Annotated in this window: 95 protein-coding genes, 5 tRNA genes and 1 riboswitch (1 of these 101 running past the window's edge); of the genes, 29 read left to right on the forward strand and 71 right to left on the reverse strand. The window is 46.7% G+C overall.

Annotated elements, in window-relative coordinates; translation table 11 throughout:
* Positions 1-204: 204 nt before the first annotated feature.
* Positions 205-1,008: a tyrosine-type recombinase/integrase gene (locus tag M1L52_RS00005; RefSeq protein ID WP_248612790.1), complete on the forward strand. Its 804-nt coding sequence runs from the start codon at positions 205-207 to the stop codon at positions 1,006-1,008.
* 25 nt (positions 1,009-1,033) lie between these two features.
* Here M1L52_RS00005 and M1L52_RS00010 read toward each other — a convergent pair whose 3' ends face one another.
* The 3 genes from M1L52_RS00010 to M1L52_RS00020 are packed head-to-tail and all read right to left on the reverse strand — an operon-like array spanning position 1,034 to position 6,847.
* A complete protein-coding gene (locus tag M1L52_RS00010) occupies positions 1,034-2,494 on the reverse strand; it encodes a restriction endonuclease subunit S (protein ID WP_248612791.1) in 1,461 nt (486 codons plus the stop codon).
* Entirely contained in the window at positions 2,494-4,026 is a 1,533-nt protein-coding gene (locus M1L52_RS00015) for a class I SAM-dependent DNA methyltransferase (RefSeq protein ID WP_248612792.1), read from the reverse strand. Before M1L52_RS00015 ends, M1L52_RS00010 begins: the two co-directional genes overlap by 1 nt.
* A gap of 7 nt (positions 4,027-4,033) precedes the next feature.
* Positions 4,034-6,847, reverse strand: a complete 2,814-nt coding sequence (locus M1L52_RS00020; RefSeq protein WP_248612793.1) for a DEAD/DEAH box helicase family protein — start codon at positions 6,845-6,847, stop codon at positions 4,034-4,036.
* A gap of 315 nt (positions 6,848-7,162) precedes the next feature.
* Between M1L52_RS00020 and M1L52_RS00025 the strand changes: the two genes are divergently transcribed.
* From M1L52_RS00025 to M1L52_RS00035, 3 genes are all read left to right on the forward strand, one after another.
* Positions 7,163-8,845: a hypothetical protein gene (locus M1L52_RS00025; protein WP_248612794.1), complete on the forward strand. Its 1,683-nt coding sequence runs from the start codon at positions 7,163-7,165 to the stop codon at positions 8,843-8,845.
* 235 nt (positions 8,846-9,080) lie between these two features.
* Positions 9,081-10,859 (forward strand): hypothetical protein, encoded by a 1,779-nt coding sequence (locus M1L52_RS00030; protein ID WP_248612795.1) that lies wholly within the window; start codon positions 9,081-9,083, stop codon positions 10,857-10,859.
* Entirely contained in the window at positions 10,860-11,210 is a 351-nt protein-coding gene (locus M1L52_RS00035) for a hypothetical protein (protein ID WP_248612796.1), read from the forward strand.
* A gap of 51 nt (positions 11,211-11,261) precedes the next feature.
* Here the strand turns inward: M1L52_RS00035 and M1L52_RS00040 are convergent, their stop codons facing one another.
* Both M1L52_RS00040 and M1L52_RS00045 read right to left on the reverse strand, forming a co-directional pair.
* On the reverse strand, positions 11,262-11,519 hold the full coding sequence (locus tag M1L52_RS00040; protein WP_248612797.1) for a hypothetical protein: 258 nt from the start codon (positions 11,517-11,519) through the stop codon (positions 11,262-11,264).
* Positions 11,519-11,634, reverse strand: a riboswitch (SAM-I-IV-variant riboswitch). It overlaps the preceding gene by 1 nt.
* A gap of 308 nt (positions 11,635-11,942) precedes the next feature.
* Positions 11,943-12,016 (reverse strand) — tRNA-Asn (locus tag M1L52_RS00045).
* A 216-nt stretch (positions 12,017-12,232) separates the two neighbouring features.
* Here M1L52_RS00045 and M1L52_RS00050 point away from each other — a divergent pair.
* A complete protein-coding gene (locus tag M1L52_RS00050; RefSeq protein WP_248612798.1) occupies positions 12,233-14,014 on the forward strand; it encodes a S41 family peptidase in 1,782 nt (593 codons plus the stop codon).
* 32 nt (positions 14,015-14,046) lie between these two features.
* Here the strand turns inward: M1L52_RS00050 and M1L52_RS00055 are convergent, their stop codons facing one another.
* From M1L52_RS00055 to recF, 8 genes are all read right to left on the reverse strand, one after another.
* Positions 14,047-16,578 carry a TIM-barrel domain-containing protein gene (locus M1L52_RS00055; protein WP_248612799.1) on the reverse strand — a complete coding sequence of 844 codons (2,532 nt, stop codon included), beginning with the start codon at positions 16,576-16,578 and terminating at the stop codon, positions 14,047-14,049.
* Between the two features lie 73 nt (positions 16,579-16,651).
* Positions 16,652-18,061, reverse strand: coding sequence for a glucuronate isomerase (gene uxaC, locus M1L52_RS00060; protein ID WP_248612800.1), 1,410 nt, complete (start codon positions 18,059-18,061; stop codon positions 16,652-16,654).
* Between the two features lie 94 nt (positions 18,062-18,155).
* Positions 18,156-19,310 carry an MFS transporter gene (locus tag M1L52_RS00065; RefSeq protein WP_248612801.1) on the reverse strand — a complete coding sequence of 385 codons (1,155 nt, stop codon included), beginning with the start codon at positions 19,308-19,310 and terminating at the stop codon, positions 18,156-18,158.
* Between the two features lie 74 nt (positions 19,311-19,384).
* Positions 19,385-20,206, reverse strand: coding sequence for a 3-methyl-2-oxobutanoate hydroxymethyltransferase (panB, locus tag M1L52_RS00070; protein WP_248612802.1), 822 nt, complete (start codon positions 20,204-20,206; stop codon positions 19,385-19,387).
* Positions 20,191-20,847 (reverse strand): HAD family hydrolase, encoded by a 657-nt coding sequence (locus M1L52_RS00075; RefSeq protein WP_248612803.1) that lies wholly within the window; start codon positions 20,845-20,847, stop codon positions 20,191-20,193. Before M1L52_RS00075 ends, panB begins: the two co-directional genes overlap by 16 nt.
* 180 nt (positions 20,848-21,027) lie before the next feature.
* Positions 21,028-21,561 (reverse strand): hypothetical protein, encoded by a 534-nt coding sequence (locus tag M1L52_RS00080; protein ID WP_248612804.1) that lies wholly within the window; start codon positions 21,559-21,561, stop codon positions 21,028-21,030.
* Positions 21,562-21,691: 130 nt separating this feature from the next.
* Positions 21,692-21,982: a DUF721 domain-containing protein gene (locus M1L52_RS00085; RefSeq protein WP_248612805.1), complete on the reverse strand. Its 291-nt coding sequence runs from the start codon at positions 21,980-21,982 to the stop codon at positions 21,692-21,694.
* A gap of 53 nt (positions 21,983-22,035) precedes the next feature.
* Entirely contained in the window at positions 22,036-23,145 is a 1,110-nt protein-coding gene (recF, locus tag M1L52_RS00090; protein WP_248612806.1) for a DNA replication/repair protein RecF, read from the reverse strand.
* A gap of 148 nt (positions 23,146-23,293) precedes the next feature.
* Between recF and M1L52_RS00095 the strand changes: the two genes are divergently transcribed.
* From M1L52_RS00095 to M1L52_RS00105, 3 genes are all read left to right on the forward strand, one after another.
* Positions 23,294-23,974 (forward strand): tetratricopeptide repeat protein, encoded by a 681-nt coding sequence (locus M1L52_RS00095; RefSeq protein ID WP_248612807.1) that lies wholly within the window; start codon positions 23,294-23,296, stop codon positions 23,972-23,974.
* Positions 23,974-24,444 (forward strand): 6,7-dimethyl-8-ribityllumazine synthase, encoded by a 471-nt coding sequence (gene ribH / locus M1L52_RS00100; RefSeq protein ID WP_248612808.1) that lies wholly within the window; start codon positions 23,974-23,976, stop codon positions 24,442-24,444. Before M1L52_RS00095 ends, ribH begins: the two co-directional genes overlap by 1 nt.
* Positions 24,445-24,513: 69 nt before the next feature.
* Positions 24,514-26,517 carry an alpha-L-arabinofuranosidase C-terminal domain-containing protein gene (locus M1L52_RS00105; RefSeq protein ID WP_248612809.1) on the forward strand — a complete coding sequence of 668 codons (2,004 nt, stop codon included), beginning with the start codon at positions 24,514-24,516 and terminating at the stop codon, positions 26,515-26,517.
* Positions 26,518-27,132: 615 nt separating this feature from the next.
* On the opposite strand, the gene M1L52_RS00110 is transcribed toward M1L52_RS00105, so the two are convergent.
* The 7 genes from M1L52_RS00110 to M1L52_RS00140 form a co-directional block, all read right to left on the reverse strand.
* The gene (locus M1L52_RS00110) at positions 27,133-27,594 is read right to left on the reverse strand and encodes a hypothetical protein (protein WP_248612810.1); all 462 of its coding nucleotides are present in this window, start codon (positions 27,592-27,594) and stop codon (positions 27,133-27,135) included.
* Positions 27,591-27,890 (reverse strand): hypothetical protein, encoded by a 300-nt coding sequence (locus tag M1L52_RS00115; protein ID WP_248612811.1) that lies wholly within the window; start codon positions 27,888-27,890, stop codon positions 27,591-27,593. The genes M1L52_RS00110 and M1L52_RS00115 overlap by 4 nt, the downstream gene beginning before the upstream one ends.
* Positions 27,883-28,248, reverse strand: coding sequence for a hypothetical protein (locus M1L52_RS00120; protein WP_248612812.1), 366 nt, complete (start codon positions 28,246-28,248; stop codon positions 27,883-27,885). The genes M1L52_RS00115 and M1L52_RS00120 overlap by 8 nt, the downstream gene beginning before the upstream one ends.
* 89 nt (positions 28,249-28,337) lie before the next feature.
* Positions 28,338-29,237, reverse strand: coding sequence for a hypothetical protein (locus M1L52_RS00125; protein ID WP_248612813.1), 900 nt, complete (start codon positions 29,235-29,237; stop codon positions 28,338-28,340).
* Positions 29,238-29,309: 72 nt separating this feature from the next.
* Entirely contained in the window at positions 29,310-29,576 is a 267-nt protein-coding gene (locus tag M1L52_RS00130) for a hypothetical protein (protein ID WP_248612814.1), read from the reverse strand.
* A gap of 10 nt (positions 29,577-29,586) precedes the next feature.
* The gene (locus M1L52_RS00135; protein WP_248612815.1) at positions 29,587-30,144 is read right to left on the reverse strand and encodes a leucine-rich repeat domain-containing protein; all 558 of its coding nucleotides are present in this window, start codon (positions 30,142-30,144) and stop codon (positions 29,587-29,589) included.
* Between the two features lie 6 nt (positions 30,145-30,150).
* Entirely contained in the window at positions 30,151-31,884 is a 1,734-nt protein-coding gene (locus M1L52_RS00140) for a leucine-rich repeat protein (protein ID WP_248612816.1), read from the reverse strand.
* Between the two features lie 667 nt (positions 31,885-32,551).
* Between M1L52_RS00140 and M1L52_RS00145 the strand changes: the two genes are divergently transcribed.
* Complete coding sequence (locus M1L52_RS00145; protein ID WP_248612817.1) at positions 32,552-33,118, forward strand: hypothetical protein; 567 nt, start codon at positions 32,552-32,554, stop codon at positions 33,116-33,118.
* Between the two features lie 2 nt (positions 33,119-33,120).
* On the opposite strand, the gene M1L52_RS16445 is transcribed toward M1L52_RS00145, so the two are convergent.
* Both M1L52_RS16445 and M1L52_RS00155 read right to left on the reverse strand, forming a co-directional pair.
* The gene (locus M1L52_RS16445; RefSeq protein ID WP_248612818.1) at positions 33,121-34,758 is read right to left on the reverse strand and encodes a leucine-rich repeat protein; all 1,638 of its coding nucleotides are present in this window, start codon (positions 34,756-34,758) and stop codon (positions 33,121-33,123) included.
* A gap of 29 nt (positions 34,759-34,787) precedes the next feature.
* Positions 34,788-36,146: an ATP-binding protein gene (locus M1L52_RS00155; RefSeq protein WP_248612819.1), complete on the reverse strand. Its 1,359-nt coding sequence runs from the start codon at positions 36,144-36,146 to the stop codon at positions 34,788-34,790.
* A 619-nt stretch (positions 36,147-36,765) separates the two neighbouring features.
* On the opposite strand from M1L52_RS00155, the gene M1L52_RS00160 reads away from it, so the two are divergent.
* The 12 genes from M1L52_RS00160 (at position 36,766) to gldE (ending at position 45,482) form a co-directional block, all read left to right on the forward strand.
* On the forward strand, positions 36,766-38,874 hold the full coding sequence (locus tag M1L52_RS00160; protein ID WP_248612820.1) for a DNA topoisomerase: 2,109 nt from the start codon (positions 36,766-36,768) through the stop codon (positions 38,872-38,874).
* Positions 38,875-38,937: 63 nt separating this feature from the next.
* Positions 38,938-40,185 carry a protein kinase domain-containing protein gene (locus tag M1L52_RS00165; protein WP_248612821.1) on the forward strand — a complete coding sequence of 416 codons (1,248 nt, stop codon included), beginning with the start codon at positions 38,938-38,940 and terminating at the stop codon, positions 40,183-40,185.
* A 22-nt stretch (positions 40,186-40,207) separates the two neighbouring features.
* Entirely contained in the window at positions 40,208-40,687 is a 480-nt protein-coding gene (locus M1L52_RS00170) for a DUF4494 domain-containing protein (protein ID WP_248612822.1), read from the forward strand.
* Between the two features lie 27 nt (positions 40,688-40,714).
* Positions 40,715-41,386, forward strand: a complete 672-nt coding sequence (locus tag M1L52_RS00175) for a YggS family pyridoxal phosphate-dependent enzyme (protein ID WP_248612823.1) — start codon at positions 40,715-40,717, stop codon at positions 41,384-41,386.
* A gap of 10 nt (positions 41,387-41,396) precedes the next feature.
* Positions 41,397-42,545 carry a carboxynorspermidine decarboxylase gene (gene nspC, locus M1L52_RS00180; RefSeq protein WP_248612824.1) on the forward strand — a complete coding sequence of 383 codons (1,149 nt, stop codon included), beginning with the start codon at positions 41,397-41,399 and terminating at the stop codon, positions 42,543-42,545.
* Positions 42,546-42,714: 169 nt separating this feature from the next.
* Positions 42,715-42,790: transfer RNA gene (locus tag M1L52_RS00185), tRNA-Gly, on the forward strand.
* 45 nt (positions 42,791-42,835) lie between these two features.
* Positions 42,836-42,917, forward strand: a tRNA-Leu gene (locus M1L52_RS00190).
* A 33-nt stretch (positions 42,918-42,950) separates the two neighbouring features.
* Positions 42,951-43,034, forward strand: a tRNA-Leu gene (locus M1L52_RS00195).
* Between the two features lie 16 nt (positions 43,035-43,050).
* Positions 43,051-43,123, forward strand: a tRNA-Gly gene (locus M1L52_RS00200).
* 102 nt (positions 43,124-43,225) lie between these two features.
* Positions 43,226-43,777 (forward strand): hypothetical protein, encoded by a 552-nt coding sequence (locus tag M1L52_RS00205; RefSeq protein WP_248612825.1) that lies wholly within the window; start codon positions 43,226-43,228, stop codon positions 43,775-43,777.
* 33 nt (positions 43,778-43,810) lie between these two features.
* Positions 43,811-44,155, forward strand: coding sequence for a single-stranded DNA-binding protein (locus tag M1L52_RS00210; RefSeq protein WP_248612826.1), 345 nt, complete (start codon positions 43,811-43,813; stop codon positions 44,153-44,155).
* A gap of 4 nt (positions 44,156-44,159) precedes the next feature.
* Positions 44,160-45,482, forward strand: a complete 1,323-nt coding sequence (gldE, locus tag M1L52_RS00215) for a gliding motility-associated protein GldE (protein WP_248612827.1) — start codon at positions 44,160-44,162, stop codon at positions 45,480-45,482.
* Between the two features lie 51 nt (positions 45,483-45,533).
* On the opposite strand, the gene M1L52_RS00220 is transcribed toward gldE, so the two are convergent.
* From M1L52_RS00220 to M1L52_RS00245, 6 genes are all read right to left on the reverse strand, one after another.
* Positions 45,534-46,859, reverse strand: coding sequence for a clostripain-related cysteine peptidase (locus tag M1L52_RS00220; RefSeq protein ID WP_248612828.1), 1,326 nt, complete (start codon positions 46,857-46,859; stop codon positions 45,534-45,536).
* Between the two features lie 8 nt (positions 46,860-46,867).
* Complete coding sequence (locus M1L52_RS00225; protein WP_248612829.1) at positions 46,868-47,278, reverse strand: FMN-binding protein; 411 nt, start codon at positions 47,276-47,278, stop codon at positions 46,868-46,870.
* A 77-nt stretch (positions 47,279-47,355) separates the two neighbouring features.
* Positions 47,356-48,894: a DUF6850 family outer membrane beta-barrel protein gene (locus M1L52_RS00230; RefSeq protein WP_248612830.1), complete on the reverse strand. Its 1,539-nt coding sequence runs from the start codon at positions 48,892-48,894 to the stop codon at positions 47,356-47,358.
* 30 nt (positions 48,895-48,924) lie between these two features.
* The gene (locus M1L52_RS00235) at positions 48,925-50,178 is read right to left on the reverse strand and encodes a DUF4876 domain-containing protein (protein WP_248612831.1); all 1,254 of its coding nucleotides are present in this window, start codon (positions 50,176-50,178) and stop codon (positions 48,925-48,927) included.
* 24 nt (positions 50,179-50,202) lie between these two features.
* A complete protein-coding gene (locus M1L52_RS00240) occupies positions 50,203-52,995 on the reverse strand; it encodes a TonB-dependent receptor (RefSeq protein WP_248612832.1) in 2,793 nt (930 codons plus the stop codon).
* 52 nt (positions 52,996-53,047) lie between these two features.
* The gene (locus M1L52_RS00245) at positions 53,048-53,794 is read right to left on the reverse strand and encodes a heavy-metal-associated domain-containing protein (RefSeq protein ID WP_248612833.1); all 747 of its coding nucleotides are present in this window, start codon (positions 53,792-53,794) and stop codon (positions 53,048-53,050) included.
* Between the two features lie 180 nt (positions 53,795-53,974).
* On the opposite strand from M1L52_RS00245, the gene M1L52_RS00250 reads away from it, so the two are divergent.
* Both M1L52_RS00250 and M1L52_RS00255 read left to right on the forward strand, forming a co-directional pair.
* Positions 53,975-55,480, forward strand: coding sequence for an SLC13 family permease (locus M1L52_RS00250; RefSeq protein ID WP_248612834.1), 1,506 nt, complete (start codon positions 53,975-53,977; stop codon positions 55,478-55,480).
* Between the two features lie 64 nt (positions 55,481-55,544).
* Positions 55,545-56,024 (forward strand): dihydrofolate reductase, encoded by a 480-nt coding sequence (locus tag M1L52_RS00255; protein ID WP_248612835.1) that lies wholly within the window; start codon positions 55,545-55,547, stop codon positions 56,022-56,024.
* 148 nt (positions 56,025-56,172) lie between these two features.
* Here M1L52_RS00255 and M1L52_RS00260 read toward each other — a convergent pair whose 3' ends face one another.
* The 3 genes from M1L52_RS00260 to M1L52_RS00270 all read right to left on the reverse strand — a co-directional run bounded on the left by M1L52_RS00260 (position 56,173) and on the right by M1L52_RS00270 (position 59,093).
* Positions 56,173-56,883 carry a transposase gene (locus M1L52_RS00260; RefSeq protein ID WP_248612836.1) on the reverse strand — a complete coding sequence of 237 codons (711 nt, stop codon included), beginning with the start codon at positions 56,881-56,883 and terminating at the stop codon, positions 56,173-56,175.
* 65 nt (positions 56,884-56,948) lie between these two features.
* Positions 56,949-57,764, reverse strand: coding sequence for a thymidylate synthase (locus tag M1L52_RS00265; RefSeq protein ID WP_248612837.1), 816 nt, complete (start codon positions 57,762-57,764; stop codon positions 56,949-56,951).
* A gap of 36 nt (positions 57,765-57,800) precedes the next feature.
* Positions 57,801-59,093 (reverse strand): methyltransferase RsmF C-terminal domain-like protein, encoded by a 1,293-nt coding sequence (locus M1L52_RS00270; protein ID WP_248612838.1) that lies wholly within the window; start codon positions 59,091-59,093, stop codon positions 57,801-57,803.
* Positions 59,094-59,662: 569 nt separating this feature from the next.
* Here M1L52_RS00270 and M1L52_RS00275 point away from each other — a divergent pair.
* Entirely contained in the window at positions 59,663-59,854 is a 192-nt protein-coding gene (locus M1L52_RS00275) for a PspC domain-containing protein (protein ID WP_248614541.1), read from the forward strand.
* Here the strand turns inward: M1L52_RS00275 and M1L52_RS00280 are convergent.
* From M1L52_RS00280 to M1L52_RS00290, 3 genes are all read right to left on the reverse strand, one after another.
* Positions 59,820-61,919: an OmpA family protein gene (locus M1L52_RS00280; protein WP_248612839.1), complete on the reverse strand. Its 2,100-nt coding sequence runs from the start codon at positions 61,917-61,919 to the stop codon at positions 59,820-59,822. The two genes, M1L52_RS00275 and M1L52_RS00280, sit on opposite strands and share 35 nt — an antisense overlap.
* Before the next feature lie 29 nt (positions 61,920-61,948).
* Positions 61,949-64,510 (reverse strand): family 78 glycoside hydrolase catalytic domain, encoded by a 2,562-nt coding sequence (locus tag M1L52_RS00285; RefSeq protein WP_248614542.1) that lies wholly within the window; start codon positions 64,508-64,510, stop codon positions 61,949-61,951.
* A gap of 94 nt (positions 64,511-64,604) precedes the next feature.
* The gene (locus tag M1L52_RS00290; RefSeq protein ID WP_248612840.1) at positions 64,605-67,205 is read right to left on the reverse strand and encodes a polysaccharide deacetylase family protein; all 2,601 of its coding nucleotides are present in this window, start codon (positions 67,203-67,205) and stop codon (positions 64,605-64,607) included.
* A gap of 352 nt (positions 67,206-67,557) precedes the next feature.
* On the opposite strand from M1L52_RS00290, the gene M1L52_RS00295 reads away from it, so the two are divergent.
* Entirely contained in the window at positions 67,558-71,721 is a 4,164-nt protein-coding gene (locus tag M1L52_RS00295) for a hybrid sensor histidine kinase/response regulator transcription factor (protein ID WP_248612841.1), read from the forward strand.
* 38 nt (positions 71,722-71,759) lie between these two features.
* Here the strand turns inward: M1L52_RS00295 and M1L52_RS00300 are convergent, their stop codons facing one another.
* From M1L52_RS00300 to M1L52_RS00365, 14 genes are all read right to left on the reverse strand, one after another.
* Positions 71,760-71,924 carry a hypothetical protein gene (locus tag M1L52_RS00300; RefSeq protein WP_248612842.1) on the reverse strand — a complete coding sequence of 55 codons (165 nt, stop codon included), beginning with the start codon at positions 71,922-71,924 and terminating at the stop codon, positions 71,760-71,762.
* 15 nt (positions 71,925-71,939) lie between these two features.
* On the reverse strand, positions 71,940-73,952 hold the full coding sequence (locus M1L52_RS00305; protein ID WP_248612843.1) for a hypothetical protein: 2,013 nt from the start codon (positions 73,950-73,952) through the stop codon (positions 71,940-71,942).
* Between the two features lie 169 nt (positions 73,953-74,121).
* Positions 74,122-74,310, reverse strand: a complete 189-nt coding sequence (locus tag M1L52_RS00310; RefSeq protein WP_248612844.1) for a hypothetical protein — start codon at positions 74,308-74,310, stop codon at positions 74,122-74,124.
* Positions 74,311-74,330: 20 nt separating this feature from the next.
* Positions 74,331-78,458 (reverse strand): sialate O-acetylesterase, encoded by a 4,128-nt coding sequence (locus M1L52_RS00315; protein WP_248612845.1) that lies wholly within the window; start codon positions 78,456-78,458, stop codon positions 74,331-74,333.
* Positions 78,459-78,565: 107 nt separating this feature from the next.
* Positions 78,566-79,429: a sialate O-acetylesterase gene (locus tag M1L52_RS00320; protein WP_248612846.1), complete on the reverse strand. Its 864-nt coding sequence runs from the start codon at positions 79,427-79,429 to the stop codon at positions 78,566-78,568.
* Positions 79,429-82,101 carry an acetylxylan esterase gene (locus tag M1L52_RS00325; RefSeq protein WP_248612847.1) on the reverse strand — a complete coding sequence of 891 codons (2,673 nt, stop codon included), beginning with the start codon at positions 82,099-82,101 and terminating at the stop codon, positions 79,429-79,431. The genes M1L52_RS00320 and M1L52_RS00325 overlap by 1 nt, the downstream gene beginning before the upstream one ends.
* Positions 82,102-82,140: 39 nt before the next feature.
* Positions 82,141-84,444, reverse strand: coding sequence for a glycosyl hydrolase 115 family protein (locus M1L52_RS00330; RefSeq protein WP_410896758.1), 2,304 nt, complete (start codon positions 84,442-84,444; stop codon positions 82,141-82,143).
* A gap of 146 nt (positions 84,445-84,590) precedes the next feature.
* Positions 84,591-86,180: a peptide chain release factor 3 gene (locus M1L52_RS00335; RefSeq protein WP_248612848.1), complete on the reverse strand. Its 1,590-nt coding sequence runs from the start codon at positions 86,178-86,180 to the stop codon at positions 84,591-84,593.
* A gap of 155 nt (positions 86,181-86,335) precedes the next feature.
* Positions 86,336-86,764 carry a hypothetical protein gene (locus M1L52_RS00340; protein ID WP_248612849.1) on the reverse strand — a complete coding sequence of 143 codons (429 nt, stop codon included), beginning with the start codon at positions 86,762-86,764 and terminating at the stop codon, positions 86,336-86,338.
* A 38-nt stretch (positions 86,765-86,802) separates the two neighbouring features.
* Positions 86,803-87,651, reverse strand: coding sequence for a dTDP-4-dehydrorhamnose reductase (gene rfbD / locus M1L52_RS00345; protein ID WP_248612850.1), 849 nt, complete (start codon positions 87,649-87,651; stop codon positions 86,803-86,805).
* 4 nt (positions 87,652-87,655) lie between these two features.
* A complete protein-coding gene (locus tag M1L52_RS00350; protein ID WP_248612851.1) occupies positions 87,656-88,201 on the reverse strand; it encodes a DUF4924 family protein in 546 nt (181 codons plus the stop codon).
* 43 nt (positions 88,202-88,244) lie between these two features.
* Positions 88,245-88,907 carry a LysE family translocator gene (locus M1L52_RS00355; RefSeq protein WP_248612852.1) on the reverse strand — a complete coding sequence of 221 codons (663 nt, stop codon included), beginning with the start codon at positions 88,905-88,907 and terminating at the stop codon, positions 88,245-88,247.
* A gap of 65 nt (positions 88,908-88,972) precedes the next feature.
* The gene (locus M1L52_RS00360) at positions 88,973-90,601 is read right to left on the reverse strand and encodes an NAD(P)/FAD-dependent oxidoreductase (protein ID WP_248612853.1); all 1,629 of its coding nucleotides are present in this window, start codon (positions 90,599-90,601) and stop codon (positions 88,973-88,975) included.
* Positions 90,602-90,679: 78 nt separating this feature from the next.
* Positions 90,680-92,104 (reverse strand): sodium:solute symporter, encoded by a 1,425-nt coding sequence (locus M1L52_RS00365; protein ID WP_248612854.1) that lies wholly within the window; start codon positions 92,102-92,104, stop codon positions 90,680-90,682.
* 529 nt (positions 92,105-92,633) lie between these two features.
* On the opposite strand from M1L52_RS00365, the gene M1L52_RS00370 reads away from it, so the two are divergent.
* Together M1L52_RS00370 and M1L52_RS00375 are read left to right on the forward strand one after the other, a co-directional pair.
* The gene (locus tag M1L52_RS00370; protein ID WP_248612855.1) at positions 92,634-92,858 is read left to right on the forward strand and encodes a DUF3791 domain-containing protein; all 225 of its coding nucleotides are present in this window, start codon (positions 92,634-92,636) and stop codon (positions 92,856-92,858) included.
* A gap of 181 nt (positions 92,859-93,039) precedes the next feature.
* Entirely contained in the window at positions 93,040-93,270 is a 231-nt protein-coding gene (locus M1L52_RS00375) for a hypothetical protein (RefSeq protein WP_248612856.1), read from the forward strand.
* Positions 93,271-93,398: 128 nt separating this feature from the next.
* Here the strand turns inward: M1L52_RS00375 and tatC are convergent, their stop codons facing one another.
* The 9 genes from tatC to M1L52_RS00420 form a co-directional block, all read right to left on the reverse strand.
* The gene (tatC, locus tag M1L52_RS00380; protein ID WP_248612857.1) at positions 93,399-94,241 is read right to left on the reverse strand and encodes a twin-arginine translocase subunit TatC; all 843 of its coding nucleotides are present in this window, start codon (positions 94,239-94,241) and stop codon (positions 93,399-93,401) included.
* Entirely contained in the window at positions 94,195-94,458 is a 264-nt protein-coding gene (locus tag M1L52_RS00385; protein ID WP_410896759.1) for a twin-arginine translocase TatA/TatE family subunit, read from the reverse strand. Before M1L52_RS00385 ends, tatC begins: the two co-directional genes overlap by 47 nt.
* 96 nt (positions 94,459-94,554) lie before the next feature.
* Positions 94,555-94,830, reverse strand: coding sequence for a hypothetical protein (locus tag M1L52_RS00390; RefSeq protein ID WP_248612858.1), 276 nt, complete (start codon positions 94,828-94,830; stop codon positions 94,555-94,557).
* A 66-nt stretch (positions 94,831-94,896) separates the two neighbouring features.
* The gene (locus M1L52_RS00395) at positions 94,897-95,157 is read right to left on the reverse strand and encodes a hypothetical protein (protein ID WP_248612859.1); all 261 of its coding nucleotides are present in this window, start codon (positions 95,155-95,157) and stop codon (positions 94,897-94,899) included.
* Positions 95,158-95,183: 26 nt separating this feature from the next.
* Positions 95,184-96,278 carry a radical SAM/SPASM domain-containing protein gene (locus tag M1L52_RS00400; RefSeq protein WP_248612860.1) on the reverse strand — a complete coding sequence of 365 codons (1,095 nt, stop codon included), beginning with the start codon at positions 96,276-96,278 and terminating at the stop codon, positions 95,184-95,186.
* 1 nt (position 96,279) lies between these two features.
* Positions 96,280-97,104 carry a hypothetical protein gene (locus tag M1L52_RS00405; protein WP_248612861.1) on the reverse strand — a complete coding sequence of 275 codons (825 nt, stop codon included), beginning with the start codon at positions 97,102-97,104 and terminating at the stop codon, positions 96,280-96,282.
* On the reverse strand, positions 97,101-98,060 hold the full coding sequence (locus M1L52_RS00410) for a radical SAM protein (protein WP_248612862.1): 960 nt from the start codon (positions 98,058-98,060) through the stop codon (positions 97,101-97,103). Before M1L52_RS00410 ends, M1L52_RS00405 begins: the two co-directional genes overlap by 4 nt.
* A 487-nt stretch (positions 98,061-98,547) precedes the next feature.
* Positions 98,548-99,351, reverse strand: coding sequence for a nucleotidyl transferase AbiEii/AbiGii toxin family protein (locus M1L52_RS00415; protein ID WP_410896760.1), 804 nt, complete (start codon positions 99,349-99,351; stop codon positions 98,548-98,550).
* Positions 99,348-100,121 (reverse strand): type IV toxin-antitoxin system AbiEi family antitoxin, encoded by a 774-nt coding sequence (locus M1L52_RS00420; RefSeq protein WP_248612863.1) that lies wholly within the window; start codon positions 100,119-100,121, stop codon positions 99,348-99,350. Before M1L52_RS00420 ends, M1L52_RS00415 begins: the two co-directional genes overlap by 4 nt.
* Before the next feature lie 617 nt (positions 100,122-100,738).
* Here M1L52_RS00420 and M1L52_RS00425 point away from each other — a divergent pair.
* Positions 100,739-102,103 carry a TrpB-like pyridoxal phosphate-dependent enzyme gene (locus M1L52_RS00425; RefSeq protein ID WP_248612864.1) on the forward strand — a complete coding sequence of 455 codons (1,365 nt, stop codon included), beginning with the start codon at positions 100,739-100,741 and terminating at the stop codon, positions 102,101-102,103.
* A 34-nt stretch (positions 102,104-102,137) separates the two neighbouring features.
* Here the strand turns inward: M1L52_RS00425 and M1L52_RS00430 are convergent, their stop codons facing one another.
* The 12 genes from M1L52_RS00430 to lepA all read right to left on the reverse strand — a co-directional run bounded on the left by M1L52_RS00430 (position 102,138) and on the right by lepA (position 113,616).
* A complete protein-coding gene (locus M1L52_RS00430; protein WP_248612865.1) occupies positions 102,138-102,896 on the reverse strand; it encodes a lysophospholipid acyltransferase family protein in 759 nt (252 codons plus the stop codon).
* Positions 102,897-102,926: 30 nt separating this feature from the next.
* On the reverse strand, positions 102,927-104,042 hold the full coding sequence (locus tag M1L52_RS00435) for a metallophosphoesterase (protein WP_248612866.1): 1,116 nt from the start codon (positions 104,040-104,042) through the stop codon (positions 102,927-102,929).
* A gap of 23 nt (positions 104,043-104,065) precedes the next feature.
* Positions 104,066-104,851 carry a vitamin B12 dependent-methionine synthase activation domain-containing protein gene (locus M1L52_RS00440; RefSeq protein ID WP_248612867.1) on the reverse strand — a complete coding sequence of 262 codons (786 nt, stop codon included), beginning with the start codon at positions 104,849-104,851 and terminating at the stop codon, positions 104,066-104,068.
* A 59-nt stretch (positions 104,852-104,910) separates the two neighbouring features.
* Positions 104,911-106,269, reverse strand: coding sequence for a dihydroorotase (locus M1L52_RS00445; RefSeq protein ID WP_248612868.1), 1,359 nt, complete (start codon positions 106,267-106,269; stop codon positions 104,911-104,913).
* The gene (locus M1L52_RS00450) at positions 106,270-107,043 is read right to left on the reverse strand and encodes a DUF4369 domain-containing protein (RefSeq protein WP_248612869.1); all 774 of its coding nucleotides are present in this window, start codon (positions 107,041-107,043) and stop codon (positions 106,270-106,272) included.
* 126 nt (positions 107,044-107,169) lie between these two features.
* Positions 107,170-107,553, reverse strand: coding sequence for a hypothetical protein (locus M1L52_RS00455; RefSeq protein ID WP_248612870.1), 384 nt, complete (start codon positions 107,551-107,553; stop codon positions 107,170-107,172).
* Entirely contained in the window at positions 107,537-107,899 is a 363-nt protein-coding gene (locus M1L52_RS00460; RefSeq protein WP_410896772.1) for an FtsB family cell division protein, read from the reverse strand. The genes M1L52_RS00455 and M1L52_RS00460 overlap by 17 nt, the downstream gene beginning before the upstream one ends.
* Before the next feature lie 35 nt (positions 107,900-107,934).
* The gene (locus M1L52_RS00465) at positions 107,935-109,749 is read right to left on the reverse strand and encodes a DNA polymerase III subunit gamma/tau (RefSeq protein ID WP_248612872.1); all 1,815 of its coding nucleotides are present in this window, start codon (positions 109,747-109,749) and stop codon (positions 107,935-107,937) included.
* Positions 109,750-109,806: 57 nt separating this feature from the next.
* Complete coding sequence (locus M1L52_RS00470; RefSeq protein ID WP_248612873.1) at positions 109,807-110,106, reverse strand: hypothetical protein; 300 nt, start codon at positions 110,104-110,106, stop codon at positions 109,807-109,809.
* Positions 110,107-110,113: 7 nt separating this feature from the next.
* Positions 110,114-111,139: a glycoside hydrolase family 43 protein gene (locus tag M1L52_RS00475; protein WP_248612874.1), complete on the reverse strand. Its 1,026-nt coding sequence runs from the start codon at positions 111,137-111,139 to the stop codon at positions 110,114-110,116.
* A 45-nt stretch (positions 111,140-111,184) separates the two neighbouring features.
* Positions 111,185-111,781, reverse strand: coding sequence for a Crp/Fnr family transcriptional regulator (locus M1L52_RS00480; RefSeq protein ID WP_248612875.1), 597 nt, complete (start codon positions 111,779-111,781; stop codon positions 111,185-111,187).
* Positions 111,782-111,834: 53 nt separating this feature from the next.
* Complete coding sequence (gene lepA / locus M1L52_RS00485; RefSeq protein WP_248612876.1) at positions 111,835-113,616, reverse strand: translation elongation factor 4; 1,782 nt, start codon at positions 113,614-113,616, stop codon at positions 111,835-111,837.
* A 100-nt stretch (positions 113,617-113,716) separates the two neighbouring features.
* On the opposite strand from lepA, the gene M1L52_RS00490 reads away from it, so the two are divergent.
* Positions 113,717-114,109 carry a hypothetical protein gene (locus M1L52_RS00490; RefSeq protein ID WP_248612877.1) on the forward strand — a complete coding sequence of 131 codons (393 nt, stop codon included), beginning with the start codon at positions 113,717-113,719 and terminating at the stop codon, positions 114,107-114,109.
* Between the two features lie 61 nt (positions 114,110-114,170).
* Here M1L52_RS00490 and M1L52_RS00495 read toward each other — a convergent pair whose 3' ends face one another.
* On the reverse strand, positions 114,171-114,899 hold the full coding sequence (locus M1L52_RS00495) for a YebC/PmpR family DNA-binding transcriptional regulator (protein WP_248612878.1): 729 nt from the start codon (positions 114,897-114,899) through the stop codon (positions 114,171-114,173).
* A gap of 163 nt (positions 114,900-115,062) precedes the next feature.
* Positions 115,063-115,343 carry the 3' portion of a phenylalanine--tRNA ligase subunit beta gene (gene pheT / locus M1L52_RS00500; protein WP_248612879.1) on the reverse strand. 2,194 nt of this gene lie beyond the right edge of the window, so only the last 281 of its 2,475 coding nucleotides appear in the window; the start codon falls outside the window, past its right edge; the stop codon is at positions 115,063-115,065.

Genomic DNA, 115,343 nt, shown 5'->3' on the forward strand with positions numbered 1-115,343 from the left:
ATCACAAAAGATTTCCCTGCCGTTAATACGGGCGTGTCGTAATTATCAGAATAGTCTGTAGAATCAACTATGTAGGCTTGCGGTTGTTCGTAATCGACAACATCTTCCAATCTACACATTGACCAACCTCGTGGTAACTTCTGATAATGGGGGTTAGCCGTACATTATTATATTGTTACTGTACTCATTTAAATAAATGATGATATGGTAACAAAGTTCAAAACATTCCTTAGCAAGTCGGACTTGGCTAGGAACACCGTCAATTCTTATGTTTGGACGGTCAATTATTACCTTTCCACATACGGAGAGGTGAACAAGAAAAACCTCTTAGCCTACAAAGGCTATTTGGTAGAGCATTTCAAACCGCAGACTGTCAATCTTCGTCTGCAAGGTATTAACAAGTTCCTGGAGTTCTGCAAGCAAGACAAATTGAAAGTGAAGTTTGTCAAGGTGCAGCAAAAGAACTTTCTGGAGAACGTCATTAGCAACGCTGACTACAAATTCCTGAAAAGGAAGCTGAAGGAGGATGGCCATACTGAATGGTACTTCGTGGTATGGTTTATGGCAGCGACTGGTGCAAGGGTAAGCGAATTGTTGCAGATAAAAGCAGAGCATGTGGAAATGGGGTATCTCGACATCTATAGCAAAGGTGGCAAGTTGCGTCGTTTGTATATCCCGAAGTCTCTTTGTGTGGAAGCGAAAACATGGATAGAGAGTAGAAACATCAAATCTGGTTATCTGTTCCTCAATAAATATGGAGAACGGATAACAACTCGCGGAATATCACAGCAACTTAAACATTTTGCTCAGAAATATGGACTTGACAAAAAAGTAGTCTATCCTCATTCCTTCCGTCACCGTTTTGCTAAGAACTTCCTTGACCGTTACAATGATATTGCCCTCCTTGCTGACCTCATGGGGCATGAAAGTATTGAAACCACAAGAATCTACCTTCGAAAAACTGCAAGTGAACAACAGAAGATAGTAGACCGAATTGTAAATTGGTAAATCAACAAAGAGTCCCCGACAACATCTAAGCTGTTAGGGATTCTTTGATTTTATCAAGAGTATTGAAATATCTATCAATTTCTTCTACGATACGTTTTTGTTCATTTTGGGGAGGGAGAGGAATTAACAAATTATCCAAAACACCTATATATAGTTCTTTTTGGTTTGTTGACCCAGCCAAGTTGTCTTCAAGATAACGCTGAGTTCCTTTAGATGATAAATAAGCATGAATGTATTTTGATTCTATGCTGTCAAATGTCCTTATAACCGACACGTGCGAATCAGGAACGGCGAAAGGGTATGTTCCGAGACAGTCGCTGTGAAACACTCTTGTCCTGCCTACAGTTCCAGTGCCTGTTGAGTTCATAAGCACGTCACCTTCTCGCAACTTATATATATCATCCCATTTTGATAATGTGCTGGGATCCAAAAAGCGAGCCTGTTCAAGGGAAATATCTCCATTATACAAATTGCACTTTTGAGCGAAAACAGGATATTTCCGCTCTTCTGAATATTTGGGCGATTTACCTCGTGACAGGAAAGAACAAAGCGCTCCAAGCTTAATCCAGCACCAACTTTGAGGAATATCAAAGGGATAATGGGGGTTATCACAAGGAATTTCGATATTCGAGTTGATACGTTTAAGTAACTCAATGGCTGGTTCATCGGTTGGATCTTGTGATACCAATTCTCCACAAATAGCCATCCTCAACACTTCTTGTTTGGCTTTTGTAATGGTATTGATAATATCCTTCTTGTTGGATTCAATACTTTCAACTAAATGAAGCCAATAGTTTCCGGTTTCAACGATACGCTTTTGTTCTTCAATGGGAGGAATGGGAATATAAAACTGACCAAGTTTTTGAGAGTTTATGTTTGACTGGTTTACTCCATCTGTTTTAACAAAGTTGCACCAGTCCCTCTCATATTGACTATTCATCACCATATTCACATATTCACAATCCAAGAAAATAGGAGTCATACGAATAATGTAACCAGCATAAATAGATGGTACTTCGCCTCTATAGATCGCAGTTTTTCCAACCCATTCGCTACTATTAGTCCGATTAAACAGTATATCTCCTGCCTTTAATCGGAGTTTTTCAATATCTGCCTTATTAGAAGTGTAAACCAAATCAGAATAGTCAATAGTCCCTTTTCTTGTAATATTGCCCATTCTTAGAACAGCAATATCTCCAGAAGACTTTGATTTCTCTGATGTTCCGTATTGCAAAGATGGAGTGACTTCTTCTATTGTAGTCCATACCCAACTTTCAGGAATCTCGAAAGGCAGGTTCTCATAATGGGACGTATCGGAAGCAGACTTCTTGGAACGCTTAATCTTCCCTTCCTTGATTAAGCGTTCTTTTTCTGCCTTGATTCGTTCCAATAGTACAGATGCAGGCTCGTCATTAGGGTCTTGTGGAACCAACTTACCACGAATGGCAAGGTCGAGTATCTTTTGGCGAAGTTTCTTTGTGTCCATTAGCTTTCAAGATTTTCAAGAAGTTTCTCCAGTTCTGCAACAGCCTCAGTGATGTTGTTGCTTTTCTCTTTGATGATACTGATAAGCTCTGGCAACGAGAGATCTTCGCTCTCTTCACCTTGTTTTATCCAAGTAATATCAAGACTGGTCTTGTCACGTCCCAGCACCTCGTCGTATGTGAACTTACGCCAACGACCATCTGGATTGCTCTCTGCATGATAGGTTTCCTGACGATGGTGACGGTCATCGGGACGATAGCAATCCACAAAATCCTGAAGGTCAGTCTCGCGCAAAGGATTTTGTTTCAGCGTATGCTTGACATTGGTACGATAGTCGTAAATCCAGACCTCTTTAGTCTGGGCATTCTCTGAGGTGGGTTTCTTCTCAAAGAATAGCACATTAGCCTTTACACCCTGGGCATAGAACAATCCTGTAGGCAGACGGAGAATTGTATGCAGGTCGCAAGTCTTTAACAGGTTCTTGCGGATAGTTTCACCTGCACCACCTTCAAACAGTACGTTATCAGGAAGCACGACGGCAGCTGTTCCACCAACTTTCAGCAGCGATTTGATGTGTTGTAAGAAGTTCAATTGTTTATTGGACGTGGTAGCTATAAAGTCTGCCCTTACATAATTGTCTTGTGCTTTTTTGAGCTTTGTGACCATTTCACCAGTTTCCTTATCCTCTTCCTGTACCTCAATCGTCGTTGATGACTTCTTTCCGAAAGGAGGATTGGTCATCACATATTCACAAAGATCATTGTCACCAGGAGCAGAAGCAAGCGAATCTGCACACTTGATGGGAGGCACACCGCCAAACTCACCGATACCATGCAACAGCAAGTTCATCAGACAGAGTCGATAGGTGTTAGGAACAATCTCGGTTCCATAAAAAGTATGCAGTTTCAAGTCATCGGTCTGCTTGCCTGTCATCGTTGTGTATTTTCCTTGCAAAAAATCTTTAGCAGCAAGTAAGAAACCTCCAGAACCGCAGCATGGGTCTACGATGACCTTTCCAAGTTCGGGATTGACGCATTTTACAATGGTCTTAATCAGGGCACGAGGGGTGAAATACTGCCCTGCACCAGACTTAGTGTCCTGAGCAATACGTTCCAACAGGCTTTCATAGATGTCGCCTTTCACGTCTTCACTCAGGGAGTTCCATTGTGTGCCGTCAATCATCTGGATAACCTTACGCAGATGTTCTGGAGTTTGTATCTTATTCTGTGCGCCACGGTAAATCTCGCCAATCATACCTGTTTTCTTAGAGAGAAGGGAGAGAATCTTTCCATAGTGTTCCTTCAGTTCCTCGCCTGACTTCGACATGAGCAGTGACCAGTCACAATCGGTAGGAAGTTCCAGATTGCGCCAGTTGTTCCACCGGAGTTCTTCGGGCATCTTCATGTCCTCGTCAACCATTTTGAGGAAAAGAAGATAGGTTATCTGCTCCAAGTAGTCACTATTTGAAACGCCGCCATCAAACAGAATGCCAGCGATATTCCATACTTTGTTGCTTATTGTAGAATCTGCCATTTGGGTCTTATGCTACTAATTTCTGGTTTAACTCAATGATGATGTCTTTCCACTGACTACCAAAGAGGCTGTAGTATTTTGCCGTTCCTCCGAGCTTGTTAAACTCACCGCTCTTTAGAGCATCAACGTGGAAACTGGCATTGATGGCAATATAGTCGCGTATCATTTCCAGCCACTTCATCTGTTCTTCTGTAAACGGGGCTGTTCCTGCACCACGGACACCTCCCTTGTTGGCATTACGCTCGAAGATCCATTCCTTGTAGCGTTTTTTCACCATATCTGCAAAGGGGTATATCTCTGGTATCTGTCCCCACTCATACTTGATAATCTGAATGATGTCAACCAGTTCCTTAAGAACAGTTTTCTTGCGGGTCATATCTGAGTATGCCGAGAATATCAAACTACCATTGAGCATATTGTTGTAACGTTGCATCTTGTCGTAAAGCTCATGTATCATTGCTTCGGTAATGTGGCGGTTTCGATAGTCCTGATGATATATGATGTTGAGAGCTGTTATCTCGTCTTTATTGGTCTCAATAAACTCTTTCAGGGTCTCACGAACCTTAGCTTTGGTCTCCGCCACGTCGGTTTCAAAACCTGCGTATGTCAGATGATCCAATGCTGGATCAATGGTCTGGTCGTTAGAGTTACGGACGTTCATCAGGAAATCACGGACTTTCGGCTCATAGATGGGTTTTGCTGCTTCAAGGCAACGTTTCTTGATAACATCCTTTCTTACTTCTTCCTTATCTACGGGCGAAAGGGTAGGATATTCGGGATGTTCAGTCTTTATCGTATCTTCTATCCTATCAACATCATGTACGTTCTTAATATTAGTAGACAGCTGTCGAAGTGACGTTCCTCCAGATACCTTCTTGAATTCCTCACGCTCCTTGTCGGTAAGTACCCTGTCAATATGTTCAAGTCGTGTACCAAGGGTGCTGAAGGTTTCTTCCGATATGTCTCCAGTCACCACCGCATCAAGCAGTGACTTGAATGAGACGGTTGGTTTCACATCACCACCACATTTCTTCTTGGCAGCACATTTGTCAGATTTGGTTACGCCCACAGCATCTACAATCACATACCCTAATTTGGGGGTACTTGCTGACGGCGAAGCCTGTTTCAGACTTTCCAAGTCCATTGTCCTCCTTGCCCTTCCCAGCATCTGCTCATAGTAGTTCTCACTGCGGATGTCACGCATAAACAGAAGTATCTCAATGGCTTTTACATCAGTACCTGTTGCTATCTTGTTCACTGTTACAGCCACACGAGGATAGAATTCATTGCGGAAAGCATAGAGTAGTGAGGTTTCGTTTTCTTCGGACTTGAAAGTTATCTTCTTGCAGAAGTCGTTACCTTCATTGAACACCTCTTTCACCAAAGCAACAATATCGTCTGCATGACTGTCGTTCTTGGCAAATATGAGCGTCTTTGGCAATTCCTTCCTGTCCTTGTAGTATTCCCATTTCTTCCAGTTATCCTTGAAAGTCTTTAGGATTACCCTGATTTGCGATTTATTGACTACGGAGTTGTCAAGGTCTTTCCCATCGTAAGCTATATCTTCATCTGTTGACTCCCAACGCTGTTTCCTTGTCCGTTTGTCACGAATCTCTATCTGCTGGTTAATCTTTGCAACGATGCCGCCCTGTTTGGTCTTTTCCGTTTCTATGCTGAAAGTACCAAGTGCGCCCACGTTCACACCATCTGAAACAGCTTCCTCATGGGTGTATTCACTTACAACATTCTCGTCAAAGAAGGCGTATGTATGTTGGTTCGGAGTAGCGGTCAGTCCAATAAGGAAAGCATCGAAATACTCCAGCACTTGCCTCCATTGGTTGTAAATGGAACGGTGGCACTCGTCTATAATGATAAAATCGAAGAACTCTGGTGGATATTCTGAATTGTATTTCACCTCTCGCTCTGTTCCTGTTGTTGTACCTGGTTCATCGTCCACGTCATCTGGCATGGAAGATAGGTTTCCTGTCAGCATAGAATATACACGCTGAATCGTACTTATGCAGATTTGGGTGCTTTGAGGAATGTTCGATGTCTGAATGCGCTGAATGTTATATAGGGCATTCAGTTTCTCTGTGCTATCGTAAGGCTGGTAGTTCTTGTATTCCGTTTCGGCTTGCATTCCAAGGTTCTTCGTGTCAACAAGAAATAGTATTCGCTTGGCTTTTGCGAACTTCAACAGCCGATATGTGTTGGTGATGGCGGTATAGGTTTTTCCTGCACCAGTTGCCATCTGAACCAATGAACGTGGTTTGTTGTTACCGAAAGACTTTTCAAGGTTTAATATAGCCTTTATCTGACATTCACGGAATCCTTCTTCTGGCAGTTCAGGGAACTCTTGCAATCGACCTCGCAGCGTTTTCTTTCCATTGAACTTATAATCTTTTATCCAATACAGTAACTGCTCTGGCCTGTGAAATGAGAACAGCTTACGCACTCTGGGCTTCGGGTCAAGCAAGTCTGTGAAGTGTGTCAATACACCTGTCGCCTCGTAGATGAAGCGCATGTCCTTCTTGGAATAATTGGCCCATTTCAAACCAGAACTTACATATCCTTCATTCTGCTCATGTGCTGCTGTCACAAGGTGAACGCCCTCTTCATCGGGCTTGGCTTCAATTACACCTACAGGAGTACCTTCAATGAAAAGGGCATAATCAACCTCTTCATTGTCACTTGTGAGGTATTCACGGACTGCGACTCCAAGAGACGCAATAGGGTTGAACTCCTGACGATCCTGGATTACCCAACCAGCATCTTCAAGTTTCTTGTCTATTATCTGCCTTGCCTTTTCTTCTGGTGCCATATTGATAGCGTTTAGATGTTACACATGGCCTTGGTTTCATACTTCCGATAAGTGCATATTATCCCAAGTTAGTGCAAAGGTACACATTTTTACCCAAATTCCCCTTAGTTTAAGTTTTAATGCGCCATAATTTAACGAAAATTTCTACTTTTGCCACAATTATGAAGTCTAAAAGAGCGTTTTATGTGTCTACTAACGTCATACTATATAAAGTTACCCCTTCAATGATGCCTTTTTTGCATTTTATTGAATGAAATGGGCTATAATTCATAAAAATAGAGTACCTTTGCATCTGGATTTCATCTGCATGGCTTTATGTTAACAGAAACAGGCAACATAAAAACGGATCAAGAGCATCTGACCATCCTTCCAAATGTAGACTTGGGGATTGGGAGAATCAGAAAACTCTTGTGTTGGTCAGAAGAGCATGAACCTTCTGCTCTTGCTCCTTATCTGCCATGCCTCTTTGAATACATTGCTTTCAGTGAAGGAGTGGTCATTCCGTTCTTTCAGGTTCTTCATGCGAATCTTAAGAAACACATTTATAGTCTCTATGTATATCTGAGAGACAACGGCAAAGAGCCAGAATCTTTTTTGACGCACGATGAAGCCTTTGACTTCTTATGCACATTAGGACATACCGACACCCGTAATATCATTGACCACTACAACAGACTTCCATCAAATGTTTACACAAGTGTCATAAACTCTATTCAGGCCCAGGACAAGACTGCATTTATAGCAGCATTAAAAGAAACAGACTGCCAAGATCTAATGGGAATATTGTGGACGATGCGCTATCTACTGTTTGGAATCAAGAGTGAAAAGGACGTTAGGATAATCAAACGTGGCAAAAAGATTCAGTTGGAAAATCTCTGGCTGACAGATACTGGGTTAGCACCATTTTTCAGAAATATCCCGAAAGAGGAAGAAGAACAGTTCGCCGTAGAAAGGATAAAACTTCTTTGCGGATTCGACACAAAGAGCTTTGCACGCAGACATCGGATAGGTAGGCAACAATACAACTGTGATACAATTGCTGAGACAAGACCATATACCCATTATACTGATAGTAAGAGAAAGCCTTGGAAGCAGTTCTTGTTAGAGTCCGAGAAAGAAGGAACCATATCAATATCCCTTTCATCCATTACATACAACTGCAAAATTCAGACTTACAAAATCCTCCTGTCTGCATTAAGGAGCCACAAAAATGAGATAAGCCAGCGATTCGGAAATGCTGGAGGCAAATCATTCGCTGCTGCTATCGAGCAAAAATGGGAGAATGGAGATTGGGATTATGTGGAATTGGAATGCCAAGACTTTCTGGACTTCATAACCTTATCCCTTCATCAAATGAAATCCGTCTATCATATGGTCGATGGATTGCTCAGTGACGAAGACAAGGATTTACTGAACTGGATTGTGTCATTATACACTGATGATGAGCAACAGACAATTATAGTGGAAGAGCATCAAGACACCAGGCACGAAGATCAAACTTTTGATGGTAACGATAGCATATTCTTAAGGGAGAAAAGGTATGTCACGGTTCTTAACTCAAAACTTAAAGGAAGCAATAGCGAAGAGAAGGATAGAGAACTACCCAAATGTCTGTCTCTGCTATATGACGAACTGACGAAAGAGGGACTTATAGATACGACTTCCTCCAAGTCTCTTTTTGTATATCGTTTCAGCGGACAAGGAGAACCTTATCCACCTTCTTCCAAAATAAACTGGAGAGGAAAGAATGTTCTGTTAGGTCATATTATACGATGCCTGTTGTCAGATGCAAGAAACACTCCAGAGGACATGGGCATAGCAGCAGAGTTCTTTGAGTCGAAGACTGGAAAGCCTATAAATCCAGCCACAGCCAGGTACGTTTCTGTGAACAACTACGAAAAAGAAAGGAACAATCTGGATCCTAATTTTGTGGAAGCAGTAGAGCTTCTTCGCCGTTGTGGATTTATCAACGTAGAATACACCACAAAGCGGAGATAATCACTCTTGAACGGTCAAAAATCGTGCTTTCACCAAGATTCCACGTTAAACTTTCATAAAAGAAAAACGGAACCTCAAACGGAACCTCTAAAGATGAGAAAAACAAAACCCGCTGAAAATCAGCGGGTTTCAATTTAATTAAGCGGAGAGAGAGGAACTTGAACTTATACTGAATCTCATGAGGAAATATAATCTTCCGCTGAGTCCTATCCTAGAATATGCTATCAAAGAGAAAATGGATGAGTTTCCTGAGACTAATACCCCAGACTATGAAGAAGAATCGCTCACGGAAAACTATTCTAATGAGGTCGTTGTAGATCTATCTAGTCAGCAATCATATAAGGACGAGCAAAGTGCTTCCCTACAAGGCTACTCTCTACAAAATCAAGGTAACCATTGCAATATTATAGATGCTTCTGGCGAGAGGGTTTTTTCTTCAAGTGGCAAACTGACCATTATAGAAGGGAAATTCTATAGAGTTAGCTATACCTATTCTTTTATTTCGATGAATTTGGTAAAGAAAGATGATCGGGGGCTATATGTCTTAGGTAAAAGGATTCTTAATGCGCACCATCGTTCTCCTCTGTATACTGCACTTGACGAACAAGGATACTTAGACCAGGTTAAATCTGTCAGATATGATAAAGATACTGACGAATATCTCATATTAGTTAAAGGCAGATGGTATGGAAGTTCTGGATATTACGCTGATTCCAATCAGAAAGAGAATGAGGATGATTCGAGTAATAATACTGAAGAATTGCAAACAATTAAGACTGCAAATGACCTAAAGATTGTCGATTTTGGTGAGAGGTCGATTGCTGTTATTGGTGACACAAAGCCTCATAAAGAAGCACTCCGGGCAATGGGTGGATACTTTATGATACGAACCCAGTGGGGGCCCGCATGGACATTCCCAAACAAAAAGCGCGAGAGAATAAAAGCTTATATCGATGGTGACACTTCGGTTGTAGACCACTGGGAGAATGGTAGTCAAGAAGAATCTCTTAAAAGAAGTTCCTCTCGTTACATAATAAATGTAAAATATCCAAATGGGAGTGAATTTAGTAGTAATCTTGTATGGGAAACCTTGGTCGATGTTGTGAACTACGCAGGAGCAGAACGTGTAAAGCAACTGAATATTGTATGTATGGGCGATAATCTTGTTTCATCACGTTTAAATGATAACCCACTATACAGAAGCGCTCAGAAAGATATTGGTCGGGGACTGTATGTCTGTACTTACTCGTCAACGGAGACTAAGTTTAAACAGATTGAGAGAATCAATCAAGAACTTCAGTTAGGATTAATCGTAGAGAAAGTATATATTGATGAGAATGGCAACTCGCAGGTAAAAAGGGATGACGAGCTTTATACATGGGGGGAATTAAAGTTAGGCTCACGTGATCGAACAAAATACTCATTTGAAGGAGGACAATTATTAAGCAAACGACGTTTTGTGCTTGAAGTCGTCAAATATTATGTGCGTTGCCACCCTCAAATATCTTATGAAAGTTTGATCCGTGTGTTTCCTTCTACTTTAAATTCCAATAAGTCAAATGGTGTAGTTAAGCGTTATAATGACGTGGCAAAACAGGTTGCACTAAATCCAGATGTACGAAACCGCTTTTTTATGAAAGCCGATGAGGTTATAACTCTTTCCAACGGAATGCAAGTTGTAGTCCATAACCAGTGGGGTGATGATTTCGACAATTTTCTTAAAGTCGCTGAAAGTCAATATACTGTCAAATCAAGTGACGAGAGTTATGTCCAAAGTATATCGCCGGCCTCTGACAAAGATAAAGGTAAGCCATTGGCCAATTCTGTTGAATCAAAAGAAGACAGGCGGATCGGTTATACTGTAAGACTGTTCCCCTCACAGCTGAAAGGAGAAATCGTTAGGGTGCGTGTTGATAGGAAAGGAATTAAGAAATTGGTAGTTAAAACTTTTAATGGGGATGTGGTCGAAGTTAATGATCTGCCATATCTCTATGAGGTGCTAAAAAGAGGATGAATGCGCAAAAGAGAAAAGACTGTAATGAAGAATCTCTTTCTTGTTATTTTGGCAGCTATATTTCTGCTCTCATGTGGGAACAAGTTGCGTCAGACTGAGCCTGTTATCTACGACGATAAACCCATCGTAGAGCATGCAGAGCATGATACTTTGTTATCACCTATTCCAGAAGATTCGCCAAAGACGGAAGAAAAGCCATCTTTATCAGCAAGTTCGTCTTCATCGTTAGGCTCTCACAAATCACGCGGCTATGACAATATGCATGGTTTTGATCCAGCCTCTGAGGACGATATGGATGATAACGGCATGAGCCGCTATATGGAGAATAACGATGAAGAGGGGTGGGATTGAGTTACCATTTCCTGCAAGAGCAGACGCAGGGTAATGGTAACAATAGACATGTCAACTTATCGGTACTAACCTGTTTGTAAATTGGTCGTACCTGACAGGATGGGCAAACGCTATGGGCTTTCTGCCTGCTACGGCTGCGGTGTCGATGCCGCGCCGCTTGAACTCGTCAAGGAGCGCTTGGTCGTGATAGGCTCGCATACTGGACCATCCATGATTACCAACCAGACGGTTGAAGATGTTAACTAACTCGGGAATCTGCATGTCTGCGAATTGCAGAGCAAACTTGATGTAATAAATGTGCTGTTGCATAATTTGGAATGTTTTGAAGTTTATAAATGTTGCTTCCACATCGTACTGACCACCGTGGTTTCCAAAACTCGGTTGGCGAGTTAACCTCGAAAGGTTACTGCTCTTGATGCTTTCGGGTGCAAAGGTAGTGAAATTCTGGCAAAATGCAAAACAAACTTCAAATTATCTGTGGTTGACAGTTGAAATCACATAAGCATTTTCAACTTGTCCGCTCGACCCTGTCGCTTGCCAGAGCAAGAACGTTAGAACTTGACAACGCTCTGCAAAGATTATCTTTTACAGGATTGGTGGCTACAGATTCTGCAAAGGTAAGTTGCGGAGTGGCTACAATTATTCGGAATTGGCTACAATTTGGCTACAACTTTGAAATGTGAGAAAAAGAAAAGTCCCGTAAATCGTTGATTTACAGGACTCTTTCTAAGGCGCTTCAGGATGGGCTTGAACCAACGACCCCCTGATTAACAGTCAGGTGCTCTAACCAACTGAGCTACTGAAGCAGTTTGCTTTTCTTTATTGACTTGTTAGCGATTAACAGCGGTCAACTTCTGAATTGCGGGTGCAAAGGTAAGGGGATTTTTTCATTCCTGCAAGCTTTTTGGAGATTTTTTTTGCAAAAAACTAAAAAAAACTCATTTTTTCAATAAAATGGTGCATAATTTGAGGACAATCATGTAATTTTGCAGCATTAATAACACAATAATATCATAAGATAGATGAGACACAGCTTAGCAGCACTGCTGTTACTTTTCATTTCCACCGCCTGTGGAGCACAGGAGAATCAGGCGGCCACAAACAAGAATCACAATCTTGAAGTTGGCAAGAATCTTGATATATTTAATGCGGTATATAGGAATCTCGACCTGTTCTATGTGGACACGCTGAACCCCAGCCAGACTATTACTGCTGCCATAACAGGAATGGTGCGCTCACTGGACCCTTACACGGAGTACTACCCAGAGAGCGAGACAAAGAATCTGCAGCAGATGATAACTGGCAAATATGCGGGCATCGGTGCTATCATAAAGTATCACTCACGACTGAAGCGAGTGATGATAGACGAGCCCTATGCAGGTATGCCTGCTGCTGAAGCCGGACTGAAGAAGGGCGACATAATCCTGTCGATAGACGACTCGATAATGACCGACAAGAACACTGCCTATGTGTCATCACACTTGCGTGGCGACGCGGGCACGAGCTTTAAGCTGAAAGTGCTGCGCCCAACGACAACGCTGGCAAACGTTAGCTTTGACAAAAAAGGCAAGGCGAAAGGATGCCAGGAGCTGACATTCAAGATTACGCGCAGAAACATCAAGCTGCCTGAGCTGCCATACTATGGTATTCTGAACACAGAGGAGCAGAAGGCAACAGACAAGAAGATTGGCTATATCAGTCTGAGCCAGTTTACGGAAGGCTGCTCACGCAATGTGCGCAATGCAATGATTGACCTTAAGCAACAGGGAGCAGAGGCGCTCATCTTCGACCTGAGAAGCAATGGCGGCGGCTCTGAGATGGAGGCAGTAGATATAGTAAGCCTGTGGGTGTCAAAGGACCAGATGGTTGTAGAGAATCGTGGCAAGGTGAGACAGGCCAACCGTACCTACAAGACTCGCCTCGAGCCGATAGACACGGTGATGCCTATGGTGGTGCTGGTAAACGGCGAGACGGCTTCTGCCAGCGAGATAACATCAGGAGCACTGCAAGACCTCGATCGCGCGATAATAGTAGGTACGCGCACATACGGCAAGGGACTGGTACAGGTGCCTCTCGACCTGCCTTACAATACCAACGTGAAGATAACGACCTCGAAGTACTACATACCTTCAGGAAGATGCATACAGGCCATAAACTACTCAAAACAAAGAGAGAAGGAAGGTGACAGACGCAGTGGCAGCCTCTACGGAGAGCGCATACCTGACTCGCTGACAAACGTCTTCTATACCAAGGCAGGACGAGAGGTACACGATGGCGGTGGCATAACACCCGACGTAACAGTGAAGAGCGACACGGTGCCTAACATTGTTTATTACCTGTCTGTAGGAGGACTGGACTCAACAGAGGTGATGTTCGACTATGTGGTGGACTACATTGCCTCCCACCCTACCATAGGTGACGACCCAACGAAGTTCCACCTAACGGACAAGGACTATGCAGAGTTCCGTCAGCGTGTGATAGACAGTGGCTTCACTTACGACCCTGTGTCAAGAAAGCAGTTCGACGAGCTGGTGAAGACAGCAAAGTTCGAAGGATATTATGACGAAGCGAAGGAGGCTTTCGACGCGCTGGCCGAGAAGCTGAAGCACGACGTGGCAAGCGATCTTGACAAACATCGCGACATGATTACTCAAGCCATTGAGACAGACATCATAGCTGCTTATCTCTATCAGCAGGGTACGCTGAAGGCAGGACTCACTCACGACAAGCAACTGAAAGAGGCAGTGAGACTGCTCAACAGTCCTGCGGAATATGCCAAACTGCTGAAGCCTCAAAAGAGGTGAGTGGTGAGAGGTGAGAAAAAAAAACTGAAAGTTCAAAAGCGAACTTTCAGTTTTTTTCCTTTATATGCTATGGTCTTCGTACCCGCTCCAACCACGCTGATCTTCAGTTGGCGTTGACGTGGCATGTCCTTGTAACGGCCTTCGCGCTTGTCAATCTGCAAGCACTTGGTGCTTTCGTCCCACTGCAACCTCACCTTGGAGTATTCGCCCTGCTTGTAGGCATTGCTCTGTCCATCGTCTTCATAGAGCATGAACGTTGCATCGCCACCTGGATAGACCCTTATCTCCAATGGCTCGTCAGTAGTCTGAAGGGCATGCTGACGCACAGGACCGTAAGGAAGTATGCTGCCTCCACGCACAAACACAGGTATGCGAGTCTTGTCAACAGATGTGCTCACAGTCTGTCCGCCATCGAGATGCTTAGACGTGAGGAAGTCAAACCAGCCTGCCTTGTTCTCAGGAAGATAGGTCTTCCACGCGCTGACACCACCTTCTGTCACAGGACTTACGAGCAGTGCCTTACCAAACATATAATCGTTCTTCTGCTGAAGAGCCCTTGCATCATTGGGGAAGTCGAACACGAGAGGACGCATCAGAGTAGAGCCCTCAAACGTTACTGCAGCTGCATTAGAATAGATGTAGGGCAACAGTCTGTAGCGCTCGTTAAGGCATGAGGCAATGATGTTCTGTGCCTCCTTGCCATACTCCCAAGGCTCGGTGTTGGTCATATAGCCATGAACACGCATCAATGGCAGATAGACCGATGTCTCAATCCAGCGGAGCATGCACTCTATGGATGCTACATCGGTATATTGGCGTGCAGGACGGAAGAACCCGCCTGCATCATAGGTCCACCAGGGTATGCCTGCAGCTTGCATGCCCAGTCCGGCAGAGATCTGACGACGCAGCGTCTCCCAGTCATGACCCACATCGCCAGACCACATGGCCGAGCCATAGCGCTGAATGCCGGCAAAGCCACATCGTGTGAGAATCATTGGGCGTTTCTCAGGCTGGTCATTAAGGAGTCCCTCGCATACGGTCTTGTTTACCATCAGAGGATAGACATTACGGAACAGCTCGCCAGGATAGCGTCCGTTCCACACACGACGTCCCAGCAGGTCATCGTTCTCAGGCTCAGTAGCATCCTGCCACCAAGCATCGATGCCAAGTGGAAGAAGACGACTGCTGAAGTTTTTCCAGTAGGCACCTGCTGCCTCAGGATTGAAGAAGTCTATCCAGTCAGTGCCAGGAATGTAGTAGCCCGCCTTCAGCATGGCCTTTCCCACCTCAGAGTTCTTGTCAATCTTCGACCACACGCTAAGCATAAGCCTCATGTTCATGTGGTGAAGGCTGTCTGTCATTGCCTTCGGATCAGGATAGTTGTTTTCATCGAATCGCATTGCGTTCCATCCGTGACGTCCCCAGTACTGCCAGTCCTGTACCATAACATCGGCAGGCAACTGTTCGCTACGGAAGCGCGATGCCACGCCCAACAGCTCCTTCTGGGAATGGAAGCGCTCACGACAGTGGATATAGCCGAGTGCCCACTCAGGCATGAGCGGAGCATCGCCAGTGAGATGGCGATAGGAGGCTATCACCTCATCAGCAGAGCCAATGAACACGGTGTAGTCAACACTCTGAGCCACAGGCGAACGGAAGGTTGTGGCTGGCTCCACCTTCTTATAATAGAGCACAGGCTTGTCCTCGCTCGTAAGCTCGGCAGAAAGCTGGTGCTCGCCAGCCTTGAGTGTCACTATCTGTGATGCTGTAGGCGGAAGCCACAGGTTCTTCATGTCTATGACTGTCTGTCCGTCAATCATAAGATGATGTCTTCGTGCCATTTTCTGCCCCACGTCGAGCAGAAGCGCATACTGTCCGTCTTCCTCGACAGTAAGAGTGGCAGCAAACTTGTTCTGCTGGCGCACCTCTTGCTTGCCACCTTCAGTAGAGGTCACATTGACTTTCTCTTTCTTACCAGCGTCCTGTGTCTTGCTGAGAGCCACACAACGGTCTGCAGGATTGAACTCAGTAAGACCATAGTTGTTCCACAGTATGCCGTAGCCTTTGCTGGAGACGAGCATCGGTATGCTTATCTGTGTGTTCACCTGTGTCAGACGGCGCGATAGTCCATGAATGTTTGTGAATCCGTCCTGAAACTGCCCCAAACCATACTGGCAGTCGCCATCGGCATCGGCAGCAACGAAAGACATCTGTGCCTCATAGGTAGGTGAGCCATTCAGAGACGATGGGCGCAGCTGATGCTCAGTAACGCTCAGCACAACGGCGCCGTCGGCATTGAGGATGTCGAGTGTCTGACTATCGGCATTCACCCTCACCGAAATCTTATCAGTAGAGGTCTTCTCGTCAGACACATAAACCCACTCTGGCAACTTCTCCGAAGCGGCATTCTCAGAATACTGGATTCTCACGGCGTTGTCGGCCAGCGTCTTTATAGTCAGCTGACCTTTACCAAACGGGATCTGTTGGAACGGCTCTCCTGCCACCATCTTCACGCTGAAGACAGTAAGCAGCAGGCAAAGAAGCAATACGGTTTTCTTTTTCACAAACATAATAGAAACGAAAAAGAGCGTTCAACTGTCGTTTGAACGGCAATAGAACACTCTTGTAATTTATAAATTAATAGAACTTGAAATAGCGGCGTGCATTGTTGTAAGAGATGTCCTCCACCATGCGGCCAAGGGTCTCACGGTCATCAGGAAGCAGTCCCTTCTCCACGTCGTTGCCCAGCAGGTTGCAGAGTATGCGACGGAAGTACTCATGACGAGGATAGCTCAGGAACGAGCGCGAGTCAGTGAGCATGCCCACGAAGCGACTCAGCAGGCCGAGTACTGAGAGGGCGTTCATCTGACGTATCATACCATCCATCTGGTCATTGAACCACCAGCCTGATCCAAACTGAATCTTGCCAGGCTCACCACCCTGGAAGTTACCAAGCATTGTTGCAATAACCTCGTTGGCACATGGGTTCAGTGTGTAGAGGATAGTACGTGTGAGCTTACCTTCCATGTTCAGCTTGTTAAGGAACTTAGACATTGCCTTGGCTGTGTTGAACTCGCCAATAGAGTCAAAGCCTGTATCAGGACCCAGCTGGTTATACATAGCGGTGTTGTTGTCGCGGATGGCGCCATAGTGGAACTGCTGTGTCCAGCCTGCGTCGGCATCCATCTCAGCCATGACGGTGAGGAAGCAGTGCTTGAACTGGCGAATCTCGAAGTTAGAGAGCTGCTGACCACGCATAGCCTTCTCGAAGATGGTCTCAATCTGTGAGTCAGTATATTCTTCGTCATAGAACTCCTCGATACCGTGGTCAGAGAGCTTAGAGCCCTGTGCCTCGAAGAACTCGTGACGCTTCTTCAGGGCGTCAATCATATCAGCAAACTTTGTGATGTTAACACCACTTACCTCTGCCAACTGCTCCACATACTTTGCGAACTCAGGCTTCTCAATGTTCATTGCCTTGTCAGGACGCCAAGCAGGAATCATCAGAGGATCTTTCTCACCACGAGTCTTTGCATACTCAATGTGGTTGTGAAGGTCGTCAACAGGATCATCGGTAGTGCATACACACTCCACATTGTAGTGGCGCATAAGACCGCGAGCAGTGAAGTTGGGGTCATTCTGCAGCTTGTCGTTACACTCGTCGAAGATCTCACGGGCAGTCTTAGGGCTGAGAAGCTTCTCAATGCCGAAAGCTGTCTTCAGCTCAAGGTGTGTCCAGTGGTAGAGAGGGTTACGGAAGGTGTAGGGCACTGTCTCAGCCCACTTCTCAAACTTCTCCCAGTCGGTGGTATCCTTGCCAGTGCAGAAGCGCTCGTCCACGCCGTTTGTACGCATGGCACGCCACTTATAGTGGTCGCCACCCAGCCACAGCTCTGTGATGCTCTTGAACTTATGGTCCTTAGCTACCATCTCTGGAATAAGATGACAATGATAGTCAATGATTGGCATCTTAGCCGCATGGTTGTGATACAGGTCTTGAGCAACCTCAGTCTCAAGTACGAAGTTCTTGTCGTTGAATTGTTTCATTAGATTATTTATTTGTTGTTTATAGTTATATTCATTGCAAAGATAATAAAACGTCAGCGTTCTTAAAGTAAGAGGCTGACGTTTTTTTATTTTTTTAGCGTTTTTTGTGGTCAACAAACCATTGGTGCAACAAAAGGCTGTACATTGCCAGGGCGACCAGCACGAGTACTATTGCCACTTGCAACAGTTCATTTCTGTTGCCATCGAAACAGGCATAGCCCATTCCCACGCCTATGGCAAGACCAGTCTCCCACCCTAACAGGTAGGTGCTCTGAGCAGTGCCTCGCTGACAGTGGTCGCTGAGCTTGATGAAGAACAGCAGGAAACGTGAACCGACTATGCCAAGCGAGAAGCCAAGCAACGGAGCCTGCAGCACTGACGTTGGTGCATAGAGCATTATGAGCAGTACGGCAAGCATGACTATCAATCCTGTCACCACCTCGCTCTTCAGCTCGGCATCAGGAAAGACGAAACGCTGAGCCAGCAGGGCAAGCATGAAGCCTATCATCATCAGGGCATAGAACGTGACATTACGAGACAATGCCAGCATCATGCCCACACTTGCCATGATGAGCAGCAACTCTATGAACAGCGCCCAGCCTCTTGTCAGGAAGAAACGGTCGAGGCAGAACACAGGGAAATGGTCTTTAGGAACACGGAACGGTATGTGTACCATCAGCACAAGCACCACGGCCAGCACGCAGCATCCTGCAGCGACATACAAGAGCATGTCCATGCCCAGATGGTCTAACAACAATAGTCCAGCTGTTGGTCCAAGCGAAAGGGCGAAGCGTCCGAACCATGTTGCAGAGAAGTTAGCCTCTGTGCGATGATTAGACTCACATGTATCTATGACAAGTGTTGACGTAAGCACCATAAGCGCGAGGCCGTATGTTGCGCCTTGCGCAAGTCGCATAGCCACAGCCCATTCAAGCGACATGGGGCCGAAATAGATAGGCAAGACGAGCGACAGAGCCAATGCCAACGTAGCCCACACACACACCATGTTACGCCTATAGCGCTGAACGAGGTATGAGCTGAAACCTCCCAACAGGAACAGTCCCACGGCGAAAGCTCCCATGCTTATGCCTGTCTCAACTTCTGTCAGCCCATCGACAAACATCATCCATCGCGGCAGCGTTGGGATGAGCATGGTAACTGACATGGATAGCAGCAGGTCGGCCACTACCACAAGCCAGAAATCCTTGTGCCACAGGTTTACATGTACTGGTGTATTCTGAGTATTCATCTATCTAGAGGTGAGAGGTGAGAGGTGAGAGGTAAGAGGTTAGAGGTGAGAGGTGAGAAGTGAGAGGTAAGAGATTAGTATGACTCGCTCTCGTTGGGGAAGTCACCACTCTTAACATCTGTAACATATTGACCTATAGCATCGGTCATGATGGTGTTAAGGTCTGCATAGCGACGCAGGAAACGTGGTGAGAAGCCCTGGTTCATACCAAGCATGTCGGCAACGACGAGAATCTGTCCGTCACAGTTGCCGCCAGCGCCAATACCAATTGTTGGCACAGCAATCTCGGCTGTCACCTGTTCTGCCAGTTTTGCAGGCACCTTCTCCAGAGTCACAGCGAAGCATCCAGCCTCTGACAGCGCCTTAGCATCGCTAATCAGTTTTGCAGCCTCGCGCTCTTCCTTGGCACGCACAGCGTATGTGCCAAACTTATTTATGCTCTGAGGGGTCAGTCCGAGGTGGGCCATCACGGGAATACCGGCATCGAGTATAGCCTTCACTGTGTCAAGAATCTCAACGCCGCCTTCCATTTTCACTGCATCACAGCCACTCTCCTTCATGATGCGGATGGCATTGACCACGCCATCGTGAACACCTGTCTGATAAGAACCGAAAGGCATGTCGCACACCACGAGGGCACGCTTCACTGCGTTAACCACCGAACGTGCGTGGTATATCATCTGATCCACGGTCATGGGCAGAGTCGTTGAGTTGCCCACCATCACGTTTGATGCAGAGTCACCGATAAGTATTCCGTCTATACCAGCACGGTCAACGATGCCTGCTGTGGTATAGTCATATGATGTAAGCATTGAAATCTTTTCTCCTTTCTGTTTCATCTCGATGAAACGGTGTGTGGTCACCTTGCGTGTGTCACTGATTAAATAACCTGCCATAGTTCATTTAATGTTTTAAAATCGAAATCGTTATAATCTGCTATCTGAACATCAGACAGCTTCTGAATATTCTCTTTGCTGTTTGTCGTAGTCAGTCCCACGACCATCATCTCAGCAGCACGTCCAGAGCGCAGTCCGTTGATGCTATCCTCGAAGACCACACACTCGTCCTTGTCGGCACCGAAGCGTGCTGCAGCCTTCAGGTAACAATCGGGCGAGGGCTTACTCTCTGCGAAGTCTTCGCTTGTGAGCACCTCATCGAACATTTCCTTAAACTCTGGTCTTTGCTTATAGACGCTCTGCATCTTAGGCACATTAGAGCTTGTCACCACAGCGGTCTTCACTCCATTGCGACGCAGTTCGCTGACGAAGCGCTCGAAGCCTGCCACATAGATATAGTCCATATTAGCTTCATAATGGTCCAGGCGCTGAGTAATCATGTCGCGCTTCTCTGCCAGTTCGCCGTTAAACCAACGGTCATATATCTGGGTGAGCGTCTGTCCTTTTATCTCGTGTTCCAGTCCTGGATGTTCCGGATGGAACTCTCTGCACTGTGCGCCCCAGAAAATGGTGTATTGTGGCTCGGTATCGAACACCACTCCATCGAGGTCGAAGAGTGCAGCTTTCAGTTGTTTTTTCATCCTTATGCTTAAAAATCGGCTGCAAAGGTACGATTAAGCGAGCGAAAATGCAAATAAATTTGCAATTTTCCGAGCGTGAGTACCTTCGAGACGAAGTCTCAAAGTACGAAAAAGCGGTGAAGAACGAAAGAAAATACGTTTTTTTCCATCCTTCACCGCTTTGTTTAGTCTAAATCAACTCTATTTGTTTGCGAACACACCGCTTACTATGCTTGACGGAGCGTTAGCCGAACGTGTTCTCCACGCGCCTGCGTTCTCATAATAATTCCAATTGTCGAAGTACTGGTCAGCGAAGTCGAAGCGTATCTCGCGCGTTGTACCATCATCGATATATCCATAGAAGTGCATCCCACTGAGATGATAGTCACTGATATACACTGGGGTCCACTGATCATCGTCATAGATGATTGTTATCTCACCGCCCTCTACAAACCAACGGAAGGTGCTGTAAGCATAGTCATTATTCCATGAGCCCCTCTTAAAGTCAACCTCGTAACCACGTCCGCTTGTGGCATAGTCATCGCGGCTCACGAAACGCATCACTGTCCAATAGTCATCACCTGTAAGGCCCCAGCGGTCATTATAGTAAGTACCAAGATGACCCTGCCAGTCGCGGTTGGTAAGACGTTCTGAGATATAGTGGTCTTCACTCTCACAGCTACTCATTACTACTACTGTTACGAGAAGCATCATATAGGTAAAAATCTTTTTCATAATCGTTTGTTTTTAAAGTTTGACATCGCAAAGATACGACAGTTTGCAATGCCCACAAAAGAAAAAGCCCTAATCCAACATAGGGTTTTCCCTAAACTTAAAAACACTTCTTACCTCTCACCTCTAACCTCTAACTAAACCTTATATCAGCAATTATCTGCGCACCAACATGTGCATTGAGACGCTGGATGAACTCCTGACGGCGCATGCTGAGGTCAGCACGCAAGGCAGGCATACTCAGACAGACATAGAGCGTCTGGTTATAAAGCTTTACGTCGGTGGTATAGCGTGCTATCGCAGGCCCCGCTATTTCTGGCCACGATTCCACGAGGCGCTTCTGCAAAAGAGGCGTCTCCAACCCTTGTACGCGCAGGTTGCGCAAAACCAGATCTTTTATTTGTTGTACATCACGACGAAACATATTCTTAGAGGTGAGAGGTAAGTGGTTAGAGGTAAGAGGTGAGAGGTAAGAGGTTAGAATTCTATTTCGCCATCGTTGACATGGAAGAGCTTGTAGTCGAAATGACCTTGACTTAGAATCTGGTCGAGATGGTCACGATTGGTATCGGTAATGAAAATCTGACCGAAACGGTCATCGGATACAAGCTCGACAATCTTCTCCACGCGCTTGGCATCGAGCTTATCAAAGATATCATCGAGCAACAGCAATGGCTTAGTATGAGAACGCGACTGTTTAAGAAAGTCAAACTGTGCCAGCTTCAGCGCAATGACAAATGTCTTCAGCTGTCCCTGAGAGCCCTCGCGACGCATGGGATGTCCGTCAAGGAGAATCTCGAGGTCGTCGCGATGCACTCCGTGGAGCGAATAGCCCACGGCACGGTCTTTCATGCGGTCACGCTGGATGACATTAAGCAGTGGACCGCGCTGACAATGGGACACATAGTTGAGCAACACCTGCTCATGACCTCCAGAGACGGTGGTATAGAACTGCTGGAACAGAGGCACCAACTGCTCAATGAAGTCACGACGCTTGGCATAGATAAGCTCACCCTCGACAGCCATCTGCTCCTCAAGTATCGACATCACATCAGGATCAGGTTCCACATCCTCCTGACGCAGCATCATGTTACGCTGCTGAAGAGCCTTGTTATATCGGTTCAACGCCTCTATATAGGCAACGTCAAGCTGAGAAATCACCATATCCATCAATCGGCGACGCTCTTCGCTGCCACCCTCAATGAGAAGCGTATCGCCAGGCGACACCATCACGATGGGTATCAGGCCTATGTGCTCAGAGAGTCGTTTATATTCTTTCTTGTCGCGCTTGAAATGTTTCTTCGTGCCACGCTTCATGCCACAGCTGATGGTAAAGTCGGCAAGCTCTTCAGAGGCAGCCTCACTGTATTCGCCCTCGAGCATAAAAAGCTGCTCGTCGTGGCGAATGACCTGAGAGTCCTGTGAAGTAAAGGCTGAATGGCAGAACGAGAGGAAATAGACAGCATCAAGAATGTTTGTCTTCCCCACCCCATTGGCACCAATGAAACAATTGAACTTAGGCGAGAATTCAAGTGAAGCCTCGCGCACGTTCCTATAATTAAGTATGGTGAGTTTCTTTAATAGCATCGACTTTATTTTACTGCAAAATTACTGCTTTTAGGAATGAAAAGCAAAAAAAGTTTGTAATAAATTTCAATATGTGCAGAGAATTAAGTAATTTTGCGCCCAAATTGACTTAAAATAAGCAGAATAGCAACAAAAATAACAATAAAAAATGGCAGAACAAAACACAAAACAGGCTGGTCCTGTAATGGACGAGTCAAACAATGGTAATGAGGCATTTTTCCTCAAGTACAAGACAGCAATCATTGGCTGCTTCGTAGCCTTGGTACTCATCATCGCTGGCGGAATGTGGTTCAAGAGCTACAAGGCTGAGCAGAACGAGAAGGCAAGCACAGCAATGGCAAAGGCTCAGGACAACTTCATGAACGGTAACTACGAGCTGGCCCTCAACGGCGATAGCACTGGCGTTGCAGGTTTTCTGAAGATTGCAAGCGAATATGGTTCAACTGATGCAGGCAACCTGGCAAACCTCTATGCAGGTCTTTGCTATGCAAACCTCGGTCAGTGGGAGAACGCAGCACAGTCTATTGAGAAGTTCGACTACTCTGACGACCAGATGGTATCACCTGCTGCACTTGGTGCTCTGGGTAACGTGTATGCAAACCTCAACCAGCTCGACAAAGCTGTTAGTACTCTGACAAAGGCTGCTGAAAAGGCAGACAACAGCTCACTGTCTCCTACATTCCTCATCCAGGCAGGACAGATTCTGGAGAAGCAGGAGAAGAAGGCTGATGCACTGAAGCTCTACCAGCAAATTAAGGAGAAGTATTTCAACTCAGTCATCGTTCAGCAGAACAAGATTGACGAATATATTGAGCGCGTTTCAGAGTAATGGCAACAAGAAATCTTTCTGAATACGACCTCGCTAAGGTGCCCGATGCTTCTAACATGATTTTCGGCATCGTGGTTGCAGAGTGGAACCCTGAGATAACTGGGGCATTGCTCGAAGGCTGCGTGTCAACACTGGAGAAGCATGGGGCACTAAGCGAGAATATCCACGTAAAGACCGTTCCCGGTTCGTTTGAGCTCATCTATGGCGCACGCCAGATGACGCTCAACGACGGCTACGACGCTATCATCATCCTCGGCAGCGTAATCCGCGGCGAGACACCCCACTTCGACTATATCTGTCAGGGTGTTACTGAAGGAATAGCACGTCTTAACGCGACAAGCAACATCCCCGTTGTCTTTGGACTCTTGACAACCAACGACATGCAGCAGGCAAAAGACCGTGCTGGTGGCAGACTGGGAAACAAAGGCGATGAGTGTGCAGTGGTAGCCATAAAGATGGCGAAGTTCTGACAATTGCCAGAACGCCACACCACACACTAAAAACCGATTTTTCTAAATTACTAACAACCCATTAACAAAATGCTAAAACGCACAGCCATCGCTGCCCTTCTCATGGCAGCAACAGTGGGCGCGAACGCCCAGAAGCCAATGAATGCCCCTAAGGGAGGCAAGGCTATCAGTGACGAACTCATAGGTATTTTCTTCGAAGACATCAGCAGCTCTGCCGACGGTGGACTCTATGCTGAGCTGTTGCAGAACGGCTCGTTTGAGTTCAATCCCAGCGAGCGCGACGGATGGGGAGCAGGCACAGCATGGAAGAGCATACGTCCAGGCCACTCACTCGGCTATGCTGAGGTGAGAAAGGACGGCGGCATCCATCCTAATAACCCCACCTACATGCGTCTGCACACTGAGCGTGTGAAGGAATACTACGACTACAGCGGATGGAAAGGTTTCGGACTGCAGAACGACGGCTTCGACGGCATCTCAGTGAAGGCCGGCGAGAAATACGATTTCTCTGCTTTTTTCCGCGCTAAGAAGAACACCGTAATACGCATTGCTCTCGTTGAGCCACAGGGATGGAACAAAGACCCAAAGCTGTTGGCTGAGGCAACGATCAACGCCAACGGCAACAGCTGGAAGAAATACAGCGCAATGCTCACACCAAGCGCTGACTGCCAGAAGGCTGCCCTTCAGATTCTCACACAGACAGTAGGCGACCTTGATGTCGATGTAATATCTCTCATGCCACAGGACACATACAAGGGACACGGACTGCGCAAAGACCTTGCACAGGCTCTGGCTGACCTCCAGCCAAAGTTCATGCGCTTCCCTGGCGGATGTGTCGTTCATGGCGGTGGCGATGGCTTCTGGAACACCTATCGCTGGAAGACCACCATCGGTCCTAAGGAGCAGCGCCGTCATCTGAAGAACACATGGGGCTACCACCAGTCAATGGGTCTGGGATACTTCGAGTATTTCCAGTTCTGCGAAGACCTCGGCATGGAGCCTCTGCCTATACTTCCTTGCGGTGTGAGCTGTCAGGGAACAAACGGCGGATGGGGCATGAAGACACAGGCTCAGGACGTTGTTCCTATGTCAGAGATGGACGAGTGGGTGCAGGATGCCCTTGACCTCATTGAGTGGGCCAATGGTGACCCTGCTACTTCAAAATGGGCAAAGATGCGCGCTGACGCTGGTCACCCAGCACCTTTCAACCTGAAATACCTTGGAATAGGCAACGAGGAGAAGATTACTCCTGAGTTCAACGAGCGCTTCGCCTATATGTATAAGAAGGTGATGAAGGCTTACCCTGACATCAAGATTGTGGGCACAGCAGGTCCTGGCTCTCATCCTGGCAACCCAGACCTTGAGAACGGATGGAAGCTGGCTGAAGAACTCGAGATGCCAATCATCGACGAGCACTACTACGAGCCCAACAAGTACTTCCTCTCTTCTCGCCAGTACGACAAGTATCCTCGCGACCGCAAGACAAAGGTTTATCTTGGTGAGTATGCTGCTAAGGACAAGAAGCTCATCGACGCTCTTGCCGAAGGTCTCTACCTGCTCCACGTCGAGCGCAATGGCGACATTGTCTGCATGACCAGCTATGCACCTCTCTTCGCTCGCAAGAACGCTACCAACTGGAACCCCGACCTCATCTATTTCGACAATGAGCGTCCGTTCCTCACCTGCAGCTACTACGTCCAGCAGATGTTCGGCCAGTCTTCAGGCCAGTACTACTATGGCGACTGCGTAAGCTTCGAAGGCGATGCAGCAGGCGTTCAGCAGCCTCAGCAGGATGTTCACTACGGACAGTCTGTCATCCTCAACGTGAAGACCCGTCGTCTCTACGTGAAGCTTGTCAACGCCGGTGCTGATGCAAAGAAGGCAAACATCAACCTCGGTCGTTTCTCAGTGAAGAAGATGGCTAAGAAGACCACTCTCACTGGCAAGCCCGATCAGGAGAACAACTTCGACCAGCAGCCTATAGTTCCTGTCAAGGAGGAAGTGAAGGCCCAGAAGAAGTTCTCGCTCGACCTTGAGCCCTACTCAATGGTTATGCTCGAATATCAGCTGTAAGACTACACAACTAATAATATGTTTAAGGGGATGAGCCGCATGGCCCATCCCCTTTTATTTATTGTGGTGTCATTATACCATATTATAAGTTGGGAGACACCTTACAAATCCAGTCTGTTATGGTGTCACCATTCTGATGACACGACGGACGCTCTATGACAACAGCGCCCTGTTCTCGCAAGAAATCATAGAACCAGTCGAGACCGTCGGAGATGAAAGCACCTGCCTCAGGGTCGTGACAGAAGAAGAAAGCAAAAGTCTTAACGTTCCAACGGTGACTAATAGCCTTTTATCACTTGCCCGAATGCTACATTCATGATTCTACTTTGCGTTTCCGACTATTACGATAATCTGCCTGCAAAGATAATACTTTTTCAAGAAATAGCAATTCACGTATATACCTTTTTTATAATGTTCATTTTACTAAAAGCCAATTTTTCGTAACGTTTTCTCATCAATTCTTTCATGGTCGCAGTAGTGTCATTGATTTTTCCATCTTTGCTTCCTTTTTCATTTTCATTCGTCTTTTCTTTTAAATCACAATGATAATATAGAAACATTCGCGAAAAAAATTCAATAAAAAGGGCAACTTTTTTTTCAAGGCCTAATTTACATTCACTCCTCGTAGCGGCCTGCCAATCGACAGATAACCTCTTCCAAACAGTACGGCTGTTCAGGCTTTTCGCCATCAGCATAACGGTGACAGATACGGCTGAAGGAATGCCACAACGTAGGAAACCCCTGCACTCGCGCCTCAGAAGCCAAACCCTCTTCATCAACCATATGACATTTGTTCCAGCCCGACAACATGCTGCCGCCAAAGCAGACTATCAACTTGCGACGACCGTCTTCATCCGTTACTACAGCCTTTTCGCACTCCTGCCACCAGTCCAGATACACGCCGATAGTCGCACCTTTGAAAGCCTTGTCACCACAATACATCAGCCCATTGGGCATGCTGATTGGAGCGTATGCCATGCGTGGGTCACTCAATATACGCTCGCGGTTATTGTACAGCAGCCATGCCGACCGCACAAACAGTTTCTGTTCCTCGGTGAATGTCATTTCCTTCTTCACCTTCTTAGCGCATTTCTTAGTTCCACAATGCTCCGATATCCTCTTATATAGTCCGAAGCCGTGAGAAAGGCGCGTCGGCCATTCCAAGTGAAAGCAAAAACCTCCTGGTTCTCGCCTTCAGGAATAAAACTAATACCTTTCAGTTCCTGTGGATTATCTCGCTGGCGCAAAACAAACGTAAGCATACTGCCCGTGCGGGCCTTCAAGCGGAAAAAACAAGGTTCGCAGTCCTTCTGATGTAAAACATAACTACGACCTTCCTCAAATTCTATTGTCTGTTGAATGTCTTCAGTCATAATCTTTTTTCAGTTCTTTAATCTCATCGTAGAGCACAGGATTCTTCTCCTGTAGGTAGGTTAGGCAGATGTCGAGCATCTGTCGAGTGGCCATCTCTTCACAATAGTAGTCGCCACAAACGTGTTCGAAACTGGAGTATTCATAGCCATAAATCTTACAACGGCACACGATGACCATCTCCTCTGTTTCGCTGTCGAAGCAAGTGTCAAGGTCAAGCCCTTTGGGACACCGCTTTAATATAGATGTGGCATAAAAGCGAAAGTCCTCCCTCAAAAAAAACTTATCGAAGCCCTCATCATACTTTCGCTTCAGGTCCCACTGTTCCTTAGTTAATTTACTTCTGTCCTTTATCATCATACCTATAATATAGTAAGGTATCAGAAAAATTTAATGATTTCGCAAGAAAAAACTGGAGCGCAGTCTTTTCGCAGGCTACGCTCCGGTTTCTATTCATCTTCTTCATCGGCCAAATCCTCATCATACTCAACCTCATTCATGTCGCAGTCAAGGAACTTGGCGCCACCGAAATCTTTCCATCCTGGCACGTAGCAAGGATCATACATTCTGTAGAAGTGACCGTCGTATTCCACCACTTCCAACAACACGTCCATGCCATTTAGAGCATTGAAACATTCATCCATAAGGCCGAAATCGCAGTCCCACCAATCCCCTTCACATAAGAAATGCAGCTTTTTGATGTCAAACTCCTCGTCCTCAGGCAGTTCAATATAGAAATTCACCGTTCCCTTACCCGGACTGCCGCAATCGCAATAGTTAACGCCATCGTCCGAGATAGCTTCATTATATTCCTTGGCTTGCAAGCGGATGTAATCGACGAAACTCAGATATTCACCATTCACGAACTGCTCCCATAGTTCCTGAAAGACGCTGGGGACATCATCCAGATTAGCTTTCTGCATCACTTTCCATACAGGCCAGCCATCATCATAGTCATAGTCGTAGTTTTCGTCCAGCCATTTTATGATCTCGACATCACTCTGAGGTTTTTCATCCTCTTCACCGTCCCAACAGGCCTCCAGCCAATCCTTAAGGGTTTTATTATCGCGATAATCCTCAATGGCTCCCAAACATAGCTGTGGCAATTTATCAAACGACATTTCTTTGTCGCCGTCCTTTACCTTCAGGTTGACGTTATCGTCCCCATTCACAAAGAAAACGCCACAAGTATCCTCAAACCTGTCATACACGTCGTCAGGTTCTTCGCCCGAACCAATATACTTATTGGCATACGATTTGTTTACTGGGGTGATTTCCACCAATCCCAAGTATCCAGACCATACAGTCAGTTCTACCGTACGCGTCTTTTTCTCTTCATTTTCTTCCATAGGTTAGTAACGATTTTACTGTACGTCGTGAGGTTTTATTGGTTATCTCTTGGTAGAACATTAAATAAAAATCTATTCATTACACTCATTAATATGCACAAAACATGCTTTTATTATTTCAGACATATCGGGCGCAACATGAGGTGAAATAATACAATCTTGTACCAATGTATCCTTAAATCGAATAGCATTACAAATAGTTCCATCAATTGGAAAAGGCTCTATTTTAAACACATGGAAGAATTCTTCAACATGATAGTCAATTATAGTAATGCGTTGGTGTAATACTTCCTGAAAAATTTTGATTACACTTCTCGCCTGCTCTTTTGTATATTTCATCGTGAGATTTTTATTGGTTATTGGATAGTTTTATCTGTGCGGTATTGTCGCTATATGTTACAATTTGGATGCCCTTGAAATCCGCATCTACTTTACGTCCAGAAAGGTCGTATCTGGCAACCTCTTTAGGTGATAAAGACTGATGAGACTCACGGACAGTTGTCGCGGCTGACTCATCGTTCTCAATTACGACAAAGTTCTCTATAGAAGAGTCATTGAAAGCAGTCTCACCAATGGTCAGTTTCACATTGCGATTATATGTCACAGTGTTGTGAAATTTTAAGGTCTTAAGATACTTGGTTCCCTGGAAGGCATTGTTGTTAATGCGACGAACTGTGGAGGGAACCTCAAACTCCTCACGCGGATTCATGGCTGGATATCTAACCAACACTATAGGAACACCATCGTAGAGCATATATAGTACACCGTCAATAGTCTTTATTGTGTTATCTTTGTCAAAATATCCAGTTTCCATATAGCCTGTGGTATAGTTCTGCGTGGTTTCTAACGACTGGGCTTTTGCAGTAGTCGCCACGGCTAACAATAGGAAAAACAATAGTTTTCTCATATCCTTCTACTTTATGATATATTTTTTCCCGTTGATGATATTGATTCCCTTGACGGGCTTTGACATTTTTTGTCCCTGCAGATTATATACAGTCCTACTTTGGTTAGTCATGTCAACAGGTGTCTTAATGCCGCTTTGTGCAGTTACATAAACTTTTGCTGTTGCCTCTAAGTTGGTACCATCAGTAGTGGATACAGTAATGGTGACCTCACCCTCATCGAGTCCGACGAACTGCCCCGTCATCTCCTCAATATGCAAGATAGATTCATCGCTGCTAGACCATGAAAGGTCTTTTACAAAGGCATTCTTTGGCATGGTGCTTGCAACAGCCTGTCCCACTTCCCCTACGCCACAATAATAAGGTGCATTCTCTATAACAATAGACGTTGCCTCTACTACAGGAATGTCGTCAACAATGATGACACCATCTTTTTCAATCGCTTGTTCCCAACTGATGTTAGTCTCATACAATTCTTTCAAACCATTATACACATGAACATAAAGAGGGTTGGCAGTAAGGTAAAAAGGAGACTGAGTCCAACTGATAGCCTGAGGCGTGGAAGAATAGTTATATATACATGACAAATTACTACATTTTACAAATGCATAATCTACTATCTGCATGGTGGTGCGAGGTATAATTACCTCTATGAGGTTTTCACATTCAGCGAAAGCCTCTTGACCGATTTCAAACAGCGGCTCTGGAAGTTCAACACGTGTAAAGCCTGTATTGGCAAATGCTGATCCGCCAATAAGTTCCAGTGAATTGCCCCATTTCACATCCGTTAGATATAGACATCCTCTAAATGCAAAAGGCATAATTTTTTTTATGTTTTTAGGCAATTCAATAGATTTAAGAGGGGTTTGTTCGAAAGCCCATGCAGGGATCTCCGTTAAATTATCACTAAGTTTCACACTTTCAAGCCATGTGCAATAGCGGAATACGCCGTAATCCATTTTCTCCACCGAATTGGGTATCTCAATATGCTTTAAGTTGATACACCAACGGAAAGCCTCCCAACCAACCTCTTTAACAGTGTTAGAAATTGTAACATCTTCTAAAACCTGACATTGCAGGAATGCATCGTTGCCAATAAATTCAAGTCCTTCATTCATTGTCACCTTTTTCAGCGAGCTACAGTTCCAAAAAGCAAAGTCACCAAGCTTTTTAAGCGACTTTGGGAATGTTACTTCCGTAAGGCTTATACAGCCTTGGAAGATGTTGTCGCCCCATACCTGGATGTTGTCGCCCCCCTTGATACTCTTCAACTTGTCGCAATCTTTAAACGCATCCTCGCCTATTGATATAAGCGAATTTGGAAAATTCAGAGCAGTCACAGAACACCCTGTAAAAGCGCGTCTCTCAATTTTCTCCAACACACCATTGCTGGCAAATACAATGCTCTGCAAATTAGAACAGTATTGACAAGCCTCATAGTCTATATACTTGACAGTTTTAGGGATAACGATAGTTGTCATATTTCCTTGTCCCCTAAATGCTCCATTTAAAATGGCTGTAACTGTATATGTTTTTCCTTCATAAGTAATTGTTGAAGGAATGTTCACCATACCGGAATAGTAGGTGTTACCACCATTTAATGGTTGTGTAACATCCGCAGTCATCGTATTGGAGTCAATACTATACCAAATACCATTCACTTCTTTTGTTACGGGCAATGCATAAGTACTGACCGAAATAATTGCCAATAGGCAAAGCATTTTTAATCTTAACTTCTTCATGTTTATCATTTTTAGTTGTTAGTAAATTTCAGAGATTGAATCAGACAAAAGATTACTTATTTTTGACGCATCACTTCTAGTGAAGCCTTTGGCACATATAATCAAGCCACCCTTTGTCTCAATAATAATATCTGCAAAAAATAAGTGCACATTCTTCGACACACTACCAATTGCAGAAAAGTTTATACATTTTTCATTATGACCTATAATTTTCCCCTTACGGAATGTAACACGTTTATTCGACGTGTCAATAATCAGTTCGTCGGGAAACAAGGCATTTCCGTCGCCTGATACTCTGTTTGCACAAAAACGGTATGTCATTTTATTGTTTTGGGTGTTTGTAAGAATACATAAAAAGAAAACGTGAGCAATTACTTCGCTTACGTTTCCCAGGTATCGCCAAACACCTAACTACCATTAACGAATACTCTTCATGTGAAATAGGTATGTTCTCTACACTACTCATAATTGTTAGTTTTTTAGCACTTGCCTACTCTTTTATAGGATTTTCGGCTTTCTCCTGTTGTCAAAAAATCATTGCAAAGATATGGCTTATCATCGAAAAACACACATTAAAGCTTGGTTCTTATTTGGTTCTTTTTATGTCCGTTCTTGCACAATTAACAAGAGTTGTGTACTTTTGCAAAACAAAAGGAATCCTTTCGGAATGGAAAAGAAACAGGAAGAGCTAAAACACCTGACGGAACTGGTTTTGGGCATCAACATAAAAACACCCAAGGACTTTGAGCTGCTACAGAAAGAAATACAGCAGAAGACAGGACAACAATTAAGTCTGTCTACGCTAAAGCGTTTCTGGGGATATGTGGACAAGGACAACGTGGACTACAAGGTGCGAGTGACCACGCTCGACATTCTTGCACAATTTGCCGGATTCCATAACTGGGTATCTTTCTGTCAGACAAACCTTGAAGAGGGTGATGAGAGTGGCACCATGGCTTATCGCAACCTGTATCTGAGTGATCTTCAGGTAGGCACCCACATCATTCTTCGCTGGATACCCGACCGCATAGTTACCATGCGCTATGAAGGCGACGACTTGCTAACCGTTGTAGAATCAATAGGCAGCAAATTGCGACCTGGTGACACGTGTCGTTGTATGCATATCGTGGAAAACACACCGCTGACGCTTTTCTCATTGGTTAGAAACGGCGAACTGATAGGCAACTATATCTGCGGAAAAGAACATGGTGTAGTTTTCTCTGTTCGCAAATAATCTTATTTTTCTTCAATTGGCTGAAGGTTGAGTTCGCTCCACCCTTTTGCGTTTTGATAGGCTGCCAGAGACTTCGCAGGCACACGAATCACGCCATGGAAAGAACTATCGACAATGGTAGAAATCTTTGGGGGCTTTGGTGCCAGCACCTTGATTTCCTCCAGTGATTCACACTTATAGAACAGATATTCGCCTAACAACTTGACCTGAGCAGGCAATGTGATGGTGTGCAATGAACGGCACCGAAAGAAAACTCCACGACCTATACGTTGTAGCGTGTTGGGCAATTGTACATTCTCCAGACTGTCACAACCTGCAAAGGCATCTTGTCCTATGGAAATAACTCCTTCTGGCAAATTGATTGCTCGCAGCGATACACACGCCACAAAACAGTTGCGAGGCACCATGGTAGCCGATGCCGGCCAACTGACATTGGTGAGACTACGGCAACTGGCAAAGGGCTCATAGTACAGATTGCGCAATGAAGGGGGGAGGTACAGCCCTTTAATACGGCAGCAGTTTCGCAGGGCGCTGTTATTGATGGTAGTGATAGTAGGCGGAATATGGATATTTGTGATTAGTGAACACTCACGAAAGGCATTGGCTGCTATCTCGCGGATATAAAAGGTCTCACCATGGAAGGTAACCGATTCGGGTATCACAATATCTTTTTCGTAGGGAAATCCATCCTCGGGCGCAGGTATCACAGCTGCCGAGTGGTTTGCAACTGATATTACACGAAAGTAGAACGTGTCAAGGCAGGTGGTATCAACAAACTCAGTACCATCGACAATTGCAGATGTATTAGGCTTCCAAAAAGATTGCCATGAGAAAACAGCAGCCAGCAGGAATAATAGTACCAACAGCAGAAACCATTTCCTACCACTACTTCCAACATTCCGTTCATCCAACAGGGTTAACAGCTCATCTACAGACTGAAATCGGTCCTCCTTGCGTTCTTTCAGACAACGTGCCATCATTTTCTGAAAAAGCGACTGCTGAGGCGACAACCATTCAAGTATCTTGCCAAGTGAATAGATATCGGTACGGGCATCTACGTCATAACTGCCGTCCTTCTGCTCTGGTGCTGCATAAGCAGCCGTTTGCCCCATCAGGTCTGGGCGGGCATCAATATAGCTGCATCCCAAATCAATAAGACGCACGTCGTGATTGACATCGGTGAGCATGATGTTTGATGGTTTCAAGTCGAGATGCAGGGCCTGATGGCTGTGCAGTTCGTGGAGTGCCATACAAAGTTGGCTCAGAAACTTCCGCAGATTGTTTGATTGTGAGAAATAGTCGGGATGCTTGTTGACAAACTCATCGAGGGTTACTCCATTGACATAGTCCATTAAGACACTACATTCGTTGGGGGTATCGATAAGTTCGTGATAGCTAACAATATAATCACAATGAATCGAGGAGCCCAAAGCATACTCCTTTTGCAGCACCTCATGATAGAACATCTGCTGCATATATTCTGGGCGCAAGGATTTAAGGAAGAAGTACTCGCCATTTCTGAGCACCTTGTAGAAAAGGTGCTGCCTACTGCCTGAACCAAGGCGTAGCTGTTGTACAGCTTCTTTCTGATGTCCCTTAGGCACAAAGAAGAATGACGATTCGGAATAATCCTGATTCACGACTGTTCTATTATGATAGTCCCTTATGTTTACATATCCTCCATGGACAAACCACCCTTTGTGATTTCTTTGCCACGAAATATGCGTCGCTTCATCTCTGCGACTTTCTCTTCAAGTCTTGCAGGAGAATACTTCTGAGGATTACGCTTCACCTCATACGCTTCAATATCGCCTTCAAGCGTTTCGGCCACAATGTCAATCTCGAAGTCATCGCTATTGCCTTTGGTGTTGACGCCATTCGGTTGCCACCAACCTCCTATCTGCTTGTATCGGCAGCTCTCCATCATCTTCTGACGGAACCAGCGTTCCAGGGCTATTCCTGAGAATGTGGTGTAGTCATTAGTAATGATGCTCTCCAGTGCTGGCATATTCTGCAACTCAATAAGAGCGGAGTACCTGTGAATGTAGCGGAACCAGAAACGGAAGAAGTTGTCCTGTATTTCATAACGTACCGTCTGGCTGCCTTCTTTGGCACCAATCGGACGTTTCTTCTTGATGATACCGTATTTTTCTTCCAGTATCTTCAATTGTCCGCCAAGACTTTTCATTCCTAAAGATCCTTCAATCTCGCTTTGTGTAACATCGCCGTGCGCTATCTGGTCGAGGATACTAAAGTATGTGCCATATTGCTTGCCAAACTCCTGAATGAGTATCTTCTTGCCTTCGTCAACAAAATAGCTGTCACCACTTGAGCAAACGTAGTGTATCATCTTCTTTACGTTAGTGCATCCGTTGTTCATGAGCAGTTCAATGTAACGAGCCACCCCACCTGTAATCGTCCAAAGTGCAAGAAGGTCTTCTGAGGTGTAATTAGGCTTGTAGTCACCCAGTATTTCCTTAATCGTATCTGTATTAAAGGGCCTCAGCTTAATGGTAAAATCATCCCTGCCGAAGAGAGGCTGCTCTTCGTCTTTGAAGATTTTTTCCATCATGCGGAATATAGAACCAGACACTATCAGACAGACGTTTGTCTGATTCTTGTATTCGTCCCACAATTCCTGTATGTCGCTGAAAATACCAGCATTGATATTATCAAACTCCTGAAACTCATCTATAAAGAGTGTGAACTTCTTTCGTTTTCCAATCTCCAGTATCATCTGGAAGAGTTCACGAAACGAACTCATTCCATCGGGAACAAACTCGCCAAGCTTTTCGCGAACCTCTTGCACAAAGGTTCTAACGAGAACAGTTTCTGTCTTTCTTCCAACGAAGAAATAGAGTCCTGGAGCATCTTCCTGCGTCTCGCTTATCAATTTGTATACAAGACTAGTCTTACCCACGCGCCTACGGCCTGTGAGCACAACAAAGCGGGAATAATCGTTGTACGCCTGACGCTGCAATTCCCTAAGCTCGGTCATTTCGCGTTCTCTATCATAGAACTTCTTCATAGAATTTTACAGCTATAAATTTTACGACCATAACATTTCGGTGCAAAACTACATAATTAAGTTGACATACACAAAGAATATGACTAAAATCTGCGTTTTGCTCCGAATTCAGCACCGTTTTTCTCCTTGTTACCCTTAGACTTTCCCATTGCAAGCCTTACCCATCTTAGAGACTTGTGTAATATTGTATAGACAGAATTGCAAAGTGTGGCAGTCCATACAACAATGTAGTTCTGACTATGCTATTTTACAAACTCGTCGAGTTTGGTTACCAAAGTCGACGAGTTTGGTCACCAAAGTCGACGACTTTGGTTTTCAAGACAGTAAGAACCAGAATACAAGGATGTCAGAAATATATTACAGAACTGCCAGAATAAGAGCACAAAACCGATTACACAGAAGAACCGCCCCCACATACCCGTTCTAACCAAACGCCAGAAGTATTCTTACCAAACGCTCGGAGCGTTCTTACCAAATGCTCGGAGCGTTCTTACTAAACGCTCTGGGAGTTCTTACTAAACGCTATAGAAATATTAATTGAATGTTTAATAACAATAATTCTTTTGCGGTTCAACCATTTTTGTTTACCTTTGCACACTCAAAAAGAAAGAAAACAAGAATGGTAGTTTGTATAGCAGAGAAGCCCAGCGTGGGTAAAGACATAGCACGAATACTGGGAGCGACGACCTCGCACGACGGATATATGGAGGGCAACGGCTATCAGGTGACATGGACATTCGGTCACCTGTGCGAGCTGAAGATGCCTGAAGACTATACGCCCATGTGGAAGTCGTGGAGCCTCTCTGCGCTGCCTATGATTCCACCTCGCTTCGGCATCCGCCTGAAAGAAGACCAAAGCATAAAGAAGCAGTTTGCGACCATAGAGCGCCTGATGCGCGCTGCCGACGCCATAATAAACTGTGGTGACGCCGGACAGGAGGGAGAGCTGATACAGCGCTGGGTGATGCAGAAGGCACAGCCCACATGTCCTGTTAAGCGACTGTGGATTTCGTCGATGACTGACGAGGCCATACGCGAGGGCTTTGAGAACCTGAAGGACCAGAGCGAATATCAGACGCTATACATGGCCGGACTGAGCCGTGCCGTGGGTGACTGGCTGCTTGGAATAAACTGTACGCGCCTATATACAACTAAATACGGACAGAACCGTCAGGTGCTATCAATAGGCAGGGTGCAGACGCCGACGCTGGCGCTAATAGTGAATCGACAGAAGGAGATAGACAACTTCAAGCCCGAGCCTTACTGGGTGCTTGCCACAGTATATCGCGACACCACGTTTACTGCCACACAGGGACGCTTCAACACGAAGGAAGAAGGTGAGAAGGCCTTTGCAACGATAGAGGGAAAGCCGTTCACCGTTACTGATGTGCAGAAGAAGAACGGCAAGGAGACGCCCCCATCGCTCTACGACCTCACATCGCTGCAGGTGGACTGCAACAAGAAGTTCGGCTTCTCGGCAGAGATGACGCTGAACATCATACAGCAGCTCTACGAACAGAAGCTGACCACATATCCGCGTGTTGACACGACATTCCTCAGCGACGACGTCTATCCGAAGTGTCCGCAGATAATGAACGGACTGTTCCAGACGAAGTTTGCAGGAGTGGCTCCCTACGCTGAGCTGGTGCGCCCATTAGGCGGCAAGCCACTGACAAAGTCGAAGAAGGTGTTCGACTCATCGAAAGTGACAGACCACCACGCCATTATACCCACAGGCGTTCCGCCACAGGGACTGGCAGACCTGCAACAGAAGGTCTATGACCTCATAGCACGCCGCTTCATAGCTGTGTTCTATCCTGACTGCAAGTTCGCACAGACAACAGTATTAGGAGCAACCTCCCCCGACCCCTCCAAAGGAGGGGAGGACCTTGCGGAGAATGTAAGCGGCAGCCACTCCTCCCCCTTGGGGAGGTCGGGAGAGGTCCTGGAATTCAAGGTTACTGGCCGCACAATACTCGACCCAGGATGGAGAGCCGTCTATGCTCGCGATGCCCAGACCAATGACGATGACGAGAAGAAGCCTGAAGAAGAGGAGCGCACTCTGCCTGACTTCAAGAAAGGCGAGAGTGGTCCGCACACGCCTACGCTGACGGAGAAGATGACCACTCCTCCACCCTACTTCACAGAGGCCACCCTGCTTCGCGCTATGGAGACGGCGGGTAAGCTGGTGGACGACGAGGAGCTGCGCGCAGCAATGAAAGAGAACGGCATAGGACGCCCGTCAACACGTGCAGCCATCATAGAGACGCTGTTCAAGCGCCACTATATTCGCAAAGAGCGCAAACGCCTTGTGGCAACGCCAACAGGCATAGAGCTCATAGACCTGATACACGAGGAACTCTTAAAAAGCGCTGAGCTGACTGGCATCTGGGAGAAGAAGCTAAGAGACATCGAGGCAAAGAAATATGATGCGCAGCAATTCATAGACGAGCTGAAGCAACAGGTGACGGAGATAGTAAGCAAAGTGCTGTCAGACCCATCAAATCGCCGAGTGGCCCTGGAACAGCCCGAAGAGCCGAAGGAGAAGGCCAAGGGGAAGACAAAAGAGAAGACCACAAAGAAGGCTACGAAAAAGAAGAAAGAGGCCGACGACGTTCCAACCATCTGTCCTGTCTGTGGCAAAGGCCACGTGATAAAAGGCAAGACTGCCTGGGGATGCTCGCGCTGGAAAGAAGGATGCACATACAGAAAACCGTTTGACGAATAGAGTCATTCATCGCAGACGGATAAAAACATCTTTATAAAAGGGTAAAACAAAAAGACCACAAAGATGACATACGAAGAAATAGTCAACTCAAACGCTGCCGTAAACAGCAAGAACGGACTGACACCCTATGGAAGAATTGATCGCCAACAGGTGGACAAGAAATACCATAGTGTGATGACGCTGAAGCCAGAGCTAACCTCGCGACTGGGGTTTGTGGAAGCCCTGAAGACCGACCTCAACGCCTGCATGACGCTGAAGGCAAAGCAACAGTTGCATGGAGAGCTGAAGCAGAATGGCGACAAATACACGATTGAGCTGGAGACAGGAACCTATCAGACTCTGGCACATGTAGTCAACGACAATCCTGCCATCGTGGCAAAGGCACGTTTCATAGACAGTGTGGTGGAAGGACTTATGGACCTGCTCGAAGAGATGCATGCCAAACAGATATATGCCCTCTGCCTAGCTCCAGAGAACATCCTCATCCGCAAGGGTGACGAGACGGCAATGCTGCTGCTCCACGGCTCAAGTTTCTCAAGGATTATCGAGGCTAAAGAGCTGTTCGGCGGATATGAGGACTATCTTGCTCCTGAGCTGAGAGACGGAGGCGAGATGACAGAGCAGAGCGACATCTACTCGCTGGGCAAACTCGTGGAATGGATGTTCAACCAGGGTTCGATGCCCTATGAATACAAGAAGATTGTAGGCACTGCCACACAAGAGACTGCAAAGCGCAGGTTCAAAAGCATCGAAGCGATGCACAACAGTCTTAACACGGAGAAGAACAAGAAACGCTCATTCTTCTCGCTAATTGCAGCATTGGCAATAGTTGTGGTCTGCATAGGCCTGTACTTCGAGCTGATGCCAAAGGCAGAGAATATAGAGTTTGTTGAGCCTGCACCAAAAGAGCAGGAAGAGAGCCTTTTAGACCAGGGCGGCTTCGACCCAGAGCAGGAAATGCTGAATGACACGTCGCTGGTGGACTCGATAACAGAAGAGGAGAAGCGCACACTCGACGACTACATGAAGAAGGCAGAGGACATATTCCGCAAGCAGTTTACCAAGGAGGCCGACAAGATTCTGTCGAAGGTGCTCAACGACTCAAAGATGAGCGACAGCGAGAAAGAGTTCATGACAAGCAACAATGCCATGCGCGACGAACTGATGCAGTTGCAGACAGAGCTGGCAGAGCAAGCGGGAATATCCGACGACCGAGCTGGACGAATCTCTACTGAAGTGCTTAACCAGCTCTACATAGAGAAGCAGAAGAAACTGAGAAAATATAATTTCCAGGTTGAGGACAAGAAGTAAAAACAACTAAAATATTATAACAATGAGAAGCAGAACAGCAAATTGGTTTGAGTGCCGCATAAAGTACGAGAAGACTATGGAAGACGGCATGCAGAAGAAAGTGACAGAGACATATACCGTTGACGCACTGAGCTTTACGGAAGCAGAGCAGCGCATCATGGAAGAGATGTCAAGCTATATCAGCGGAGAGTTTGAAGTGGCCGACATAAAGAAAGCTGCCTACAAAGAGATATTCTTCAGCGACGAGGAGATGGCAGACCGCTGGTACAAGGCAAAGCTGCAGTTCATCACCATCGACGAGAAGACAGAGAAGGAGAAGCGCTCATCAGTAAACTACCTGGTACAGGCTGGCACGCTGAACGGTGCGGTGAAGAACATCGACGAGGTGATGGGTGGCACAATGATTGACTACGTCATAGCATCAGTAGCCGAGACCACACTTCTCGACGTCTTCGAGTACAAGAAGAAGGGAGAAGACGCGAAACCAGAGTTCGAAGGATAAAAAACATTCAGAAAGGAGAGCGAAAGCATGTTTCCTGTAAAAGATAATCTTCACAAGGTGCTAAGCTCACTGCCTGAGGGAGTGAGACTGGTGGCTATCAGCAAGTATCATCCTGCTGAGTTCATCACGGCTGCCTATGAAGAGGGACAGCGAGTGTTTGGTGAGAGCCACGAGCAGGAGCTGCGCCAGAAGCACGAAGAGCTGCCAAAGGACATAGAGTGGCACTTCATTGGACATCTGCAGACAAACAAGGTGAAGTACATCGTACCCTATATCACCATGATCGAGGCTGTAGATTCCATAAAACTGCTGCGTGAGATACAGAAACAAGCAGCAAAGGCCGACAGGACAGTAAAAGTGCTGTTGGAACTGCACATTGCCGAGGAAGCAACGAAATACGGACTGACGCTCGACGACTGCCGACAGCTGCTTGCCGAAGGAGAATGGCGCGAGATGAAGAACGTGCAGATATGCGGACTGATGATGATGGCATCGAACACCGACGATGAACAGCAGATAGCCAGCGAGTTCCAACAGGCTGCCAGCTTCTTCGACGAGGTAAAGGCAGAGTTCTTTGCAGACGATGACAACTTCTGCGAGCGTTCATGGGGCATGAGCGACGACTATCAGATAGCTGTAAGAAACCATTCAACGATGGTACGCATAGGAACGATGATCTTCGGACCAAGAGTATATTAATTCCATACAGATGTCAACACCTATATATATTATAGAGGAGAAAAAACTGCGCAAGAACCTGCAGTTGATAGCAAGCGTGGCACAGCGTGCCGACGTGGAGATAATACTGGCATTCAAGGCGTTTGCCCTGTGGAAAACATTCCCCATCTTCCGCGAGTATATCAACAGCACCACGGCAAGCTCGCTATCAGAGGCCCGACTCGCCTATGAGCAGTTCGGCTCAAAGGCCCACACCTACTCTCCTGCATATACTGACGACGAGATTGACTGCATAGCCGACTGCTCCAGTCACCTGACATTCAACTCTCTGTCGCAGTATGAGCGCTACCACAACCGAGTGGCAGGAAAGTGCTCAATAGGACTGCGCGTAAACCCAGAATATTCAGAGGTGGAGACGCTGCTCTATAACCCCTGTGCACCAGGAACACGCTTCGGCATCTCTGATGACAAGCTACCAGAGAAGCTACCCAGCGACATAGAGGGATTCCACTGCCATTGTCATTGCGAAAGCGGCTCAGACGTTCTGGAGCGCTCATTAGTACACATAGAAGAGAAGTTCTCACGCTGGTTCCCACAACTGAAATGGCTGAACCTCGGCGGAGGACACCTCATGACACGCAAGGACTACGACGTAGAGAAACTGATAGCAATACTTCAGGGACTGCACAATCGATACCCATGGCTGAAGATAATCCTCGAGCCTGGAAGCGCCTTCGCATGGCAGACAGGACCATTGGTGAGCCATGTAGTTGACATTGTGGAAGACAAAGGCATCAAGACGGCAATACTCGACGTGAGCTTCACATGCCACATGCCCGACTGTCTCGAAATGCCATACTATCCAGAAGTAAGGGGAGCAGAACATGTGGAAGAAACCTCTCACCTCTCACCTCTCACCTCTCACCTCTCACCTTCTTTCGTCTATCGCTTGGGCGGTAACAGCTGTCTCTCAGGCGACTTCATGTCATCATGGCAGTTCGACCACGAGCTACAGGTTGGCGAAGAGATCATCTTCGAAGACATGATTCACTACACCACGGTGAAGACCACAATGTTCAACGGCATAACCCACCCCTCAATAGCAATGCTCCACGAAGACGGCACGCTGGAAATACTGCGAGAGTACAGATACGAGGACTATCGCGACAGAATGGACTGAACAATCATAACAATCCCGAAACGAAGATATACGACATTCAGAAACACATATTGCCTTAGCAAAAATAACTTTTTTTGCAAAAAAGCAAGAAAAAGTTTTGGCGGTTCAGAAAAAAGTCGTACCTTTGCATCCGCAATCGAGAGAGATGCCTCCGTAAGGGGTTAAAAATGCGGAAATAGCTCAGTTGGTAGAGCACAACCTTGCCAAGGTTGGGGTCGCGGGTCCGAGTCCCGTTTTCCGCTCCACATTTTGAAACAAAGAGCGTTAGAGCAAAGGCTCTATCGTAAAATGCCCAGGTGGCGGAATTGGTAGACGCGCACGTTTCAGGTGCGTGTGCCGCGAGGCGTGCAGGTTCGAGTCCTGTTCTGGGCACTCTTTTTTAAAATCATGATTAACTATCATGCTGGAGAGGTGGCGGAATTGGTAGACGCGCTACTTTGAGGGGGTAGTGTCAATTGCGACGTGGGAGTTCGAGTCTCCTCCTCTTCACATGAAGATGTTAATTGCGGAAATAGCTCAGTTGGTAGAGCACAACCTTGCCAAGGTTGGGGTCGCGGGTCCGAGTCCCGTTTTCCGCTCTCGAAAGATGCTTAATGCTTAATGCAAGGTGCTTTCAGTGAGAGCATGGCATTGGACATTGAGCACTTATTTTTTTATTAGAGCTCTATTGTACTAAAAAAATGAATTTATACTTAAGATATTTTGATAAAGAGGTTCTTGTCAACAATGTTGACGAAGCTATCAATTTCTTGAACAGCATTGGAGAGATTGTCATAACCCCAGAGCTTGAAGCCGACATACGTGAGTATGCTGCAAGCGATGTATTCTTCCCAAAGCGCTACAAGATTCGCCCACGCGTGTACTTCATAGTCATCAAGACTGACGCTGCTACTATGCTCGACTTCAAAGAGAAGAAAGCCGTGAGAAGCAACAACGTAGAGAAAGAGCGCACAGCAGCCCCTGCAGTAATGCGCCTCAACGAGGTGCGTCCAGGCTGGTATGAGGGTTCAATAGATTTCAAGCGCGTGCAGATGGTGCCAGGAACAGGCAAGTTCCAGTATCGCGACACTCATTTCGTGGCAATGGTGAAGGCAGAATCAGGTATTGACTGCTACAACAAAATTGTTGAACATCTGCGCCAACGCGTTGACGACCGCAGCCAGTTCCCATCATCAAAAGGAAAGAACTTCAAGTTCCGCTACATGGGGTTGGCCAAGGACATGGTGAAATAAACCTCTATTAACAATAAAATCCTCTATAACACAATGAACAAAGCTATGCTCATAGGCAACGTGGGACGTGATCCAGAAGTAAGATATGTGGATCAGGGACAGGCTGTTGCGCGCATAACGCTTGCCACCACAGAGCGAGGCTATACTCTGCAGAACGGAACACAGGTGCCAGACAGAACTGAATGGCACAACATTATCATGTGGGGAAAGTTGGCAGAGATAGTAAACATGTATGTTCATAAAGGAGACAAGCTGTATATAGAGGGACGCATACACTACGCCTCATACGACGACAAGCAGGGTAAGCGCCAGTACTATACTGAGATATGGGCTGACAACATGGAGATGCTTACACCTAAGAAAGAACAATCGGAATAGATAAATGGACGACTATTTTCTATATTTTCAACAACTGTTTAGCGAAGTAAGATTAGAAGAGCCAACACTTGGCGCCATAATGGCAATAGTTCTTGCTGCCGTTCTGCTGATAGCATCGGGCTTCGCCTCAGGTTCAGAGATAGCATTTTTCTCACTCACACCTAACGATCTGAATGAGCTTGACGAGGAAAAAAATCCTGTTGACGCGAAAATAAAACAACTTCGAGAAGACTCAGAGCGCACACTCGCCACCATCTTGATATCAAACAACCTGGTGAATGTGACCATCATCATGCTCTGTAACTATTTCTTCTCACACATCATATATTTCGGCAATGCCGTTTGGCTGGAGTTTCTGATAATAACGGTGTTGCTGACATTCCTGCTCTTACTGTTTGGAGAGATTATGCCCAAGGTTTATTGCGGTCAGCACGCATTAGCCGTATGCCGTACCTTTGCAGGAGTGATACTCGGTCTTAGCAAGCTGTTCCGTCCGCTTGCGAACATACTCATCAGTACAGGTGCCATTGCAGAGAAGGTGACAGTAAAAGAGAACCGTGTGCTTAGTGTTGACGAGCTGGAGCAGGCGCTGGAGCTTACAGACGAAGACGAGCTGAAAGAAGAGAAGAATATGCTTGAAGGCATAGTAAGATTCGGCGATGAGACCGCTAAAGAGGTGATGACAAGCCGTCAGGACGTGGTAGCACTAGACTTCCGCTCATCGTTCCCTGACGTGCTGAAATGCATCGTTGAGAACAACTATTCAAGAATACCTGTCTATCAGGGCTCAATAGACAACATACGTGGAATACTCTACATCAAAGACCTGCTGCCGCATCTGAACAAGCCAGCAGCATTCAGATGGCAGTCACTCATCCGTCCTCCCTACTTTGTTCCTGAGACGAAAAAGATTGACGACCTGCTACGTGACTTCCAGAAGAACAAGGTCCACATAGCTATTGTTGTAGATGAGTTCGGAGGCACAAGCGGAATTGTCACTCTGGAGGATATCCTTGAGGAGATTGTTGGTGAGATAAACGATGAGTACGATGAAGAAGAGAAGACATTCGTACGCATGAATGCCAACACTTATGTGTTTGAAGGAAAGACATTGCTGGCTGACTTCTATCGCATTCTGGACATCAACGACGAGACATTTGAGGAAGTGCAGGGAGATGCCGACACACTCGCCGGACTAATGCTTGAGTTGAAAGGCGACTTCCCCAGCCTGCATGAGACGCTGGAATACGAGAACTACACGTTTGAGATGGTAGAGATCGATGAGCACAGAATATCAAAGATAAAGGTGATTATACACAACACTTGATATATCTGCCAACCCAAGCTTGATATATCTACCAACCCAAGCTTGATATATCTACCAATCCAAATCGGAAAGCTTGACAGCATGATACCATGCTGTCTTTTTTATGTCAGCATTGTAACCATTCATACTGTTGCCATTGATGTTCGTATATGGGAAATACCACGTACCTGAAGACTTTTGCGGAACGAACATGCTCACGCCGCCATAACGTTCGTCAGTCAACACCTGAGTTGTCTTTTCATCGTTACTCGTTTTGCCAAAGACATACGGTAATATCTGTTGGGCTGTCATCCAACCCTCCTTAGCATTAACCTTATATACGACAGCCTTGTCAAAGGCCTTCTTCCAAGAGTCATAGGTAGCGCTGTCAGCATAATGAAGCATGACATCGTTCATGTCATACATACAACTCTCTTTAATATCATCTACGTTTCCGTAATAGTAGATAAGCTTTTCCTTATAAAGGACAGGCAGTTTCTCATAACGCATGGTGTCCATAGACTTCAGCGCGTATGAAGTAGCAGATGCTAATGATTCGAGTTCTGATGTCTTGACAACCGACAGCGGCGTACGCGAATCATAGGTTATACTAAAGCCCCAGTTCTTCCTATAATACGCTGGGATAACCTGTTCATAATATCTGTCAACTATATCCTTATAGAAATCTGCTGAATGTGAGAAGAAATGCTTCGTAACCGTTGAGTAAGGGCAGCCTACTCCTGGGATTTCTGCTGGAGAAGCTATAATGTAGTCAACACAGTTGCGCAACTCATAGGCCACCTCTACACATTGGAACTGGCAACAGTCAGCCAATATGAACTTCAGTGGCTTACCCCATTGTGTCAATGTCTGAGCCATCGTTGGCATATTCATCCACACCAGTCCCCTTATAGAACTGGTGTTCTGTCCATTGTCGCCACCAAACGCCCTGAACGGTCTTGATGAGGAAACTGCAACGGAGTCTTCAAACAGCCATCCAGTAGCATGGCCCCACAGCACGAGACCGTAATCGTTAGCAGGGAAATGTGTAGAGGTGTAGTTAAGCACATCTCTGAATGCAGAAGGATCAGAGGAGAGAGGATCGTTTGGCAAGGCAAAAGAATCCTTGGTCTCTCCGTTCTCTATCCTTATGATATATGGATTACGATTCTTGTTCGCATCATCGACATACACCACAAGTGCATTGTTTCCTATATTTGCCGATCCTGCCCTTAGTCCTTCCAGCCCTATTTTTATGTAAGAAGTGAGATTGTTCTCGCCAGACATATAGACGAGAACGGTACGATCGTACTGATGTACCACAGGCTGAACAGGATCGTCGTCTGAACACGACGACAATAGTGCTGCTATCGCTATTAGGCAGAACAGTGTTCTCATGCCGGCTTTTACTTATGCTTCTTGTAGTAGTCGAGACCTAACTTTATGTTTTCCTTTATAGCATCTGAAGTGAACGTGGCTCCTGTCACGCCGTCAACCTCCATCTTCTGTGCATCCTTAACCTTCATGCCGTCCCATTTATTCAGGAGGTTTTTCTTCACACGTGCCATGTACTTAGGAGTCTCTTCGTTTTTCAGAGCCTCAACCTTCACAATCTTATCCTTCTTGATATAGATTTTCACTGGCGTAGCGCTAACATAGCCTATAACGTTCTTGCCCAGTGTAGTGGTGTTGACGACATACATGCCGTCTTCCTTAGTCATAACATTGTCCTTCTGTGGTGCAGCACTCTGGAGAGTTGCTGCCAAGAGAAGCAGCACAGCGCCGCTCATCATGCTTACAATCTTTGTCTTATTCATATTCTTTTATTTGTTTCTATACATTCATTTAGATTACTACTTTCGCGAAAAGTTTAATATAGTCTTTCACGAAGCACTCAATTGAAGATGCCTATGCTCAGTCCGAAGCACTTTGCGTCAAGGCTGTTGTTCGTTTTCAGATAGTCGCCATAGGCACGAACAAAGAAGCGCGACAGCTGTCCTTTTATGGTTAGAGGGAACTCATAGGTGATCTGCAGGCGACCACGCCAGTAGTTTGCGTCGTAGTATTGCATATCAGGTATCAGCACTCCTACAGCATAGTCTGTCGTAGCGTCATCAAGCGACAGCGCTGCCTCATTCGAGATATGTCCGCCAGCCACAGCGTCAACCCAAAGGTTTTTCGCAATATTCATGCCACCTTCTGCCATAATGGTTGTACCGCGATGCTTGAGTGACGAGACGGGCAACAGGTGCTTGTTCCTTGACTTGTCCATCTGGATGTGGAAACCTGCGTATGCGTTATCTTTCTTGTCCTCCGTAAAATGAGCACGATAGCGCAGTTCTGCATTCAGCGTCTCCACCTGATAGCGCTTCTTATACGTGAGCTGTGTCTCATAGCTATATGATGTCAGTCCTGTCTGCTGGTCTTTCGTCTGCACCAGCTTCTGACGGTATTCGTCGGCATAACCCTGAGCGTATTGACAGCCCAAATCTATCTCATGCAATATATTGCCTGTCGTTAAACGGCTACGTATATTGCCACCATAGACAAACGAGGTATATCTGCCTGGCTCGTACTTATACTGTCCATACACGAACTCCTCTCCCCTCTCCATCATAAGCGACACCATAGTATGCTGACGCCCTGAACGGAAAGCATAGGTCAGTTCACCACCAAAGCGATGATCCACCCACTCGCGTTCGAATCCCTTATACGCTCCAACGCTACCCGATGCATTCTCCATGCCAGAGAGCAGGTAATAAGAAAGGTTAGGATCGTTCTGCACAGTCTGTATGTTTGCTATCTTCTCCTTCCTGCGGTTATATGATGCCGACAGTCCGAGTGTGTGGGCATCAGACGTATATGTAACAGCAGGAGTTATCTTATAGTCAAGCAGCTGCGAACGCGAGCGCGGATCGCGCAGACGGCTCAGGTCTGCCACCTTATAGTCCAGTTTTGCTCCAACTCGCCAGTTGCCCAGGCCTACTGTGCCTAAGGCTCCAGTGAAGTCAAACGTCTGTGTGTCATAGGTGCCATAGACGCTGCTTGCAGACATATATGGATTAGAGTCATAGGGACGCATCACGTCACACCAAGCTTTTTCCTTCGTGTGGTCCATGCCAAAATCGAATCGGCCATAGCCTACGAGCGATCTGCCTATTCTCTGGTAGCGTTCTGCCTGAAAGCCGAGAGAGTTCTTACTGTTCCCTTCCTGCACACGATGATAGCTACCTTCCTGATGTTGCAGGTTGAAAAGTGCATATCCCCTGTTATAGTGAGACGAGTCAACAGCGTTGTCAATATCGAGTGACAGTCCTGCTGCATTATTGCTCAGTCTCCACATCTGTGTGGCATCAGCATAGCGATAGTCAGCCTCTTGGGCATTGGCCATCAGGAAGCTAAAGAACGACAATAGTATAATTGTTTTTCTCATAATCGTATTCTTTAATAATCTACTGAGCGTTTATTCCTCCACTTCGTCATATTCACGAGGACTGATAGTTTTCGACACATTGAAATCGTTGGCAGAGTTATTGGTATCTACCAACAGCTTATGTCCGCCAGCACTTTTCTTGTCAGAAGTCTTGCGATAGACCACCTCACCCGTATAGCCTGTCGTTGCCACGATATGTGTGCAACTTGCATCAATTTCAGGATAGAGACGTTTCTTGCTGATGTCAGGACCTGTATCAGCCCTATTCGACAAACACTCCACGCCATCAAGGATATATCTCTTTGGCAGAAGCACCCACTGTGTGCCTGAAGTAGCCGTGTTAGGATATTTGTATGTTTTTTCCCAGCTTGTCACATCCTCATCAGTCTGGAACAGCACTACGCCACAAAGTCCATTGGTAAGCAGATTCATGTTTGAGATTGTTGAATAATAGCTGTATATTAGATCCAGTGCAGGCACTTCAGGGTTGTTGGTCAACGGATTCTTGCTCGTATCCTTTGCTTCGAAGTCAGCTCCTGTCAAGTCATGCTCCATTGGGGCATTGTTCTTCGTGTGGTCAATGGCGCTATTCACTATCAGCAGAGTGCCACCAGGAGCCATCTTACAGATGGTGTCCTTTGGTATTCGGAATATCTGCTTCAGCAGTACCACAGAATCAGCATACTGTTCGTGCAGATTCTCAAGCGTATATGCCTGAATACCTTCTGCCTCCACAAGTCCTATATACAGTCCTGCCACATCTACAGAATCGTCTGACTGGTTGAACAGTTCAAGATACTGGCCAGCCCTATAAATCTTGTTGTTTTCGTCCTTCGATGTAGCATAGTATATCTTGCTTATCACGATATCCTGATCCTCAGAGACACTCAGTTGTATATCAACGGTTTGCTCAGCGAAAATCTCCTGTTTAGCAAGACTACCTGACACAGTAAGGTCGTGGGCACTGCTCAGTGCCTGTCCCTTACCACCTGTTATTGCGGAATACTCGCTACTTGTTATAGACCATGCTGTGGAGATGGTATATACGTCAGGTGTCAGCTCGCTTATGCTTGCCACACCATTGGCATCGGTCTGTGCTGTCAACGTCTTATTGTCAGCTTTCAGCGTTATCGTTCTGTTACCCAGATTGCTATTGTCTGTAAACAGTTCTGGCTTAACGAGTCGCACTGTAGTCTGCTGAAGAGGCTTCGTTGCATCTTCATAGTCCACACAGGCAGAAAGCATCGCTGTCAGAGACAGCAGGCAATATATTGTTTTTCTCATTGTATTATGCTTTAAATTATGTCATCACAGATTCAAGTACAGCTCAGCTCCAAAGGAGAATGTGCCAGTGTTGCGCTGTGTGAGAGTTGTTGTTTTATTGCCCTCAAGGTATGGCTCATAGAAGAGAGCATTGTTCACATAGAACGACAAGCCACCCACCTTACCCAGTTCCTTTGTCAGTCTAACAGACGTGTTCCATGTAACAGGAGTCTTCGAGGGTTCGTTGTCGTTACTCTTACGTTCCATCTTGCTTATAGCCATTGACTCCTGCTGTACAGCGGGGTCGGTACTCAGTTTAGGATCTGTGGCATAGTACTTAGCATCCATACCTAAATATCCACCATACATATCCTCTGTAATCTCATGGTAAACCACGTCGCGGTCATACCAGCCGATAGGCATCTTGCCTTCTGTATAGTTCCATGTAGAGTTATGCCATATAGCCTGTGCAGTAAACGATGCCACCATCTTCAGGGCTGGAATATGAGTCACGGCACGCAGTGTGGTAACGAAACGACGATAGCGATCATAGTCAGTACCTGACGCATACACAATCTTAAATGGTGTGAGTCCAAGTCCATGCGAATAAGAGGTTGGCACACCATTAGGTGTCTGAGAATCCATGTCTGTGCTCCATGTCCTTGTCTCGCTCCACGCTCCGCTAAAATAGAAGTTAGTGTAAATCGGCTTCAGCTCACCAAGATCCATATCGAACTCAATGCCTTTGTTCACCGTGGTGTTAGTGTTACCTATGAGTCCCTTTGTCATGAACAGCACATCCTGACGCAGAGGACTGTTCACGTTGACTGCCGTGGGCTGCTGTGTGAAGTCAAGTCCGCTGGTATTCTTAGGATTACTGTTGTCGTAATAGATATTGACAGGATAGGTCATATATTCTGTCAATGCCCCAAAGCCGTTAGGTGTCTTGTCGCGATAAGCCAGAATGCTCAGCTTGCGATTGCCAGGCAGTTTTATGTCCAGTCCCAGCTCAACCTTTGTCGTCGTGGCATTCTTCAGGTTCTTTGAATACTCCACATCATAGACATGGGTGTAATAGTTCACGATGTTTGTCTCTGGAGCCGACTGCGATATATATACAGCTGTAGCACGGTCATCATACTTCTTGTCAGGATAGAGATAGTTCAGGCCTGGTGTCTTTGAGTTCATGCCTATGCCAGCACGCACGTCAAGCCATTTTGTTACAGAGAAAGCAGCGTTCAATCGTGGCGATAGCGCCGTAGTAGCTACATCTGCAAATGGCTGCATAGCCGTGAAGCGCAGACCAGCGCCTAAGCGCAGACGATTCACTTTATTAATATTATATGTGAACTGGTCTTCAGCAAAGGCAGCTATCTGGTGCAGTCCTGGAATATCATGGAAGGCACGAGGACGTGTTCCGTCATTAGGATGATACGGACGTGTCTCGTCTTCGTTGTAGTAGCCCTCAGCGTTGTTCCAGTCATAGTGATAGTCAGCACCAATCTTAAACTTCTGCACAGTCTTTCCCTTACGGAAGAAGAAGTCATCGACCACCTTCACAAACACGTTGCCAGGACGGCTCTCTGTGATACCTGTTGCACGATAGGAGCCATTAATATAGCTTACATTATTATAGCCCGTCTCCATAGCAGTAATAATATCCGTACGTCCAGATGAGTTTCCTACAAAAGACGTGTTTCTATTATCAGTTACGGTGTAGTTCAGGCCTATGGTATATTTCAGCGATCGCATAAGTGGCAGGTCCATCTGCAAGCGTCCGTTGTGAGTCAGTCCGATACTCATATTGGTATTCTTCGACTCTGTTCCATCCTGCTGTGCGTCTGGGTCCTGACCTGTCCAGTCCTTCATCTGCGAGAAGCGCACCTTCGTGTCTGTATGCCACTTGCGGTTAATATCCTTTCCATAGGCGAGATTCACGTTGTATCTGTCAAACGAACGTGTCTTCATGCGTGGGTCGCCCCAAGCTTTAGCATAATCCACGCTGGCGTTGATAATGCCTACCTTACCCAGATTAAAGCCTTTTCCCAAAGAATAGTTCTGCAAGCCAGGGTTCACCTTTGCCTTAAATTGATATGGTGTCACGCCCACTTTCGAGTGTACCACGACAAGTCCGCTCGTCAGGTCGCCATATTCAGCTGATGGAATACCACGTATCACCTCTACTTCGTCTATATCGTCAGCAGCTATCTGGCGCAGGTCCGTTCCTGTGAATGATGTGGAAGAAAAATTTCCTTCCGTCATCACGCCATTGTTCGAAATAGGCATACCGTCAACGACTATGCTTGAGCCGAAGGCCGAAGTATTGTTGTTCACGAGAGTACGCAGCTGAAGGGTCGCCTGCTGTGTAAGGTCATGATTACCCATTAGGTGTCCTGGCAAGAGCTGCATGATGTCTGCCAACGATGTCGCCTGCAGGTGGTCAATAGCCTGTCTGCCCACGACACTTGCCGTCGATGCGCCCGACTCTTTTTGGCGTGCCACAACCTGCACCTCTTTCAGCGACAGCGATGTAGGCACCATGAAGTACTTCAACTGCAAGTCCTTGCTCACCTTAATCCTTGTGTTTATCTGTTCAAAGCCCACATAGGTTATCTGAAGCGTATAGTCACCGTCAGGTACATTCTTTATGACAGCCTTACCATCCATATCGGTAACTGTCAGCGAGCCAGCTGGTTGCAACTGGACTGTAGCCATCACCACAGGCTCGTTCGTTCCTTTCTCAACAACAGAGATGTTCAGCGAGTGACCACCTTTCTGTGCACTCGCCGAAGCAACGAACATACTAAATATCGATAATACGAATAGAAGTTTCTTCATATAATTCACTACTGACAAATTTCTAACTTCTGATTCTTAACTCAAAAAAATATCACTTCTCTTTGCACTCATGTGGAGCAGGAATGGTTGCCTCTATGCCTGCTTCTTTCAGTTCCTGCTGAAGTTTCTCTACAGATGTCTCTGTGTTCACAAAAGTGATGGCGAGCGACTTATTGCGCTTGTTAACATTAGCATCATCCACGCCATCGAGAGCAAGTGCTACCTCGGCAGTCTCCTCAGTAGCCAGATTTGCTGGAATATTGAAATAAGCAAAGCTTATGTTCTTGCTTGTATAATAGCTCACTGGAGTGAAACCCAGCTCAGACAACGTCTTGCATATCTCGCCTTTCGATGTTTTGTTGGCATCATAGCGGAAGAACACATAGTGTTTATCTAAATGGGGAGCTATACTGTCAACACCGTCAATCTGTCCTATACGCTTCGTTATACGGTTAGCACAGTTCTGGCAGTGCATATCAGCCATCTGCAGACCTATTCCACGGCGAATAACCTCTGTCTTGCTATACGGAGCAGTCTTATAGCGTCCTGTAGCGTCCAGACGTCCTTTAAGCGTATCGGCACAGGTCTTCGACCTGTCATAGGCTATCGTTGCCGTGCGTTTCTCAAGATCAAAGCTGACGGTCTCAAACCCATTAACCTTCTTCAACACAGTGCCTACCTTGTGTGCACACTCCTCACAGCGCATGCCTTTAATCCTTACTGTAAGCGTATCTGATGTTGCAGCCATTGCCGACTGGAACAGCATCAATGCTGCGAAAAAAAACAAAGATTTCTTCATAGCTATCCACGTTATTTATATATATGGAGGCAAAGGTACAAATAAAAAACAACATGCAACAACAAAAAACAGGTTTGTTTAGGTTTAATAACGAAAAAAATTGTACCTTTGCACGCCGAAAACTAAATCTTAACTAGAAATAGTATTCAGAATAAAAGTATTAATAATTAAAAACTCATCATGTTTAAAAGTTTTACAGGTTTTCATCTCGTCGAGGCTTATCACAAGCTGCGCCATGAGAAGAAATACAGACCAGGAGCGGTTCAACTAAAAGCTATCAAGGCTTTGTTCGTATTGTTCGTTACGCTGTTGTTGTGGAATCTCCCCACGGAGTCCTTTGGCATTGACGGCCTTAACGTCGTTCAGCAGCGCATCATTGCAATCTTTGCTTTTGCCACTTTGATGTGGGTCTTAGAGGTTGTTTCCTCATGGGCAACATCGGTGGCAATTATTGTGATGATGCTTTTGTTCACATCGAACAGTGGTATCTCTTTCATGTGCGATCCAGAGGAAGTTGGCACACTGCTTAGCTTCAAGGGTATTATGAGCTGTTTCGCCGACCCAGTCATTATGCTCTTCATCGGTGGTTTCGTGCTCGCTATTGCTGCAACGAAGACAGGTCTTGACGCACAGTTGGCAAAAGTTCTGCTGAAACCCTTCGGCAATCGCAGTGAGAATGTGCTTTTGGGCTTCCTGCTCATCACAGCATTCTTCTCAATGTTCGTTTCTAACACTGCCACAGCAGCTATGATGCTGACGTTCCTTACGCCAGTGTTCAAGCAGCTTCCTCCAGAAGGAAAGGGACGCATCGCCTTGGCGCTGAGCATACCTGTTGCTGCCAACCTCGGCGGTATGGGTACACCTATCGGCACACCTCCAAACGCTATCGCCATCAAGTATCTTAACGACCCTGAGGGTCTGAACCTCGGACTGGGCTTCGGCCAGTGGATGATGTTCATGGTACCTCTGGTGATTGTTCTCATTTTCTTCGGATGGTGGCTCCTGCGCACACTCTTCCCATTCTCACAGAAGACTGTTGAGCTTGAGATTGAGGGTGGTATGAAGAAGAACGCACAGACATATATCGTCATCGTGACATTCCTTGTTACTGTCGCCCTTTGGGTATGTGAGAAGTGGACTGGAATAAACTCCTATACCGTTGCCATGATTCCATTCGTTGTGTTCGCAATGACAGGCATCATCACCAAGTATGACCTTGAGGAAATTAACTGGTCCGTAATCTGGATGGTGGCTGGCGGCTTCGCACTCGGCTATGGTCTTAACTCTTCAGGACTGGCTGAGCTTGCCGTTAAGAGCATCCCATTTGGTGACTTCTCTCCAATAGCCATCATGCTTATCTCAGGTGTCATCTGCTACCTGCTCAGCAACTTCATTTCCAACTCAGCTACAGCAGCCCTGCTCATGCCTATCCTCGCAGTTGTCTGCACCGCAATGGGCGACAAGCTTGCTCCTATCGGCGGCACTCCTACCATACTCATCGGTGTGGCTGTTGCAGCTTCAAGCGCAATGATTCTTCCCGTGTCAACACCTCCAAACGCCCTGGCATTCTCAACAAACCTTGTTCACCAGAACGACATGGCAAAGATTGGCATCATCGTAGGTATCGTCTCAATGATTGTAGGCTACGCCATGCTCTATTTCATGGGAACACTGCATGTGATTTAATGGGAAAACAATTCGTAGTTACATTTAAGAATCCACAAATTCTCTTATTCTTAAATTATTGACAATGAAGGTAAACATGATTGCAGCGGTAGCGCGCAACAGGGCTATCGGTTTCGAGAACAAGCTCATCTATTGGCTGCCAAACGACCTTAAACGTTTCAAGCAGCTGACCACAGGTCACACCATAGTTATGGGCCGACGCACTTTCGAGAGTCTGCCTAAGGGTGCCCTACCCAATCGCCGCAACTGTGTACTAACACGAAGCATCCACAGTCTCCCTGGCTGTGAATGCTTCGCTTCATGGGATGAGTTCATCGCCACATGTTCAGCCGATGAGGACATCTATATAATAGGTGGTGCAAGCCTCTACAAAGAGTTGCTCGGCGTGGCCGACCGTCTCTGTCTTACAGAGATCGATGACACGCCAACCGAGGCCGACACGTTCTTTCCCGACTACTCCGACTGGCACGAGGTGGCTCGCGAAGACCATCCTGCCGACGAACGTCATGCCCATGCCTATTCCTTCGTTGACTACGAAAAATAGCTCAGTTAAAAATCCAACATATTAAGCGGCGTACCCAATCGGATACGCCGCTTAGTGCGTTTTTACGAATCAGTTAGCATGAGCAGACGACCTTCAGCACAAGCCATGAGATAGCGGGGCTGTGGCTTAAAGAAAGGAGGGAAGCCTTTCAAGAGCAGGACGATAAGGGGAAGTTTCGCTTCCAAAATGGCTGTAGCAATCTGTCTTTCGCCAGGGCTGACACATGGAGAGAAATACCTGCTACAGTTAGTTTGCCCAAAGGCTTGAAGTATTGAGGGCTTGCGCGTTTCAACAGGAGCCGCCTGGGGTTGTCATCAAGGTAATCCAACATGCGCTGCAGTTGGCCTTCTTGCAGCAGGATGCGGTCGTTATAACCTGACTCCCAAAGAACACCAGTGACAGGGTGTTTAGTTGACTGAGACACAAGAGGCTGTTTGGTTAACTGAGACAATGCCTCAGTGTGCTGGACGGAGGGGGAAGGCTGGACAGAGGATGACACTGGAGGCATGATGATGCCCAGCTCTCGTGCTGCCTTCCTTGTGCCGCTCTTGAAACCATTGATGATGGTGCCCAGGTGGTGAGGCATGTTTTCCCTGACAAAGAGCACTCCATGGATATGGTCAGGCATGACGCAAAGCTTGATGACTGACACATTTGGATAATGAGCAGGAATGTCTAACCAGCAGGCTTTCACTTTCTCTCCTAATGGAGACAAGATGATGTGTGGTTTATTATCTCCGCTTGTGACCATGGGGTCACCTTCTAATGTGCCGAATAACGGCAACCGGCCTTCAGTGGCCATCGTTATCATGTAGATGCCTCGCTGGGTATAGTCGTGCTCATCGCAACGACGCTTCATGGAGGGTTTCTTTTCCTGTCTTTTAGACCACTCGATATGCCTTTTCTTCTATCATCCATGGGCTATCACACACTAACCTCAGCCTTGATGTGAGGCCATGGGTCGTAGTCTTCCAACTGGAAGTCCTCGTATTGGAATGAGAAGAGATCCTTCACATCGGGATTAATGCGCATCTTTGGCAATGGTCGCGGAGTGCGGGTCAGCTGTAAGCGAGCCTGCTCCAGATGGTTCAGATAGAGGTGGGTATCGCCAGTGGTATGTATGAACTCGCCTGGCTGCATGTCACACACCTGCGCTACCATCATGCAGAGCAATGCATAGCTTGCGATGTTGAACGGAACACCAAGGAACGTGTCAGCAGAACGTTGGTATAGCTGCAGTGAGAGGCGAGGCTTTTCACCCTCGTTGCGTGGAGGAGCGACATAAAACTGGAACATTGTATGACATGGTGGAAGCGCCATTTTGTTCACCTCAGCCACGTTCCATGCCGACACAATCATGCGTCGTGAGTTAGGGTTGTTCTTCAGCTGGTCCAGAATAATCTTTATCTGGTCTATAGATCCGCCAGCATAGTCGGGCCAAGAACGCCACTGATGTCCATAGACAGGTCCCAGCTCACCGTTCTCGTCAGCCCACTCGTTCCAGATACGCACGCCATGCTCCTGCAGATAGTGAACATTCGTGTTGCCCTGCAGGAACCACAGCAGCTCATATATGATACTCTTCAGATGAAGTTTCTTCGTTGTCAGAAGTGGGAAGCCCTCTTCCAAATTGAACCGCATCTGATTACCGAACACGCTCAGCGTTCCTGTTCCTGTGCGGTCTCCTTTCTCCACGCCCTCGCGCAATATGCGGTCGAGCAAGTCTAAGTACTGTTTCATTATTATACTGTAATTTACGTTTGTCTTAAGTTTTAGTTATATAGAACATATTACCGGCTCATATTGCTGTGGCACATGAGTTGTCTTTATTCGCCATTCTTTCGGATAGAGATTATTTGCACGACTGCCGATGTTCTTCACTTGTCCGAGAATATGTCCCATAAAGCTTACATTCACAATGCCACGCGGAGTTTCAGCAGGAAGGGTGATGGCTTCACCACGAAGATAGGCAATGGCTTGAGCATAGTCCAAGTCAACGATGGGACACTGCACCGAGGCAGCATCACCGTTGAGTCTTTCCAGCGTAGGCACCTTGCCTTTGCTGTTGTTTCGAGACTCACGGAAAGCCACATCATTTTCATTGACGCTCCCTACCGAGCCCTTTCTCAACACCGCCATGAACAGACCTTCGCCACGAGTATATCCAGGAATGAAGCGATAAACAGGTTCATTGAAGCCTTCAAGCAGCGAGCCAGTGATGCCCCACTCTGACTTGGTGGCGACGGGCAACACCTCCGCACCAAGTTCTTCCATTATCCAACGGACATTCTCCTCATTCTCCTTTGTATTGAATGTGCAGGTGCTGTAGATGAGCAGCCCACCATCAGCAAGACACTGCCATGCGTCAGCAACAATCTCGCGCTGAAGCTGCCAACACTTCTCCACGTTCTGCGTGCTCCATTCGCTTGCAGCATTAGAATCTTTTCTAAACATGCCTTCACCTGAGCATGGCACATCGCAGAGAATGACATCGAACTTCATCTTCGACTTTCGATAGTCTTTGGGATAGAGGTTCGTAACGAAATGATTCTCATAGCCCCATTTCTCTACATTCTCAAGCAGCACGCTGGCTCGTTTGTGCATAGGCTCGTTGGAATAGAGCACGCTATTCTCAGGCAGCACAGAGCGCATCAGCGTTGACTTACCTCCTGGCGCAGCACAAAGGTCAAGACATTTCAATGCTCTGTAGTCTTTAGTCTGAAGTCTATCTGTAGTCTGTAGTCCTCCATCTGTAGTCAAAGAAGGGAGATGTTGTCGCAACACTTCATCGAGAAACATCGACGATGCCTCCTGCACATAGTAGCAGCCTGCATGTAGCAGTGGGTCGAAGGTGAAGTTTGGTCGTGTGGGCAGATAAAATCCGTTCTGACACCAAGGAACTCTGGTGAGCTGCGAGCTTAGCGCTTCGTATTCAGCATGAGAGAACCGTTTAGGGTTCAGACGTATGCTCACTGGTAACTCTTCATCAAGAGCCTGCATGAACCGTTCGAACCGTTCACTGCCAAAGAGTTGGCGCGTATATTGAATAAAATCGTCGGATAATTGCATAATCGCTTGCAAAATTAAAAAAAATAATGCAACTTTGCAATACAATTCTGACTAAATGATTTGGATTGTGTAATTAACATTACATTTGCAATAGAATGAGAACATACTTTTTACAGCTATTCATTATGCTCACTATGGTCTTTGCGCCTATAGAGATGACGGCACAGACATCAGATGCGAAAGACGCAATGGAAGAGCTTGTCGATTCTTCCGCCACTGATGCACAGGTGGTCTATTCCGACACTACTGGCGGAGCAACTTCCTCGGTTTATGCCGACTCGTTAGCCCTGGACGATGAAACAGTTACCAGCTACACTTACCACAAGTCTGTGAGCATTAACAGTTTCAAGGATCTGCGACAGTTTCTTACTAGTGGCGGGCTGGCAACATGGGTTATTATACTCATACTGTTGGTAACGGTTTTCATACTGTTAATACCAATATTGGTGTTCGGCTTGCTATTATGGCTGGTGTTAAAGGCCCTGCGTCGCAAGAAACCATCAGAGGCTCCAAAAGACGAGTTTGCTTTTGAAAACAAGAATAGAAACGAACAAGATAATTGGAATAATATGAATAACAACAAGAAACTTTGCAGGTCAAACGACCGCATTTTAGGTGGTGTGTGTGCAGGATTCGCAGAATATTTCGGAATTGATGTGACGCTTTTCAGATTTCTCTATGCCTGCCTGACGTTTTTCACTGCCTTCAGTGGCGTAATAGTCTATATCATTGCTTTGATTTTGATTCCTGAGCGTCGTTGAACAGTCCATAGGTTGTTCGCAGCACAACAAACTCCGTGCGTCGGTTTAGTTGGTTGCAAACCTCCTGCTTCTCTTCGTCTTTCAGCGATGTGATGTACTCTTCTGTCAGCACATCACCCTCCTTCAGCCAGTCATAAGTCTCGGTGAGCTTTCGCTTGATGGTCTTCGGCTTCTCCTTGCCGTAGCCCATAGGTGAGAGACGGTCGGCAGCTATGCCGTGTTCCGTCAGATAGTTGACCACACTCTCTGCACGACGTTGTGACAGTCGTTTGTTATATTCAGCCGAGCCACGATAGTCGGTATGTGCAGACAGTTCTATTGTCACATTGGGGTTTTCGTTGAGCAGCGTAACGAGCTTGTCAAGAGCTTCTGTTGACTCAGGGCGCAGGGTCGCCTTGTCGAAATCATAGAAGATATTGTCTATGAGTACAGGAGCAGTGATGCTTGCCAATGGGAACTGCAGCACATACTCAGCCGACTCCTTCACGGTATCTACCTTTAGCTGTTCCTTGTGGTTCAGATAGCCCTTACAGGTGCCGAGGAATACATAGTCCACGCCAGGCTTTATCTCTTCCGTAAAGGATCCGTCACCCTTGACGCTGAGCTTTAAGTTGGTACCGTCATTGCCAACCATATATACCAGAGCCTGTGGCAGTTCGTAGCCATCCTGTTCATACACCCATCCCTTAACTGTTTGTATCACCTCATGCTTCTCGAACGAATAGATGTGGTCCCATCCACGGGCATCGCCACGGTTCGACGAGAAGAACCCACGATTGTGCAGTCCCTCGAAGGTCATGCCGAAGTCATCGCCAGAAGAGTTAATAGGATAGCCGGGATGTTCTAATGAGTAATTAGTAGTTAGTAATGAGTAATTTTGATTAGTTTTTTCGTTTAATTCACCAGCTTGTGTCTGATTATAATTACTCATTACTAATTGCTCATTACTAATTGGCGTAGCTATATATATGTCCAGTCCACCAAGTCCTGGATGTCCGTTACTTGAGAAATAGAGGTCACCGTTAGGACGAAATGTTGGAAACATCTCGTCGCCAGGGGTATTGATAGGCTCGCCAAGGTTCTCTATTGAGCCTATGCCCGCTGTTGTGAGCTGTGCACGCCATATGTCCAGTCCGCCCATGCCACCAGGCATATTACTGACAAAGTAAAGCCACATACCGTCGGGTGATATTGCCGGGTGTGCATAGAGCGACAGCGTGTCGCGCGACAGTTCCAGCACCGAGGCCTTTCCCCACGACGCGTCGCTGCGGTTTGATGTTGCTATCTGTGCAAAGCGCGGATAGTTGGGATCGGTCTTACAGACAGTGAGATACATCGTTCGAGAGTCAGAGGTGAACGAGCATGCGCCCTCGTCCTGATCGGTGTTTAGCTCACTCTCTATTGTCTCTGGCTTCTGCCATTTTCCTTTATCATCTTTGTATGCCACGAAGATATCGGCAGGCTTCGTTCCTGTTATGCCGCTCAGCTCATCGCCTACAGCCTGATTACGTGTTGACGAGAAATAAAGCTGATCGTAATCGTCGCCGGCAAGTGCGGGCGAATATTCTGCACGTCGTGAGTTGAAGAGGTCTTCGCGCTTAACAGTATATCCTGACAGGTCGGCTTCTGCCTTCCATCGCGGTGCCATTCGTGCTGACTCAAGTCCGCTCTTCACCAAGCTGTTGTCGGGCATAGAGTCTAGAAGCATGGTAAAAGTTTTCTCTGCCTCCTTATAAGAACCATTCTTCAGCTGTAGCTGTCCAAGATAGAACAATGCCGTTGAGTCTGCCTGCTTGTAGCGCACGGCATTGTTATACGCAGCCATGGCTTTCTGTGTAAAGTTAATTCGTCGGTAGCAGTCGGCCATCTTCAAGGCTCTCTGTCCGCGCAGCGGCTTGTCCTTTGCACGAGTCTGCGAATAAGCCTTCTTATACTGTGAAGCAGCATCATGATATTCACCAAGGGCATAGAACTTATCGCCCTTTTTCATGGCTGTATCAGCACCACATCCCACAAGAAACATGGCTACAAGACACGCGTATATTATAGTAAGAACTTTCCGCATACCTAATAATAACGCACATCCTGCCTGTTTTATTGCATCTTCTTACAATTGACGGAAACAATATGAGTTCCTGAGCCCATTGACTTCACTTCCCCATCGGGCATATAGACGGTGGCAGTGGAACCTTCAGGGATAGTGACTTCCCATATCCACGTGTCGCCCTCGTAGTGCCAGCTGCTCTTGATGAGTCCTTCGGAAGACTTATATGATGCATCGAGATGCCCCAGACGACGGTCGGGTACAGGACGCATGATGATATGTTTGAAACCTGGCTGAGCAGGGTCGGCAACAATGCCAGCACAAGTTTCCCAAAGCCACTGGCATACGCAACCGTAGGCATAGTGATTGAAGCTATTCATGCCTTTAGGTCCCATACCTTTCTCCTTCATATAGCTATTCCAGCGTTCCCAAATAGTAGTGGCACCATTATCTACAGAATATAGCCAGCTGGGGTTCTTGCGCTGGAAGAGGAGTGTGTATGCGACATCTGCCATGCCATTTTCAGTAAGTGTGGGCATGAGGATGGAAGTGCCGAGGAATCCTGTCTGCAGGCAGTCGCCATGCTCACGGAAATTCTCGCGCAGACGCTGAATCATCTGTTCTTTAGCAGAACCAGAGAACAGCTTATTGCGCAGGGCGAAGAGAGCCGGTGTCTGCATGGTGTTCAGGATGGCACATTTGAAGGTACCGTCTTCATTGAAGAACTGTTCACGCAGGTAGTGTTTTGCCTCTTCAGTCATCTTTTCATAATAGTTGGCATCTTTGCCTGTTGCCCGCGCCATATCTGCCATCATGACAGCATCGATGGCCCAGTAGGAGGCACCTAAGTAGTTCCAGTACACGAGAACATCGGGCAGCGGCACTCCGTTCTCACGTACCCGTCCGCCACAGCTCTCCATAGGCTCGTAGCTCAGCCAGTCTGCCCATTGGTAGTTGCCGTTCTCGCTGACAAGGACAGCGTGGTCGTATTTCGTCTCGCTAACGTGTTTCATATATCGAGTCATCGCCTCCCAGCATTCTTCAACGACGGAGACATCACCAAACTGCTTCCATACTGTCCAAGGCACTATGATGCCGGCATCTGCCCATCCTACGCGCATATACTCATGCGAGCTGGTACCATATTGTCCTGGAGGAGCCACACCAGGGAAACCACCCACTTCACTCTGCGAGTCTCGCAGGTCGCGCAACCACTTGCGGAAGAAGCTGTCGGTATTGGCAAAGAATGTACCCGTCTCGCAGAACACCTGAGTGTCAGCAGTCCATCCCAGACGTTCGTTGCGCTGCGGACAGTCGGTAGGTACACTCAGGTAGTTGGAGCGCATGCCCCAGAGGGTATTGGAGATGAGCTGATTGATGTCTTCGTTGCCCGTAGTCAGCATTCCTGTTTCCATGCTGGATGTGATGGAACTGACGGGTATGGACTGTATCTGTTCAATCACGACTTCGTCGGTGGCGGTGATATCTAGGAAGCGATAACCGAAGAAGGTGCAACGCGGTATGTACTCCTCGCATTTGTCAATTATCATTTCTCCCTTATCATTTAGGGCGAAGCCCGCAAAGGTATAGTCGAGACGAATGCTCTTTTCGTGAAGGCGGAGGTTGCGACGGTGGACGCTCCCTTCTGGCCCATCCATTCCACGGCTCTTAGCGCCGTTGCCATCGTTCAGCAGTTCTGAAGGCAGACATGTGAGACGTGTACCAGCTTCAGCCTTGAAACGGAAAGACGGTACGGCAGCACAGTTCTGTCCGAAGTCTATGACGAGATGTTCTCCCGGGCGGACAATCATTTCTTGACCGTTGGCATACTCGCGATCTATAACAATTTTTCCGTGGGCTTCTTCGTTTTCGGCCTCCACCTTAGAATAGACGTATGCACGCTTGGGACTTAGAGCCAGTTCCTGAAGGTGGTATATCTCAGCTCCACATGTAGGTACTATCTCACCAGTGAACTCCTTACTAACCTCGGGAGTAGAAAGCAGGGAAGACTCGAAAACTGGAGAAGGGATGCGAGCATCGTACTCCTCACCGTCGAAAATGGCTGCGTGCTTTACAGGACCGGCAATGCCTGCTTTCCAGTTTTTCGTATCTGTACCATACCGACGTGTAGTGCCGTCGGTGAAAGTCAGTTCGAGAACACCACGGAAGGCGCACTTCTGACCATACATACCGTTGTGGCCACTGGGTGTGATAATCTTATCTGCCCACCACCCAGGCGTTACCTGTGCAGCCAGGGTATTCACGCTGCCTTTCTTCGTCTGGAATTGTTTGGTGACATCATAGGTAAACGAATATTTCGTACGACTATGATGCGAAAAACCGGGACGCAACACTTCACTTCCTATGCGTTTTCCGTTAACGTACAGTTCGTTCACGCCCAGACTCGTGGTCATCCACAAGGCTTTTTTTACTTTTAGGTCGTTCACAACTGTCGAAACGAACCAATTGGCTCCATCGGCAGCACGTGTATGGTCGTTGACACGTCCTGTAACCACAGGAGCATCAACTACACTAATCCACTCTGCATCGTTCCATGCATCATCAGACAATGCCTCTACGAGCTGCGCCTTGCTGCCTATGACAACAAACATCAGGCATAGTAAAATCAAGCTTTTTCTCATTAGTTAATAATTCGTTTCAGATTTCGAAGACAAAAGTACAGTTTTCTCATGCAAACATGCCACATTATTTGTTCAAAACACCTAAAATATTGACTTCCATATAGTCAACATCTGGCATAGGACCACGGTCATTGTAAAAACGTATGGTATTCAGTCCCTTGCGTAATCGTAGTGTCAGCATGACCGTGCCATCAACCACTTGTTGAGCTGTGATGCGCTGTTCCTTACTGCCATTTATACTGACTGTAAACGCTAAGTTTTCAGGAAAAGCGCTACATTTGATGGTGACGCAATAATCATCAGTTTTCTGACACCACACGTCGCGCCATTGCAAGTCGTTGTCTGCCCTTCCGCCCAAGTTCGTCACTTTCATGCCGCCGCTGCAGAGGGAGTCTTCCTTGTAGAAAGCCGTGCCAACGGCTAAAGGATTACTCAACTCCTGATAACTGCTCAGATAGGCAGTTTCAGCCTCATAGCGGATGCGAGGCAGTCGCTGAGTGGCTGTAAGGCGGAAGATGCGACAACCGTGAGGAGGAACGGATTGAGTGAAGAGTTGAGAGTTGAGAGTGTAGAGTTCTTGCGTCCCTCTGGTAGCAAGCGTCCTTCGGCCGAGCGTGCTACCGCTGTCAAAGACATCCTTTGCTTGGACTTTGCCGCCAAGTTCCAAGTCAGCCAAACTGACTTGCACGGTCTGGGGCTCGTCGGTGGGGTTATAGAAGGCGACGGCACGAGTGAGACCACCACGCTCCAAAAGATCTTTTGCCAGGACATAAGTACCGGTCTTCAAGTCGTGTTGCACAACTTGGGCTTGAAGTCCCAATGGATCTTGGTCAATGGCTATAAGGTCGCGGTTTTTCAAAAGTTCAAGGGTCTGTGGCTTGAGCTTTGTCATATCGCAACCGATGAGAAGCGGACTGCTCATCATACACCATATACCAAAGTGGGTACGGTCTTCCTCAGCTGTAAGCGAGCGTCCCACCTCAAGCATATCCATATCGTTGTAGTGACCATTGCCAGCATAAGCCGAGAGATAGAGGTTCTGCTTTATTATCTCCTTCACAACTGACCATCTCGGACTGATGTCACGCGACATTCGCCATGAGGATGCCACGTCAGAAACCCACGTACCAGGGTAGTCCCAACGACATACATTCATACGCACATCCTTGCGGCCTGTATTAAGTATGGCCTGACGTATGGCGGTATAGCGTTCCTGAGGATCGAGTTCCAGATGCAGGCTGTTACGACTGGCAGAGCCGCCGCAGAAGTCAATCTTTATGAAGTCGAAGCCCAGCTCACGGAAATACATGTCACAGTCCTGCTGGTCGTGACCATAGAGACCCACGCCCTCGGCTATCGAGTCCTTGTCATACCAGTTACCGCAGGTGTTAGCTCCTGCATCGCTATAGATGCCTGCCTTCAGTCCTAATGAGTGGATATGATCCACCACTGGCTTCAAACCTTTAGGGAATCGCGTGGGATGAATCTTCAGACGGCCAGTCTGCTCATCACGCCCACCAAAGAACCCGTCATCTATATTAATATAGGTGTAGCCCACGTCCTTCAGTCCCTGAGCCACCATTGCATCAGCCTGACGCATTATGAGCGAGTCGCTGATGTTTACGCGATAAGTATTCCATGAACTCCAGCCCATGGTGGGCAGTTCATGTTTCTGCCTGCTCATTATACGTATTGTACCTCCGTTAGGGTTGATATTGACCAGAGTAGTTCTTCCCTTTTTAACAAGTGTCAATTGGCGTCCTTCTTGAATAGCGTTTCCCACAGGTGCATCAATAACCAAGGTCAACGGATGACTGAAAAGTTCTGGGTCCAGTGTTGATTTTATATTGATTTCAAATCCAAAGGTTCTTTCCTTCACTTTCAGTTGCGTATTGTCACGCTCTTTCACGTATGCCGTCACGTCGCGCAGTGTTGCCACCCACAGCTCAGACTGCCTCATCTGCAGATAGTCCATGAAATGCCATAACAGCTGCGGATTATTGAAATGGTCGTAACCCTGAGTGATGCCATGGGTCATAGTTATGCCCCATTTCTTTTGGGCAATGAGCGAATCAACATAAGCATAGAGGAACGGCAATGAACGCTTAGAACCGAGCGACATCTGAAACAGGCGGCTCCCCACCCTGCCCTTTTCACAGAAAGCTATTGTTTCATCATTCTTGCTGTTGCCAGGATATACAAAGGTCATGGGCTTGATGCCTGTATGCGCTTCAATGGCAGAGTCATTAAGACGTACCTCACGCTGGAGTTCTTCCCTGTTCAGACGCGTCAGAGCCTTGTGCTCCCATCCGTGGCTGGTAATCTCCTGACCATCGGCAGCCATCTCGCGTAACATGTCCCATGTCATACATGGGGTGCCGTTGGTCCCGTTCTGCCGGTCTTGTTTTGAGCGCATCACACCACCTACCTTCGAACCAATGACGGCAAAGGTTGCATGCATATTGCGTTTCTTCAGCTCCGGGAAAACATGCGTATAGTGTTCCTGAAGCCCATCGTCAAATGTGAGCGTGAGCGCAGCCTTACGGTTACCATAGAAAGGAGCAATGCTGACTTTCTCCTGTGCGAAAAGCGACACAGCGATACCTAACAGACAAGCAATAACAAAGAGACGTTCTTTGCTCATAAACACGATAATTATTTTCATTGATACAAAAGTATTACACAAACGACGACAACATTCGGTAATCAAGTTCAAAATATAGTAGTTTAGTACAAGAGGAATACTATTACAGCGTAAAAGCTATAGAATTAGACTTCAGTATAGTCTGATAAAGAAGGTAATATAAACAGAGCTATTTTACAAAGTCGACGAGTTTGGCGACCAAAGTCGACGAGTTTGGTGACCAAAGTCGACGAGTTTGGTCATCAAGGTAGTCAAAACTGCATTACAAGGCTGTCAGTACATGATTGCAATTCAATTAGAAAAAAGAAATGATTTGCTTGGAGATAAATAAGATTATTCGTATTTTTGCAAAATCCAAAACGGAAACTTAAAAATGAGACTACTACACATTGTTTTTTATATATGTCTCTGCATTTTAGGAGTGCAGAGCAGTTTTGCTGCTAATAACGACAAGCAAAACAACGCCAACGGTTATAAACTGCATAGCCGACATATCAGTACTGCTGACGGCCTGACGAGCAATGCCATCAACGAGATGGTGCAAGACACAGAGGGTTATATCTGGATGGCAACTAACAACGGTCTGAGCCGATACGACGGTTACGTAGCCGTGAACTATTCATCGGTAGCATGCGACGATGAGCATCACCTTCACGCACGAATAGGACGTATCTATCACGACCCGTCAGCCAATCTTCTTTGGCTGAACACCGCCACCTACCAGATAGCATGCTACGACTTGGCGCATGCACGGTTTACCGACTGGTCTGGAGACGGCGACTGCTACAAGCAGTTCAACAAGATGATGCTCACCCGACAGGGAATGGTGCTCTATGGTGCTGGACTCGGTGCGCGTCTCAGTCACAAGGAGAGTGATGACAGGTTCAGCATGACAGAATGGACACGTAGCAATGGCTCACTCCCCAATGACGATGTGCTGATGGTGGTGGAGGACTCGCTGGGCAACGTGTGGCTGCCTACCAAACGTGGCATCAGCGTAAACGGAACTATCGTTGACTCTACCCACTGCATCATTGCAGCAGGTGCTGGAAAAGAAGCTTTCTTCCTGACAAGCGAAGGCGAAGTGCTCGTTTACAACGACAAGCAACTGAAAAAGACGTTTGCCATACCCAGCACCATAGGACACCCACGGAAAGTGAACACCAGTTTCCTGTGGCAGGGACTGTGGATGCTATTCACGCCAGACGGAACCTATGCCATAGACCTAAAGCAGGGCATAACCTCAAAGCCTCAGCAGTGGCAGGTTGCTGACGGTCTGAACCAGGGAACTTGCGACGGCTACCACTTCATTGGCACACGAAAGGGAGAGCTTTGGATATTCCCTGAAGCAGGAACGCCACAACGATTAGACCTTATAGCCAACGCGCAGCTGACTACTAACAAAGGGTGGCTGTTCCATGTAGCAAAGGACAAGGGAGGTCGCCTGTTCATAGCGACCTACGGTGCTGGTCTCTATGTCTATGACACAGCGAACGGCAGCCTGACAAACTATACCGCCAATGACCGCTTACCTCTCATAGGCTCAAATTATCTTATGTCGGCCATGACAGACCGTCAGGGCAACATTTGGTTAGCCACAGAGACAGCTGGCACCTATTGCATCACTGTGGTAGATAGCGAGACAGCAAACTTCACTAACCTCGACACAGACAACCAGGGGGAATGGAGCAACACGGTCAGCACATTGACGCTGCAGAAAGACGGACGTCTCTTTATCGGCATGCGCGACGGCCACACCTTTACAGCCACAAGCGGCAACACAGCAATCAATGCCATAGGTGACAGACACAAGGTTGCCGTAAGAGCCTATCTGATTGATAGCAAGGGGCGGGAATGGATTGGAACATGGGGCAACGGACTCACCGTTGACGGTAAGCACTACTGCACTACCGACACCATCAACAATATCACTTCTGACTTCATAAACAATATTATTGAAGGAACTGACGGAACGATTTGGATTGGCACTTGGAACAGCGGAATCGTGCGCTTTAACGAAAACGGCAAGATGACGCAGATGACTCAAGGCAACATCAACAGCAACCGCATCAACGACATCGTGATGGGAGCCGACGGCACACTATGGGCAGCAACCAAGGACGGAGTCTTACGATTAGCAAAAGACGGATCGATGACCATGTTCAACACGTCAAACAACCTCTTCCCTAACGATGAGGCAAACGATTTGTTCATTATTGATGACACGCTATGGGTGGCTACTTCCGGAGGTGTTGTCAAATGCAACATCGGTCAGGACGCAAACCTCAATATCTTGGGGAGCTACACCATTGAGCAAGGGTTGTCTAATAACAGTGCAATGGCACTGACAAAAGACATGCAGGGTAACATCTGGGTAGGTACAGAAGATGGTATTTCACGCATAGACAAAGAGAGAGGTACGGTTAACAGCTATCGGTTTACAGACAGTCCACAGGGCAACATAACAAGCGCAGGCTGTGCGCTGACAACAGCCAACGGAAACCTGATATTCGGCACAGCCGACGGTCTGCTGACGATAAACCCTCAGAGGTTCAGCAATGGCGAGGCACGCCCGCTGATTATCACGAATATGACAGTCAACGGTACTGCACACCTTACCGACCGTCCAACGGAGATGGAGTATGACCAAAACAAGCTGACGTTCTTCTTCTCATGTTTCGAATACAGCAATCTGCAGCGACCGATGTTCCAATACTATCTGGAAGGTTCGGAAAAGGAGTGGCAGAACACTACGACGCAAAACCGTGCAGACTATAACAACTTGCGCCCGGGACGCTACACATTCCATGTTCGCACACTGGACACCACTGGACAATGGCAACAGGCAGTGACCTACAGCTTCACAATCATGCAACCATGGTACAACCGCTGGTGGGCATGGATGATTTACATCGCGACAGCGCTGCTGGCAGGCTTCTATGTCTATAGCAACTGGCGTGAGCGTTTCGAACTGCATCAGCAGATGGCGATGGAGCGACAACTAAGCGAGCTGCGCCAAAACCTGTTCACAAACATCACCCATGAGTTTCGCACACCTCTTGCCATAATAAAAGGTGCTGTTGATAAGCTGGCTGAAGACGGTTCTAACAAGGTGGCACGCCATACGGCACAGCGCGCCACTAACCGCATGCTGCGCATGGTTAACCAATTCATGGAGTTCCGCAAGATACGCACTGGCAATCTGCGACTACAAGTGGAGGAAGGCGACTTGGCAATGTTCATTCGCGACATTGTCAACGACCTTTGGATAATTGCCAATCAGAAGAGTCAGCAACTGACATTCATACCAACAGAGCGACACATGACAGCCACTTTCGATATGGAGATGGTAGAGACAATGGTTTACAACCTTATATCGAATGCGATCAAATATACGCCTGAACGTGGCGACATCAATGTGAGGCTGAGGAAGGCTGACGACACGTTTGTGCTCACTGTGGAAGACAGCGGTCCTGGCATTGACCTAGACAAGCAGGAATCGCTGTTCAAGCCATTCATGAACGGATATGCTGCGCGAGGAGGCATGGGCATCGGTCTTTATACAACCCACGAGATGGCAAAGACCCACAAAGGCAGTCTGAGCTACAACCGCATCAGTGAAGCCGGAGGCTCAAAATTCACGTTACGTCTGCCTGCTACCGATGTCTATTCAGAGAAAGATTATCGCGACACGCCACTGGCAGCTATTGAGACAAAGGAAAGAAGCGAAAGCACTGGCGAGCCACTGAGCGAGATACTGCCCGAGGCGCTTAACGACAAAGTGGTGGCAATCATAGAAGACGATGCCGACATGATGGAACAGATAAAGACAGAGGTGGGTGTGTATTTCAAGATAGAGTGCTACGCCTGCGGACAGGCAGCAATAGACGGCATCGTAGCATCAAAGCCGTCGCTGGTCATCTGTGACGTCATGCTGCCCGACATGGATGGCTACGACATCGTTAGTCGTTTGAAGAACGACAGCAACACATCATCACTTCCCATAATAATGCTAACGGCACTTAACGATGAGACCCACCAGATACGCGCCTACAAGGCTGGAGCCGATGACTATATGGTGAAGCCATGCAACTTCCGCTTGCTTATAGCTCGCGCCATGCAACTGATGAAATGGAGCATGACAGTTGCTACGCAAAAAGCCGACGGAGACTCAAGCGAGACAAAGACGCCACAGCCGAGTCTTATTGACAACCGACTCGACAAGCTGTTCTTGGAGAAGCTGGAGAAATATACGAATCAGAACCTAAGCAACGAGACGTTCAACATTGACCGATTGGCGGAAATGATGAACATGGGACGCACAAAGTTCTATGGAAAGGTGAAGGAGTTGACAGGCATGTCGCCAAATAAATACCTCCAAGAAGCGCGCATGCGCCGTGCTGGCGAGCTGCTTCTTGAAGGTAAATATACTATTAGCGAAGTGAGCTATAAGGTGGGCATCCAGGACCCGTCTTATTTCAACAAGGTGTTCAAGGCTCACTTCGGAGTGGTGCCGAGCAAATATGGGAGAAGCTGACTTACTCTTCTTCGTTCAAAGAATACGTCGAAAACTTTTTAGTCTTCGTCTTCTTCGTCGTCCCAAGAGCCGCGGCGAGAAAGTGCATCTCCACCACTATGATTTGTACTTCCAAAATTTTCATTGAACGAGGCCTGGAGTAACGCCTGTTTGCTCCTTACCTTTACGATTGTTATTGTAGGAATGCTATATATCTTCTTCATATGCTGTTCTCTCCTTTATTTAATAATTACCTTTTTTCCATTATGCACATAGATGCCCTTTGTAGGCTGAGTAACGCGACGACCTTGCAGGTTGTAGACAACTTTCTCGCCTTCGGAAAGGGTTGGGGTGAGGTTCTTAATTCCTGTCGTTTCATCAGCAAATACCACATTCATGGAACGACCAAGAGCCGATGCACCATCGCTTATTTTCAAGAAAGCCTTGCCAGCAGCGATTTCTCCGCTGGTGATAGGGTTAAATTGTACAGTAGCACCGCCATTTTCAGAAGTAAGAGCATATATTGTGTATGCAGGATCTGTGAATGCATCATATGCTGTAGCCGTGAAGAAAGCACCTGTCAGATGGCCTTTATCCGTTGAGGAACTACCCGCAGCAGGAATATCATAATTTGTATTAGGCGTTCCCTTCAAGATAACCCCCGTTCCCGCTGGCACATTGTTAACCTTAGTAAGTGTTACAGTGCTGCTTTCGCAAGTGGCAGTGTATGCAGTCAGACCTTTGACGCCAGAAAAATCGAGGGCACAAGGCGTATAGAGCGTGGCCCAGCCTGTGCTACCGATACTTACTGACTGCTGGGTATAAACATGAATATAATTAATTCTTCCATAGTTGTTTGTGTAACTCGTGCAATAATAATACATTGTTCGCTCACTCTTTGATGCAGAAAGACTGATAGTTACATCTTTACTTCCGTTTGAAGCATTAAAATTCTGTAAAGTATTTGTACCATCTGTCAAAACCGAAGGTCTGTTGTTAGAAGCTGTTGCTTTGATTAATAGACCAATGGCCTTGTCTGCTGGAATCTTGAACTGAACAGTGCCTGCACCTGTTGAGGTATTACCTTCGCCATTCAAATCAATATAACCATTGCGAATCTGTGCTACACCACTGCCATAATAAATATTGTCCTTGGTGATTCCATTGTAATTTACACTCATCGTTGGCGTAGTAAAATCCCAAGAGGTATTACCAGTGATTGCGACAGTTGTATTGCCTTTAGGATAGAACTCTATGGTTTTGAAGCCTGGAGCTTTCTTGTCGTTATTCACACTAATAGCATAAATAAAATATTGCTTACCAGCCTCAACATCAAAAGCTGCCATATTTTCTGAACCATAGGATGCTGTATTATCTCCAGAGAACGATGCTACTTCAGACGAGCCGTCGCTAACTTTGAGAGTCATCTGGGAGTAGTATTGAAGTTTCATAATCACTCTTCCCGCAACGCCAGCCTTGAAGCTAACCATATTTGCCCCTGCTGCTGTAGGTGTACTTGCAAGTGCAGTGGGTAAATAAACGTACGAATTGGAAACCTGCTTGATTCCGCTACCAAGATAGATGTTGTCAACAATCATTCCGTCGTATGTGGCAGCATAAGGGCGATTGGTAAAATCCCATTTTGTGTATTCACTAACCGCTGTCAGGCTTGTTGCCAAAGTATTGGTTAGAATGATTTTCCGTATCTGAAGGGGCCTGTCTGCTGTGGCGGTATTATATATATATGCCGTTACGGGAGCATTTGTACAATTGGTATATATACCATCCTGTAAACTATTGACAGCTGCATTGTACTGGTAACGAAAAGTTGTTCCTGCCGAAATGTTAAAGCAGCTGCTGTAATTATTATTATAAGTCAACTGACCTGTCACCTTTAATGTATAGCCTGCAGGAACGACAACACTAAAATAGTCGTGAGAAGGAACATTGTCAGTTACAGTAGTACTCTTTGTACCAAAAGAGTACCCTTGACTTGCTGTGTAGGTAAACGCATTGGTCGCATGTATGGCTACAGCCTCAGAACTATTGTAGGCCGTCTCGTTTGATGCCGACGTTGTACCAGTTGTTGCATAATAATAGACCGTAGCCTCAGCAGGCTTACTAATAGTGCTCCATCCTGAGGCGGTAAAGTCCCATGTGCGAGTGACTGCCTGTCCCCACGCAGAACTCACCCCCAGCATCATTACTGCGGCGAGCAATAATCCTTTAAAAGTAGTTTTAAATTTCTTCATAATAGTTTTTAAATTAATTTTTTGATTTGATGGCAAAAGTAGCGGAAATAAGGGGTAGAAGCTACTGTACAAATGTTCATACGCTTGTACTATTGTTCAATTAGCCCAAAATTACATGAATAATTATATGGTCAATTCGTGGTAATTACATGTCAAGTAATCACTATGATTAATACTCATCGTCATCATCGTCCCACACAGAACGGGATTTGCGTGACAGGTACTCATCGGTAGTATCATCATCAATTGTAGTGCTCAGATTGCCAGTGCCAGACACACCATAGACGCTCGAACATATCATCTTTTCCGCAACAACATGAACAATAGTTATTGCAGGACTCAAATATATCTTTTTCATCGTAGTTTGTTTACTGATTCTTATTTCACCATGACTTTTCTCACAGTTCCATCGGTATCGACAACAATATTGATACCCTTCTTCAGTCCTGACTGCAACGTTCCGCTAACAGAATATATCATCAGAGCTTTCTTCGCCATGTCAGCATTATCTGTTGGAAGGGTGACAATGTCTGTCGTATCATCATATAAAAGACGGAAGGCACGGGCTTGCGTAACGGTGCCAAACTGCAGGTATGCTTTATACTGTGCAATGGAGGTACCTGTATATTTCTTGAAGCCTGCAGTATTGTCATCAATCTGCGCAAGCACATAGATGGGATCAGCGGCATTTGTATAATCATAGTCTGTCAAGGCAGCATCAGCAGTGCCCACGAGCAGGTTGTCAGACCAAGTAGCAGCCGTCATCGACTTTTCGAAGCGGTAGAGTCCCTTTACGCTGTTGAACAGAAAGCCCTGCTTGGCAGGAATGATGCCACCGGCATCGACCTTGGTCAGCGTGATAGTGCCAGTATCCTCACCATCCTCATAGTCGCTGACATAATAAACGCATGCGTCATCGGGCACCACAGCAGGATAAGGTAGCGACATCGAGCCCCATCCGATAGGGGTAACACGGTTATAGATAGAAGTATTGTCAGTGGGTACAAAACGCAAGGCAGCTACGTTACTAGTACTACCGCTTACATAGACGAAGGTTCCTGCTGTCGTAGAAGTATAGCTCAATTCCTTCATATCGCTATCATCGGTGGTTGTTAGATCTGCAACTTTTGTTCCGTTGAAATAGAGAGAACCGGTACCACCGCCGCTTTTTAGCAAACTGAATTTACCAGGCACGGCGGCATTGATAGCGAAGTCGCAGGAGATGCTAGCACTGGCCGTCTGAGAATATGTTGGCGTCACAACCGGACTAGCTCCATTACTGCGTGCCGTGCTAGTCACAGTGACGGATGTTCCGTCCGCGAACTGATAGATGCCGGCTCCTTGACTTCCACTTTTCCATGAGCGGTTGCTCGTAGCACCTTTTGTGTAATACATGCCATTATTACATCCTGTGGCCTTGCTGTAATCTGAGCTATATGATGAAGGAAAACCAAAGTTCTGACAAAGCCAAGTCGTCTCTTTCCATACCACCTCATCATTACCAAACTTCGTATAGACATCCACAAAATCGTATGCGACAGCTGATGGCGCAAGTTTCACGATGCTATAGGCAGCCATAGCATCACCAGCAGGCACGCTGAGGATGGCCTCTCCCTGATATACTTTTGTCTTGCCATCTGCCTTGTTAAACTGCGTACCATCAAAGATGTACTGCGCGTTGCCTGTCTCAGTATTGTTGGCCAAAGGCTTATCCCAAGCGAGCATGGGCTGCAGATAGTTCTCGGCATCAACATCGCTTGTCTGCGTATTGTCAATAGTCATAGTGTAGGTCTCGCTGGCATCACCCTTCAGCAACACAGCTTCACCCTTACCAATAACAGTAGCTTCCACCTGTTTTGTGGCATCATCGTCGATGTCGCCTGCCTGCAAAGCATAAGCCTTCAGGCCCTCGGGCAACGTCAGTGGAGCCAGTGCCAGATTAGTGAATACCGCATAGCCGTCGCTGCTCATCGTAGCCTGACGAAGAGACGTCTTGTCCTCGGAGGGAACGAAACGGAAAGCGTAAACACGACTATTCTGTCTTCCTGAGAAATAGACAAAGGTACCTGGTTCTGTTGAAGTATATTTCAGCTCTACGGCTGTCGTTGAACTGCTATTGACAGTTACTGCTTTAGTTCCGTTGAAATAAATACGGTGTTCTATTTCTGTATCGTTGTTGGAGGCGACCAGCACATAGAATGTACCTGGATAGAGGGCATTGATAGCAAAATAGTCGCCAAAACTGCTACCGGCTGCGGTCATCGTTGATGCTACTGTAGGATCAGACCACGGGTTAACATAGTCGTTGGTCAAGTTATAATGCTTGGTTACAGTTACAACTGTTTCGTCAGAGAACGACATATTGGTTGACGAAATAGTCCCAGTCTTGAAAGAGCGGTTGTTTGAATTTCCGGTACAGCAATACAGTCCATTATGCTCTACGAGTCTTGTTCCATCATATACGGGAACAGTCATGCTCTCCAGTGTCCATGTGCGGGCCTCGCCTACCACAACCTCGGTTCCGAAGTCATGGGCAGGAGCGGTTTCGGCGTCAGCCTCCGGCTCGTCAAAGGTCAGTTCGCTGTAGTCACACTGGGCGGCGCCGTTACTGATGGAGAGGTATGCCTTTCCGGCAGCCACGCTGACAGGTGTGCTCACTTTTGTGAATTTCTTGTTTGCAAAGGTGTAGTTTACGAAGTCCTCGCCTGAGGTTTCTTCAACGTCGCCAGTGGTCTGCTGTGCAGTCATGGCGTTCTCGCCCTCGTAGTTCTGAGCTGTCCAGACGAAGGGCAGCTTATATTCTGTCGATGGGGCTCCCTGCAGTATGACACCTGTGTTCTTGTCCACTGCCAACAGCTGAGTCATCTCCACCATTGAGTTGCTCTCTGCTGATGGAGCCACAGCCCATGCTGTCAGTCCTGTAGGCAGTCCGAGGTTGGCACCAGTGATGTTGCCGAAGGTGGCATAGCCGTCGGCATCAGTAGTAATGGTACGCTGTGCCGTGCGGTCGATAGTGGGTACGTATCGAGCACCCCAAAGTTTATAAGGGCTATTTGTCCATATATAATAAGTACCAGCCGAAGATGCCGTATATGTAACCTCGCGTATCGTATTAACCGTCTCACTTGTAGCAGTCTCGGTTGCCACAATTTTTCCGTTAAAGATAAGAGACAGATGCTTGTCGACAGTTTCCAGAGCCACCTTTATTGTGAATGTTCCTGGATAGAGTACGTTCAGAGTAATACAGTTACCGCCACCATGCGAGGCGTTCCAGTCTGCACTGACAGCATTTTCGCCAATATTACTGCCCAAGTTACAACGCACATACGATGTGCTGCTTTGCACATAGCTGTCAGGATAGGTCAGTGTCTGTGCTGTCTGACCTGTATTATATTCGAATCTGCGCTGTGTACTGCCACCTCCGAATAAATACATACAGTCAACAATCTGCGAACCGGAATAGAACGATCCGCTCTGCTTGTCGAAATTCCATGTGAAGGTCTCACCCACAAACTCATCGGTTCCAAAGTCGGAATAGTCCACCTGTGCATACTCCACATCGAGTTTGTCGCCACTGATAACGCCCTCGTCCACCATGCGGTTGTAGAGACGTTTGCCGAAGAGCTCTGCCGAGGGAGCATCGAAGTGCTTCGCATCGCTGAGCATCGTCAGGTCGCGCAGGTCGATGACGTGGAAGTTGGCATCCTCATCCTCAAGGGTATAGAAAGCCTTCTCCACTGTTGAGTTGCAGAGTGAAGAGGCATGGGGAATAGTGCCACAGAAGAATGGCAGCTTGGCATACTTCGACTCGCCCGTCTTGGTTACGAGGTGGTTGCGCACGTATGCCACCATTGCCTTCAGGTTGTTATAGTAAGAGCCTGCAGCGTTCTTGTCACTCTCACCCTGATGCCAGATAATGGCCTTGATGTCCACATCATCACCCTGATTATTAATGGCATCAATGGCTGCATCGATATTGGCTATCCACGCCTTCAGCAGCGATTGTCCGGTATAGGTAGTAGCATCTTTTTCAAAGTTAGTACCGGCAATACCTGTAGCAGCCAGGAAGGTGGGGTCAGCGCTCCAGTGGTAACCTGAACCGTAGCCACCAACGAAGGGCTTGTCGTTCACAGTTCCGCCGCTGTTGCTCACTGATGGGTCTATGCTCGTACCGCCGTAACTTGTCTTAGCAACATAGAAAGTCTCATTCAGAGCCTGTCCTATATAATAATAGGTTACAGCATCGTAGGCCCAACGGTCAGGCTGTCCTGTACCATTACTCGTAGGAAAATAAGGGTAGAACACACCTAAGCGCCCTTCGGAGTAAGGGGCATGGTATGACACCAGCGCATTTGTGTTAGCCGACTGCAGATAGCTGGGAAGAGTTTCTGCATAGAGTCGTCCGTCGGTGTTCGACTGTCCTCCTGTCAGGAACAGCTTCTTAGTAGCAGCTGAAGCGCTGATAGTCAGAAGCATTGAGAGAAGCACGGATAGTAGTTTCTTCATTTTCATATGTTTTAGCAGATTAGTTCGTTCTGGCAGCAAAAGTAGAACAAACGAGCAGCCAAGACATAGAAAAATCGTTCAGATAACAGGAAAAATGTGCAAATAAACTATTTGACTATTTTCTTTTTCAGCATTAGGCCAAAAACTCGCTGACCAAGCGTCTGCGCTCCTTCAGCATCGAAGTGCAGGCGGTCACGCTGAAGAGAAAGGCCTTCAGCCTCAACAACATAGAAATGCTTGTCTTCCTCAGCCAACCTGTGTAGTGCATCGACAACCTCCTGCCGGCGCATACGACTGCCTTTGGCAAAGGTTCCACATACCACAGGCAACTTTGCATAGCGCTTACGACCCGTGATGCTTACCAGATGCTGACGCACATGAGCAATAACAGCCTTAAGATTCTCGTAATAATTGGAAGGTGCCTCACAGTCGCTCTCGCCTTGATGCCAGATAAGACACTTTATGTCTGAAGTCTGAGAGCTGAGGGTTGAGAGACAGTCATCAATCTGACGTTCAAAAGCCAATAGCAACGACTTGCCACCATGACTGGCAGAGGTGGTGTGATTCAAGAAAGCCGTGTCAGCACTCCAATAGAGCCTGTGAGTACTACGTTTACACAAAGTGTCAATAGCCGTTCCGCCATCAGTATGCTTAATAACATAGAAAGGTTTCTGCCACAGCTCTTCCAACTTCTTATAGACCACAGCGTCAAAGCCCCAACTTGCCTCAATCTTCGGTTTCGCCACACGAGGCGAGAAAGGCGAAAACTGTCCAGAAGCCGTTTCAAAATCACCACTGCCATAGCTCCACTGGCAATATTGATAGGAGTTGTAGGCATTGGGCAATTCTGATAATGGCACACGTCCGTCGGCATTGGATTGTCCTGCAACAAGAATAACAGGAACACGCTTACGCGCCGTACAAACAGTTACGATGCTGAGCAGCAGGCAGAAAAGGAGTAATCGTCTCATTATTTTATATGTTGCAACAGGAACTGCTCGGCCACGGGTAGAAAGAGGTCGTGGCCATTGGCATTGAGGTGAGCGGTATCCGTACCCTTGCCGCCCTGGAAGTACTTCTTGCGGAAATCGAAGCTGTCGGACTCGATATTGCTGTCGCGTGAAGCGTCGAACACGGGAACATCGTACTTGGCGCATACCTCCTTGATGGCTTCGATGGTGCGCTGGCGGGGACTACCTGCAAAGTTCTCGCAACGCCATGGAGTGATGAAGAATATCTGTCCGTTAGGATACTTCTTACGCATGCCGCTGAGCATCACAGACAGTCGCTCCTTGAACAGGTCGACACCGATGCTGTCCAATCGTCCCTGGCTGGCATCATTATGTCCGGCAATGATGACGATATAGTCTAGCGAGTCGTTCATAGAAGCGTAGCGCTTATACATGCCCGTTCCCCACTGCTTGAGGTCAAGGGCTATGCAGTTGCCGTTCTTGCCGTAGTTGTAATACTGCATACCATATTTTTGAGCGAACTTATAGTGCCACGTGTTCTCAATCTTGTCACGGTGGTTGCGCACGTAGCTGTCGCCGATGATACCAATCTTCTTGCCATGCAAAGAGGAACGGTCGAGATGGGTCTGGATGAAGCGTAATGACTCAGCCTGACTAGATGGGAAACGCCAGTGACCGCTGGACGGCGTGATGTCGCACTGCTTCTCACACGTCATTGCGTTCCATGCTGCCCATACGGAAGTCGGGGAACAGGTTTCGTCGTTGTAGCCCCACGACATAAAGGTGGGCACTTTGAGACGGCTGGCGAAGTTGACAACGTCGAAATACTGCAAGGTAGACTCTGCAGTGAGTGTATCGATGTCAATGCGCCCGTCCTTATAGAACCCGGAGAAGAACTTCGGCCACCCACCGGCACGCTGGTGACGGAAGCCCAGCAGATCGCAGAGTGCAGGATAGAAGGGTACGCAGATGGTAGCCTTCTCATTGAGGGCTGCCGTTACAATGGTCAGTGCACCACCTTGTGAACCGCCTGTCACGATGGCATTGCGACCATCCCACTCTGGCAGCGAGCATAGGAAGTCGAGGGCGCGGACACAGCCGACGTAGACATCCTTATAATAATAAGTGTCTTTCGACTGCATGCCACGGTGCATATATCCGTCGCATTTCTTTTGACGCATGACATTATATGCATCGTCAGGAATGCGTGGGTCGTTGTCGTGAATCTCTATTTTCAGATAGATCATACCCTCTTTAGGGAAGTAGTCATCGGGATTGACCTTGGTGCTGCCGGCACCGGGAGGGCACAGTACGACGGGATGCTTCTTGCCGTCGCGAGGTTGGGCGAGCATGCCATAGAGCCACTTGTCCTTACCGACACGCAGACGGACCAGACGGGTAAGGAACTTCTCGCTGGTGGCGTTGGGAACACTGTAATATTCAGGTTCGAAGTCAACCTTACGTGCCTCACTGACCGCCTTTGTCCAGAACTTGTCGAAGTCAGCGGGCTGGGGCGTGAGTGTGCGGATCTGTTCTGGAGCGAAACCTACCTTTACGAGGTCGCCATAGCGCTTGCCATCGACATAGAACTCATACTGGCAGGCCAGGAAGCCAGGCTCTTGCATGGTGCCCATGGGAATAACGACCTCTCCATGCTTGAAGCTGACAGACTCGAACTTCTCAGGCAGGAACATCTCCTTTCCGGTTTTGTATAGCAGTGCTACATCATGGAGGGGAACACCACCGATGCGAGCAGTGATACGCAGTGAAGCCTGTTCGCCGACTTTATAGTGGCTGTCGGCATGGCTTGGCATGGCGATAAACTCCAAATATTGCTTGCGGGGATTGCCAGTCTCTTTGCTAAAGGTGGCTTGTGAGGGCGTGGCTTTGTTGATGACGGGCAGGATGGCCTTACCCCAGTATGCAGCCAATTGCTTGGCACCCTGCTCGTTGGGATGAAGCCAGTAGGACTTGCCTCGTGCATCTTTCTCTTCGAAGACGTCACTCTTATAATGGCTCTTGAAGTAACCATAAGCCTCATGGTCACCAATATGTACCTGTCCAGCCTTGCAACGTGCCACAATCTTGACAAAGCAGTCGTAATAGGTGTCAAGGAGTTTCAGACTCTTCTTAGAAGCAATGGAGCCTCCCTTTGTCTGGTAGTCGGGATAGTACCAGATAGGTTTGTTGAGCACCACATGGGCATCTGGCCAAAGCGTCAGCAACGAGTCTATTATGGCGCAGAGGTTCTTGACATAATTGCCTGGGGTGGTGTGTGAATTATGCTTACGCTCTACACTATCATTGGTACCCAGCATTATGCTGAACACAAGGGGCAGTCCCGGATGTGCTTTTACCAGTTGGTTCGCACGACTGACGATGTCGCTGAAGAATGTCTTGTCGCCGGCAGGAATGACGTCAGCAGCATTGGGAAGAAAATGATATGTCGTTCGGCCTGAGCGACCGCCGTTGCTGATATACACGGTGTCTATACCCTCTTGCTGCGACAGCCACAGCCCGCACTGAACAGGTGGTGCCGTCACGTCACGATTCTTATGCAAAGCACCATAGGTAATGCTGTTGCCTATAAACACGATGTTGGCACTCTGCTGTGCATAACTGAGTGATATATTGCCAATGATGAAGAATAATCCTAACAGTAACCTTTTCATATTCTTGTCTCCTCGTCTTCTTGTCTTCTTGTTTTCTCGTTAAATGGCTGGTATCACATAGAACTTACGACCTTTCTTGAAATCAATCATCCACTGGTCCATGATGATATGGTCATCGAGAGCTTTTATCTTTAGTGTATGCTTGCCCTTACCAACCTTCACAGGAGTCTGCTTCAACGCCTGACCTCGCAGCACGCTCTGCTTCCAGAACTCAGAACGATACTTCTCTTTCAGCGAGATGACGATGGGGGCCTCGTTGTCTATCTGTACCTGATAGCGCAGGTCTCCCTTGTCGTTGGGCTGTGTAGGAATCATGGCAGTATAGAGAACAGCCTCCCCCTCCTGCTGGGTTTCAAACTCGTAGGTCAACTCTCCACCCTTCGGAATACTGACAGCATTCATGGAGTGTCCCAGCATCTGGATGGGTTGGCTTCCTTTAGAGGCAGCATCATATTCGGCAGCATTGCAGGCGACACCCTCGAAAGGCTCATCGTCATACAATCGGCCACAAATATCTTCAAAGACGGGCAATTGGCGTGGGGCAGCATCCATCAGCCCTTTCCATTTACCATTGGCCAGCGCATTGTAACGACGGGTTAGTGCGACAATTTCTTCATAGGCAAGATGACTTGTTGCTGAATCAGAAACGATTTTGCGCGTCATGGCTGCAGCGGCATAGATAGGGTAGGCGATATGAGCCTCATAAGCATTAGATAACTCAGGGCGAAGCAACAAACGACATTTGTCGACAATAGCTTTCAAACATCCAAAAGACTCTAACCGCTCTGCTGCTTCTTGGCGGGTCAGTCCAATGCCGGTTACATGTGACTTTCCTCCAGGATACTTTTGCTTGTCGAGTTCAACTTGTGTCCAGCCCATAAACTCCGGCTTGCGGATGCCACAGAGACGATAGAACTGCTGCATGGCTGGGAATAGCGCTTTGCCAACCTCGTCGCCAAACTGCGTACATAGCCAGTTGGCAAGATGCTGGTTGATGGTCTGAGGCTGTATGCTGTTGATGTCCCATGCCATATCGAGGAATAACTCCAGGTCGTAGGCAGCCACCTTCGGGTCATGGACATTGACAATCCACAACTTCTTGCAGTTGTGGTCGTAGGCCGCCTTCATCTCGCTGTAGACGAGACCGGGCTGGGTAGTAGTGAGCCACAGATAGTCGTGCGGACGGCCCCAATAGCTCAGGTGATAATAGACGCCACCACCTCCGCTGCGTTTCTGCTGATCAGCATCTGAGAGACGAGTCATATAGCCATAGTTGTCGTCACACCACATCAGCGTCACATCATCGGGAACCTTCAGGCCACTCTCCAGAATCTCAAGCACCTCCTTATAAGGTATGAACACCTGTGGCACCTTCTCAACATCCTTGCTGTAATATTTCTTGATAAGCTCACGCTGGTCATCGATGACCTGCTGCAAGCCTTCGAGTTTTTCCTTCTTCGTTTTCACGCCCTCCATCGAACCATCATGGATGCCACGCATGCCGATGGTGAAGAACTCCTCAGAGCCTTTTACTTCCTTCAGGCGCTCAATCCAGTATTGTTGTACCTGCTCACGGTTCGTGATATAGTTGTATGGACCACGCTGATTGTGGTCCCACTCTGCAACATTGTTTCTCAAAAGTGGTTCACAATGGCTTGTACCTATGAGGATGCCGCATGAGTCGGCCATCTCCTTATTGCCAGGAATGGTGAAGAAGCCCGGAGTGCCTGTATGCATGCCTGGCCAAATGGTATTGGCACGCAGGCGTAGCATAAGCTGGAATATCGCCTTGTAGGTCTTGGGTCCCATACGGCCGAAGACCCCATTGTTCTCATAATACTTCCACGCCCAGTTGCGCAACGACCAGTCCTCATCGTTGATGAAGATGCCACGATAAGCCACGCTTGGTGTGTGTTCCATGAAGAAGTCTGAGGAAAGCTCAAGGCGTGACTTCTTTTCAGGCACGACATCGCCCCACCACACCCATGGTGACACGCCAGCCATTCGGCTCAGTTCAAGAAGTCCGTAGGCAGCACCACGGGCATTATGGCCTTCAACGACAATCTGTCCTTTCTTGTTGACACTCAACTTAAAGCCATCGTCGTTGCCACGTCCTTGGATAATCCTTATGATTCCCTTCTTGGATTTTACTGGTTTAAAGCCTGTCACCTGCTGCATGTCACTATCGAACATCTGCAAGGCTATCTCCACAACAGGAGACACCTTACCCTCGACTTGGTAAGATACAGGTTCAGAGCCATTAAACCACACCACCGTGTCGGCTGCTTTACTCTGTAGAAACACCATTGTCACACATGACAACAGCATAAGTAGTTTTTTCATCGTTTGTTTTACTTTAGTAGATTTCCGTCCACAAAAGTAAAGTAATTATTAGAAACAGCAAAACACAAGCCTCGAATAAAGCATATTTTACATGAAAAAAGCACAAATAGTACAAAAAAAGACGCAGTTGTCTGCGCCTTTTTATCTTAAAACTCACTTGTGAAGTGGAACTGTATATGTTCGAAATCCTGTTGGGCCATGCTCAGCACATAGCCTGAGTCAGCGAGGAACACATCCCTACCCTCTTTGTCCTTCGCCATGTACTGATACTTGCGTTTCTTGAAATTCTCAAGTTCTTTCTCGTCATCGCTCGAGATCCAACAGGCCTTGTAGAGATGGACAGGCTCCCAACGACACTTTGCATTATACTCGTTCTCAAGACGATACTGAATGACCTCAAACTGCAGCTGACCCACTGTGCCGATAATCTTTCGGCCATTGAACTGGTTGACAAACAGCTGTGCCACGCCTTCGTCCATGAGCTGGTCTATGCCTTTCTGCAATTGCTTTGCCTTCATGGGGTCATCGTTCTCAATATACTTGAACAGCTCTGGCGAGAACGATGGCAGACCACGGAAATGGAGCTGCTCACCCTCGGTGATAGTATCGCCAATCTTGAACATTCCGCCAGTATCAGGCAGACCTACGATGTCACCTGGCCAAGCCTCGTCGATGGTTGACTTGCGCTGCGCCATGAACTGAGTGGGCGAAGTGAAACGGAGTGTCTTTCCCTGACGAACATGCAGATAGGGAGTGTTGCGCTGGAACTTACCTGAGCACACCTTGCAGAAGGCGATACATGAGCGGTGGTTGGGGTCTATATTTGCGGTAATCTTAAAGATGAAGCCTGTGAACTTTGGCTCTTCGGGCTGCACCTCGCGCTCCTCAGCCTTTGTAGGACGTGGCGACGGAGCTATCTCAACGAAGCAGTTCAACAGTTCCTGAACGCCGAAGTTATTCAATGCCGAACCAAAGAATACTGGTGCAACCTCAGCATTACGGTAGGTCTCCACATCGAACTCAGGATAGACGCCATCTACGAGCTCAAGGTCTTCGCGAAGCTTGTTTGCGTCAGCACCGCCGATACGATTATCAAGCTCATCGGAATCGAGCTCCACGCTAACCTTTTCTGTAACACGCTGTTTATCAGGAGTGAAGAGGTCAAGCTTCTGCTCATAGATATTATACACACCCTTGAACTTCGCACCCTGATTTATGGGCCAGCTAAGCGGACGCACCTTTATCTCCAGTTCCTGTTCCAATTCGTCGAGCAGGTCGAAAGGATCGCGACCTTCACGGTCCATCTTGTTGATAAAGATGATTACTGGTGTCTTACGCATGCGGCAGACCGTCATCAGCTTACGTGTCTGTGTCTCCACACCCTTGGCACCATCGACAACGATGATTGCGGAGTCAACGGCTGTCAGCGTGCGGAAGGTGTCTTCAGCAAAGTCCTGGTGACCTGGAGTATCAAGGATGTTCACCTTGTATTCAATATCCTTGCCTTCGGGCGTATAATCGAACTCCATCACTGAGGTCGATACAGAGATACCACGCTGTTTCTCAATCTCCATCCAGTCTGATGTGGCGGTCTTCTTAATCTTGTTGCTCTTAACTGCGCCTGCCACCTGAATCTGTCCGCCGAAAAGCAGGAACTTCTCGGTCAGTGTGGTCTTACCAGCATCTGGGTGCGAAATAATCGCAAACGTTCTTCTTCTTTCTATCTCTTGGTTCATCTTCTTATTGATATTCAGGCGAGCTTGGAGCTTTATTCACCTTATTATAATAGTACATTTGAAATGAGGGTGCAAAGGTACTAATTTCTGCTGACAAATTAGGTCATTTAAAAGAAAAAACATTGCAATGGCTGCAATGTTTTTCTTTTATTGGATTATCTGATTTTCTTTAATCTTTTAACTTTCGTTCCTTCTTTCGATGACTCTTTCGTTAACTCCATTATATCTCCAGAGATTTTATATGCGCCTTCGTCTTTCCAGTCATATTCCTTACCCTCCTTCTGTTTTTGAGTATAGAGGTGGTTGTTTTCTGTTTTGTAGATGAAGTTTTCCGTACTACCCTCTATGATATTCAGGTTTTCGTCAACATCATGTTCGTACATCTTTCCATTTGCTTCAAACACCCAAATTACATGTTTAAGCACTTCACTTCCATCTTCATACTTCTGCCATGTTCCTACGAATGCATTGTTTCCAGAACCTCCATTGTTGTCGTCATCATCACTGCTGCATGAGACAAAGCTTACTCCAAGCATGCATACCAATACCAATGTCAGCACGCTCCAAATAGATTTCATTTTCATAAGTTTTTTGTTTAAGTTATAATTATTAGTTAATAGAATTAAAGTCTTGCGATGCACTCGACGAGCGACTCTTCCCAGTAAGGAACTTCGATGCCGAAGGTCTCCTTGATCTTTGTCTTGTCGAGCACAGAGTAGTGAGGACGGCTGGCAGGAGTAGGATACTCAGAGGTGTGCAGAGGACGCACCTTACAGGTCTTGATGCCTGCTATGCGGTGGATGGCCTTCGTGAAGTCATACCACGAGATGACACCCTCGTTAGAGAAGTGATAGATGCCAGGAACGATGCCCTTAGTGATGGCTGCGAAGATGGCTACAGCGAGGTCGTGAGCATAGGTAGGCGTGCCTATCTGGTCGAAGATGACGCCCAGCTCAGGTTTCTCATTGCCCAGACGAATCATGGTCTTCACGTAGTTGTTGCCAAACGTTGAGTAGAGCCACGCCGTGCGTATCACCATTGAGTTCTTGCAGTTAGCCATAACGCCCTGTTCTCCAGCCAGTTTCGTAGAGCCATAGACGCTGTTGGGGCAGGTCTCGTCGGTCTCGACATAAGGTGTGTGCTTTGTGCCGTCGAACACATAGTCGGTGGAAATCTGGATCATCCATCCGCCACGCTTGCCTACAGCCTCAGCCAGATAAGCAGGAGCATCAGCATTGAGCTTACGGCAGAGGTCTTGGTTCTCCTCGGCCTTATCAACAGCTGTGTAAGCTGCACAGTTCACTATACCATCGATATTATTTTCCTGAACGAAGGCCTCTATTGCTGCCTTGTCAGTAATATCGAGCTCTTGCACATCAGTATTAAAATATGTATGCTCAGCATGCTGTTTCTCCAGCAGCTGCATCTCATTTCCCAATTGGCCGTTACAGCCCGTGATAAGAATATTCATAGCGTTATTCAAATTTAAGTCCTTCTTCTTTGTCCTTCTTATAATAGTCGCTCAACATGCCGATAAATGTTGATATCTCCTTAACGGCATGCTGCGTGTTTGGCGTTATCTCTTTCTTCTGCAGTCGCAGCATCATGACACCATAGAGAGCGTTCATGCATGTCTCTATCTCGTTCTCTTCCTTGTTTGCGCCACGGTTACGCAGTTCCACGATGAATGGCAGCACCTTGTAGTAGGCTGAGCTGTAGAAGGGGAACTTTGGCGACGCGAGCAACTGTGCGTGCAGCTCAACAAGCATCTGCAGCGTCACCTTGTTTATCTGCAGGTGTCCATGTTCGCGGCATCCCTCTTCGTTCATCATCCTGATAAGGTTGCCATACCAGTCCACCTCGTCTTCTTTCTGTTCCTCAGTATAGTCGAAGCGTTCCACATATTCGCGCTTTATGCGCGACAGCGAGCATCCGAAGGCGCGTATAGTGTCTTCCACCTGCCACATGTAGAGCAGGTATTCAGCAATATTGTTTTTTCTTAATTCCTGTGCTATAAACATATTAATAAGAGGTGAGAGATTAGAGGTGAGAGGTTAGAATATGCTACCACCTCAACAGATTTGTTGTTGTACCCAGCAGCATGATGACGGAACCTATAATCACCAGTACGCCAATGACTTGGTTTATAAGGCGTATTCCGAACTCGTCGAACTTCATGCGAATCTTATCTACAAGCCACGTCAGTCCCCACCACCACAAGAGCGCTCCTCCTACGATACTCAGGAAGCCAACAAGCATCTCAAACGGATGGTTGGGCAGCACAAAGGCGAACTGCGCATAAAGAGCCATGAAGAGGAACACGATGAGCGGATTGCTGAGGGTGACAAAAAAAGCCGTTACAAGATTATAGGTCAGCGTGCCTTTCTCTTGTCCCGACTGGTGCATCTTCCTTGTTGGATCAGTACGATAGGTGTACCATCCGAATGCCAGCAGCATCAATGAACCTGCTATCTGAAGGTAGAAACGGTTGGTGTCGTTGTTCACGAAATCCATTACGAATGCCATACCGAATCCTGTGATAGCAGCATAGATAATGTCGCTTATTGAAGCGCCGACGCCTGTTACGAAGCCATACCAGCGCCCTTTCTTCAACGTACGCTGCACACACAATATGCCTACTGGTCCCATCGGAGCAGAGGCAATCATCCCTATGAGCAAGCCCTTAGAGATGAAATCCAATATGTTTATTGGCATGTGAAACGGCATAGTTGATGCAAAATTAGTAAAAAAGAGGGAAATAATCGACTTTTTTTAGAACATTAACGCAAATATCACGAAATATGTGCCTCCATGTATGCAGCACACATCTCTGCACAGCGCTCGCCATCGACGCCTGCCGACACTATTCCACCAGCATATCCTGCACCTTCGCCACAAGGGAAGAGCCCCTCAACAGTAACGTGCTGGAGTGTCTCTGGGTTACGCACAATGCGCACTGGCGACGATGTTCGGGTCTCTACGGCAATCATCAGCGCCTCGTTGGTAAGGAAGCCGTGAGCCTGTCGGCCGAAGGTCTTGAAGCCTTCCTGCAGGCGCTTCGAAATGGGTTTTGGCAACCAGAAATGAAGTGGCGAAGAGATGAGTCCTGGCGCATAGCTGCTCTTGGGAAGGTCTGAGCTAAGACGTCCATTGACGAAGTCGGCCATTCGCTGCGCAGGTGCCGTCTGGCGCATGTTGCCCTGTTGCCAGCAGGCTTGTTCCAGCTGTTCCTGAAAGGCCATCATCGCGAGAGCATCGGTCTCTGAGCCTGTAGCTTTTCCGCTGGGTGACGACAGCGCTCCTAAGTCCTCTGGACGTATCTCAACCACCATTCCTGAGTTAGACCATTGTGTACCACGATTGGCAGGACTCATGCCGTTTACGACAATCTGCTTCGGACCAGTGGCAGCAGGAATGACGAAGCCTCCAGGACACATGCAGAAGGAATACACTCCACGTCCATCGACCTGTGTCACAAACGAGTATTCGGCTGCTGGGAGCCAGCGTCCGCGCCCCTCCTTGCGATGATACTGTATCTGGTCTATGAGTGCCGAGGGATGCTCCAGACGCACGCCTACGGCTATGCCCTTTGCCTCGATAGTCACCTTTGCCTCAGCCAGATAGCGATAGACATCGCGTGCAGAGTGGCCTGTGGCAAGAATCACGGGGCCATGATAGAGGTGAGAGGTGAGAGGTGAGGGGTGAGAGGTTACTGCTTCTACACCTACAACGCGCTGGGTGCTTCCTTCAGTCTCGATGACGAGTCGCGTCATCTTGGTCTGGAAATGCACCTCGCCGCCACAGCGCAGTATGGTGTTACGCATGTTCTCAATGACCTTAGGCAGTCGGTCGGTACCTATATGCGGATGGGCATCGGCAAGGATAGCCGTCGATGCACCGTGCTGACAGAAAACGTTGAGAATTTTCTCTGTGTTGCCACGTTTCTTCGAGCGTGTATAGAGCTTTCCGTCAGAGTAGGCTCCTGCCCCACCCTCGCCGAAACAGTAGTTGCTCTCTTCATCTACCTGCTGCGTACGCGAGATGTTGGCAAGGTCTTTCTTGCGCTCATGCACATCCTTGCCTCGCTCAAGCACCACAGGACGGAAGCCCAGCTCTATCAGGCGCAAGGCAGCAAACAGTCCGCCAGGACCTGCACCTACCACAATCACCTGCTGTCGGTCGCTCACATCGGGATAGTCCGTGTGCTGATAGGCATCGTCAGTGGGCAGCTCGTTGACATAGACACGCACCTTCAGGTTCACGAAGATGGTGCGCTGACGGGCATCAATGCTTCTCTTCAGAATCCTCACGCCCATTATCTCCTGCTGTCGCAGTCCGTACTCGTCGGCCAGGTATTGTTTCAGTCTGTCCTCCTGTGCGGCCACCTCGGGCAGCACCCTTATCTGATATTCGTTTATCATTAAAGTGTTTCTCTATTTTGTTGCAAAAGTACAAATAATCGTGGAAATGGCAAAGAACAGCAGTGGATAATCGTTGTCTTAGGGCAACGAAACGGTCTTGCGTCTTAGTGCGAAGAGCCCAGCAAACGTGAGCAGTCCGTTGACCAGAAGCAGCTCGTAGCCGAAGCGATAGCCCCATAGATGGTTTGCAGCGCCGTCAAGGGCATAACACAGCAGGGGAGCAGCAACACACACGTAAGGCACAAAAGCATCGCGCACAGCCCTTTTCGTGAACAGTCCAAAGGCAAACAGTCCCAGCAGAGGCCCATAGGTATAGGACACGATGGTATAGATGGCATCGATGAGACTCTTTGAGTTGACAGCATCGAAAAGCAAGATGAATGTCACGAAGACAAGACACATTATTATATGTACGCGATGGCGCAGGCGCTCATCGTCCTGTCTGTCTCTGATGTCAACACAATAGCTCGTGGTGAGCGAGGTAAGCGCAGAGTCGGCACTCGAAAACGAGGCCGCCATGATGCCAATGACAAACAATACTGCCACCACTCCACCCGTCTGGCTCACAAACAGAGGCAGCATCTCGTCGCCCTTAGCAGGGATGGTCACGCCACTGGCTTCGAACAGCTGTGCCAGCATTACTCCAAGAGCGAGGAACAGCAGGTTGGCAGGCAGGAAAGCCACGCCATAGGTGCACATGTCCTTCTGAGCGTCGCGCAGGGTGCGACACGTCAGGTTCTTCTGCATCATGTCCTGATCAAGGCCTGTCATCACTATTACAATGAACATACCGCTAAGCAGCTGTTTCCAGATGTTCTGAGGCGATGACCAGTCATCCATGACAAACACTCGGCTGCGCTCATCGGCAGCTATATTATGGATAGCTTCTGCCATCGACATGTCCATCTGTCCCATCACCTTATTAATAATAAGGAGCAGCGCGAGAAACAGACAGGTGGTCTGAAACACATCGGTGAACACCAGCGTGCGTATGCCGCCACGACGCGTATAGAGCCATATGAGCGCCACCAGCAGGGCTGCCGTGAGCCAGAAGGGCACGCCCATGGCGTCGAACACAAACCTCTGCATTATCATACAGACCACATAGAACTTCAGCGCAGCGCCAGCCATCTTCGACAACAGGAAGAACCAGGCGCCAGTGAGGTAGCTCTTTCGGCCCAGTCGCTGCCCCAGATAGCTGTAGATGGTCGTAAGGTTCAGCTTGTAATAGACAGGCAGCAGCACGAAGGCCACAGCCACATAGCCGAATATAAAGCCCATGCACAGCTGCAGATAGGTCATGCCGCTCGACAGCACCATGCCTGGCACAGACACAAACGTAACGCCCGATATGCTGGCGCCCACCATACCGAAGGCCACCATCCACCACGGCGAGCGTCGCTCACCACGGAAGAAAGCGGCGTTGGAGGCTCGCTTTGTACTCCACCTACTTATTGCTGTCAGGGCAACGAAATACAGAATTACAGAGATTATTATTATCACTTCTACCCTAATGAGTTAGCGCTTAGCAAACGCATCTGAAAAACCAAGTCTTCTTTTGAGGGTGCAAAGTTACTAACTATTTTCCATCCATCAAAGCATGTCTTTCACAGTTTCACAATTCACAGTTTTTTTTCTAAGGGGTACCCCCGTAGATAGAGTATTTTTATACTATATCTATTTATATTATTATATATATATTTATATATATTAACATTCCTTATTCAAGTCTTATCCCACCACCCCTCATTTTTTTAATTGTGAATTGTGAATCTGTGAATGACGAGCTATCCGCCACGCCTACCCATTTTCCTAACCCACTCTTTTTCAACATTTTAGTCTTATGGCATCGATTATCGCGTTCTTACCAATCGCTCCCAGCGTTTAGTTAAAATACCTTCAGCGTTCTTATTAAACGCTCGAAAAAACCACTTTTTCATGCTATTTTCTTGGTTTCTCGCATAAAATAACTATTTTTGCAAATGATAACGATGTCTGACTACTTAAAGGTAGTAGTGATAAATTAACAAATATGGCACGAGAAGAGAAAAACATGGTAGGCTACACAGTGGCGCTCATTAGCGAATTCGCCCAACATTTCGGCGTAAATCCTCGCCAAGCCTATGCTTACCTTAAGCGATTCAAGGGCATGGAGCATCTGCGTGAACACTACGGTGTACTGCACACCCAGTCATTCTCCGACAGCGTCGAAGCACTGGCACAGGTCTGCGCAAACAATGGAGGACAGCTACTATGATCAAGCTCTATCACGGTTCGAACATGAAGATTTAGGTGCCCGACCTTGGTCACTCCAAACCCTTGGCGGTGTAATCTCATTAGCTCGCTTAGTCGAAGAACTAAAGTATGCCAAGGGCATTACTTTTCAGTATTTCTTCGGTAGCGAACGAGCATTACAACAACTTAAACGACTTTAAGACATGACACTGAATTCGCAACAGAAACAGCTAATGAAGGATGACATCTGCGTGGAACTCACAGGTTACCTCGTAGATGATTACAACTTCTCATCCGAAGAGGCCCTCGACGTTCTCTACACCTCCGAAACTTTCGAACGTCTTCAAGACGATGCCACAGGCCTTTACTACCAGAGTCCTGGCTACGTTTACTCATTTCTACAAAATGAGCTAAGAAAAGCAACAGTAGCATAGCTCACTTCTTGGCTCTCCTAACCTCCAAATATTCGTGATATAATTTCATTAAACTCTCCGTTGTTCGGAACAAGGGAAAAATATCGGGAACAGAACATTCATGTCCGCTCCCGATATTTAATACAAACCTATTTCTTATGTTTCGAATCATATTCAATCCGCCTTACCACCCTAATACTTACTTCATAGAGCAAGTAGAGAGGAATAGAGACTAGTATCAATGTCATTAAGTCTGGTGGAGTAATAATAGCTGCAATCAGCATGATAACGAGGAAAGAATGCTTACGATATTTGGAAAGAAGCTCAGAAGTAATAACGCCCATCTTTCCAAGGAAATAAGCAATAACGGGCAATTGGAATACTATCCCCATGACCAGTGTCAACGAAGCAAAGGTAGAGATATAAGAATCGAGCGTAATGTTGCTTGTCACCTTTGTAGAAACGCTATAAGTACCTAAGAAACGAAAAGAAATAGGAAATAGTATAAAATATGACATCAGCACGCCGAGGATAAACAGCACATAGATAATCCCTGCCACCTGTACAGAATACTTTCGCTCATTTTCATAGAGAGCTGGCGATATGTAGCAGAACAATTCATAGAGGATATAAGGGGACGCTCCGAGCAAGCCAAGATACACTGCCGTCGTGATATGTGTCATAAACTGACTTGACAAATCGGTGGCAATCATTTCAACATGAAACTCGTCGAAATGAAAATCCAAACCTATTGACTGGATAGCTGACTCTATCCAGCGATAGGTGCAGAAATCCCACTCACTCGGTGCAAGCAATAAACTCCATGTGGAGTCCTTAAAATAGAACACCACTATGGAGATAATGCCGGCAACAGCAAGAATGCGGAAGAGCATTTGGCGGAGTACTTCCAGATGTCCGCCAAAAGTCATCTGATTCGGATTGGAATTACTTTCCTGCTCCGTTGGCTTCTTTGCGTTCCGCTTCTGCTTCATCCTTCATCTCTTCCGGTTTAGATTCTTCAAGCGGTTCGTTCATGCCCTGCTTGAAACTCTTAACACCTTTGCCTAAGCCTTTCATAAGCTCAGGCACTTTCTTCCCACCAAAAATGAGCAATGCTACACCTGCAATAAGCAGTAATTCTGTTGTTCCAATAAACAAAAGTGTCATGATACGATTTTGATTATTTTTGATTTCTTTGTTGATGTCCAAGTGCCGTTCTCTGAAGAATTCTGCTTGGTACTTTAAAACAAGAAACAATATTACATTATTTCATGACTCCCTAGATTGTATTCAATTCCTATTTTATTACTTAGAAGTAGCATCTGAATAGTTTTGATAGTTATGATAATTGCTGTAGTCTCTATAATTACCATAATTATAATAATCCTTATGATTTGAATAGTTATCATAATTTGTATAATCATTATAACACCTATCAACATATTTATTGTCTACATAACCATCTGAATCCCTTGCCATTATGCTCCCATTGGGAAAAATTGATGCAACGGCAGCAACCATAGCTGTTTGAGCCATTCTTTTGAGTGCCTCTCGCCTGGAAATATTTTCCTTTTGTTTCATATACATAGATTTTTGAAATTCTTATTTAAATTATATTATTATTTCTACATAGCACATTCCAATTTTTCAATGGCAGTCAACATAGTCGCCATAATTACTATAGTTATGGTAATTTGAATAGTTTTCATAATTTGTATAGTTACTATAGTTACCATAATTTTTGTAATTATCATAGTTTTGATACTTTTCAGTTGAGTTGCTATAGGCAATTGGATTGTTTGCCAGTGCACTCATCCCAGGGAATACAGATACAGCTGCAAAAGCCAAAGCTGCTTTCGACATTCTTTTTAAAGCATTGCGTCGTGAAATTTTCTCTTTTGTTTCCATAATAAAGTTCCTTTTGAGATTAATAATTACGTGTATTTAAGACCTGTTATTGGTTCAAAGTATTTCTTTAAGAAATATTTAGTAGAATAGCACCATTCAGACTTCATTTGTATATCTCCTTTAACATTCCATCCATCCAAAGGACAACCTCCATGACAAATGGTAAAATATTCACAGCCTTTACATTCTCCATTCAATAATACTTTGTCTCTTTCCTGAAGTTTTTTTCGATACGGATGATTAAAAGCTTCTTCTATTGAGATGTCTTTAATATTACCGATGTTGAACAAGTCCCACTCAGAGGATCTTCCACAATGGGATAATTCTCCAGAAGGGCCTATATAAAGATGTGAGTAGGCACAATTAGAATCACTACAAACAAGTCCTTCATTTGTTTTGGTATACTTCTCATAATATGATTCAAATGGTTCAATACGGTTTAATACCTTTCGCTTCATCCACCACTCAGGACAAATCTGACCCAGAAAATCTGCAAACTCCTTGGCAGAGATTAACACATTATTAGGATCCTCGTGATTAATACTATATACAGCATGAATGTTAAACCCTCTACAGCAAGAAAAGTTATGAAGAAGATTAAAAATTTCTAAGGGTTTGTCCAAAACCTGTCGTGTGACAACATAGATAAATCCCCAGTACATGTTGTTCTTCTCAAGGAGTTCAATGCCTTTAAAAAATTTCTCATTATATAGTTTGCTATCTCTACTTTTTCCAAGGCCTCTTATGCCTTTGTACGGTTCAAATGATGTTCCTATCATAGTCATTCCCATCTCTTTAAAAACATCAATTAAATCCTGATTAATAAGAGTTAGGTTCGATTGAACATTGAAATCAATTCGTTCACGAGTTGAAGTACAATGATTCTTTAAGAAATCTAAAACCCTTCTATAGAAATGGCTACCTACTATGCAAGGTTCTCCTCCATGCCATATTATCATCATTCTTTCATTAGGGAAAGCTGATAGATAATCATGCACTTTTGATAGCACTAACTCCAGCAAGTCATATGTGATTGTTAGTGGCTTCTTCCTCCTAATCACATTGCAATATATGCAATTTGAATTACAGGCTTCGGTCTCCTTGAATATTATTGTTGGCATATCAGTAAAGCATTTCGTAAATTGTTGACATGACTTCTTGACAATCTTCAAATCTATTATGATATACACCAGAACATATTTTAAAATTGGGACATTTACTGCATCTGTCTTCAGCATCAAAATGGTTATAAAATCTCAACTTCTTGTATTCCAATGAAATATTATCAAAATCAATCCGCGAGAGTTCTTCAATTGTCCTACCAATATGTTTTTTTTGTTCAAATTCACTTCTGAGATATATTTCCCCATCAGGTTCTATATGAACAAAGATATCTGGCGAATTAAAGTAGAATTTATTGATGTCCACATATCTGCTTTTGTCCCCAATTTCTTGTTGAATAAATCCAAAAGGTTCTATGTGAGCATGTGGTACAGGTGACAAATATGAGTATGTTGCAAGTTCAATAAAATCGTCTTTATCAATATTTTTGTCGTTATCAAATTGTAATCCAGACTTGTACCCACATGAAGATAGAATCTTCAATAAGATTACAAGATCAGGAGTATCTACAGAGAAAAGATATGTAATAAAAGATGAGTGATTTTGCTTCCCAGATTGTTCCAAAGCTTTTATAACCGATAACATGTCTCCATTGAACATACAATTTATATACATGTTTACGGAAGGATTAATATTCATATCTAGTAGCGCCACAACATCGATGTTATTCAATTCGCACAGAATTGATATACATTGACTTTGCTCTTTCGCAATCTCTAATGCATTATGAATCTGGTCAGCATCCTCAACTCTTATTACAAAGCGATAGTTTGCAATGTTTAGTTTGGGATATAATTCAATGGGTATTATTAGAACTGGTTTCATGATTTCTTATTTATTACGTGAGAGATACAACCGGCTGTACACACATTTTTTTTACGATAATTGCAGGATGTGCAACTTTCATAAATTCCTTCATTATTTCTCATTTCATACATTTTTTTAGTATAGAAGTCGTTGATTTCGCGCATTGAATCGAACTCAAAAACGCTTCTTCTGTTGATGCTAGATAGAGGAAAACAACTCCATACAGACATGTCTGGACCAATATCTATGGCTGGACCGCATTTAAATTCAAGACGGCCATTAGACCAAAGAAACATTTCCCCCAATTGTTTTTCTGTGAAAATACACAAGGGAAAACCGCAATCAAAACCAATCTCAATATTCTCTTTCTTATATTTCTCATAGAAATACGATAGTCTTTCCGCTACTTTAGGGAAATCAACAGGAGGAATGCAATGGTTCGGTTGATTGGGAATGGGATGAGCCAAGCCGAGTCGAATATGATTCTTCAATTTATATTTTCTAATATATTCAATAAGGAAATCAAAAGAGAAATCCAATTCGTAGATATTAAAACTCAGATTAGTTCGTTCTCCAAAAGTTTCCAAGAATAGATTTACCTTGGTTAGTTCATTAGCTGGAGATTTCGCAGGATCATTAACGTTACAAATAAACTGATAATTTAGATCTTTATATGATAGTTCTTTTTTAATAACCTCGAATTTCTTGTCTGTCGTAATTCCACTAGTAAAGATTGATGAATGAATTCCTCTTTTGGAGAGATAATAAATAAACTCTGAAAAATGCGGATGAAGAAGTGGTTCACCGCCTAATAGAGAAATATGGTGATCTCCAGACTTTAAAATAAAGTCAGCAAGATAAATTAGATTGTCCCAAGAAAGCATATCTTTAGGAGAGACCTCACCCATATACTTTTGTGCAAAGCAATAAGGGCATGATCTTACGCAGAGTTGAGTTAGAAGAACATTTGCCATATATGCAGTTTTTTAAAATCGATTCTATTAGCCGTGCATCTGATATTAGGGGCACAAAGAATGGCGTGGCCACTCTTATGCACTTACCTAAGGGGCAGACGTAGGAAAATGGAACCCCTCACTTCATACAAGAATGCAACCACGCCAAGGCGTGTGCATAGCTAATGCTAGAAGTGAGGAATAGCCTTCCATCGGCCTTTCCCTTTGCTTTCTTAAATCGAACTATTCCTAAACAGATTTCCTACGTCTTTTCGGTAAGTGCGAAATAAAAGCTAATGCATCTGCGGTTCGGGATTTCTCCCCGATACCGCTACAAAGATAGAGAAAATATTTTAATCCTGCAAGTTTTTCGCAAATAAAATGCTAAAAAACATAGACACAAGTCTGTTTCAGTAATTAGTTTATGTTAGAAAACCACAAAAAACTGGCTCACCAGTAATCCCTGATCAAGGATTTAATGGTGAGCCAGATTTGCTGCTGTACATTCTCAGTCTCTTTTGCTTTCCATCCTGTCGATAAACGTATTGTAGACCAGAGGATAGGCCTCTACTGGCGAAAACGTTATCTCGGGTCGGAGGAGCATCGTTGTATCATCCAAGAATTCTGGGTCTTGTATTTTCTCCTCCATATTGTTCACGAACTGCTTGTATGAGGGAGCCTTATCCACCACAAACTCCATATACTTCTTGTAACACAACATCACTTTGTCTACATCCACATCACGCTGGGTTAGCGCACAATGAAGGTCAAACAGGTCGCGCCCCTTCTTTCGCTGATAAAGCGCACGCAGTTTGGTACCAAGCAACTCCTCGAAGTGGTAGGTTGTCAGTTCTGCAGAACCAGTAAACCACGAATTCTCAATACTGAAAGGAACCTTCGCCAGCCCAAGTACATTGAAATGCTCAAAGCAGTTGATTTCCACCTTCAGGCGTATCTGCACCACTGGAGCTATTTCCGATTCCACCCTAAACAGCATCGTATTATTGTAACGCTTCTGCTTGGTCACCCTGTCGGGCAACCAACTAAGCACTTCTCCCAATCGATACATGATGGGCTTAATGGGACCAGGATTAATCTGCACCAGATCGATGTCCTCACTATAACGGGGCTGCGGCGCCAAATATAGCTTATGTAGGGCTGTACCTCCACGAAATGCTAGTTGCGAGGCAAGAAACTCATCGCTGAAAATGCTTATCAGCGCACGACAGATAATGAGGTCTTGCTCCACCATATAAGGCTCAGTCCAAGGAGCCTTCTCCTTCCACTCTTGGATAAAATACTCTGGTATCATATTTCGTCAGTCTCTATTTCTTGATTGATAATCACCTTCCATCTACTGTCAATGGTCATCACGTCTGTTTGGGGCTTCGACTGCTTCAGACGGATTTTTCTGAACAGCTTTCCATGCTTTTGCGCAAGCATCAGCAAACTACATGCCAACTCATGCTCTTCTATCAAATCGAGCAGGTAGCCTAAGCGTTGAATGACGGGGACATTGAAGAAATCAAGAAGTTCTAAGCTTGATTCATCGAAATGTAAGTTCTCTGCAAGTTCTATCAACACCTCTGCCACACGGCTCAGTCCACCCACCTTCTCCTCATTAAGCACCAAGTCGAGCGCCGTCAGCTCTGGTGAAGAAACATTCATGAAACCCATCTGAGTCTTTACCTGCTTCACGTAGGCCATCGGTAGCGGATTGCGAAGCGTGAAATCAAGCCTTACACCATTTTTGATTCCAGAACGGATAGGCGCTCCATTGACTGTCACCTGAAACGCCATAGTTCGCTGATGACCTGCACCGTTCAGCGCAGCAGCCGACAACAGAGAGACGTAATAATCCCTACCGAGATGCTTCATCAGTCTGTCAATATAGAAAGATGGTGGCAGCTCGCCCCTCAGCCGATACTCAGTAGGCACCGCCACATAGAAATTCTGCCAAGGAGAGATTATCATACCCTTCTTGACCAACCTCGATAAAGCCGTCTTCAGACTATCCTCAGTCTGTGACAGTCCTTGAGCCAGCACATCTTCCTTCGTAATGATATACTTTCCTCGTATCATTTGCTGGTCAATCAAATGCTGTAAACTATCTGTTTGCATGACAATAGACTATCAAAAATAAACACTTTTTGTTTACATTCGCTTTTCGACTGCAAATATATATATTATTCTGTCAATAGCCAAGGTTTTTGCTGATTATTTGCTGTTTTCCAATTCCCCATCTTTGCATAGGCTGAGGATAGAATCATATCACTCGACCGCAAACAAGTATAATTATACACAAAATACTGTATAAATACGAATAAATGCAGAAAAAGGATGTTTAAATAGGAAAAATATTCAGAAATATTTGGCTGTTTCAGCAGAAAGTCTTACTTTTGCAGTCAGAATAACAACAAAAAACAACAATGAAAGTACGTTTCTCAACATCGTGGTGGCGCTGCTCAAGATTCTAATAAGTCGTGAGTCGCTGTACCTGTGTAGAGAAGTTAATAAAAACACGAAAGGGTCTGCCGTTCTTACGACAGGCCCTTTTAAAGTACAGGTCGATGGAAAGACCAACAACGAAGTACTGGTGCGATTAAAGGACAACAACGAACAGGTCCAATTAAAGACCAACAAAAATTGACACTAAAAATATAAAACATAAACAACAAACAATTAAAAACCCAACGGTTATGAAACAGAAAAAGTTTATTCTCCAGGAGAATGAGATTCCCACACAGTGGTACAACATCCAGGCTGACATGCCTAACAAGCCCCTACCACCACTTAATCCTCAGACAAAGGAGCCACTGACGGTTGACGACCTCGCCCACATCTTCCCACGCGAATGCTGCGTGCAGGAACTTGATACAGAGCATGCATGGATTGACATTCCAGAGGATGTGCTGGAGAAATACAAGTACTATCGCTCTACCCCACTCGTGCGCGCTTACGCCCTGGAAGAGGCTTTGGGCACACCTGCTCACATCTACTTCAAGAACGAGAGCACGAACCCGCTCGGCTCACACAAGATTAACTCTGCTCTTCCACAATGCTACTATGCCAAGCAGGAGGGAACGACAAACGTTACTACTGAGACGGGTGCAGGACAATGGGGCGCAGCTCTTTCTTACGCTGCCAAAATCTACGGTCTCGACGCTGCCGTTTATCAGGTGAAGATAACCATGCAGCAGAAGCCCTATCGCAGCAGCATCATGCGCACCTTCGGCGCTGTTGTAGAAGGCTCTCCCTCGATGTCAACACGCGCTGGCAAGGACATCCTGACACGAGACCCGAACCACACTGGTTCGCTTGGCACAGCCATCTCTGAGGCTGTGGAGCTGGCCACCACTACACCTAACTGTAAATACACGCTGGGCTCAGTGCTCAACCACGTAGCCATCCACCAGAGCATCATAGGTCTGGAGGCTGAGAAGCAGATGGAGATGGCAGGCGAATATCCTGATATGGTCATAGCATGCTTCGGCGGTGGTTCAAACTTCGGCGGCATAGCATTCCCCTTCATGCGCCACAACCTTAAGGACGGTAAGAAGACGGAGTTCATAGCAGCCGAGCCCGACAGCTGTCCTAAGCTGACACGAGGCAAGTTCCAGTATGACTTCGGCGACGAGGCTGGCTACACCCCTCTGCTGCCAATGTACACGCTGGGGCACAACTTCAAGCCTTCAAACATCCACGCTGGCGGTCTGCGCTACCACGGTGCAGGCATGATAGTGTCGCAGCTCATAAAAGACGGATACATGCATGGTGTGGACATCCCACAGCTTGAGACCTTCGAGGCTGGTATGCTCTTCGCTCGCACAGAGGGCATCATTCCTGCTCCAGAGAGCTGTCACGCCATTGCTGCCACCATTCGCGAGGCAAAGAAGTGCAAGGAGACTGGCGAAGAGAAGGTGATACTGTTCAACCTCTCTGGTCACGGGCTCATAGACATGCCTTCATACGAGTCGTTCATCAAGGGCGACCTGCAGAACTACTCGCTCACCGACGACGTCATAGAGAAGAACGTGGCTGATCTGGAACAGATTATAAAATAAGAAGAAAAGATTTGTTACGACTCAACAGCCCGAATTACTGGTCAGGGTTCTCCACATAGCCCTGATATTCAGGAACAAGGGCAGACATCACTGAGTCGTAAGCCTGATTGAGGGTGGCGGAAATATTTTCGTCACCCTTTCCTATTGGATAGATGGGCTGATGAATGGTAAGCGTCAGCGGATGCCACTCCACGAAACGGAAGTCACGCATGCGAGGCATGACATTGAAAGAGCCGTTGATAGTCAGAGGAACGACTGGCAGCTGAAGCTCATCGGCAAGGGCGAAGGCACCACGACGGAAGAGTCCCATGTGGCCTGTAAACGTGCGCGCGCCCTCTGGGAACACGGTGAGGCTGATGCCCTCGGTAAGTGTATCGCGAGCCTTGTCATAGGTAGCCTTGATGGCTTTCGGTCCACGCTTATCAACAAATATCTGATGAGACTTCTCGCTGGCATAGCCTATGAGAGGCAGCTTGCGCAGCTGGTGCTTCATCATCCACTTGAAGTTACGATGCAGGAAGCCATAGATAAGGAATATATCAAAAGCGCCCTGATGGTTTGCCACGAAGACATAAGACTGGTCCTTCTCCAGATTCTCACGTCCCTCGACCTTTACAGGCAACAGGAACAGCTTAATTATTATCCATGACCACCAGCGACCAGGCACATAGCCCCAATAGTGGCCATTGCCAAGGGTACAGCCAACGGTGACGAACAGCACCACAAGGATGGTTGCCAACAGGAACAGAGGGAGAACAATAAGAATCTGATATAAACGATAAAGATATTTCATGTGGAATGATGGATTATGATGGGTTAATGGTTATTTCTTACGAAGTGTTATGACTACTATCTCTGGAGCACAGCCCAGACGGAAAGGCACTACGCCGCCTACGCCCTTAGTGACATAGAGGCAGCGCTCGCCAACACGGTAAAGGCCGTCGCAGTCGCGATTAAGGATACTCAGCGGACACCAGCCGAAGATTTCAAACTGCATGCCGTGGGTGTGGCCACTAAGCGTCAGCTGAGCGTGACACTCAGGCAGAATCTTGCGACGCCAAGCCGACGGGTCGTGCTCAAGCATTACTACAAATGACTGTCTGTCCAGTCCGCGAAGGGCCTTGTTTATGTCGCCCAACTGAGGGAAGCGTCCCTCGCCGTCGTTCTCCATGCCTGAGACGGTGATGGAAAAGCTGTCGCGCGTTATAGCCTCATGGAAGTTGTCAAGCATGCGCCACTTCATGTCGTACTCCTGTTCTCGCATGCGACGTTCCTGATAGTATTTCTCATCGCCAGAACCAGCGAAATACATGGAGTAGTCATGATTGCCCATGACGGTATATACACCGTCCTTTGCCTTCAGCGTGGCAAGCAGCTCCTTATAGGGGATGACCTCGTCAGGCAACTTATTCTTCAGGTCGCCAGTAAAAGCAATGAGGTCGGCCTTCTGGCCATTGATGCTATCCACTACCTCGCGGATGAGAGACTCAGGAGTGGTGCCCACATGGAGGTCGGAGAAATGAACTATGCGATAGCCGTCGAAGGCTTCAGGAAGGTCGCTGAACGCCAGCTCCACATGCTTCACCTCAAGACAGCGGTTGCCAATGAAAGAACCATAGAGCACAGCCAGCCAAAGCAGGGGTATGAGCACGAGAGATGTCTTGCGACCCTTCTCGCCAAACAGCGAACAGAACGAGAACACTATCTTCGGAGCTGTCACGAGACCCATCAAGAGAAGATAGAGGTTCAGCCACGTCATGTCCGTTGGCACGAAGTCTTCCTCCTGCGCAAACAATACCGTTGCCACCACGAATGCTATCGTGACAACGAACCATAGTCCCTGCATCCAGAAGGCTTTCTTGCGCAGATAGCGGTACCACAGATAGATGTCGGGCACCAGAATCAAAAGAAGGAATATTATGAATGAGTTTGCTATCATAGTCATGAAATAATTATGAAACACTATTGAAGATTGCCAGCTAGGAACCTTTTGGCCACCTCTACTGGCACAGCACGCCTGCGGGCATAGTCGCGAAGCTGGTCATCGCCTACCATGCCTATGGAGAAATAGCGTGCCGCAGGATGGGAAATCATCAGTCCTGACACACTCGCGTGGGGATGCATGGCTCCACTCTCCGTGAGGCGTATGCCAATCTGCTTCATGTCAAGCAGACGGTCAAGCTGGAAGTTCATGCTTGCATCGGGCAGCGAAGGATAGCCTACGGCAGGACGTATGCCCTGGAAACGCTCACAATGGAGCTCATCGATGGTAAGATGCTCGTCCTTGGCATAGCCCCAGTAGTGGGTCCTCACCTCTTCGTGCATGCGCTCGGCAGCAGCCTCAGCAAGGCGGTCGGCAAGCAACTGAGCCATCATCTTTGCGTATGGGTCACCATCGAAATCGGTCTCCATGCCTACATCTACGCTGGTAGCGAAAAGCCCCATGCGATCATGCTTCGGACTAATGAAGTCTGAGAGACACAGATAGTGGCTGTCGCTTGTCTGCTGGCGAAGCAGGACAAGTCGTTCGCCATCATCATCTATGACAATATCATCACCATCGGAATGCACATCGACAAGACGGAACAAAGCGTGGGCCTTGTAACGCGACGACACATCATGAAGGAACTCTTCTGCCTCGCGACGGATGACGGGATGCTGTGAGGCATCTTTCAACTGCCACGCATAGTAGAAGTAGCTCCAGTTGATATAGGGCTCAATGGTTGATATGTCGTAGTCGAGAATCATTAGAGGTGAGTGACTAGAGGTGAGAAGTGAGAGGTGAGAGGTAAGAGGTGAGAGGTTAGTTACCTAAATGCTACTGGCTGTCCGATATAACTTGCATCTACCTTGCCATTGTCATAGACGAGATGACCATTGCAGAGTGTTTTCTCCACGCGCCAATTGTATGTGTGACCTTCCATAGGACTCCACTTGCATTTGCTCTGGATAACATCGGTGGTCACCGTCCATGATGAGTTCGGACGAACAATAGCTATGTCTGCCTTATAGCCCTTACGCAGATAGCCACGCTCACGCACTTCGAAGATTTGTGCAGGGTTGTGTGCCATCAGCTCTACGAGGCGCTCAATGGTCAGCCATTCCTCGTCAACAAGCTCAAGCATGGTGACAAGAGAGAACTGAAGCATAGGCATGCCACTGGTGGCACGCGCAGCCCCACCCTGCTTCTGAGACAGAAGATGAGGAGCGTGGTCAGTAGCCACTACGCTTATTCTTCCATCGGTGAGACCATAGCGCAATGCTGCCTGGTCGCCCACGCTTTTTATTGAAGGATTGACTTTTATCTTTGCCCCCAGGCGCTCATAATCCACCTGAGAGAAGAACAGGTGGCCAATGGTAGCCTCAGCCGTAATGGTGTGCAGGCAGTTGGCAGGAATAAGCTCCAGTTCGGCAGCAGTAGAGATGTGTGCTATATGAAGACGCGCCTGATGTCTGATGGCAAGCTCAATGGCTTTCATAGTAGATTTCAGACATGCCTCCTCGCTGCGTATGAGCGAATGAAACTCCACCATCGGGTCGTCGGTATGGAAGCGCTGCTTGAACTCCTCCATGTTACGGTTTATTATGGCCGTATCTTCGCAATGTACCATGATGGGCAGCTCAGCTGAAGAGAAGATGCGGTCAAGGGCTTCGTCACGATCAACGAGCATATTTCCTGTGCTGGAGCCCATGAAAAGTTTTATGCCTGGCACGAGGTGAGGGTCAAGAGATGGGAACAGCTCCACATTATCGTTGGTAGCGCCAAAGAAGAAAGAGTAGTTCACGTGGCTCTTCGTTGCTGCCAGCTTATGCTTCTCGCTAAGTGCCTCAAGGGTTGTGGTCTGCGGCGAGGTGTTAGGCATGTCGAAATAGGTGGTGACGCCACCTGCTGCTGCAGCACGGCTCTCACTGTCAATATCGGCTTTCTCAGTAAGTCCAGGCTCACGGAAATGAACATGGTCGTCAATGATGCCTGGAAGAACATAGCATCCAGAAGCGTCAATAACCTCCTCGGCATCGCCTTGTGGAGATGGAGAGGAGGTTATTGCTGAAGAAGAAACGCCGTCTTCAATTATATCACTTATACGTTCACCATCGATGACGATAGTGCCTCGAAACGCCCTACCCTCATTGACGATGGTACCGCCTTTAATAATAGTTCTCATTTATTCGCCATTAAGGATTTTCCGAATCACCGAGTCGGAAGGCTCTGACTCTGCCGGTACTGCAGGTGCACCACCTATGCCGCCCTGCATCTTCGACTGAATCTCATTGGCAGTCTTGTAGTATTCCCTCACATACTCATCGTTCTTGAAAGCATCGGATGCCTGACTCATGATATGCTCTATCTGTGGAGTAAGGACGGGATATTCCAATCCTGCCGTGAGCATCATGAACACTCCAGGGCCAAGGACATTGTTGCTGTTGCGGATTATGAAGTTCGTGACGAGCGTATCCTCTTCCATAGCTATCTGCTCTGCCTCAACAGAGAGTGTGGCTGCTATCTCGTTCTCGTCAATACCATCGAGCAACATCTGACTCTCACGGTGTCCAAGCTCGTTCATGCGATTGTTCAGCTGGTTGTGCAGTTCAAGGAACGAATAGAGCAGCTCGTTGAGAGGAGTACCACTGACACGCTGCGATGAATCGCCAATCTTCACGACAATCTCACCCTTCTCAAGGACTATTGGCATCATCAGCGGACGCTCATCCATGAATAGGTTGACAAAACGTGTTGTATCAAGAGTTCCTGTGAAATGGAACTTACCATGCACCACTTCGCAAGAATCAATATTCTCTACCTTCTTGTTCTTCACCGCCTTCAGATAGAGCTTGCTGCCATCGAGTGAAGAAACAGATGACGAGCCTTGTATGTTATATGATTCTGCACATGATGCAAGACACATCACAAATGCCATGAAATAAAGCAGTCTAACCATATAGAGTCTTTAATATAATCCAATCTAACGCAATTGCAAAAGTACTACGATATATCGAAGTAGAAAAAAAAATTTGCGCAATTTAAAACAACTGCGCAAACTTTTATAGTTTTTTTCCAATTTTCCTTACTTCAACTCATGGTCAATACGGTGAATGGCATAGAGTTGGATGATGGCTGCAAGCAGCAGGGTGGCTACCCACTTATTATATATATATTGTACGTACGCGATATGGGGCAGTCCAAAGAAGTTACCCTTCGAGGCAAACATCAGTACCGCCGTAATCAGGAACAGGAAGTCACTAAGAAGCAGTATGCGACGCAGACGGCGAACGGTTATGCTTGGTCCGTCGTAGCGCTGAATCATCTGCATTGACGTAAAGACTATTGCACCAATGGCATAGACGTATGGAGCCCATGAGAACAGAAGCACGCACAGGCCTGCTCCAACAACCATCACTATGCCACCCAAGGCATAGGCTATTGCCTGCCACTTATTTAGCTGTTTCATTCTTCACAGGTTTTGGTTCCGGACTAACTTCCTCCTCACCCTCGTCGCTAAGCACGAAGATGTCTTCATCGTCAGCCTTCATGAAATAGCGCTCACGAGCTATCTTCTCTATCGCCTTCGGGTCTTCCTGAAGCTTACGTATCTGCTCCTTGTTCTTTGCGTTAATCTCCTCGTACTTGACAATCTCTTCACGGAGCTCGCCTATGCGATTAACATTATTGAAATGGCTCAGCACGCTGTTCTCATCCAAGAAACCCACTATGAGGATGCCAAGCACACACACCACCACGTATTTGAAATACCATAGTTGGATTATGTTCAATAATACCTCTTTCAGTTTTTTCATCATCTTATTCTTTCATTCTTTCGTTTCGTCCTTGTCTATGCCAACTCGAGGTCGAACATCTCTTTAAGCTTAGCCACAGACGGATTTGCCTTTTCCATTTCCTCGAACTGCTCTCTTCGAGTGAGGATACGCTCTTGTTTCTCACGTTCTGCCACACGCAACGTCAGCGTGATACCGCTATTGTGAAGATACATGCGCAGAGTGGATTGAATACTGCCAAGAATCGTCTCCACCTCAGTCTTAATGATTTCGTTGGGAACCACGAGTTCCAAAGCCGGCAGTTCCAGTATCACCGGATTCATGTTCTTCATGCGAGCCGCTATACCACTATATTTCTGCGGCATGCGATTACACATGGACATCCATTGCAGTTCCAGATCATCCTGAGTGAACGTGGCAGATTCCTGACTGTTAACAGTCTCAACTCCTTGCGTGCCTGGCAATATGTTCATCTTAGGATTAGCCTGGCGACGAAGGTTCGACCATGACATGCCAAGTTGCGAAACCTTCAACGCAGGTCTGCCATTAGGACGAGGAGTCTGAGCGGTCTGAGAGTTCTGATTATTCAGAGGATTCTGAGGATTCTGAGTATTCTGAGCACTCAGATTACTCTGAACACTCTGAGCACTCCTTGACTCATGCTTCTCAGCCGCAGCCACCTGTGGAGCCGCTTTCACCTGGGGCTGAGATCGCTGAATCAGTTGCTTAAACAGGGATTTTAGCCTTCTGGGCTTACGCCCACTGCCAGCCCCCTCGCCGGGCTGAGTGATCTGTGCCACCTCGATGAGTGTCAGCTCCACGAGCAGACGCTTGTTCGATGACTGACGATAGTTTATGTCACACTGGTTCATCACGCGCAGAGCCTCGTAAAGGAACGTCAGTGGCGCACGCTGTGCCTGCTGCTGATAGCGTTCACGAGCCTGTTCGCTCACTTCGAGCAGTGGCAGCGTCTGTGGGTCTTTTGCCATCATGACATTACGCACATGTTTTGCCAAGCCCTGAACGAGCAGTCCGCCATCGAAGCCGTTGTTGATGACAGTGTTAAGCAACACCATCATATCAGAGACCTTGTTCTCAAGAGCGAGGTCAACCATTCGGAAATAGTTCTCGGAGTCGAGCACGTTAAGGTCTTCAATAACCTTCTGATAGGTTATGTTTCCCTGACAGAACGATGCAGCCTGGTCAAATATCGAGAGTGCATCGCGCATGCCGCCATCGGCTTTCTCAGCTATCACGGCAAGTGCTTCCTCCTCATATTTTATTCCTTCCTTATCGGCCACTGACTTTAGGTGAGCAATGGTGTTCTGCACCGTCATACGCTCAAAGTCATAAATCTGACAACGGCTGAGGATGGTAGGAAGAATCTTATGCTTCTCTGTCGTAGCAAGGATAAATAATACATGTGCAGGTGGCTCCTCAAGCGTCTTTAGGAAGGCATTGAAGGCTGCCGTAGAAAGCATGTGGACCTCGTCAATGATAAACACCTTATACTTACCCAACTGAGGCGGGATGCGTGTCTGCTCCATGAGCGTCTTTATGTGCTCCACGGAGTTGTTTGACGCAGCATCAAGCTCAAAGATGTTCAGCGAGCGCTGCTCGTTGAACGACTGACAGCTCTCGCACTCGTTACAAGCCTCACCGTCAGCCGTTGGGTTCTGACAGTTTATGGCTTTTGCAAAGATACGTGCACAAGTGGTCTTTCCCACGCCTCGCGGTCCGCAGAACAGGTAGGCATGAGCCAGCTTTCCGCTCTTCACCGCGTTCTTAAGCGTAGTGGTCAGAGCTGCCTGACCAACCACCGTGTCGAACGACATCGGACGGTATTTTCGCGCCGATACTATATATTCCATTTATATCTAAATATTACAATCTTTTATTTACTATAGCCTGAACACCCACTTAAAGCATCAATTAGAAAAAAAGAGAAGTTTAATGGGTATGCCTATCAGGGCTATCACTCCACCAATTATCGCAAACACGACGAAACATAAGAAAATCTTTTCCCCAAAAGTGAGGGGTCCTGTTTCCTTCTCAACTCCATTTTGATCACACAGTTTATCGATAAACTCTTTTGCCTCTTCAAGGCTCACGCCTGTTTGGTCTCTGTAGTATTTTACAGCCTTAAGTATGCGATGTTCTAAAACGAGCCGTGTGCACTCGAAGTAAACGATTTTCTCTTTAGGGTTCTCGCCTGGATGGATAACCATTGCCTTTTTATTTCTTAGCGTCCAACAACTGCTTAATACGCTTAACCTCTTTCTCAGTAACAGGAAGCACAGTACCGTGACGAGGAGTGAACATACCCTTGGTCTCTGTCTGATGCTTCAGTTTGAAGTTCGACAGGTCGCTGGTCTCACAGAACTGGTAGTAGCCAGAGCCGTAGCAGTCATACATGAGTATCCACTTCTCGGGTTTCTTGCACTTGCCTTTCTTGCTGATGAGAGGCCACACACCAGCACCCTCTACAGCAACCTTTGTCTGCTGCAGTTTTCCGCTTGGCTGACTCCACTGCGAACCGGCTGGCTGACCAGGAGCAGGAGTAAGCGTCTTTGCAGTCACCTTGCAGATGCCGCCCTCGCCCTCGTTCTTATAGAACGCATGATAGAGCTTGTCCTTATGGCTATATACTATATCCATGTCGATGGTAGCAGAGCCACGGTCATAGAAATAGATTGGCTCACCCTCAAGGTCGGTGAAGTCTTTGTTTGCATAGCAGTAGAACACCTTGTCGTAAGGTATCGTACCGTCGTTTGTCAGGAGTGAGAAATAAACGAGATACTTCTTTGCCTGTGGATCCCATATAACCTCTGGTGCCCATACGCGAGTGACGTTGGCAAAGTTTGTGCCCTTATATTTCTCAGGGAAGTGAACGGTAGAATGCTGCCAGTTCACGAGGTCCTTTGAACGCATGAGCACCATGCCACGGTTGCTTGCCCATCCTTCTGCACAGCGCATATCAGTGTTCACCATATAGAACCATCCGTCGTTGCCACGCAGTATATGGGGATCGCGCACACCCTTCTTCAGAGCTATGGTGTCGGCACTGACAACCATCTTGCCATCGTTCATGGGAACGAAATCGAAAGGAGTGTCCTTGTCAGACAAAGCGTAGTATATGTTCTCATTGTCATTTGATGGGAAATAGACAAACAAATACTTTGAGAACTTCTTTGCGTTAATAGCAACAGGACACAGGGCCATCATTACAGCCACTATGAGGAAAAACTTTGACTTCATCATTCGCTTTATTGTATTTTTAATTATTGTCGATATAGATATATTCTCTTAACCCGCAAGTGACGCTGTGCGCACGCGGCTAAGCGTCTCGGGTGTCATCTGCAGATAGCTCGCGATGTAAACTAGTGGAGCACGGAGCACCAGCTGTGGAGCACTCTTCATCAGCTTCTGATAGCGATCCTGTGCGCTCTCAAAGCGCAGCATGTCGGCACGCTGCTGACTGATGATGAGCGACTCCTCGAGTATCTTACGGTAGAGTATCTGTATGTTCACGCTACGCATGGCTACCGCCTCAAGTTCTGACTTTGGCAGAACATAGACCAGCGTTGGCTCCAGAGCCTGTATAATCTGAACGGAGGGCTGCTCCCTGAACAGGCTCTCAATACTCATAACGATAGTGTTCTCGGCCGCCATATACTCTGTGACCTCCTTTTTGTTCTTGAAGTAATACTGTCTTACAAGGCCCTTGACAACCCAATAAATATTTGAGCATGTCTGGCCTTCAGCCAGCATTATCTCGCCCTTGGCGTACTTCTTTGGCACGAGCACGCTTTCAAGGATATCGAGCTCATCATGAGTCATCGTACTATACCGGCGAGCCAGCTCGCGAGCGACATCTCTCTTTGTTAAACTTAGGTTTGCCATAATTTTGATTCTTTTTTTTGTTTGGCTTAGTGGTTAGTGTAATGATTGATATATTAATCGAGTTTCAGTACTGCGAGGAAAGCTTTCTGCGGAACTTCCACATTTCCTATCTGTTTCATTCGCTTCTTACCTCGCTTCTGTTTTTCAAGCAGTTTACGTTTACGGCTCACGTCACCGCCATAACATTTAGCAAGCACATCCTTTCGCACCTGCTTCACTGTCTCACGGGCAATGATCTTTGCGCCAATGGCGGCCTGAATGGCAATATCGAACTGCTGACGTGGTATGAGTTCCTTAAGCTTCTCGCACATGCGACGTCCGAAAGCCACAGCATTGTCCTGATGGGTCAGCGTTGACAGCGCATCGACAGGTTCGCCGTTAAGCAGTATATCAAGCTTTATGAGTTTCGAAGGACGGAACGAATCGACATAGTAGTCGAACGAAGCGTAGCCCTTAGAGATACTCTTCAGCTTGTCATAGAAGTCAATGACAATCTCGCCCAAAGGCAACATGAAATGCAGTTCCACACGGTTGCCGCTCACATACTGCTGGTCAATAAGCTCACCACGCTTGTCAAGACACAGCGTCATAATAGGACCGATGAACTCAGCAGAAGTAATTATCGAGGCCTTGATATATGGTTCCTCGATATGGTCTATCATCACCTGTTCAGGCATTCCCGAAGGGTTATGCACCTCTTTCACCTCGCCCTGCTTCGTGTAGCACATATAGGTAACGTTTGGCACTGTCGTGATGACATCCATGTCAAACTCACGGTCCAGACGCTCCTGCACAATCTCCATGTGGAGCAGTCCGAGGAAGCCACAACGGAAACCGAATCCCAGCGCTATTGATGTCTCAGGCATGAAGGTCAGCGAGGCATCGTTAAGCTGTAGCTTCTCGAGAGAAGCACGCAGGTTCTCATAGTCTGTAGGATCAATGGGATATACGCCGGCGAACACCATCGGCTTCACTTCCTGGAAGCCCTCGATAGCCTTGTCGCAAGGACGAGCCACATGAGTAATGGTGTCACCCACCTTTACTTCCTTAGAATCTTTGATGCCGCTGATGATATAGCCCACATCACCTGTATGCAACTCCTTGCGTGGTATCATGTCCATCTTCAGCACGCCCACCTCATCGGCTTCATATTCCATTCCGGTGTTAAAGAACTTCACCTTGTCACCCTTGGCAATAGTACCGTTCAGCACCTTGAAATAGGCAATGATGCCACGGAACGAGTTGAACACCGAGTCGAAGATAAGCGCCTGAAGCGGTGCCTTCTCGTCGCCCACAGGATGTGGTATGCGCTCAACGACAGCGTCGAGTATCTCGTCAACGCCCTCACCTGTCTTGCCCGAGGCACGAATTATCTCTGACGGGTCACAGCCTATGAGGTCAACAATCTCGTCTTCCACCTCATCGGGCATTGCCGAAGGCATGTCAATCTTGTTTATGACAGGAATAATCTCCAGGTTATGGTCAATAGCCATATACAGGTTGGAGATTGTCTGTGCCTGAACGCCCTGTGTGGCATCAACAACGAGAAGAGCGCCCTCGCATGCGGCGATAGAACGGCTCACCTCGTAGGAGAAGTCCACGTGGCCCGGAGTGTCAATAAGATTCAGGATATATTTCTCACCATCCTTCACATACTCCATCTGGATGGCGTGGCTTTTAATGGTTATACCTCTTTCGCGCTCAAGATCCATGTCGTCAAGCATCTGTCCCTCAGTCACTTGGATGGTCTTTGTACGTTCAAGGAGACGATCGGCAAGTGTTGACTTTCCGTGGTCTATATGCGCTATTATACAGAAATTTCTAATATGATTCATTTGTGTAGCCTACTTTATGTTGCAAAAATACAAAAAAATCATCAATCGCATATCATTTTAGCTTTTTTTATGTACATTTGCATCCAAAAACAAGCAAACGATGAAGAAATTAACTACGTTACTGTTCATGGCGATGCTCCTCGTTTCCTGTCAGGAGTCACTTGAAGATCAGGCAGAGCGCGCCTTAAAAGACTATACTGAAAAGAACTGTCCGAAGTATGAAGCTGAGACTGTAATACTTGACAGTTGCCGTTTTGAGCGCGACACAAAGACCATGCACTATTTCTATACCCTAATAGGAATCATGGACACTGTAAGCGTAAAGGACCAGCAAGACAAGATTCACGATTTGTTATTGGAAGAGTTGCGCAACTCTACATTAACTCGTGATTACAAGAAAGCAGGTTTTTCCTTCAAATACAGTTATTATTCGCAAAAGCAGCATGGACTTCTTCTAAGCGAGACCACTCTCACAAAAGAAGACTATCAATAAAACAAGAGAGCGTGTTCTTCGATTGAAAAACACGCTCTCTTTTTTATAATTCTTTCCGAGATTACTCTTCTGGCTTCATGTTTGTGTAAACAGTCTGCACATCATCGAAGTCCTCGAGCTTCTCAATCATCTTGTCGATGGTCTCGCGCTGTTCAGCTGTAACGTCCTTCAGGTCGTTAGGGATGCGAGTAAACTCAGCACCTGTTACCTCGAATCCGTTCTCCTCGAGATGCTTCTGAATGGCAGAGAACGATGAAGGCTCACCATAGATTGTGATGCTGTTCTCCTCCTCATCCTCGTCGTACTCATCCTCTACACCGTAGTCAATCAGGTCGAGAATCATCTCGTCCATGTCAAGACCGTCCTTCTTCTTGAATGTGAACACAGCCTTGTGGTCGAAGAGGAACGACAGTGAGCCCTGTGTACCAAGGTTACCATTGAACTTATTGAACACCGAGCGAACATCACCCACGGTACGTGTGGTGTTGTCGGTAAGTGTCTCAACGAAGATAGCCACTCCGTGGGGGCCATATCCCTCGTATGTCACTTCCTTGTAGTCACTCTGGTCCTTACCCATAGCGTTCTTGATAGCACGCTCGATGTTATCCTTCGGCATGTTCTCACGCTTTGCATTGGCGATGATAGCGCGTAGTGCAGGGTTGTTCTCAGGCTCTGGACCGCCTGCCTTTACAGCAATAGCGATCTGCTTGCCAATCTTGGTAAACGTCTTGGCCATGTGGCCCCATCTCTTAAGCTTCGTAGCTTTACGATATTCAAATGCTCTTCCCATAAGCCTACCCCCAACCCCTCCCCAAAGGAGGGGTGTCTATATACACCTGGGGTCCCCTTAATTAAATTTGTTTATACTTATTGTTATTTTATATTGTTTCTCTTTTTTCCCATCCCACGAGTCTAATTATACTCCCCTCCCTTGGGGAGGGGTTGGGGTGGGCTTATCTCAACTCAGCGCCAAGCTGTTTCTTCAGGTTCGCAATGAGCTTCTGCATGATTGCGTCAATCTGCTTGTCGTTCATTGTCTTCTCGGTATCCTGAAGGATGAAGTTCACTGCATACGACTTCTTGCCAGCAGGCAGTTTGTCGCCCTCATAGACATCGAACAGTTCAACGCTCTTCAGCAGTTTCTTCTCAGTCTGGCGGGCAATCTGCTCCACCTGTGCGAACTCTATGTTCTTGTCTATCAGCAATGCGAGGTCACGGCTCACGGCAGGATGCT

Source organism: Prevotella sp. E13-27, assembly GCF_023217965.1.
Lineage (GTDB): Bacteria > Bacteroidota > Bacteroidia > Bacteroidales > Bacteroidaceae > Prevotella.

Bases quoted from the DNA above. Each gene is read 5' to 3' on its own strand.
- M1L52_RS00005 (WP_248612790.1), top strand. From the start codon at position 205: ATGGTAACAAAGTTCAAAACATTCCTTAGCAAGTCGGACTTGGCTAGG.
- M1L52_RS00010 (WP_248612791.1), bottom strand. From the start codon at position 2,494: ATGGACACAAAGAAACTTCGCCAAAAGATACTCGACCTTGCCATTCGT.
- M1L52_RS00015 (WP_248612792.1), bottom strand. From the start codon at position 4,026: ATGGCAGATTCTACAATAAGCAACAAAGTATGGAATATCGCTGGCATT.
- M1L52_RS00020 (WP_248612793.1), bottom strand. From the start codon at position 6,847: ATGGCACCAGAAGAAAAGGCAAGGCAGATAATAGACAAGAAACTTGAA.
- M1L52_RS00025 (WP_248612794.1), top strand. From the start codon at position 7,163: ATGTTAACAGAAACAGGCAACATAAAAACGGATCAAGAGCATCTGACC.
- M1L52_RS00030 (WP_248612795.1), top strand. From the start codon at position 9,081: ATGGATGAGTTTCCTGAGACTAATACCCCAGACTATGAAGAAGAATCG.
- M1L52_RS00035 (WP_248612796.1), top strand. From the start codon at position 10,860: ATGCGCAAAAGAGAAAAGACTGTAATGAAGAATCTCTTTCTTGTTATT.
- M1L52_RS00040 (WP_248612797.1), bottom strand. From the start codon at position 11,519: ATGCAACAGCACATTTATTACATCAAGTTTGCTCTGCAATTCGCAGAC.
- M1L52_RS00050 (WP_248612798.1), top strand. From the start codon at position 12,233: ATGAGACACAGCTTAGCAGCACTGCTGTTACTTTTCATTTCCACCGCC.
- uxaC (WP_248612800.1), bottom strand. From the start codon at position 18,061: ATGAAACAATTCAACGACAAGAACTTCGTACTTGAGACTGAGGTTGCT.
- M1L52_RS00065 (WP_248612801.1), bottom strand. From the start codon at position 19,310: ATGAATACTCAGAATACACCAGTACATGTAAACCTGTGGCACAAGGAT.
- panB (WP_248612802.1), bottom strand. From the start codon at position 20,206: ATGGCAGGTTATTTAATCAGTGACACACGCAAGGTGACCACACACCGT.
- M1L52_RS00075 (WP_248612803.1), bottom strand. From the start codon at position 20,847: ATGAAAAAACAACTGAAAGCTGCACTCTTCGACCTCGATGGAGTGGTG.
- M1L52_RS00080 (WP_248612804.1), bottom strand. From the start codon at position 21,561: ATGAAAAAGATTTTTACCTATATGATGCTTCTCGTAACAGTAGTAGTA.
- M1L52_RS00085 (WP_248612805.1), bottom strand. From the start codon at position 21,982: ATGTTTCGTCGTGATGTACAACAAATAAAAGATCTGGTTTTGCGCAAC.
- recF (WP_248612806.1), bottom strand. From the start codon at position 23,145: ATGCTATTAAAGAAACTCACCATACTTAATTATAGGAACGTGCGCGAG.
- M1L52_RS00095 (WP_248612807.1), top strand. From the start codon at position 23,294: ATGGCAGAACAAAACACAAAACAGGCTGGTCCTGTAATGGACGAGTCA.
- ribH (WP_248612808.1), top strand. From the start codon at position 23,974: ATGGCAACAAGAAATCTTTCTGAATACGACCTCGCTAAGGTGCCCGAT.
- M1L52_RS00105 (WP_248612809.1), top strand. From the start codon at position 24,514: ATGCTAAAACGCACAGCCATCGCTGCCCTTCTCATGGCAGCAACAGTG.
- M1L52_RS00115 (WP_248612811.1), bottom strand. From the start codon at position 27,890: ATGACTGAAGACATTCAACAGACAATAGAATTTGAGGAAGGTCGTAGT.
- M1L52_RS00120 (WP_248612812.1), bottom strand. From the start codon at position 28,248: ATGATGATAAAGGACAGAAGTAAATTAACTAAGGAACAGTGGGACCTG.
- M1L52_RS00125 (WP_248612813.1), bottom strand. From the start codon at position 29,237: ATGGAAGAAAATGAAGAGAAAAAGACGCGTACGGTAGAACTGACTGTA.
- M1L52_RS00130 (WP_248612814.1), bottom strand. From the start codon at position 29,576: ATGAAATATACAAAAGAGCAGGCGAGAAGTGTAATCAAAATTTTTCAG.
- M1L52_RS00135 (WP_248612815.1), bottom strand. From the start codon at position 30,144: ATGAGAAAACTATTGTTTTTCCTATTGTTAGCCGTGGCGACTACTGCA.
- M1L52_RS00140 (WP_248612816.1), bottom strand. From the start codon at position 31,884: ATGAAGAAGTTAAGATTAAAAATGCTTTGCCTATTGGCAATTATTTCG.
- M1L52_RS00145 (WP_248612817.1), top strand. From the start codon at position 32,552: ATGGAAAAGAAACAGGAAGAGCTAAAACACCTGACGGAACTGGTTTTG.
- M1L52_RS00155 (WP_248612819.1), bottom strand. From the start codon at position 36,146: ATGAAGAAGTTCTATGATAGAGAACGCGAAATGACCGAGCTTAGGGAA.
- M1L52_RS00160 (WP_248612820.1), top strand. From the start codon at position 36,766: ATGGTAGTTTGTATAGCAGAGAAGCCCAGCGTGGGTAAAGACATAGCA.
- M1L52_RS00165 (WP_248612821.1), top strand. From the start codon at position 38,938: ATGACATACGAAGAAATAGTCAACTCAAACGCTGCCGTAAACAGCAAG.
- M1L52_RS00170 (WP_248612822.1), top strand. From the start codon at position 40,208: ATGAGAAGCAGAACAGCAAATTGGTTTGAGTGCCGCATAAAGTACGAG.
- M1L52_RS00175 (WP_248612823.1), top strand. From the start codon at position 40,715: ATGTTTCCTGTAAAAGATAATCTTCACAAGGTGCTAAGCTCACTGCCT.
- nspC (WP_248612824.1), top strand. From the start codon at position 41,397: ATGTCAACACCTATATATATTATAGAGGAGAAAAAACTGCGCAAGAAC.
- M1L52_RS00205 (WP_248612825.1), top strand. From the start codon at position 43,226: ATGAATTTATACTTAAGATATTTTGATAAAGAGGTTCTTGTCAACAAT.
- M1L52_RS00210 (WP_248612826.1), top strand. From the start codon at position 43,811: ATGAACAAAGCTATGCTCATAGGCAACGTGGGACGTGATCCAGAAGTA.
- gldE (WP_248612827.1), top strand. From the start codon at position 44,160: ATGGACGACTATTTTCTATATTTTCAACAACTGTTTAGCGAAGTAAGA.
- M1L52_RS00220 (WP_248612828.1), bottom strand. From the start codon at position 46,859: ATGAGAACACTGTTCTGCCTAATAGCGATAGCAGCACTATTGTCGTCG.
- M1L52_RS00225 (WP_248612829.1), bottom strand. From the start codon at position 47,278: ATGAATAAGACAAAGATTGTAAGCATGATGAGCGGCGCTGTGCTGCTT.
- M1L52_RS00230 (WP_248612830.1), bottom strand. From the start codon at position 48,894: ATGAGAAAAACAATTATACTATTGTCGTTCTTTAGCTTCCTGATGGCC.
- M1L52_RS00235 (WP_248612831.1), bottom strand. From the start codon at position 50,178: ATGAGAAAAACAATATATTGCCTGCTGTCTCTGACAGCGATGCTTTCT.
- M1L52_RS00240 (WP_248612832.1), bottom strand. From the start codon at position 52,995: ATGAAGAAACTTCTATTCGTATTATCGATATTTAGTATGTTCGTTGCT.
- M1L52_RS00245 (WP_248612833.1), bottom strand. From the start codon at position 53,794: ATGAAGAAATCTTTGTTTTTTTTCGCAGCATTGATGCTGTTCCAGTCG.
- M1L52_RS00250 (WP_248612834.1), top strand. From the start codon at position 53,975: ATGTTTAAAAGTTTTACAGGTTTTCATCTCGTCGAGGCTTATCACAAG.
- M1L52_RS00255 (WP_248612835.1), top strand. From the start codon at position 55,545: ATGAAGGTAAACATGATTGCAGCGGTAGCGCGCAACAGGGCTATCGGT.
- M1L52_RS00260 (WP_248612836.1), bottom strand. From the start codon at position 56,883: ATGAAGCGTCGTTGCGATGAGCACGACTATACCCAGCGAGGCATCTAC.
- M1L52_RS00265 (WP_248612837.1), bottom strand. From the start codon at position 57,764: ATGAAACAGTACTTAGACTTGCTCGACCGCATATTGCGCGAGGGCGTG.
- M1L52_RS00270 (WP_248612838.1), bottom strand. From the start codon at position 59,093: ATGCAATTATCCGACGATTTTATTCAATATACGCGCCAACTCTTTGGC.
- M1L52_RS00275 (WP_248614541.1), top strand. From the start codon at position 59,663: ATGAATAACAACAAGAAACTTTGCAGGTCAAACGACCGCATTTTAGGT.
- M1L52_RS00280 (WP_248612839.1), bottom strand. From the start codon at position 61,919: ATGCGGAAAGTTCTTACTATAATATACGCGTGTCTTGTAGCCATGTTT.
- M1L52_RS00285 (WP_248614542.1), bottom strand. From the start codon at position 64,510: ATGTTTGTTGTCATAGGCAGCAAGGCGCAGCTCGTAGAGGCATTGTCT.
- M1L52_RS00290 (WP_248612840.1), bottom strand. From the start codon at position 67,205: ATGAAAATAATTATCGTGTTTATGAGCAAAGAACGTCTCTTTGTTATT.
- M1L52_RS00295 (WP_248612841.1), top strand. From the start codon at position 67,558: ATGAGACTACTACACATTGTTTTTTATATATGTCTCTGCATTTTAGGA.
- M1L52_RS00300 (WP_248612842.1), bottom strand. From the start codon at position 71,924: ATGAAGAAGATATATAGCATTCCTACAATAACAATCGTAAAGGTAAGG.
- M1L52_RS00305 (WP_248612843.1), bottom strand. From the start codon at position 73,952: ATGAAGAAATTTAAAACTACTTTTAAAGGATTATTGCTCGCCGCAGTA.
- M1L52_RS00310 (WP_248612844.1), bottom strand. From the start codon at position 74,310: ATGAAAAAGATATATTTGAGTCCTGCAATAACTATTGTTCATGTTGTT.
- M1L52_RS00315 (WP_248612845.1), bottom strand. From the start codon at position 78,458: ATGAAGAAACTACTATCCGTGCTTCTCTCAATGCTTCTGACTATCAGC.
- M1L52_RS00320 (WP_248612846.1), bottom strand. From the start codon at position 79,429: ATGAGACGATTACTCCTTTTCTGCCTGCTGCTCAGCATCGTAACTGTT.
- M1L52_RS00325 (WP_248612847.1), bottom strand. From the start codon at position 82,101: ATGAAAAGGTTACTGTTAGGATTATTCTTCATCATTGGCAATATATCA.
- M1L52_RS00330 (WP_410896758.1), bottom strand. From the start codon at position 84,444: ATGAAAAAACTACTTATGCTGTTGTCATGTGTGACAATGGTGTTTCTA.
- M1L52_RS00335 (WP_248612848.1), bottom strand. From the start codon at position 86,180: ATGAACCAAGAGATAGAAAGAAGAAGAACGTTTGCGATTATTTCGCAC.
- M1L52_RS00340 (WP_248612849.1), bottom strand. From the start codon at position 86,764: ATGAAAATGAAATCTATTTGGAGCGTGCTGACATTGGTATTGGTATGC.
- rfbD (WP_248612850.1), bottom strand. From the start codon at position 87,651: ATGAATATTCTTATCACGGGCTGTAACGGCCAATTGGGAAATGAGATG.
- M1L52_RS00350 (WP_248612851.1), bottom strand. From the start codon at position 88,201: ATGTTTATAGCACAGGAATTAAGAAAAAACAATATTGCTGAATACCTG.
- M1L52_RS00355 (WP_248612852.1), bottom strand. From the start codon at position 88,907: ATGCCGTTTCACATGCCAATAAACATATTGGATTTCATCTCTAAGGGC.
- M1L52_RS00360 (WP_248612853.1), bottom strand. From the start codon at position 90,601: ATGATAAACGAATATCAGATAAGGGTGCTGCCCGAGGTGGCCGCACAG.
- M1L52_RS00370 (WP_248612855.1), top strand. From the start codon at position 92,634: ATGGCACGAGAAGAGAAAAACATGGTAGGCTACACAGTGGCGCTCATT.
- M1L52_RS00375 (WP_248612856.1), top strand. From the start codon at position 93,040: ATGACACTGAATTCGCAACAGAAACAGCTAATGAAGGATGACATCTGC.
- tatC (WP_248612857.1), bottom strand. From the start codon at position 94,241: ATGAAGCAGAAGCGGAACGCAAAGAAGCCAACGGAGCAGGAAAGTAAT.
- M1L52_RS00390 (WP_248612858.1), bottom strand. From the start codon at position 94,830: ATGAAACAAAAGGAAAATATTTCCAGGCGAGAGGCACTCAAAAGAATG.
- M1L52_RS00395 (WP_248612859.1), bottom strand. From the start codon at position 95,157: ATGGAAACAAAAGAGAAAATTTCACGACGCAATGCTTTAAAAAGAATG.
- M1L52_RS00400 (WP_248612860.1), bottom strand. From the start codon at position 96,278: ATGCCAACAATAATATTCAAGGAGACCGAAGCCTGTAATTCAAATTGC.
- M1L52_RS00405 (WP_248612861.1), bottom strand. From the start codon at position 97,104: ATGAAACCAGTTCTAATAATACCCATTGAATTATATCCCAAACTAAAC.
- M1L52_RS00410 (WP_248612862.1), bottom strand. From the start codon at position 98,060: ATGGCAAATGTTCTTCTAACTCAACTCTGCGTAAGATCATGCCCTTAT.
- M1L52_RS00415 (WP_410896760.1), bottom strand. From the start codon at position 99,351: ATGATACCAGAGTATTTTATCCAAGAGTGGAAGGAGAAGGCTCCTTGG.
- M1L52_RS00420 (WP_248612863.1), bottom strand. From the start codon at position 100,121: ATGATACGAGGAAAGTATATCATTACGAAGGAAGATGTGCTGGCTCAA.
- M1L52_RS00425 (WP_248612864.1), top strand. From the start codon at position 100,739: ATGAAACAGAAAAAGTTTATTCTCCAGGAGAATGAGATTCCCACACAG.
- M1L52_RS00430 (WP_248612865.1), bottom strand. From the start codon at position 102,896: ATGAAATATCTTTATCGTTTATATCAGATTCTTATTGTTCTCCCTCTG.
- M1L52_RS00435 (WP_248612866.1), bottom strand. From the start codon at position 104,042: ATGATAGCAAACTCATTCATAATATTCCTTCTTTTGATTCTGGTGCCC.
- M1L52_RS00440 (WP_248612867.1), bottom strand. From the start codon at position 104,851: ATGATTCTCGACTACGACATATCAACCATTGAGCCCTATATCAACTGG.
- M1L52_RS00445 (WP_248612868.1), bottom strand. From the start codon at position 106,269: ATGAGAACTATTATTAAAGGCGGTACCATCGTCAATGAGGGTAGGGCG.
- M1L52_RS00450 (WP_248612869.1), bottom strand. From the start codon at position 107,043: ATGGTTAGACTGCTTTATTTCATGGCATTTGTGATGTGTCTTGCATCA.
- M1L52_RS00455 (WP_248612870.1), bottom strand. From the start codon at position 107,553: ATGAAACAGCTAAATAAGTGGCAGGCAATAGCCTATGCCTTGGGTGGC.
- M1L52_RS00460 (WP_410896772.1), bottom strand. From the start codon at position 107,899: ATGAAAAAACTGAAAGAGGTATTATTGAACATAATCCAACTATGGTAT.
- M1L52_RS00465 (WP_248612872.1), bottom strand. From the start codon at position 109,749: ATGGAATATATAGTATCGGCGCGAAAATACCGTCCGATGTCGTTCGAC.
- M1L52_RS00470 (WP_248612873.1), bottom strand. From the start codon at position 110,106: ATGGTTATCCATCCAGGCGAGAACCCTAAAGAGAAAATCGTTTACTTC.
- M1L52_RS00475 (WP_248612874.1), bottom strand. From the start codon at position 111,139: ATGATGAAGTCAAAGTTTTTCCTCATAGTGGCTGTAATGATGGCCCTG.
- M1L52_RS00480 (WP_248612875.1), bottom strand. From the start codon at position 111,781: ATGGCAAACCTAAGTTTAACAAAGAGAGATGTCGCTCGCGAGCTGGCT.
- lepA (WP_248612876.1), bottom strand. From the start codon at position 113,616: ATGAATCATATTAGAAATTTCTGTATAATAGCGCATATAGACCACGGA.
- M1L52_RS00490 (WP_248612877.1), top strand. From the start codon at position 113,717: ATGAAGAAATTAACTACGTTACTGTTCATGGCGATGCTCCTCGTTTCC.
- M1L52_RS00495 (WP_248612878.1), bottom strand. From the start codon at position 114,899: ATGGGAAGAGCATTTGAATATCGTAAAGCTACGAAGCTTAAGAGATGG.